This is a genomic window from Streptomyces sp. 3N207 (assembly GCF_052246355.1).
Lineage (GTDB): Bacteria > Actinomycetota > Actinomycetes > Streptomycetales > Streptomycetaceae > Streptomyces.
This window is the reverse complement of the sequence record NZ_JBQQBV010000006.1, coordinates 57,672-166,846: the sequence shown is the minus strand read 5'-3', so window position 1 is coordinate 166,846 and position 109,175 is coordinate 57,672. Positions and strand designations below refer to the sequence as shown.

General features: G+C 70.5%; 108 protein-coding genes, 1 tRNA gene, 1 other RNA gene, 3 pseudogenes and 1 riboswitch (2 of these 114 cut by a window edge). Of the genes and pseudogenes, 50 read left to right on the top strand and 63 right to left on the bottom strand.

The features are described from left to right. Together ACTWP9_RS12200 and ACTWP9_RS12195 are read left to right on the top strand one after the other, a co-directional pair. Positions 1-560, top strand: the final stretch of a protein-coding gene (locus ACTWP9_RS12200; RefSeq protein WP_443246088.1) for a glycosyltransferase family 2 protein. The gene continues 1,459 nt to the left of window position 1, outside the view; 560 of the gene's 2,019 nt are visible here — the last part of the coding sequence; its start codon lies off the left edge, out of view; it ends in the stop codon at positions 558-560. Further along, positions 557-2,578 carry a galactose oxidase-like domain-containing protein gene (locus ACTWP9_RS12195; RefSeq protein WP_443246087.1) on the top strand — a complete coding sequence of 674 codons (2,022 nt, stop codon included), beginning with the start codon at positions 557-559 and terminating at the stop codon, positions 2,576-2,578. Before ACTWP9_RS12200 ends, ACTWP9_RS12195 begins: the two co-directional genes overlap by 4 nt. Positions 2,579-2,686: 108 nt before the next feature. On the opposite strand, the gene ACTWP9_RS12190 is transcribed toward ACTWP9_RS12195, so the two are convergent. Then, a complete protein-coding gene (locus ACTWP9_RS12190) occupies positions 2,687-3,757 on the bottom strand; it encodes a glycoside hydrolase family 6 protein (protein ID WP_443246086.1) in 1,071 nt (356 codons plus the stop codon). A 190-nt stretch (positions 3,758-3,947) separates the two neighbouring features. Further along, positions 3,948-4,069, top strand: a riboswitch (cobalamin riboswitch). Positions 4,070-4,096: 27 nt separating this feature from the next. Between ACTWP9_RS12190 and ACTWP9_RS12185 the strand changes: the two genes are divergently transcribed. Both ACTWP9_RS12185 and ACTWP9_RS12180 read left to right on the top strand, forming a co-directional pair. Further along, positions 4,097-4,330 carry a CbtB domain-containing protein gene (locus tag ACTWP9_RS12185; RefSeq protein ID WP_443246085.1) on the top strand — a complete coding sequence of 78 codons (234 nt, stop codon included), beginning with the start codon at positions 4,097-4,099 and terminating at the stop codon, positions 4,328-4,330. Between the two features lie 20 nt (positions 4,331-4,350). Continuing rightward, the gene (locus ACTWP9_RS12180; protein ID WP_443246084.1) at positions 4,351-5,202 is read left to right on the top strand and encodes a CbtA family protein; all 852 of its coding nucleotides are present in this window, start codon (positions 4,351-4,353) and stop codon (positions 5,200-5,202) included. Between the two features lie 48 nt (positions 5,203-5,250). Here the strand turns inward: ACTWP9_RS12180 and ACTWP9_RS12175 are convergent, their stop codons facing one another. Continuing rightward, positions 5,251-6,030: an HAD-IIA family hydrolase gene (locus tag ACTWP9_RS12175; RefSeq protein WP_443246083.1), complete on the bottom strand. Its 780-nt coding sequence runs from the start codon at positions 6,028-6,030 to the stop codon at positions 5,251-5,253. A 274-nt stretch (positions 6,031-6,304) separates the two neighbouring features. On the opposite strand from ACTWP9_RS12175, the gene ACTWP9_RS12170 reads away from it, so the two are divergent. Further along, positions 6,305-7,381, top strand: a complete 1,077-nt coding sequence (locus ACTWP9_RS12170; protein ID WP_443246082.1) for a Gfo/Idh/MocA family oxidoreductase — start codon at positions 6,305-6,307, stop codon at positions 7,379-7,381. A 47-nt stretch (positions 7,382-7,428) separates the two neighbouring features. Here ACTWP9_RS12170 and ACTWP9_RS12165 read toward each other — a convergent pair whose 3' ends face one another. Both ACTWP9_RS12165 and ACTWP9_RS12160 read right to left on the bottom strand, forming a co-directional pair. Beyond that, positions 7,429-8,298 (bottom strand): fumarylacetoacetate hydrolase family protein, encoded by an 870-nt coding sequence (locus tag ACTWP9_RS12165; RefSeq protein WP_443246081.1) that lies wholly within the window; start codon positions 8,296-8,298, stop codon positions 7,429-7,431. Between the two features lie 112 nt (positions 8,299-8,410). Then, a complete protein-coding gene (locus tag ACTWP9_RS12160) occupies positions 8,411-9,928 on the bottom strand; it encodes a DUF445 domain-containing protein (RefSeq protein ID WP_443246080.1) in 1,518 nt (505 codons plus the stop codon). 199 nt (positions 9,929-10,127) lie between these two features. Here ACTWP9_RS12160 and ACTWP9_RS12155 point away from each other — a divergent pair, with 199 nt between their 5' ends. Both ACTWP9_RS12155 and ACTWP9_RS12150 read left to right on the top strand, forming a co-directional pair. Then, complete coding sequence (locus ACTWP9_RS12155) at positions 10,128-10,283, top strand: hypothetical protein (RefSeq protein ID WP_443246079.1); 156 nt, start codon at positions 10,128-10,130, stop codon at positions 10,281-10,283. Positions 10,284-10,291: 8 nt separating this feature from the next. Then, entirely contained in the window at positions 10,292-11,590 is a 1,299-nt protein-coding gene (locus ACTWP9_RS12150; protein ID WP_443246240.1) for an SGNH/GDSL hydrolase family protein, read from the top strand. A gap of 12 nt (positions 11,591-11,602) precedes the next feature. Here ACTWP9_RS12150 and ACTWP9_RS12145 read toward each other — a convergent pair whose 3' ends face one another. Genes ACTWP9_RS12145 through ACTWP9_RS12135 form a run of 3 tightly spaced genes read right to left on the bottom strand, consistent with a single transcriptional unit; the run spans position 11,603 to position 14,236 of the window. Then, positions 11,603-12,568 (bottom strand): ABC transporter ATP-binding protein, encoded by a 966-nt coding sequence (locus tag ACTWP9_RS12145; RefSeq protein ID WP_443246078.1) that lies wholly within the window; start codon positions 12,566-12,568, stop codon positions 11,603-11,605. Between the two features lie 23 nt (positions 12,569-12,591). Next, the gene (locus ACTWP9_RS12140) at positions 12,592-13,395 is read right to left on the bottom strand and encodes an ABC transporter permease (RefSeq protein WP_443246239.1); all 804 of its coding nucleotides are present in this window, start codon (positions 13,393-13,395) and stop codon (positions 12,592-12,594) included. A gap of 34 nt (positions 13,396-13,429) precedes the next feature. Next, the gene (locus ACTWP9_RS12135) at positions 13,430-14,236 is read right to left on the bottom strand and encodes an ABC transporter permease (protein WP_443246077.1); all 807 of its coding nucleotides are present in this window, start codon (positions 14,234-14,236) and stop codon (positions 13,430-13,432) included. 218 nt (positions 14,237-14,454) lie between these two features. Between ACTWP9_RS12135 and ACTWP9_RS12130 the strand changes: the two genes are divergently transcribed. Beyond that, positions 14,455-17,448 (top strand): transglycosylase domain-containing protein, encoded by a 2,994-nt coding sequence (locus tag ACTWP9_RS12130; RefSeq protein ID WP_443246076.1) that lies wholly within the window; start codon positions 14,455-14,457, stop codon positions 17,446-17,448. Positions 17,449-17,541: 93 nt separating this feature from the next. Here the strand turns inward: ACTWP9_RS12130 and ACTWP9_RS12125 are convergent, their stop codons facing one another. Beyond that, positions 17,542-17,844 carry a GroES family chaperonin gene (locus ACTWP9_RS12125; RefSeq protein ID WP_443246238.1) on the bottom strand — a complete coding sequence of 101 codons (303 nt, stop codon included), beginning with the start codon at positions 17,842-17,844 and terminating at the stop codon, positions 17,542-17,544. A 73-nt stretch (positions 17,845-17,917) separates the two neighbouring features. Further along, positions 17,918-18,268 (bottom strand): DUF3618 domain-containing protein, encoded by a 351-nt coding sequence (locus tag ACTWP9_RS12120; RefSeq protein WP_443246075.1) that lies wholly within the window; start codon positions 18,266-18,268, stop codon positions 17,918-17,920. Positions 18,269-18,510: 242 nt separating this feature from the next. On the opposite strand from ACTWP9_RS12120, the gene bcp reads away from it, so the two are divergent. The 4 genes from bcp (at position 18,511) to ACTWP9_RS12100 (ending at position 22,326) form a co-directional block, all read left to right on the top strand. Continuing rightward, entirely contained in the window at positions 18,511-18,987 is a 477-nt protein-coding gene (bcp, locus tag ACTWP9_RS12115; protein ID WP_443246074.1) for a thioredoxin-dependent thiol peroxidase, read from the top strand. A gap of 82 nt (positions 18,988-19,069) precedes the next feature. Next, positions 19,070-20,545, top strand: a complete 1,476-nt coding sequence (locus ACTWP9_RS12110; protein ID WP_443246073.1) for an MFS transporter — start codon at positions 19,070-19,072, stop codon at positions 20,543-20,545. Positions 20,546-20,673: 128 nt separating this feature from the next. Then, positions 20,674-22,179, top strand: a complete 1,506-nt coding sequence (locus tag ACTWP9_RS12105; protein WP_443246072.1) for an MFS transporter — start codon at positions 20,674-20,676, stop codon at positions 22,177-22,179. A gap of 65 nt (positions 22,180-22,244) precedes the next feature. Further along, positions 22,245-22,326: transfer RNA gene (locus ACTWP9_RS12100), tRNA-Leu, on the top strand. 132 nt (positions 22,327-22,458) lie between these two features. On the opposite strand, the gene rdgB is transcribed toward ACTWP9_RS12100, so the two are convergent. The 4 genes from rdgB to ACTWP9_RS12080 all read right to left on the bottom strand — a co-directional run bounded on the left by rdgB (position 22,459) and on the right by ACTWP9_RS12080 (position 24,841). Next, complete coding sequence (gene rdgB, locus ACTWP9_RS12095) at positions 22,459-23,073, bottom strand: RdgB/HAM1 family non-canonical purine NTP pyrophosphatase (RefSeq protein WP_443246071.1); 615 nt, start codon at positions 23,071-23,073, stop codon at positions 22,459-22,461. Positions 23,074-23,138: 65 nt separating this feature from the next. Then, the gene (locus ACTWP9_RS12090; RefSeq protein WP_443246070.1) at positions 23,139-23,528 is read right to left on the bottom strand and encodes a hypothetical protein; all 390 of its coding nucleotides are present in this window, start codon (positions 23,526-23,528) and stop codon (positions 23,139-23,141) included. Positions 23,529-23,689: 161 nt separating this feature from the next. Beyond that, complete coding sequence (rph, locus tag ACTWP9_RS12085) at positions 23,690-24,415, bottom strand: ribonuclease PH (protein WP_443246069.1); 726 nt, start codon at positions 24,413-24,415, stop codon at positions 23,690-23,692. A 141-nt stretch (positions 24,416-24,556) separates the two neighbouring features. Further along, positions 24,557-24,841, bottom strand: coding sequence for a glucose PTS transporter subunit EIIB (locus ACTWP9_RS12080; RefSeq protein ID WP_443246237.1), 285 nt, complete (start codon positions 24,839-24,841; stop codon positions 24,557-24,559). A 199-nt stretch (positions 24,842-25,040) separates the two neighbouring features. On the opposite strand from ACTWP9_RS12080, the gene ACTWP9_RS12075 reads away from it, so the two are divergent. Beyond that, entirely contained in the window at positions 25,041-26,342 is a 1,302-nt protein-coding gene (locus ACTWP9_RS12075) for a PTS transporter subunit EIIC (protein ID WP_443246068.1), read from the top strand. 99 nt (positions 26,343-26,441) lie between these two features. On the opposite strand, the gene ACTWP9_RS12070 is transcribed toward ACTWP9_RS12075, so the two are convergent. The 8 genes from ACTWP9_RS12070 to clpS all read right to left on the bottom strand — a co-directional run bounded on the left by ACTWP9_RS12070 (position 26,442) and on the right by clpS (position 32,496). Further along, entirely contained in the window at positions 26,442-27,203 is a 762-nt protein-coding gene (locus tag ACTWP9_RS12070; protein ID WP_443246236.1) for an MBL fold metallo-hydrolase, read from the bottom strand. A 215-nt stretch (positions 27,204-27,418) separates the two neighbouring features. After that, positions 27,419-28,369, bottom strand: a complete 951-nt coding sequence (locus ACTWP9_RS12065) for a PLP-dependent cysteine synthase family protein (RefSeq protein WP_443246067.1) — start codon at positions 28,367-28,369, stop codon at positions 27,419-27,421. After that, positions 28,369-28,665 carry a MoaD/ThiS family protein gene (locus tag ACTWP9_RS12060; RefSeq protein ID WP_443246066.1) on the bottom strand — a complete coding sequence of 99 codons (297 nt, stop codon included), beginning with the start codon at positions 28,663-28,665 and terminating at the stop codon, positions 28,369-28,371. Before ACTWP9_RS12060 ends, ACTWP9_RS12065 begins: the two co-directional genes overlap by 1 nt. Positions 28,666-28,832: 167 nt before the next feature. After that, positions 28,833-28,943, bottom strand: a complete 111-nt coding sequence (locus ACTWP9_RS12055; RefSeq protein WP_372446451.1) for a putative leader peptide — start codon at positions 28,941-28,943, stop codon at positions 28,833-28,835. Between the two features lie 89 nt (positions 28,944-29,032). Next, entirely contained in the window at positions 29,033-29,473 is a 441-nt protein-coding gene (locus ACTWP9_RS12050; RefSeq protein WP_443246065.1) for a Mov34/MPN/PAD-1 family protein, read from the bottom strand. A gap of 158 nt (positions 29,474-29,631) precedes the next feature. Continuing rightward, a complete protein-coding gene (locus ACTWP9_RS12045; RefSeq protein ID WP_443246064.1) occupies positions 29,632-31,152 on the bottom strand; it encodes an amino acid permease in 1,521 nt (506 codons plus the stop codon). Positions 31,153-31,462: 310 nt separating this feature from the next. Then, on the bottom strand, positions 31,463-32,182 hold the full coding sequence (locus ACTWP9_RS12040) for a DUF2017 domain-containing protein (protein WP_443246063.1): 720 nt from the start codon (positions 32,180-32,182) through the stop codon (positions 31,463-31,465). Further along, positions 32,182-32,496, bottom strand: coding sequence for an ATP-dependent Clp protease adapter ClpS (gene clpS / locus ACTWP9_RS12035; RefSeq protein WP_443246062.1), 315 nt, complete (start codon positions 32,494-32,496; stop codon positions 32,182-32,184). Before clpS ends, ACTWP9_RS12040 begins: the two co-directional genes overlap by 1 nt. A gap of 218 nt (positions 32,497-32,714) precedes the next feature. On the opposite strand from clpS, the gene ACTWP9_RS12030 reads away from it, so the two are divergent. Together ACTWP9_RS12030 and ACTWP9_RS12025 are read left to right on the top strand one after the other, a co-directional pair. Next, a complete protein-coding gene (locus tag ACTWP9_RS12030; RefSeq protein WP_443246235.1) occupies positions 32,715-34,034 on the top strand; it encodes a nicotinate phosphoribosyltransferase in 1,320 nt (439 codons plus the stop codon). Positions 34,035-34,246: 212 nt separating this feature from the next. Further along, a complete protein-coding gene (locus tag ACTWP9_RS12025) occupies positions 34,247-34,840 on the top strand; it encodes an isochorismatase family protein (RefSeq protein ID WP_443246061.1) in 594 nt (197 codons plus the stop codon). A gap of 118 nt (positions 34,841-34,958) precedes the next feature. Here the strand turns inward: ACTWP9_RS12025 and ACTWP9_RS12020 are convergent, their stop codons facing one another. Then, on the bottom strand, positions 34,959-35,420 hold the full coding sequence (locus ACTWP9_RS12020) for a hypothetical protein (RefSeq protein ID WP_443246060.1): 462 nt from the start codon (positions 35,418-35,420) through the stop codon (positions 34,959-34,961). A gap of 706 nt (positions 35,421-36,126) precedes the next feature. On the opposite strand from ACTWP9_RS12020, the gene ACTWP9_RS12015 reads away from it, so the two are divergent. Further along, a complete protein-coding gene (locus tag ACTWP9_RS12015; protein WP_443246059.1) occupies positions 36,127-36,450 on the top strand; it encodes a hypothetical protein in 324 nt (107 codons plus the stop codon). Between the two features lie 85 nt (positions 36,451-36,535). On the opposite strand, the gene ACTWP9_RS12010 is transcribed toward ACTWP9_RS12015, so the two are convergent. Then, positions 36,536-37,282, bottom strand: coding sequence for an RDD family protein (locus tag ACTWP9_RS12010; protein ID WP_443246058.1), 747 nt, complete (start codon positions 37,280-37,282; stop codon positions 36,536-36,538). A gap of 132 nt (positions 37,283-37,414) precedes the next feature. Then, the gene (locus tag ACTWP9_RS12005; RefSeq protein WP_443246057.1) at positions 37,415-39,274 is read right to left on the bottom strand and encodes an RDD family protein; all 1,860 of its coding nucleotides are present in this window, start codon (positions 39,272-39,274) and stop codon (positions 37,415-37,417) included. 379 nt (positions 39,275-39,653) lie between these two features. On the opposite strand from ACTWP9_RS12005, the gene ACTWP9_RS12000 reads away from it, so the two are divergent. Together ACTWP9_RS12000 and ACTWP9_RS11995 are read left to right on the top strand one after the other, a co-directional pair. Beyond that, a complete protein-coding gene (locus ACTWP9_RS12000; RefSeq protein WP_443246056.1) occupies positions 39,654-40,064 on the top strand; it encodes an SsgA family sporulation/cell division regulator in 411 nt (136 codons plus the stop codon). 198 nt (positions 40,065-40,262) lie between these two features. Then, positions 40,263-40,511 carry a hypothetical protein gene (locus tag ACTWP9_RS11995; RefSeq protein ID WP_443246055.1) on the top strand — a complete coding sequence of 83 codons (249 nt, stop codon included), beginning with the start codon at positions 40,263-40,265 and terminating at the stop codon, positions 40,509-40,511. Positions 40,512-40,621: 110 nt separating this feature from the next. Here ACTWP9_RS11995 and ACTWP9_RS11990 read toward each other — a convergent pair whose 3' ends face one another. Both ACTWP9_RS11990 and hppD read right to left on the bottom strand, forming a co-directional pair. Next, positions 40,622-41,989, bottom strand: a complete 1,368-nt coding sequence (locus ACTWP9_RS11990) for an FAD-binding oxidoreductase (protein WP_443246054.1) — start codon at positions 41,987-41,989, stop codon at positions 40,622-40,624. 374 nt (positions 41,990-42,363) lie between these two features. Beyond that, positions 42,364-43,512: a 4-hydroxyphenylpyruvate dioxygenase gene (hppD, locus tag ACTWP9_RS11985; protein ID WP_443246053.1), complete on the bottom strand. Its 1,149-nt coding sequence runs from the start codon at positions 43,510-43,512 to the stop codon at positions 42,364-42,366. A 151-nt stretch (positions 43,513-43,663) separates the two neighbouring features. On the opposite strand from hppD, the gene ACTWP9_RS11980 reads away from it, so the two are divergent. Then, positions 43,664-44,149, top strand: coding sequence for an Lrp/AsnC family transcriptional regulator (locus tag ACTWP9_RS11980; protein WP_443246052.1), 486 nt, complete (start codon positions 43,664-43,666; stop codon positions 44,147-44,149). A gap of 19 nt (positions 44,150-44,168) precedes the next feature. Here ACTWP9_RS11980 and ACTWP9_RS11975 read toward each other — a convergent pair whose 3' ends face one another. From ACTWP9_RS11975 to ACTWP9_RS11960, 4 genes are all read right to left on the bottom strand, one after another. After that, positions 44,169-44,993 carry a S16 family serine protease gene (locus ACTWP9_RS11975; RefSeq protein WP_443246051.1) on the bottom strand — a complete coding sequence of 275 codons (825 nt, stop codon included), beginning with the start codon at positions 44,991-44,993 and terminating at the stop codon, positions 44,169-44,171. 83 nt (positions 44,994-45,076) lie between these two features. After that, positions 45,077-45,721, bottom strand: a complete 645-nt coding sequence (locus ACTWP9_RS11970) for an IclR family transcriptional regulator (RefSeq protein WP_443246050.1) — start codon at positions 45,719-45,721, stop codon at positions 45,077-45,079. Positions 45,722-45,957: 236 nt separating this feature from the next. After that, the gene (locus ACTWP9_RS11965; protein WP_443246049.1) at positions 45,958-47,757 is read right to left on the bottom strand and encodes a DEAD/DEAH box helicase; all 1,800 of its coding nucleotides are present in this window, start codon (positions 47,755-47,757) and stop codon (positions 45,958-45,960) included. Positions 47,758-47,906: 149 nt separating this feature from the next. Continuing rightward, positions 47,907-48,494, bottom strand: a complete 588-nt coding sequence (locus ACTWP9_RS11960; protein ID WP_443246048.1) for a hypothetical protein — start codon at positions 48,492-48,494, stop codon at positions 47,907-47,909. A 376-nt stretch (positions 48,495-48,870) separates the two neighbouring features. On the opposite strand from ACTWP9_RS11960, the gene ACTWP9_RS11955 reads away from it, so the two are divergent. From ACTWP9_RS11955 to ACTWP9_RS11930, 6 genes and pseudogenes are all read left to right on the top strand, one after another. Then, the gene (locus ACTWP9_RS11955) at positions 48,871-50,364 is read left to right on the top strand and encodes an FG-GAP and VCBS repeat-containing protein (protein ID WP_443246047.1); all 1,494 of its coding nucleotides are present in this window, start codon (positions 48,871-48,873) and stop codon (positions 50,362-50,364) included. Positions 50,365-50,661: 297 nt separating this feature from the next. Next, positions 50,662-51,771, top strand: a pseudogene (locus tag ACTWP9_RS11950) (N-acetylmuramoyl-L-alanine amidase); the annotation flags it as partial. Positions 51,772-51,896: 125 nt separating this feature from the next. After that, entirely contained in the window at positions 51,897-53,432 is a 1,536-nt protein-coding gene (locus ACTWP9_RS11945; protein WP_443246046.1) for an MFS transporter, read from the top strand. 59 nt (positions 53,433-53,491) lie between these two features. Further along, positions 53,492-54,397, top strand: coding sequence for a LysR family transcriptional regulator (locus tag ACTWP9_RS11940; RefSeq protein ID WP_443246045.1), 906 nt, complete (start codon positions 53,492-53,494; stop codon positions 54,395-54,397). 87 nt (positions 54,398-54,484) lie between these two features. After that, complete coding sequence (locus ACTWP9_RS11935) at positions 54,485-55,057, top strand: cysteine dioxygenase (protein WP_443246044.1); 573 nt, start codon at positions 54,485-54,487, stop codon at positions 55,055-55,057. Continuing rightward, positions 55,057-56,166, top strand: coding sequence for a YeiH family protein (locus ACTWP9_RS11930; RefSeq protein ID WP_443246043.1), 1,110 nt, complete (start codon positions 55,057-55,059; stop codon positions 56,164-56,166). Before ACTWP9_RS11935 ends, ACTWP9_RS11930 begins: the two co-directional genes overlap by 1 nt. A gap of 600 nt (positions 56,167-56,766) precedes the next feature. Here the strand turns inward: ACTWP9_RS11930 and ACTWP9_RS11925 are convergent. The 6 genes from ACTWP9_RS11925 to ACTWP9_RS11900 form a co-directional block, all read right to left on the bottom strand. Further along, complete coding sequence (locus tag ACTWP9_RS11925; RefSeq protein ID WP_443246042.1) at positions 56,767-59,124, bottom strand: molybdopterin cofactor-binding domain-containing protein; 2,358 nt, start codon at positions 59,122-59,124, stop codon at positions 56,767-56,769. Positions 59,125-59,226: 102 nt separating this feature from the next. Further along, a complete protein-coding gene (locus ACTWP9_RS11920) occupies positions 59,227-61,686 on the bottom strand; it encodes a 2Fe-2S iron-sulfur cluster-binding protein (RefSeq protein ID WP_443246041.1) in 2,460 nt (819 codons plus the stop codon). Continuing rightward, positions 61,683-62,555 (bottom strand): FAD binding domain-containing protein, encoded by an 873-nt coding sequence (locus ACTWP9_RS11915; RefSeq protein WP_443246040.1) that lies wholly within the window; start codon positions 62,553-62,555, stop codon positions 61,683-61,685. Before ACTWP9_RS11915 ends, ACTWP9_RS11920 begins: the two co-directional genes overlap by 4 nt. 252 nt (positions 62,556-62,807) lie before the next feature. Then, the gene (locus tag ACTWP9_RS11910; RefSeq protein WP_443246039.1) at positions 62,808-63,158 is read right to left on the bottom strand and encodes a hypothetical protein; all 351 of its coding nucleotides are present in this window, start codon (positions 63,156-63,158) and stop codon (positions 62,808-62,810) included. Next, positions 63,155-63,355 (bottom strand): hypothetical protein, encoded by a 201-nt coding sequence (locus tag ACTWP9_RS11905; protein WP_443246038.1) that lies wholly within the window; start codon positions 63,353-63,355, stop codon positions 63,155-63,157. The genes ACTWP9_RS11910 and ACTWP9_RS11905 overlap by 4 nt, the downstream gene beginning before the upstream one ends. Positions 63,356-63,554: 199 nt before the next feature. Further along, complete coding sequence (locus ACTWP9_RS11900) at positions 63,555-63,776, bottom strand: hypothetical protein (RefSeq protein ID WP_443246037.1); 222 nt, start codon at positions 63,774-63,776, stop codon at positions 63,555-63,557. Positions 63,777-63,962: 186 nt separating this feature from the next. Here ACTWP9_RS11900 and ACTWP9_RS11895 point away from each other — a divergent pair, with 186 nt between their 5' ends. Both ACTWP9_RS11895 and ACTWP9_RS11890 read left to right on the top strand, forming a co-directional pair. Beyond that, positions 63,963-64,802: a DUF5753 domain-containing protein gene (locus ACTWP9_RS11895; protein ID WP_443246036.1), complete on the top strand. Its 840-nt coding sequence runs from the start codon at positions 63,963-63,965 to the stop codon at positions 64,800-64,802. Next, positions 64,799-65,011 (top strand): DUF397 domain-containing protein, encoded by a 213-nt coding sequence (locus ACTWP9_RS11890; RefSeq protein WP_443246035.1) that lies wholly within the window; start codon positions 64,799-64,801, stop codon positions 65,009-65,011. Before ACTWP9_RS11895 ends, ACTWP9_RS11890 begins: the two co-directional genes overlap by 4 nt. A gap of 72 nt (positions 65,012-65,083) precedes the next feature. On the opposite strand, the gene ACTWP9_RS11885 is transcribed toward ACTWP9_RS11890, so the two are convergent. Together ACTWP9_RS11885 and ACTWP9_RS11880 are read right to left on the bottom strand one after the other, a co-directional pair. Further along, positions 65,084-65,383, bottom strand: a complete 300-nt coding sequence (locus tag ACTWP9_RS11885) for a hypothetical protein (RefSeq protein WP_443246034.1) — start codon at positions 65,381-65,383, stop codon at positions 65,084-65,086. Then, entirely contained in the window at positions 65,380-65,952 is a 573-nt protein-coding gene (locus tag ACTWP9_RS11880) for an RNA polymerase sigma factor (RefSeq protein WP_443246033.1), read from the bottom strand. The genes ACTWP9_RS11885 and ACTWP9_RS11880 overlap by 4 nt, the downstream gene beginning before the upstream one ends. A 355-nt stretch (positions 65,953-66,307) precedes the next feature. Between ACTWP9_RS11880 and ACTWP9_RS11875 the strand changes: the two genes are divergently transcribed. From ACTWP9_RS11875 to ACTWP9_RS11840, 8 genes are all read left to right on the top strand, one after another. Continuing rightward, complete coding sequence (locus tag ACTWP9_RS11875; RefSeq protein WP_443246032.1) at positions 66,308-66,907, top strand: cysteine hydrolase family protein; 600 nt, start codon at positions 66,308-66,310, stop codon at positions 66,905-66,907. Next, a complete protein-coding gene (locus tag ACTWP9_RS11870; RefSeq protein WP_443246031.1) occupies positions 66,904-67,821 on the top strand; it encodes a GlxA family transcriptional regulator in 918 nt (305 codons plus the stop codon). The genes ACTWP9_RS11875 and ACTWP9_RS11870 overlap by 4 nt, the downstream gene beginning before the upstream one ends. Positions 67,822-67,825: 4 nt before the next feature. Then, entirely contained in the window at positions 67,826-68,350 is a 525-nt protein-coding gene (locus ACTWP9_RS11865) for a hypothetical protein (protein ID WP_443246030.1), read from the top strand. Between the two features lie 93 nt (positions 68,351-68,443). Next, on the top strand, positions 68,444-68,821 hold the full coding sequence (locus ACTWP9_RS11860) for a hypothetical protein (protein ID WP_443246029.1): 378 nt from the start codon (positions 68,444-68,446) through the stop codon (positions 68,819-68,821). After that, positions 68,755-70,275 (top strand): RHS repeat-associated core domain-containing protein, encoded by a 1,521-nt coding sequence (locus ACTWP9_RS11855; RefSeq protein WP_443246028.1) that lies wholly within the window; start codon positions 68,755-68,757, stop codon positions 70,273-70,275. The genes ACTWP9_RS11860 and ACTWP9_RS11855 overlap by 67 nt, the downstream gene beginning before the upstream one ends. Before the next feature lie 350 nt (positions 70,276-70,625). Beyond that, positions 70,626-71,045, top strand: coding sequence for a hypothetical protein (locus ACTWP9_RS11850; protein WP_443246027.1), 420 nt, complete (start codon positions 70,626-70,628; stop codon positions 71,043-71,045). 258 nt (positions 71,046-71,303) lie between these two features. Further along, positions 71,304-71,495, top strand: a complete 192-nt coding sequence (locus ACTWP9_RS11845; RefSeq protein ID WP_443246026.1) for a hypothetical protein — start codon at positions 71,304-71,306, stop codon at positions 71,493-71,495. Positions 71,496-71,542: 47 nt separating this feature from the next. After that, on the top strand, positions 71,543-72,826 hold the full coding sequence (locus ACTWP9_RS11840; protein ID WP_443246025.1) for a DUF1266 domain-containing protein: 1,284 nt from the start codon (positions 71,543-71,545) through the stop codon (positions 72,824-72,826). A 34-nt stretch (positions 72,827-72,860) separates the two neighbouring features. Here ACTWP9_RS11840 and ACTWP9_RS11835 read toward each other — a convergent pair whose 3' ends face one another. From ACTWP9_RS11835 to ACTWP9_RS11820, 4 genes are all read right to left on the bottom strand, one after another. Beyond that, on the bottom strand, positions 72,861-73,715 hold the full coding sequence (locus ACTWP9_RS11835) for a M55 family metallopeptidase (protein WP_443246024.1): 855 nt from the start codon (positions 73,713-73,715) through the stop codon (positions 72,861-72,863). 21 nt (positions 73,716-73,736) lie between these two features. Further along, positions 73,737-75,302, bottom strand: a complete 1,566-nt coding sequence (locus ACTWP9_RS11830) for an amino acid permease (RefSeq protein WP_443246234.1) — start codon at positions 75,300-75,302, stop codon at positions 73,737-73,739. 316 nt (positions 75,303-75,618) lie between these two features. Further along, the gene (locus ACTWP9_RS11825) at positions 75,619-76,677 is read right to left on the bottom strand and encodes a hypothetical protein (protein WP_443246023.1); all 1,059 of its coding nucleotides are present in this window, start codon (positions 76,675-76,677) and stop codon (positions 75,619-75,621) included. Beyond that, positions 76,665-77,357, bottom strand: coding sequence for a hypothetical protein (locus tag ACTWP9_RS11820; protein ID WP_443246022.1), 693 nt, complete (start codon positions 77,355-77,357; stop codon positions 76,665-76,667). Before ACTWP9_RS11820 ends, ACTWP9_RS11825 begins: the two co-directional genes overlap by 13 nt. 70 nt (positions 77,358-77,427) lie before the next feature. Between ACTWP9_RS11820 and ACTWP9_RS11815 the strand changes: the two genes are divergently transcribed. Beyond that, positions 77,428-78,051 carry a DUF1963 domain-containing protein gene (locus tag ACTWP9_RS11815; RefSeq protein WP_443246021.1) on the top strand — a complete coding sequence of 208 codons (624 nt, stop codon included), beginning with the start codon at positions 77,428-77,430 and terminating at the stop codon, positions 78,049-78,051. Positions 78,052-78,177: 126 nt separating this feature from the next. On the opposite strand, the gene ACTWP9_RS11810 is transcribed toward ACTWP9_RS11815, so the two are convergent. The 3 genes and pseudogenes from ACTWP9_RS11810 to ACTWP9_RS11800 form a co-directional block, all read right to left on the bottom strand. Next, positions 78,178-78,474: a DUF3039 domain-containing protein gene (locus ACTWP9_RS11810; protein ID WP_099881383.1), complete on the bottom strand. Its 297-nt coding sequence runs from the start codon at positions 78,472-78,474 to the stop codon at positions 78,178-78,180. A gap of 126 nt (positions 78,475-78,600) precedes the next feature. Then, a pseudogene (locus ACTWP9_RS11805) lies at positions 78,601-78,891 on the bottom strand (YqgE/AlgH family protein); the annotation flags it as partial. A gap of 471 nt (positions 78,892-79,362) precedes the next feature. Beyond that, positions 79,363-79,650 (bottom strand): annotated as a pseudogene (locus tag ACTWP9_RS11800) (YqgE/AlgH family protein); the annotation flags it as partial. A gap of 276 nt (positions 79,651-79,926) precedes the next feature. Between ACTWP9_RS11800 and murA the strand changes: the two are divergent. Then, complete coding sequence (gene murA, locus ACTWP9_RS11795) at positions 79,927-81,255, top strand: UDP-N-acetylglucosamine 1-carboxyvinyltransferase (protein ID WP_443246020.1); 1,329 nt, start codon at positions 79,927-79,929, stop codon at positions 81,253-81,255. Positions 81,256-81,318: 63 nt separating this feature from the next. Here murA and ACTWP9_RS11790 read toward each other — a convergent pair whose 3' ends face one another. The 4 genes from ACTWP9_RS11790 to ACTWP9_RS11775 are packed head-to-tail and all read right to left on the bottom strand — an operon-like array spanning position 81,319 to position 85,374. Then, complete coding sequence (locus ACTWP9_RS11790; RefSeq protein WP_443246019.1) at positions 81,319-82,452, bottom strand: ABC transporter ATP-binding protein; 1,134 nt, start codon at positions 82,450-82,452, stop codon at positions 81,319-81,321. Continuing rightward, positions 82,449-83,309, bottom strand: coding sequence for an ABC transporter permease (locus tag ACTWP9_RS11785; protein ID WP_443246018.1), 861 nt, complete (start codon positions 83,307-83,309; stop codon positions 82,449-82,451). Before ACTWP9_RS11785 ends, ACTWP9_RS11790 begins: the two co-directional genes overlap by 4 nt. Then, on the bottom strand, positions 83,297-84,223 hold the full coding sequence (locus tag ACTWP9_RS11780; RefSeq protein WP_443246017.1) for an ABC transporter permease: 927 nt from the start codon (positions 84,221-84,223) through the stop codon (positions 83,297-83,299). The genes ACTWP9_RS11785 and ACTWP9_RS11780 overlap by 13 nt, the downstream gene beginning before the upstream one ends. Continuing rightward, a complete protein-coding gene (locus tag ACTWP9_RS11775; protein WP_443246016.1) occupies positions 84,223-85,374 on the bottom strand; it encodes an extracellular solute-binding protein in 1,152 nt (383 codons plus the stop codon). Before ACTWP9_RS11775 ends, ACTWP9_RS11780 begins: the two co-directional genes overlap by 1 nt. Before the next feature lie 293 nt (positions 85,375-85,667). Here ACTWP9_RS11775 and ACTWP9_RS11770 point away from each other — a divergent pair, with 293 nt between their 5' ends. Together ACTWP9_RS11770 and ACTWP9_RS11765 are read left to right on the top strand one after the other, a co-directional pair. Further along, a complete protein-coding gene (locus tag ACTWP9_RS11770) occupies positions 85,668-86,549 on the top strand; it encodes a GntR family transcriptional regulator (RefSeq protein WP_443246015.1) in 882 nt (293 codons plus the stop codon). Between the two features lie 93 nt (positions 86,550-86,642). Then, entirely contained in the window at positions 86,643-87,293 is a 651-nt protein-coding gene (locus tag ACTWP9_RS11765) for an HAD family hydrolase (RefSeq protein ID WP_443246233.1), read from the top strand. Positions 87,294-87,422: 129 nt separating this feature from the next. On the opposite strand, the gene ACTWP9_RS11760 is transcribed toward ACTWP9_RS11765, so the two are convergent. Together ACTWP9_RS11760 and ACTWP9_RS11755 are read right to left on the bottom strand one after the other, a co-directional pair. Beyond that, positions 87,423-87,704, bottom strand: a complete 282-nt coding sequence (locus ACTWP9_RS11760; protein WP_443246014.1) for an HU family DNA-binding protein — start codon at positions 87,702-87,704, stop codon at positions 87,423-87,425. Between the two features lie 304 nt (positions 87,705-88,008). Further along, complete coding sequence (locus tag ACTWP9_RS11755; RefSeq protein ID WP_443246013.1) at positions 88,009-89,436, bottom strand: NAD-dependent malic enzyme; 1,428 nt, start codon at positions 89,434-89,436, stop codon at positions 88,009-88,011. A gap of 295 nt (positions 89,437-89,731) precedes the next feature. On the opposite strand from ACTWP9_RS11755, the gene ACTWP9_RS11750 reads away from it, so the two are divergent. Further along, positions 89,732-89,938: a cold-shock protein gene (locus ACTWP9_RS11750; RefSeq protein ID WP_019354305.1), complete on the top strand. Its 207-nt coding sequence runs from the start codon at positions 89,732-89,734 to the stop codon at positions 89,936-89,938. Positions 89,939-90,166: 228 nt separating this feature from the next. Here ACTWP9_RS11750 and ACTWP9_RS11745 read toward each other — a convergent pair whose 3' ends face one another. Together ACTWP9_RS11745 and ACTWP9_RS11740 are read right to left on the bottom strand one after the other, a co-directional pair. After that, positions 90,167-92,491 carry a HelD family protein gene (locus ACTWP9_RS11745; RefSeq protein WP_443246012.1) on the bottom strand — a complete coding sequence of 775 codons (2,325 nt, stop codon included), beginning with the start codon at positions 92,489-92,491 and terminating at the stop codon, positions 90,167-90,169. Between the two features lie 36 nt (positions 92,492-92,527). Next, positions 92,528-93,772 (bottom strand): macrolide family glycosyltransferase, encoded by a 1,245-nt coding sequence (locus tag ACTWP9_RS11740; protein ID WP_443246011.1) that lies wholly within the window; start codon positions 93,770-93,772, stop codon positions 92,528-92,530. Positions 93,773-93,825: 53 nt separating this feature from the next. Between ACTWP9_RS11740 and ACTWP9_RS11735 the strand changes: the two genes are divergently transcribed. Beyond that, entirely contained in the window at positions 93,826-94,272 is a 447-nt protein-coding gene (locus ACTWP9_RS11735) for a hypothetical protein (RefSeq protein ID WP_443246010.1), read from the top strand. Positions 94,273-94,341: 69 nt separating this feature from the next. On the opposite strand, the gene ACTWP9_RS11730 is transcribed toward ACTWP9_RS11735, so the two are convergent. Together ACTWP9_RS11730 and ACTWP9_RS11725 are read right to left on the bottom strand one after the other, a co-directional pair. Beyond that, the gene (locus ACTWP9_RS11730) at positions 94,342-94,965 is read right to left on the bottom strand and encodes a hypothetical protein (RefSeq protein WP_443246009.1); all 624 of its coding nucleotides are present in this window, start codon (positions 94,963-94,965) and stop codon (positions 94,342-94,344) included. Between the two features lie 45 nt (positions 94,966-95,010). Then, positions 95,011-95,424, bottom strand: a complete 414-nt coding sequence (locus tag ACTWP9_RS11725; protein ID WP_443246008.1) for an ATP-binding protein — start codon at positions 95,422-95,424, stop codon at positions 95,011-95,013. Between the two features lie 154 nt (positions 95,425-95,578). Here ACTWP9_RS11725 and ACTWP9_RS11720 point away from each other — a divergent pair, with 154 nt between their 5' ends. From ACTWP9_RS11720 to ACTWP9_RS11690, 7 genes are all read left to right on the top strand, one after another. Then, on the top strand, positions 95,579-96,361 hold the full coding sequence (locus tag ACTWP9_RS11720) for a helix-turn-helix domain-containing protein (protein ID WP_443246007.1): 783 nt from the start codon (positions 95,579-95,581) through the stop codon (positions 96,359-96,361). Further along, positions 96,358-96,636: a DUF397 domain-containing protein gene (locus tag ACTWP9_RS11715; protein WP_443246006.1), complete on the top strand. Its 279-nt coding sequence runs from the start codon at positions 96,358-96,360 to the stop codon at positions 96,634-96,636. Before ACTWP9_RS11720 ends, ACTWP9_RS11715 begins: the two co-directional genes overlap by 4 nt. A gap of 207 nt (positions 96,637-96,843) precedes the next feature. Then, positions 96,844-97,056 (top strand): DUF397 domain-containing protein, encoded by a 213-nt coding sequence (locus ACTWP9_RS11710; protein WP_443246005.1) that lies wholly within the window; start codon positions 96,844-96,846, stop codon positions 97,054-97,056. Between the two features lie 514 nt (positions 97,057-97,570). Beyond that, complete coding sequence (locus ACTWP9_RS11705) at positions 97,571-98,368, top strand: inositol monophosphatase family protein (protein WP_443246004.1); 798 nt, start codon at positions 97,571-97,573, stop codon at positions 98,366-98,368. Between the two features lie 82 nt (positions 98,369-98,450). Beyond that, positions 98,451-98,999: an RNA 2'-phosphotransferase gene (locus ACTWP9_RS11700; RefSeq protein WP_443246232.1), complete on the top strand. Its 549-nt coding sequence runs from the start codon at positions 98,451-98,453 to the stop codon at positions 98,997-98,999. Positions 99,000-99,059: 60 nt separating this feature from the next. Then, complete coding sequence (locus tag ACTWP9_RS11695) at positions 99,060-100,280, top strand: MFS transporter (RefSeq protein WP_443246003.1); 1,221 nt, start codon at positions 99,060-99,062, stop codon at positions 100,278-100,280. A 99-nt stretch (positions 100,281-100,379) separates the two neighbouring features. Continuing rightward, entirely contained in the window at positions 100,380-100,832 is a 453-nt protein-coding gene (locus ACTWP9_RS11690) for a YbhB/YbcL family Raf kinase inhibitor-like protein (protein ID WP_443246002.1), read from the top strand. A 13-nt stretch (positions 100,833-100,845) separates the two neighbouring features. On the opposite strand, the gene ACTWP9_RS11685 is transcribed toward ACTWP9_RS11690, so the two are convergent. Continuing rightward, positions 100,846-101,454, bottom strand: coding sequence for a TetR/AcrR family transcriptional regulator (locus tag ACTWP9_RS11685; RefSeq protein ID WP_443246001.1), 609 nt, complete (start codon positions 101,452-101,454; stop codon positions 100,846-100,848). A gap of 148 nt (positions 101,455-101,602) precedes the next feature. On the opposite strand from ACTWP9_RS11685, the gene ACTWP9_RS11680 reads away from it, so the two are divergent. Further along, positions 101,603-102,361 carry an SDR family NAD(P)-dependent oxidoreductase gene (locus ACTWP9_RS11680; protein WP_443246000.1) on the top strand — a complete coding sequence of 253 codons (759 nt, stop codon included), beginning with the start codon at positions 101,603-101,605 and terminating at the stop codon, positions 102,359-102,361. Between the two features lie 156 nt (positions 102,362-102,517). Here the strand turns inward: ACTWP9_RS11680 and ACTWP9_RS11675 are convergent, their stop codons facing one another. Then, positions 102,518-103,132 (bottom strand): class I SAM-dependent methyltransferase, encoded by a 615-nt coding sequence (locus tag ACTWP9_RS11675; protein ID WP_443245999.1) that lies wholly within the window; start codon positions 103,130-103,132, stop codon positions 102,518-102,520. 20 nt (positions 103,133-103,152) lie between these two features. Continuing rightward, positions 103,153-104,133 (bottom strand): LysR family transcriptional regulator, encoded by a 981-nt coding sequence (locus ACTWP9_RS11670; protein ID WP_443245998.1) that lies wholly within the window; start codon positions 104,131-104,133, stop codon positions 103,153-103,155. Between the two features lie 104 nt (positions 104,134-104,237). Between ACTWP9_RS11670 and ACTWP9_RS11665 the strand changes: the two genes are divergently transcribed. Next, positions 104,238-105,557 (top strand): MFS transporter, encoded by a 1,320-nt coding sequence (locus tag ACTWP9_RS11665; RefSeq protein WP_443245997.1) that lies wholly within the window; start codon positions 104,238-104,240, stop codon positions 105,555-105,557. Between the two features lie 19 nt (positions 105,558-105,576). Here the strand turns inward: ACTWP9_RS11665 and ACTWP9_RS11660 are convergent, their stop codons facing one another. From ACTWP9_RS11660 to ACTWP9_RS11640, 5 genes are all read right to left on the bottom strand, one after another. Continuing rightward, the gene (locus tag ACTWP9_RS11660) at positions 105,577-106,512 is read right to left on the bottom strand and encodes an oxygenase MpaB family protein (RefSeq protein WP_443245996.1); all 936 of its coding nucleotides are present in this window, start codon (positions 106,510-106,512) and stop codon (positions 105,577-105,579) included. Between the two features lie 59 nt (positions 106,513-106,571). Next, positions 106,572-107,216, bottom strand: a complete 645-nt coding sequence (locus ACTWP9_RS11655; protein ID WP_443245995.1) for a GOLPH3/VPS74 family protein — start codon at positions 107,214-107,216, stop codon at positions 106,572-106,574. A gap of 319 nt (positions 107,217-107,535) precedes the next feature. Then, positions 107,536-107,907: a transfer-messenger RNA gene (ssrA, locus tag ACTWP9_RS11650) on the bottom strand. A 122-nt stretch (positions 107,908-108,029) separates the two neighbouring features. Beyond that, positions 108,030-108,551 carry an SsrA-binding protein SmpB gene (gene smpB, locus ACTWP9_RS11645; protein ID WP_443246231.1) on the bottom strand — a complete coding sequence of 174 codons (522 nt, stop codon included), beginning with the start codon at positions 108,549-108,551 and terminating at the stop codon, positions 108,030-108,032. Positions 108,552-108,578: 27 nt separating this feature from the next. Beyond that, a protein-coding gene (locus tag ACTWP9_RS11640) for a S41 family peptidase (RefSeq protein WP_443245994.1) crosses the window boundary here: on the bottom strand, positions 108,579-109,175 show its end. The gene runs 747 nt beyond the window's last position; 597 of the gene's 1,344 nt are visible here — the last part of the coding sequence; its start codon lies off the right edge, out of view; its stop codon occupies positions 108,579-108,581.

Here is a 109,175-nt window from a genome sequence, read left to right as displayed (position 1 = left end):
GGATGGCGCTGTACGGCAACGCCACCGCGCTCCAGGTCGGGCTGTACATCTGGAACCGGCGGCACAACGTCTCCCCGCACGAGCCGGAGGGCTCCGGCGGGCTGGCCGGGATGCTGATGTCCGCGCTGTCGGCGCCGATCTACGCGCGCTCCCTCTTCGACACGGTGCTGCGGCGCAAGAGCAAGTTCGTCGTCACCCCCAAGGGCGACTCGGCCAGCCCGGACACGCTGTTCGGCACGTTCCGGGTGCATCTGTTCTTCATCGCGGTCTTCGGCGGCTCGCTCGTCGGCTCCCTCTTCCTGGGCCACGACCACCCGGCGATGCTCACCTGGGCCGCGCTCGCGCTGCTGATCACGGCGGCGCCGATCGTCGGGTGGCGGTCCACCGTGCGGGCGGAGAAGCGGCGCCGAATGCGCAGGGGACGCCGGAGGAGGTCCGGGTCCGCATCTCCCGCATCCGCGGCCTCGCCCTCGCCCGCGCCCCCTGAGTCCCCGCCCTCGCCCGCACCTTCGTACGACCAGCACATGCAGCACACCGCGCTTGGGGGACACGAACGATGACAACCCGACGGAGCCGCCGCCGTGCAGCCGGGGCCAGGAAGCGGCGGGTCCGGCGCATAGCCATCGGTACGGCAGTCGTTCTGCTCATCGCCGGGTTCAACGGCCCGGCGCTGTACGGCTTCGCGTCGGCGAAATACCACGACTACGCGATCAACCAGCCCGAGTACAAGGCGGAGAAGGGCCACTGGCAGATCGTCGGGATCCCCGAGAAGTACCGGATCAACACCATCCACGCGGCGCTGCTGCACACCGGAAAGGTGCTGCTGGTGGCGGGCTCGGGCAACGACGCGACGAACTTCAAGGCCAAGAGCTTCCGCACCGTGCTGTGGGACCCCACGAAGAACACCTTCAAGAACATCCCCACCCCCAACGACCTGTTCTGCTCGGGGCACAACCAGCTCCCCGACGGGAAACTGCTGGTCGCGGGCGGCACCCAGCGTTACGAGACGCTGAAGGGCGATGTGAAGAAGGCCGGCGGGCTGATGTTCCTCTACAACGAGAACCCGGACCGCGGGAAGACGATCAAGAAGGGCACCCGCTTCACCGGACGGAAGAGCGGCAAGACGTTCGTCGCACAGCACAACGTCCTCCTCCCCCGTGCCAAGAAGGTGCAGGACCCGAAGACCGGCAAGGTCGAGGTGGTCCACAGCGTCAGCCGGGTCTACGCCGAGGCGGCGAAGAAGGGCCGGAAGCACCAGACAGGCACCGAGGACAAGTACACGGTCAGCGGCCTGAAGGGCGCGTGGAAGCGGAACGTCTACGGCGTCGCCCAGAAGATGTCCTTCGACAAGAAGGACTTCCAGGGCATCAAGGACGCCTACGAGTTCGACCCGGTAGCCGAGCGCTACATCACAGTGGACCCGATGAAGGAGGCCCGCTGGTACCCCACCCAGCTCACCCTCCAGGACGGCAGGGTGCTGGCCGTCTCCGGGCTCGACGACATCGGCCAGGTCGTCCCCGGCAAGAACGAGATCTACAACCCGAGGACCAAGAAGTGGCACTACATGCCCAGGACGCGCTTCTTCCCCACCTACCCCGGGCTTCATCTGATCGGTGAGAACCGGGTCTTCTACAGCGGCACCACCGCCGGCTACGGCCCCGCCGACAAGGGCCGCGTCCCCGGCATCTGGAATCTGCGGACAAACAGGTTCACCAAGATCCCCGGCATGAGCGACCCGGACATCCTGGAAACGGCAATGTCCGTACCGCTGCCGCCCACCCAGTCCCGGAAGTTCATCGTCGAGGGCGGCGGCGGGGTCGGCGAGTCCGACAAGACGACGGACAAGACCCGCATCGTGGACCTCAACTCCGACACTCCGCGCTTCCACGACGGCCCCAGGCTGTACGACAAGGTCCGCTACCCCAGCAGCGTGATCCTGCCGGACGACACCGTGCTGACGACCAACGGCTCCGGCCGGTACCGCGGCAAGAGCGACAGCAACGTGCTGAAGGCCGGGATCTACCACCCGAAGAGCAACACGTTCAAGGAGGCCGCCGCCCCTCTCGTCGGCCGCAACTACCACTTCGGCGGACTGCTGCTGCCCGACGGCCGGGTGATGACCTTCGGCTCGGACTCGCTGTACGCGGACAAGGCCGACACCAAGCCGGGGCAGTTCGACCAGCGCATCGAGATCTACACACCGCCGTATCTCCACAAGGGAAAGCAGCAGCCGGAGCTGCGGAAGGCCGACAGCAGCCCTCGGACGCTGGCGCCCGGCGCGCGTATCTCCCTCAAGAGCAAGGACGCCGCCTCGCTGAAGAAGCTCCGGCTGGTACGGCCCGGCTCCTTCACCCACGTCACCAACGTGGAGCAGTCGTCCGTGGCACTGAAGATGAAGAAGTCCCCTGATGGGACGGTCACCACCACCATCCCGGACGACCCGTCACTGGTGACGCCGGGTTGGTGGATGGTCTTCGGCGTGGACGGGAACGGCGTCCCTTCCAAGGCCCAGTGGGTCAAGGTGAGCGTCGACCCCGATGCGGCCCACCCTCCGGTGACCGCGGGCAACCCGAAGTAGGGCGACGCGCCCCGAAGGGGCGCGGGGAACTGCGCGAGCAACGAGAACGCACCCGCAGCCTGCAACCGACAGCCAGGGGCAGCCCCTCCCCAGCACAGGGCGGGAGGGCTACCCCTTGGCGTTGCGGGCCAACTCCAGCGCGTAGGACGGCCACCAAGTACCCGGCGCAGGACCCCCACGGCACTGGCCGTCCGACTCCCCGGGGCGCTTGATCCACAGATAGGCGTCCACCGCCTTGTTCCCCGTCCTGGTGGTGGGCGCCTCGCCCAGCGCCCGCCCGGGCGGGTTGCACCAGCCCTCGTGCCCGCCACCGCGCAGCGGCCCGTTGCCGTTCCGGCTGGTGTCGACGACGAACGGCTTGTCGCCGACCATCGAGGACAACCGCTTGCCGTACGCCACGTTCGAGGTGGTCGTCTGGAAGTTGGAGACGTTCAGCGCGAACCCGTCGGCCGCGCCGATCCCCGCCCGGTTGAGCGGTTCGACCAGCCCGCCCGGATCGCGGACCCAGTCCGGGTTGCCGGCGTCCAGATAGACCTTCGTACGGGGGAGTTTTCCGAGCCGGGTGACGGTGTCGTGGAGGAGCTGGTAACGCTCCTCGCGCTGCTGTGGCGCGGCGCAGTCGCCGGAGACCGTGTGGGCCAGGGCGTCCGGCTCCACGATCACCGTGGCCGTCCGGTTCCCGATGCCCTCCGCGACCCCGTCCAGCCAACTGCGGTACGCCGCCGCGTCCTTCGCGCCGCCCTTGCTGTACTGCCCGCAGTCGCGGTGCGGGATGTTGTAGAGGACGAGCAGCGCGGCGCGGTCAGCGGCGGCAGCGGCCTTGGTGACGCGGGCGGTGTGGCCGCGGGGGTCCTTCGCGTCGATCCACTCCGCCACCGGCTGCCGGGCAATCTTCGCGAGCTGCCTGGCCCGTGCGGAACTGCCGTCCTTCGCATAGGCGCGGGCCTGCCGTGCGGCGCTGCCCTGGGGGTTCACCCAGTACGGGGCAACGGACTTGGGGCGCTGCCGAACCGTCGAATCCGCCGACTGCTCACCGTCGTCCGAACCGCCGTCCGACGACGAGCAGCCGGCCAGCAGCAGGGCCGCTGCCAGGGCGCTTCCCGCGACGACTCGGGCGCGGGCACCCAACGTGTGCGCCGTACGCGAGCATCGGGCGCCGTTTCTGGCGCTGCCGTACATCCACTCCCCCTCGGGTGTACTCCGGCCGCCGACCGGACCGCGACCGGCCGTCTGCCGGACCGCTGACGGGCCTTGACGTCGCCCCATCGTGTCACAGGGCCCCCGCCGCGCGGCCGGGTTCCGCACCCGGTGTGACGGAGCCCTTATTGACAGTGCGCATGACAGGCTGGGAGTCTCCCGGACGGCACACTTCCATATTGAGGCGACAGAGCTCAGGAACCCGGTGCAACTCCGGGACGGTCCCGCCACTGTGTCCGCAGCCGCCCCCGACGGCTGCGGGAGTCAGGAACTGGCCTGTCGCTTCTCCACCGATGGGGCGTGGAAACCCCAGGAGGAGGCATGCGGATGTCCCCGCACACCGTCGGCACGACCGTCGCACCCGAGAGCGCCGCCGCACACCCGGCGACCGTCAGGACCCGCGACTGGCTCATCGTCGCCGCCGCCGCGATCGTCGCACTGATCGCGCTGTACGCCGTCTTCGTCGACAACGGCAACCTCGTCTCCGCCACCGGCTCCTATCTGCACGAGTTCTCGCACGACGGCCGTCATCTGTTCGGCGCCCCCTGCCACTGACCGATCGGGGGTCGCTCGTCATGTCCGTCTCCGCACAGCCAACTCCCTACCCCCTGCTGTCCCTTCTCGGCCGCGGCCTCGCGGCCGGCGGGGTCGCGGGGCTGGCCTCGGGACTGTTCTCGCTGCTGCTCGCCGAGCCCGTGATGGACCGGGCCATCCGGCTCGAGGAGAAACGCTCGGCGGCGGAAGCCGCCGCACACACGCACGCGGGCCACGGTGGGCACAGCCATGCCGCCGAGGCCGAGGAGCTCTTCAGCCGGGGCACCCAGCACTTCGGACTGGTGGTCACCGCCGTGGTGGCGGGGCTGGCGATCGGGGTGTTCTTCACCCTGGCCTACGCCTTGTCCCCCAGCCTCCGGCCGGGAGGTGCCCCCAACCGCTCGGCGGCCCGGAACGACGGCCGCGACTGGCAGCGCGCCATGGGCCTGGCCGGTGCGGGGTTCCTCGCGCTGTCCCTGCTCCCGGCGCTGCGCTACCCGGCCAACCCGCCGGGTGTCGGTGACGGCGGCACCGTCGCCGAACGGCAGGGCCTGTGGGTGGCCGCGCTGGTCATCGGCGTACTGGGAATGGTGCTGGCGCGTCAGGTGCACCAGCGGCTCGGACAGGCCGGGCACGGCCTCCCGGTACGCCAGTTGGGAGCCGCGGTGGCTGTCGTCGCCACCCTGGCGGCGCTCTTCCTGCTGCCGGACAACCCGGACCAGGTCCCGGTGCCCGCCACCCTGCTGTGGGACTTCCGGGTGCTCTCACTGGGCGGGCACCTGGTCCTGTGGGCCGTGCTCGGCGCCGTGTTCGCGGCCCCGGCACTGCGTCGGCAGCCGTCCGCAGAGCGGGAGGACCGGTCCGAGCCGGCGTCCGCCTCGGCGGTCTCCTGAGGTCGGCAGCGGGCCGAGAGCTCGTCAGCAGCGGACGAGCTCTCGGCTTCAGACCCGGTCGACGAGGTCCGCGATCGAGTCGACGACGCGGGAAGGGCGGTACGGGTAGCGCTCGACCTCGTCGGGCCTGGTCAGCCCGGTCAGCACCAGGAAGGTCTCCAGGCCCGCCTCCATACCGGCCCGGACGTCGGTGTCCATCCGGTCGCCGATCATCGCGCTGGTCTCGGAGTGGGCGCCGATCGCATTGAGCCCGGCGCGCATCATCAGCGGGTTGGGCTTGCCGACGAAGTAGGGGTGCTGCCCTGTGGCCTTGGTGATGAGGGCGGCGACCGAGCCGGTTGCGGGCAGCGCGCCCTCGGCCGAGGGGCCGGTCTCGTCGGGGTTGGTGGCGATGAAGCGGGCGCCGTCGTTGATGAGGCGGATGGCGCGGGTCAGCGCCTCGAAGCTGTAGGTGCGGGTCTCGCCGAGGACGACGTAGTCGGGGTCGGCGTCCGAGAGGACGTATCCGATGTCGTGCAGAGCCGTCGTCAGCCCGGCCTCCCCTATGACGTACGCGGTGCCGCCGGGGCGCTGGTCGTCCAGGAACTGCGCGGTGGCCAGCGCGGAGGTCCAGATGTTCTCCGTCGGCACGTTCAGTCCGATACGGGAGAGCCGGGCGTGCAGATCCCGAGGGGTGTACATGGAGTTGTTGGTGAGCACCAGGAACGGCCGCCCCGACTCCTTGAGCCGCTTGATGAACGAGTCGGCGCCGGGGACGGGGATCCCCTCGTGCATCAGCACACCGTCCATGTCGGTGAGCCAGGACTCGATGGGCTTGCGCTCTGCCACGGAGGGACTCCTGCCAGGTCGTGGTGGTCCGGCCGGCGGGGATGTGCCCGCGGGGAGCGAGGCACGGAACCGGCCGCCGCGCTCAGCGTAACGGCAGCGGCCGGTGCTGGTCAGCCGGGACGTATGCCGTCGAGTGCGTCAGGTGCCCGGACGCGACGGTCCGACTCGTTACCGCTGCGTAGCGCTCCGGCGGAGGCAGCCTCTCGCGCACGTCCACGCGCGGACGTCGAGCCGCTCTCCCCCCTGAGAGCGGGGTATCCGCGGAGGAGACAAAATGAACCGCATGGACACCACCGTCACGCCGCTCCGCGTCGGGCTGCTCGGCTTCGGCCTGGCCGGATCGGTCTTTCACGCCCCGCTGATCGCCACCACACCGGGGCTCGCCCTGGACACCGTCGTCACCTCCGACCCGGAGCGCCAGAAGCGCGCCCGGGAGGCCGGCGGCCCGGACGGTGAGGTGCGGACGGTCGCGTCGGCGGACGAACTGTTCGCGGACGCGGACAGTTTCGACCTGGTGGTGGTCGCCACCCCGAACCGCACCCATGTACCGCTGGCCCACCGCGCACTGGACGCGGGGCTGCCGGTGGTGGTGGACAAGCCGCTGGCGGCGACCGCCGCCGAGGCCCGGGAACTGGCGGCGAAGGCCGAGTCACGCGGGCTGCTGCTGGCGCCGTTCCAGAACCGCCGCTGGGACAACGACTTCCTCACCCTGCGCTCGCTGCTGGGCCAGGACTCGCTGGGCGAGGTGTTCCGCTTCGAGTCGCGGTTCGAGCGCTGGCGGCCCCGGCTCAAGGGCGGCTGGCGGGAGTCGGGCGACCCGGAGGAGGTGGGCGGGCTCCTCTACGACCTGGGCAGCCATCTGGTGGACCAGGCGCTGACCCTGTTCGGTCCGGCCGCCTCCGTCTATGCGGAGTCCGACGTACGGCGCGCGGGAGCCGAGGCCGACGACGACAGTTTCATCGCCATCACCCACGAGAACGGTGTCCGCTCCCATCTGTGGATGAGCGCCACCGCGGCCCAGCTCGGCCCCCGTTTCCGGGTGCTGGGCAGCCGGGCCGCGTACGTGAAGTACGGCCTCGATCCGCAGGAGAACGCCCTCCGCGCGGGTGCCCGCCCCGCCGAGGGGGTGCCCTGGGGCGTGGAGCCCCAGGACGCGTGGGGCACCCTCGGCGCCCAGGACGCGCCCGACGAACTCCGTACGGTGCCCACGCTGGACGGTGACTATCCCGCGTTCTACGACGCCATCGCCTGCGCCCTCCGCGACAGCACGCCCCCGCCGGTCACCGCGCGCGAAGCTGCCGCCACCCTCCAGGTGTTGGAGGCAGCCCGCTCCTTTGCGCGGAGCGCCTAGCGCTGCGCAGGCGGAGCCCTCTCAGGCGCAGGGCAGGCAGGGCCCTCTCAGGCCGGCTTCATGACTTGGCGTTGGCGGCCCAGCCCCGCGATTTCCAGCTCCACGACATCGCCGTCCCGCAGATACGGCTTGGGTTCGGGCATGCCCATGGCGACGCCGGCGGGGGTGCCGGTGGACACCACGTCGCCCGGATACAGCGTCATGAAGTGGCTGAGGTAGCACACCACTTCGGCGACGGGGAAGATCTGGTCGGCGGTGGTGCCGTCCTGCCGCAACTCGCCGTTGACCCACAGCCGCAGGGCGAGCGCCTGCGGGTCGGGCACCTCGTCGGCCGTCACCAGCCAGGGGCCCAGCGGGTTGAAGGTCTCGCAGTTCTTGCCCTTGTCCCACTGGCCGCCGCGCTCGATCTGGAAGGCCCGCTCGGAGACGTCGTTGGCGACCGCGTACCCGGCGACATGGGCCAGCGCCTCCTCGTGGGAGGTCAGACAGCGAGCTGTGCGGCCGATGACGACGGCGAGTTCGACCTCCCAGTCGGTCTTCTCGCTGCCGCGCGGAATCAGCACGGTGTCGTTGGGACCGACGACGGTGTCGGGCGCCTTCATGAAGACGATGGGCTCCTCGGGCACCGCGGCCCCGGTCTCCCGGGCGTGATCGTGGAAGTTCAGCCCGATGCACACGATCTTGCCGATCCGGGCCAGCGGCGGCCCGGTCCGCAGCCCCTCGGGCTCGCCGTCCGCCGCCATCTCGGGCAGCCTCGCGGCGGCGGCCGCCTCCCGTACCCGGCCGAGCGCGACGCTGTCGGCGAGCAGGTCAGGGTCGATGTCCGGGACGATCCCCGACAGATCGCGCAGGGTTCCGTCCTCGTCCAGCAGCGCGGGGCGCTCGGCTCCCGCGGGTCCGACGCGGAGCAGTTTCACGTGACTCTCCCTCCCAGGCGAATCAGCTGATCCTCCAAGAGGGCGTTCAGAACCACAAGAGAGCGTTCACGTACTGGACCGTAGCTTTCGGGCCACGGAACCGCGGTGGGACTCACACTCCGAACAGCCGGGCCACCGTGTAGATCGCCAGCCCGGCCAGCGAGCCGACCACCGTGCCGTTGATCCGGATGAACTGGAGGTCCCGGCCGATATGGGCCTCGATCTTCTTCGAGGTGTGCTCGGCGTCCCAGCCGGCGACCGTCTCCGAGATCAGCGAGGTGATCTCCTCCCGGTAGGTGGTCACCAGATACACCGCGGCGCCCTCGATCCAGCCGTCCACCTTGGACCGCAACCGCCCGTCGGCCGCCAGCCGGCCGCCCAGCGACAGCAGTGCGGCCCGGGCCCGGATCCGCAGTTCGCTGCGCTCGTCCTCGGCGGCAGCCACCAGCATGTCCCGTACGGCACCCCACACCGAGGCGATCAGGTCCTGCACCTCGTCGCGGGCCAGCGTCTCGTTCTTCAGCCGCTCCACCCGGGCGCGGGTGTCCGGGTCGGACTGGAGGTCGGCGGCGAAGTCGGTCAGGAAACGGTCGACGGCGCCCCGCGCGGGGTGGTCGGGCATGTCCCGCATCTCGGTGACGAAGCGCAGCAGTTCGCGGTAGACCCGCTCGCCGACCTTCCGGTCCACGAACTTCGGCGTCCAGCCCGGTGCACCCCCCGCGACCGCGCCCATGACCGAGTCGCCGTGCTCACGCAGCCACTCGGCGGCCCGGGTGCACACCAGGTCGACGACCCGGCGGTGGCCGCCGTCCGTGACGATCTTCTCCAGCAGCGTGCCGAGCCCCGGCGCCACCTCCTTGGCGGTGGCCCGGCGGGTGATCGCCTCGCTGACGACGGCCTGGACGTCCGAGTCCCGCAGTACGGTGAGCGCGCCGCGCAGCGCGGTGGACAGTTCCGCCGTCACCCGGTCGGCGTGCTCGGGCTGAGCCAGCCAGCTGCCGAGCCTGCTGCTGATGCCGACGGCACGCAGCCGGTCGCGTACGACGCCGGCGGAGAGGAAGTTCTCCCCGACGAAGTCCCCGAGACTCTGCCCTAGTTGGTCCTTCTTGGTCGGGATGATCGCGGTGTGCGGGATCGGCAGCCCCATCGGATGCCGGAAGAGCGCCGTGACCGCGAACCAGTCGGCCAGCGCGCCCACCATCCCGGCCTCGGCGGCAGCCGCGACGTAACCGGTCCAGGGTCCCGCACCCGCGTGCTCCGCCCACTTGGTCAGCGCGAAGACGGTGGCCATCAGCAACAGCGCGCCGGTGGCGATCGTCTTCATCCGCCGCACCCCGCGCCGGCGTTCCTCGTCCGCGGGGGTGAAGCCGCCGACACCACCCGGCCCGCGCGGCGCCGAACCCCCGGAGGCACCGGAGGCACCCCCCGCGCCGCCCGCACCGCCGGCGCCGCCCGCAGCACCGGAAGCACCCGCGGTATCCGCGGCACCCTCGGCGCCTCCGGCACCCGAGTGGCCCAATGATCCGTCCCCGGTTCCGGTGAGTTGCCGCGATGCGGCACCGGCGCGTGTGATCGCTCTCACGTGGGCATCCTCACGTGCGGGCCGCTCGCCCTCGGTAGTCCGTTCCATCCGCTCCCACCCTCCCCCTGAATCGCCCCTGGCCACGCCCTGGATACCGACGGAATTCGCGGGGCCCTCGACAACCGGTGGCGCCGGACCCGCCCCCGACCGCCGACGAGTACGGGGAGGGACATTCTCCCTCCCCCGGCATCAAGTGGAACGGACCGAGGGTCTTCCGCGTCTGTGTGAGCGGCAGCAGAGAAACAACATGAGCAAGGACCAGGTGCCGGGGGAACCACCCACCGACTGCCCGTCCGGCGTACGGCCCCCGCAAGGGCGCCGTGCCCAGATCGTGGGATCATGGCACCGCAGACCACCCGGAGCCGCGGGCTCCGTGCAGCCCGAGGAGAACCATCGCGCGTGACCAGGAACATGGGCTATGCCCTGCTCGCCGGACTGGCGGCGATCGTGGTCCTCGTCTCGACCGCGATATTCATCGGAGCGGGCAACAACGGCAACGGGCTGGACGAGGACTCGCCCCAGGCGCGTAACTCGGCGGCGCCCGCCTCCTCGGGCAACTGGGTCGGCACCTGGTCGGCGGCGCCCGCGGCAGCCGAACCGCACACCAGGGACGGCTTCGCGAACATGTCGATAAGGAACGTCGTCCACACCTCGGTGGGCGGCACGGGCGCCCGCGTCCAGCTCTCCAACCTGTTCGGCAACCGCCCGCTGACCATCACCCACGCGAGCGTCGCCCTCGCCGCGGCCCCCAGCAATCCCACGGCCGCGGCCGGCAGCATGCGCCGCCTCACCTTCGGCAACAAGCCCTCGGTCACCATCCCGGCCGGCGGCGAGGTCACCAGCGACGCGGTACGGCTCAACGTGCCGCACGCCGCAGACCTGCTGGTCACCACCTACTCGCCCACCCCCTCCGGGCCTGTGACCTATCACCCGTACGCACGGCAGACCAGCTATGTGGCCGACGGGGACCGCGCCGAGGACACCTCGGGCACCGCCTTCAACCAGCAGAGCCCGTACTGGCGTTACCTCTCCGCGGTGGACGTGTGGAGCTCCGAGACCCAGGGCGCGGTGGCGGTGCTGGGCGACTCGATCACCGACGGCATCACCTCCAGCCCCGGCGCCAACCGGCGCTGGACCGACTTCCTCGCCGAGCGGCTGCGCACCGAGCGGGACGCGCCCCGGCTGAGCGTCGTCAACTCGGGCATCAGCGGCAACCGCGTCCTGGTCGACGGCAGTAAGTTCTCGCCCAACAACGGGCCGAGCGGGCTGACGCGGATGAGCCGGGACGTGCTCTCCCGCACCGGGGTGAAGGTCGTCGTCGTGGAGATGGGCCTCAACGACATCATCAAGCCGCCCCGGCAGCGCGATCCCAAGCGGATAGTGAACGGCCTGCGGGACATCGTGCGCCAGGCGCACACCCGGGGGCTGCGCGTCGTCGGCGCCACGCTCACCCCCTTCGGCGGGCACCGCGGCTACACCCCGCGGATGGAAGCCGTCCGACAGGCCGTCAACGCCGAGATCCGGAAGGGGAAGGTGTACGACGACGTGGTCGACTTCGACGCAGCGCTGCGGGATCCCGCGCACCCCGAGCGGCTGCGCGCGGCGTACGACTCGGGCGACCATCTGCACCCGAGCGACAACGGGTTCCAGGCGATGGCGCAGGCCCTCGATCTGAAGACGCTGAAGGGCGCACGCCCCGCCAAGCTGTGAGGGGCCGGCGGTTCAGCCCGCGTACATGCGGGCGATGACGTCCTCGATGTCCGGTTCACGGATGGACAGATCCACCAGCGGGTACTCCGCCGCCAGCTGGGAGACCAGCGGGGCTGCGCTGGCGGAGGCCGGGAAGGCCAGCCACTGGCGCGGCCCCTCCGTACGGACCGTGCGGGCGCCCGCGACGCCCTCGATGGGCGGCAGCTCCCGCTCCAGGTCGACCACCAGGGTGCGCTCGCCGCGGCCCACCTCGTGGAGGCCCGCGAGGGGGCCGTCGTACATGAGGCGGCCGTGGTCGATGACCACCACCCGCTTGCACAGCTGCTCGATGTCGCTCAGGTCATGGGTGGTCAGCAGCACGGTGGTGCCCTGTTCGGAGTTGAGGTCCAGCAGGAATCTGCGCACCCGGGCCTTGCTGACGACGTCCAGGCCGATCGTGGGCTCGTCCAGATAGAGCACGTCCGGATCGTGCAGCAGCGCTGCGGTGATGTCGCCGCGCATCCGCTGCCCCAGCGAGAGCTGCCGTACCGGCACGTCCAGCAGATCACCCAGCTCCAGCAGCTCCACGCAGCGCTCCAGGTTCTCCTCGAAGCGGGCCCGCGGGATGCGGTACATCCGGCGGACCAGCCCGTAGGAGTCGCGCAGCGGCAGGTCCCACCACAGGGTGGTGCGCTGGCCGAAGACGACGCCGATACGCCGCACCAGCGTGGTGCGTTCCTTCCACGGGTCCACCCCGGCGACCCGCAGGCTTCCATCGGTCGGGGTGAGGATGCCGGTGAGCATCTTGATGGTGGTCGACTTTCCGGCACCGTTGGGCCCGATGAACCCGGTCATCTCGCCGCGGCGCAGGGTGAAGGAGATGCCGTCGACCGCTCGCACCTGAGTGGCCGTTCGGCGTAGCAGGCCGCTTCTGCGGCGCACGGTGAAGGTCTTGGTCAGGTCCCGTACGTCGATGAACCCGCCGTCCGCGTCGCCCACTGCTGCTGCGTCCTTTCTGTCGTTCAGCTTCCTGTGCTGCGGTACGCGCGCAGCCCCGCCCGCCACACCAGGCCCGTCACGGCGCAGCACAGCACCGCGACGGCGGGTGCGGCGAAGTCGGCCCAGCCCGGCAGGCCCAGTGGATCGTCCCGGCCCAGCACATGCAGCGCCGGCAGCCAGTTGACGAAGGCCAGCGGCACCACGAACGTCACGCCGCGCACCAGTTCCTTGCCGAAGACGGTGGGCGGGTACTGGAGCAGCGTCGTACCCCCGTAGGTGAAGGCGTTCTGCACCTCGGAGGCGTCCTGCGCCCAGAACTGGAAGGCGCCGCCGAGGACGAACATGCAGCCGAATATGGCGGCACCGCACAGCACCATGGAGCACACCAGCGCGATCCTGCCCGGCGTCCACTCCAGCTCCAGCCGGGCCACGGACCAGCCCAGCACCAGCGAACCCTGGGTGACCCGGCCCAGCCTGCGCAGCGCAAAGCGGTCGGCTGCGAGCTGGCTGAGGACGGGGACGGGCCGGGTCAGCAGCACGTCCATGGTGCCGTCCCGCACCCGGCGGCCGACCCGCTCCGCCGTGCCCAGCAGCAGGTCGGACAGGCCGAAGGCGACGCAGGAGGTGCCGTAGAGGAAGGCGACCTCGGGCAGCGCGAAGCCGCCCAGCGCGTCCACCTGCGCGAACATGATCATGATGGCGGCGAAGTCGAGAGACGTCGTCGCGAAGTTGGCCGCCAACATCATCACGAACGAGGCCCGGTACGTCATCGTCGAGCGCACCCACATCGCCGCGATGAAGCCGTAGGCCCGCACCCCCCACGCCATCCGGCCCAGCGCGGCGCGGGACCGCGGCAGTACGTCAGCCACCCTGGACCACCACCTTGCGGGTCGCGACGGTCTGGAGCAGCCGCCCCGCGAACAGCAGCACCAGCGCCCACCCCGCCTGGAAGGCGAGCCCCACCGCCGCCCCGCCGGGGTGGGTGCCCAGCAGCACATCGACGGGCACCTGGAGCGTCGCGGACCACGGCAGCAGGCGCGCCGCATCGCCGAAGGCGCCGGGGAAGACCGTCAGCGGTAGCAGCATCCCGGAGAAGAACAGGCTCAGCAGGGTGGACAGGGCGTTGAGACCGGTCGCGTCCAGCAGCCAGAAGCCGCACAGCGCGAACAGATAGCGCAGCGCGAAGCTGACCACGATGGCCAGCAGGACGGCGAGCAGGAACAGCAGCCATGCCCAGGGGGATAGCGGCAGCGCCAGATCGAAGGCGAGGGCACCGACGGCAAGCGGCGCCAGTCCGCGTCCCAGCAGCTGGAAGGCGGCCCGCCCCAGGTCGGCGGCGAGCCACCACAGCTGGAGGTCGACCGGCCGGTAGAGGTCGATGGCGACGTCGCCGTTCCGTATCCGTTCCTGGAACTCGTCCTGGAAACCGCCGCCCATCAGCGCCGCGGCGGCCAGCATCGCCTGCCCGATCCACACGAAGGTCAGCGCCTGACTCTGGTCGTAGCCGCCGAGGTGGGGACGCTCGTGCCACAAGGCGATGAACGTATAGGCGAGAATGAAGCCGAAGACGGTGTTGGTGAAGACGCCGGCCGCCGTGGCGACGCGGTAGGTGGCGTAGCGCCGGAAGCCGCTGACGGCTACGGCGAAATTGAGACGGAGCAGATGCATCCTTTCGAGCCTCTCTACCGTCTTCCCAGTAGCACTTCCGTGCGAGCACCGCGCGCGAGCGAAGCCAGCGAGCCTAGCTCACGGGCCTGGTGGGCGACCACCGAATATCCACCGGGCCGGGCTACGGCCCCGAGGGCGTTCTCCGGCACGGAGGGTGCGACAGTGTTCTACGGGGCGGACCAGCATCGCCCGCCATTGGACGAGGAGTCCCTGCAAACATGAGTGACGAGCCGAACAGCGACGCCGAAGGCCGGGAGCCGGAGTCGGACGGCCCGCCAGAGCAGCCCCCCACGGGGAAGCCCGCTTCGGCCCCCCGGGAAAACGCGGGGGCGCCGGAGGAGAGCGCGGGGACTCCCGGGAAGAGTACGGAGAGAACGGGGGCCGCCGGACAGCGCGCCGGGTCCACCGAGCAGGACTCCGCGGAGGGGAACAGCTCTCCGGAGCAGAACGCCGCACGGGAGGGGAACGGCCCCCGCGAGGGAGACGGCTCCCGCGAGGGGAACGGCTCCCGCGAGGGGAACGCCTCACGGGAGGGAAACGGCTCCCCCGAGCGGCCTGCCGCGCCGAGTGAGCCGGGGGCGGCCGGTACCCCCAGCGCGCCGAGTGCCCCGAGCGCCCCCGGCGAGCGCTCCATATCGGCGCCGAAGCAGCCCGCGCCGAGCGAGCCGCCCACCGCGCCCGACCAGCCCGCGCCGAGCGAGCCGCAGGCGTCATCGCCGCAGCCGTCATCGGAGAAGCCCGCGTCCAGCGGGAAGCCCGCACCCACCCCGCCCCAGCAGCCAACCCCGCCACCACCGGCCGGACCGGCCGCGACTGCCGCCATACCCGTGGGGCAGGCCCCGGCGGGGGGCAGCCCCCCACCCGAGGAGAGCGGCAGCCTCATGGAGAACAGCCCCGCCGCGGCCGACGGCAAGAAGGCCAAGAAGTCCAAGGCGGACAAGAAGGCCGCGAAGGCCCTCAAGAAGCAGAAGCGCCGCCGAACCGGCTGGCGCCGGCTGCTGCCCACCTGGCGGATGGTGCTGGGCGGCCTCCTGCTGATCGTCCTGCTGGTCTCGGGCGCACTGGTCGCCGGCTATCTGCTGGTGAGCATCCCGGCTCCGAACGACGCCGCGGCGGCGCAGACCAACGTCTTCCTGTACGCGGACGGCACCCAGATCGCCCGGGACGGCGAGATCAACCGCGAGAACATCACGCTCGGCCAGGTGCCGAAGGAGACACAGCACGCCGTGCTGGCCGCCGAGGACCGCGACTTCTACAACGAGTCCGCGGTCGACCCGCAGGCCATGGCCCGCGCCGGCTGGAACATGGTCACCGGCGGGGAGCGTCAGTCGGGTTCGACGATCACCCAGCAGTATGTGAAGAACTACTACCTGAGCCAGGACCAGACGGTCACCCGTAAGGCCAGGGAGTTCTTCATCGCGTTGAAGCTGGACAACGAGGTCAGCAAGAACGACATCCTTCAGGGCTACCTCAACACCAGCTACTTCGGCCGGAACGCCTACGGCATCCAGTCGGCGGCGCACGCCTACTACGGCAAGGACGTCAGCAAGCTGACCCCGTCCGAGGGCGCGTACCTCGCCGCGCTGGTCAACTCGCCCAACGCGTACGACACCCGTGCCCACCCGGAGAACAAGGAGCGCGCCGTCGCCCGCTGGAACTATGTGCTGGACGGCATGGTCAAGGAGGGCTGGCTCAGCGAGAGCGACCGCGCGGAGATGAAGTTCCCCGAGCCGGACCGGGTCAAGCCGCCGCGGAACATGTCAGGCGAGCGCGGCTATCTGGTCGAGGCGGTCAAGAACCACCTCATCAACAACAAGATCATCGATGAGCAGCGGCTGGCGGCCGGCGGGTTCCGGATCACCACGACGTTCCAGCCGAAGAAGCAGAAGGCCATGCGCGACGCGGTCGACAAGCAGCTGATGTCCCAGTTGGACAAGAAGAACCGCAAGGTCGACAAGTACGTCCGCGCGGGCGGCGCCTCGGTGGACCCGAAGACCGGCAAGGTCGTCGCGATGTACGGCGGCATCGGCTACACCAAGCAGTACACGAACAACGCCACGCGCCGGGACTACCAGGTCGGCTCGACCTTCAAGCCGTTCCTGTTCACCGCGGCCATCCAGCACAAGTCCACCACCCAGGGCGGTCAGCCGATCCGCGCGAACACCATCTACGACGGCAGCAACAAGCGCGAGGTGGTGAGCAACGGCCAGGGCACCGGCTACGCGCCCGCCAACGAGGACCAGCGCTCCTACGGGAAGATTCCCGTCTCGACCGCCATGGACAAGTCGGTCAACAGCGTCTTCGCGCAGATGGGAATCGACGTCGGCCCCAAGAAGGTCAAGGAGACCGCCGTCGATCTGGGCGTGCCCGAGAGTGTTCCCAACTTCACCCCGGACGGCTCCATCGGGCTCGGCGTCACCACGGCTTCGACGCTCGATATGGCCGAGGCGTACGCCACGCTCGCCAACCACGGCAAGCACGGCCACTACAGCCTGGTGCAGAAGGCCACCCGCGGCGGTGAGGTCGTCAACCTGCCCGACGAGGAGGCCAAGCAGGCCGTCACCCGCGCCGCCGCCGACTCCACCACGGCCACGCTGCGCAGCGTCGTCCAGGGCGGCACCGGTACGGCGGCGCAGTCCGCCGGCCGTCCGGCGGCCGGCAAGACCGGTACCGCCGAGGAGGACAAGGCCGCCTGGTTCGCGGGCTACACACCGGACCTGGCCACCGTCATCTCGGTGATGGGCCAGAACCCGAAGACGGCCGTCCAGGAGCCGCTGTACGGGGCGGGCGGCCAGCCGCGCGTCAACGGTGGCGGCTACCCGGCGGAGATCTGGGGCGCCTACACGAAGAAGGCGCTGGAGGGCCGCCCGGTCAAGGACTTCAACCTGGACACGGCGGGCAACGGCAATGTGCCGGGCACCCAGCCGCCGAGCTCGACGCCGACGACGGAGCCGCCGTCGGACGAGCCGAGCGAGGAGCCGTCCGAGACCGAGCAGCCGAGCGACGAGCCCTCGACGCCGCAGCCGCCGACCAGCCTGCCGCCGTCCACACCGGGGCCGAGCATCCCGGAGATCGGCGGGGTGGACGGGGGCGACCCGGGCGGTGACCCGGGCGGCGATCCCGGCGGTGCCAACGGTGATCCGGGCGGCAGCCCCAGCGGTGACCCAGGCAGCGGCTGGAACGGCGGAGCCCAGGCAGTCCGCCGCTGGTGAACCGAGGGGGCGCCCTGGGCGGCGCCCCCTCTCGCCAATGCGCCCTCCTCTCCGCCGCGACGGCGGAAAGGAGGGCGGCTCGATGAAGGTGCGCTACAGGTACAGGCCCGTCGAGTCGGCGGTGTCCTGAAGGCGCTCCGCCGCGACCGCGTGGAGGTCGCGCTCGCGCATCAGGACGTATGCGACGCCCCGTACCTCGACCTCGGCGCGGTCCTCCGGGTCGTACAGCACCCGGTCTCCGGGCTCCACCGTCCGGACGTTCTGGCCGACGGCGACCACCTCGGCCCAGTCCAGCCTGCGTCCTACGGCCGCGGTGGCGGGGATCACGATGCCGCCGGAGGAGCGGCGCTCGCCCTCGCTGGTGTCGGTCCGTACGAGCACGCGGTCGTGCAGCATGCGGATCGGCAGCTTGTCATCGTGTGCGGAGGCAGGGGTCTTTGGGCTCACCGGAAGACCGTATCTCAGTGCCTCAGTGGTGGCGGCGGCGAGCCCGGCGACGGCCGGCGGGCCTGCGCCGGGAGGTGAGCGCGAGGGCACCCACCAGAGCGACGGCCACCACTGCGGCGGGCACGACCCGTTCCAGCCGGGGGGCGCCGTCCTCGCCGACGAACTGGGCCCGCACATCGGAGACCGTACGGTTGGCGACGACGTATGCGCGCCCCGCGGTGCGGTCCACCGCGGCGGCCGCCTTCGCCCTGGCGTCCCCGATGATGGTCTTCGGATGAACGCGTACGGCGATCTCGTCCAGCGCGGCGGCGAGGTCCTGCCGCCTGCGGATGATGTCCGCCTCGATGTCCGCGGGGGTCCTGGCTTCCGGCACCGAGCTGCCTCCGTCGCTGTCAGTCCTGCGTCCTACCGTGTGTGTCAGCGGCCATCCTGTCAGCTTGCCGGTGCCGCCGCCCTGTGGCACCCCCGATCGGCGGCCGTTGGCTACGCTCGGGCAGGTTCGGCCCCGCCGCACTTCGGAGTGGGTCCACCACGGATCCACTACGGACAAGTACAGCACTCCGGCGCGTACCGCGGCGGCCATCGGAGGAAACACACGGCACCGAAGGAGCCCTCATGAGCCCACGACTCGCACCCGGCGACGCCGCCCCCGACTTCACGCTGTCCGACGCCGACGGCAAGGATGTCTCGCTGTCCGGCCTGCGGGGCCGCAAAGTGATCGTCTACTTCTACCCGGCGGCCCTGACCCCTGGCTGCACGAAGCAGGCGTGCGACTTCACGGACAACCTCGAACTGCTGGCCGGACAGGGCTACGACGTCATCGGCGTCTCCCCCGACAAGCCGGAGAAGCTGGCGAAGTTCCGCGAGAAGGAGTCGCTGAAGGTCACCCTCGTCGGCGACCCGAGCAAGGAGACGATGGAGGCGTACGGCGCCTTCGGCGAGAAGAAGCTGTACGGCAAGACCGTCACCGGCGTCATCCGCTCCACGGTGATCGTGGACGAGGAGGGCAAGGTCGAGCGGGCGCTCTACAACGTGAAGGCGACCGGGCATGTGGCCAAGCTCATCAAGGATCTTGGGCTGGTTTCGCGGTGATCCTGCGATGGCTTGTGGAGGACGAGGTGGATTACCTGAAGAGGCCAAATGCGAGTAGTGGGGCGGGTGTTACGCATGGGGGATGAACAACGAGGTTCAGCAGCCCCACGACGATGACCCGGCTGCGCACAAGCGGAATGATGAAGTCCGCCGTAGCGACATCACGGTCACGGACGAGGCGACGGTCAAGCGCGCCACCAGGGCCGCTGCTGTAGGCAACGCCATGGAATGGTTCGACTTCGGGATCTATGCGTATCTCGCGGTCACTATCGGAAAGGTCTTCTTCCCGGGGGACGGCAGCACTCAGCTCCTGGCCTCCTTCACCGCCTTCGCCGCCTCTTTCCTGATCCGGCCGCTGGGCGGGATGGTCTTCGGCCCGCTCGGCGACCGCCTCGGCCGAAAACAAGTGCTGGCGTTGACCATGGTGCTGATGGCGGCAGGCACCTTCTGTATCGGCCTGATCCCCTCCTACGACTCGATCGGCATCGCCGCTCCCGCCCTGCTGCTGCTCTGCCGCATGGTTCAGGGCTTCTCCACCGGCGGCGAGTACGGAGGGGCTGCCACCTTCATCGCCGAGTACGCGCCGGACAAGCGACGCGGCTACTTCGGCAGCTTCCTGGAGTTGGGCACCCTGATCGGCTACACCGGAGCCGCCGGTCTGATCCTGGTGCTGAACACCACGCTGGGCGAAGATGCGATGCTGGACTGGGGCTGGCGCATCCCGTTCCTGATCGGCGGACCGATCGGCGTCGTCGGTCTGTATCTGCGGACGAAGCTGGACGAGACCCCGGCCTTCCAGCAGCAGCAGGCGCAATCGGCCGAGGCGGGCACCGACGGGGCGAACGGGCCCAAGCTGTCGGAGGACATGCCGCGGAAGAAGTTCACGGCGATCTTCACCGAGCAGTGGCCCATGCTGCTCCTGTGCATCGCCCTGGTCGCGGCCTACAACATCACCGACTACATGCTCCTGTCGTACATGCCCGCCTACCTGACCGACGCCCTCGACTACAAGCACTCGATGGAACTGGTCGCGGCGATCATCGCGATGGTGGCGATGGCGGTGGTGATCCAGCGGGTCGGGAAGCTCGCCGACCGCTTCGGCCGCAAGCCGCTGCTGATGGCCGGCATGGGGGGCTTCGCCGTACTGACGATCCCCGTCTTCGTCCTCTTCCAGCAGGGCAGCTTCACGGCGGTGATCATCGGACTGCTGCTGCTGGGCGCCCCTCTGGTGTGTCTGCTGGGCACCATGTCGGCGACACTGCCCGCACTCTTCCCCACGGAAGTGCGGTACGGCTCGCTGTCCGTCGGCTACAACGTGTCCACCTCGCTCTTCGGCGGTACGGCACCGATGGTGATGGCGTACCTGGTCGACAGCACCGGCGACAAGCTGGCACCGGCCTACTACGCCTCGGGCGCGGCCGTCCTCGGCATCATCGCCGTGGCCCTCATGAAGGAGTCCGCGGGGCAGCCGCTGCCGGGCTCGCCGCCCTCGGTCAGCACCGAGGAGGAGGCCCGCGCCCTGGCCGGGGCCGAATCCAAGGAGACAACCCCCGCCTGACCCCGTCCACCCACCACCTGCCCGCACCCCGGACCATCCGGCCGGGGTGCGGGCGCAGTGCGTACGGGGCACACGCAGTGCCCCGACGGGCGCGTATGCCGAAGTGGGGCCGGTGGTACCCCTCAGGGATGAAGCACGAGGATCAGCCTCAGGACCCGGCTGCCCTCAAGCGGCACCGGCACCTCTTCCGCGCCGTCGGACGCCGACGGAAACCGAAGGTCCGTCGTAGCGACATCACGGTGACGGACGAGGCGACGGTCAAGCGCGCCACCAAGGCCGCCGCCGTCGGTAATGCCATGGAGTGGTTCGACTTCGGGATCTACGCCTATCTCGCGGTCACCATCGGCAAGGTCTTCTTCCCCGGCGGCAGCACCCAACTGCTGGCCTCCTTCACCGCCTTCGCCGCCTCGTTCCTGGTCCGGCCGCTGGGCGGGCTGTTCTTCGGTCCGCTCGGCGACCGCATCGGGCGCAAGAAGGTGCTGGCGTTGACGATGGTGCTGATGGCGGCCGGCACCTTCTGCATCGGCCTGATCCCCTCCTACAGCTCCATCGGGCCGGCCTCGCCCGTGCTGCTGCTGGTGTGCCGGCTGGTGCAGGGCTTCTCGACCGGCGGCGAGTACGGAGGGGCTGCCACCTTCATCGCCGAGTACGCGCCGGACAAGCGGCGCGGCTACTTCGGCAGCTTCCTGGAACTGGGCACGCTCATCGGATACACCGGTGCGGCCGCGCTGGTGCTGGTGCTGAACACCGCGCTGGGCGACGACATGATGCTGCGCTGGGGCTGGCGCATCCCGTTCCTGGTCGGTGGGCCCATCGGGGTCGTCGGTCTGTATCTGCGGATGCGGCTGGACGAGACCCCGGCCTTCCGGAAGCGGGCCGCGCAGCTGTCGCACTCCCCCGAGGCGAGCGCCGTGGAGGCGGACGAGCCGAGGCTGTCGGAGAACGTGCCGCAGAAGGAGCTGAGGTCGATCTTCACCGAGCAGTGGCGCACGCTGCTGCTCTGCGTCGGCCTGGTGGCCGCCTACAACGTCACGGACTACATGCTCCTGTCGTACATGCCCGCCTATCTGACCGACGCCCTCGGGTACGAGAACTCGATGGAGCTGGTCGCCGCCATCATCGCCATGGTGGCGATGGCGGCGGTGATCCAGCGGGTCGGGCACCTCAACGACCGCTTCGGCCGCAAGCCCGTGCTGATGATCGGCATGATCGGCTTCGTCGTGCTGACGATCCCCGCCTTCGCCCTCTTCCAGCAGGGCAGCTTCGGCGCGGTGCTGATCGGGCTGCTGGCGCTCGGCGCCTGTCTGGTGTGTCTGCTGGGCACCATGTCGGCGACGCTGCCCGCGCTCTTCCCCACCGACGTGCGCTACGGCTCGCTCTCCATCGGCTACAACGTGGCGACCGCGGTGTTCGGCGGTACCGCGCCGGGCGTGATGACGTATCTGGTCGACAGCACCGGCGACAAGCTGGCCCCTGCCTACTACGCCTCGGGCGCGGCCGTCCTCGGCATCGTCGCGGTGGCCTTGATGAAGGAGACGGCGCGGCAGCCGCTCGCGGGCTCACCGCCCTCGGTCAGCACCGAGGAGGAGGCCCGCGCCCTGGTCCGGGCCGAAACCAGCCGGCCCACGTTCTGACACCCGCCCGCACCGCCGCCCCCGGCCCGGCGGACCAGGGTGCGGGCGCAGTACGATACGTGCGCGCGCGAGTGCCGGAATTGGTAGACGGGACGGCTTTAGGTGCCGGTGTCTTCGGACGTGGGGGTTCGAGTCCCCCCTCGCGCACCGCGGGCGCATCCGTTGCCGGGCGCACAGAGCGGAGTCGTCGGCGAACTCCTCACCCGTCGTTCTCCGTTGCCGAGGCTTGCGGAATCCGAAGCGCAAGACACCGGGAACATCGGGGACCTCGGTGCGGGGTCAGCCGAGGGCGAGCATTTCCCGTACGGCGGGAACGAGGGCGCGGAATGCCTCACCACGGTGGCTGATTGCGTTCTTCTCCGCAGGGCTGAGCTCGGCACACGTCCTGGTCTCGCCGTCGGGCTGCAGGACCGGGTCGTAGCCGAAGCCGCCGTCGCCCGCGGGAGCGTGCCGAAGGGTGCCGCGCAGCCGACCGCTGACGACCCGTTCGGTGCCGTCGGGAAGCGCGAGGGCCGCGGCGCACTCGAAGTGCGCTCCCCGGTGTGCGGAGTCGATGTCGGCGAGCTGGGCGAGCAGCAGGTCCAGATTGGCGCCGTCGTCCCCGTGCCGTCCGGCCCAACGTGCGGAGAAGATGCCGGGCGCCCCGCCGAGCACGTCCACGCAGAGCCCGGAGTCGTCGGCGACCGCGGGCAGCGCGGTCGCCTTCGCGAGGGCGTGCGCCTTGAGGAGGGCGTTCTCCGCGAACGTCACACCCGTCTCCTTGACGTCCGGCACCTCGGGGTAGGCGTCGGCGCCCACCAGGTCCAGTTCGAGGCCCGCGTCGGCGAGGATCGCCTTCAGCTCGGTGACCTTGTGGGCGTTGCGGGTGGCCAGGATCAGGCGCTTGGTGCTCATGGCCACCAAGTATCGCGCCCGCCCGAGAGGTGACGGTCGGTGGGAGGCCCCGGGCGGGGCGACGCTCAGCCCGGGGTGCAGACCTTCGTCAGCTCGTCGGCCGCGTCGGAGACCGGCTTGGTCCGTGGTGTGCGGCCTGCCTCCACGTCAGAGCGGACGCTGTCGACCGCCTCCCGCAGCCGGGAGACGGACTTGCCGACATCCCCGTCGTCCGTCTCCTTGTCGATCTTGTTGAGGTTCTTGTCGATCCGGTCCAGCGCCTTGTCCGCCTGGGTCGGGTCCTCACCCGCGTCCGAGACGGCCTGCTGGAGATCGTCGACCGAACGGGCGACGGACGAGGCGGTGTTCGCGCAGTCCAGCGCCTTGTCGACGGCCGAGCAACTCGCCAAAATCGGTGCGATCAGTGCGACGGCCGTGATGGCTGCCGCTGTGGTGACGGTCTTGCTGCGTGGCACCTCTGCGCCCCCCTTCCTGAAACCGAGACTGGTCGGACCGCACGGTTCGACGACACGTGCGGCCCGCACCCGGATAGACGCGTAAAGCGGTGGCAAAGTTCCCCGGGCACCGACTCCGGTGCCCGCCGGCTTTCCTCTTCAGCGGCCCAGTGCTTGCCGCTTCAGCGGCCCAGTGCTGTGCGCTGCGCACCGTCGAGTTGGGCGCAGCCCGCGACGGCGAGATCGAGCAGCCCGTTGAGCTCCTCGCGGGCGAACGGTGCGCCCTCGGCGGTGCCCTGTACCTCCACGAAGTGGCCGTCACCGGTGCAGACCACGTTCATGTCCGTCTCGGCGCGGACATCTTCCTCGTACCGCAGGTCGAGCATCGGTACGCCGTCGATGATGCCGACGCTGACGGCGGCGACGGTGCCGGTCAGCGGCTGGGCCTTGGCCTTGATGAGCTTGCGCTCCTGCGCCCAGGCGACGGCGTCGGCCAGCGCGACGTACGCACCGGTGATCGCCGCGGTACGGGTACCGCCGTCCGCCTGGAGCACATCGCAGTCGATCACGATGGTGTTCTCGCCCAGCGCCTTGTGGTCCACCACGGCGCGCAGCGAGCGCCCCACGAGACGGGAGATCTCGTGGGTACGGCCGCCGATCCGGCCGCGTACGGACTCGCGGTCGCCGCGGGTGTTGGTGGCGCGCGGGAGCATGGCGTACTCCGCGGTGACCCAGCCCTCCCCACTGCCCTTGCGCCAGCGGGGCACGCCCTCCGTCAGGCTGGCGGTGCACAGGACCCGGGTGTCGCCGAAGGAGACGAGGACGGAACCCTCGGCGTGCTTGCTCCAACCGCGTTCGATGGTGACGGGTCGCAGCTCCTCGGCCTTACGGCCGTCGATACGTGACATGCGTGCGAGCGTATCCCTGGCCGGGGGCTTGGGCCGAACGTGGTGGTTGCGGTGCCTCCGCTTCCCGCCGGTCCCTCGCCGTCTCCGCTGATCACCGTTGCGGCGGGCAGGGGCACCCCTTCAGCAGAAGCAGGGCGGCGGTCACATCATGTCTTCGATCTCGGCGGCGATGGGGTCGGCGTCGGTGCCGATGACCACCTGGATCGCGGAGCCCATCTTGACGACGCCGTGGGCGCCCGCGGCCTTCAGGGCGACCTCGTCGACGAGGGAGGCGTCGTTGACCTCGGTGCGGAGGCGGGTGATACAGCCCTCGACCTCCTCGATGTTGTCGAGCCCGCCGAGTCCGGCGACGATCTTCTCAGCCTTGCTGGCCATGTCCTTCTCCTGAGTTCCCGCCCGGTGGACGCCGTGGCGCTGCTGACGCAGTGGCTTTTTGTCACGTTAGCCCACGATCAGCCCAGCTATGCGAGCGCCGGTGCACTGTCTGGCGAATGATGACGGATAGTGGCGACGTGGGTACGCCCGCCGCCGTACCGGCGAGCACGCCCGCACCGCTAATGGTCTACGCCAGTAGGCGTCAGCCGCCCGGTCGGCGGACGAGGGGCCGACCAGTCAGGAGGAGGTCGTGAGCGCCAACGCCGCAGCCGGGCCGGGGAGGAGGTGGACCTCCACCTTCTTCCAGGGCTTGCAGAAGATGGGGCGCAGCCTTCAGCTCCCCATCGCGGTGCTCCCGGCCGCCGGCATCCTCAACCGGCTCGGCCAGCCGGACATCTTCGGGGACGACGGCCTGGGCTGGACGGACGTCGCCAAGGTCTTCCAGGGCGCGGGCGGCGCGCTGCTGGACTCGGCGCTCGGACTGCCGCTGCTGTTCTGCGTGGGCGTGGCCATCGGCATGGCCAAGAAGGCGGACGGCTCGACCGCGCTGGCCGCCGTCGCCGGCTTTCTCGTCTACTACAACATCCTTCAGCAGTTCCCCACCTGCCCCTCCGGTTCCAGCTTCGACACCGAGCAGGGCACCTGTCTGGCCAAGGACGGCACCGCGGCCGGCGCGGCGGCCTTCCAGAACCCGGGCGTCTTCGGCGGGATCGTCGTCGGGCTGCTGTCGGCGTGGTTCTGGCAGCGCTTCCACCGGGTGAAGCTGGTGGACTGGCTCGGTTTCTTCAACGGGCGGCGGCTGGTGCCGATCATCATGGCCTTCGTCGCGCTGGTCTTCGCGGTGCTGTGCCAGTGGGTGTGGCCGCCGATCGGTGACGGGCTCACCAGCTTCTCGAAGTGGATGACGGACCTGGGCGCCTGGGGTGCGGGCATCTTCGGCGTCGCCAACCGGGCGCTCATCCCGATCGGCATGCACCAGTTCCTGAACACCTTCATGTGGTTCCAGTTCGGGAGCTACAAGAAGCCGGACGGCGAGGTCGTGCACGGCGACATCAACCGCTTCCTGGCGGGCGATCCGAGCGCGGGACAGTTCCTCTCGGGCTTCTTCCCGATCATGATGTTCGCGCTGCCGGCCGCCGCGCTGGCCATCACGCACGCGGCCCGCCCCGAGCGGCGCAAGGTGGTCGGCGGGCTGATGCTCTCGACCGCGCTGACCTCGTTCGTCACCGGGGTCACCGAGCCGATCGAGTTCTCGTTCCTGTTCGTCGCCCCGGTGCTGTACGTCATCCACGTACTGCTGACCGGCGTCTCGATGGCGCTGACCTGGGCGCTGGGCGTCCATGACGGGTTCAGCTTCTCGGCCGGACTGATCGACTACGTCATCAACTGGAGCCTGGCCACCAAGCCATGGCTGATCATCCCGATCGGGCTGGGCTTCGCAGTGATCTATTACGTGCTCTTCCGCGCTGTGATCTCCAAGTTCGACCTGAAGACCCCGGGCCGGGAGCCGGAGGATGTCGCGGAGGAGATCGAGGACGAGGTGACGCGGTAACCGCGCAGCCCCGCGTTCATCGACTACATCTCGGACGAGTGGGCCCAGCCCCGGACAACCGTCAGGGGGAGGGGCTCCGTCCGTTCCGGACCGGAGGGCTCAGATCTCGTACACGGCCCCCGGCCGGGCCAGCTCGACCGGCCCCGCGAACACCGCTTTGGCGTCCCGGAGATTGATCTGCGGGTCCGTCCACGGCGGTACGTGTGTGAGCACCAGCCGGGCGGCGCCGGCCCGCGCTGCGGTCTCCCCGGCCTCCCGGCCGTTGAGATGGAGACCGGGGATCTGCTCCTTGCCGTCCGTGAAGGACGCCTCGCACAGGAACAGATCGGCGTCCCGGGCAGCGAGTTCGAGCTGGGGGCACGGGCCGGTGTCACCCGAATACGTCAGGACCCGGCCGCTCTCCTTGTGCTCGACCCGGAAGGCGTACGCCTCCACCGGATGGTCGACCAGCTCCGTACGCACCCGGAACGGGCCCGCGTCGAAGCTGCCGCCGGCGGAGAGGGTGCGGAAGCTGAAGACCTCGCTCATCGACGAGTCGGACGGTGTGTCGGCGTACGCCGTGGTGAGCCGCTGCTCGGTGCCGGGCGGGCCGTGGACCGGGATGGGGCCGCAACGGCCGCCCTCGTGGCGGTAGTAGCGGGCGACGAAGTAGCCGCACATGTCGATGCAGTGGTCGGCGTGGAGATGGCTGAGCGCGATCACGTCGAGGTCGTAGAGGCCGCAGTGCCGCTGGAGCTCACCGAGCGCCCCATTGCCCATGTCCAGGAGCAACCGGAAACCGTCGGCCTCGACGAGATAGCTCGAACAGGCCGATTCCGTGGACGGAAACGACCCCGAACAGCCGACGACGGTGAGCTTCATGGAGTGGAAACCTCCGTTGACGGCCTGCTGGACGGTCCCCATGTCGTTGACGAGGGGACTTCCGAGCGTAAGCCGCGCAGGACGGGGTGGCTCCTCGATGGGGCGGTGGTGTGGGCGGAATCACCAGCCCGGGGTAGCGAAGCGCGGGGTCGGCCGACCTCCCCCGGCCGGAGGCTGGGGGAGGAAAAAGATCTCCGCAACCCGAGCGTTCGCCCTCAGGCCCAGAGCTGGCCCTGGACGGTGGCGATGGCGGCTTCGTCGGAGTCGGCGGTGTAGAGGCCCGTCGAAAGGTACTTCCAGCCGCCGTCGGCGACGAGGAAGACGATGTCGGCGCTCTCCCCGGCGCGGAGCGCCTTGCGGCCGACACCGATCGCGGCGTGCAGCGCCGCGCCCGTGGAGACGCCCGCGAAGATGCCCTCCTGCGCGAGGAGTTCCCTGGTGCGGGTGACCGCGTCCGCGGAGCCGACCGAGAAGCGGGTGGTCAGCACGGACTCGTCGTACAGCTCGGGGACGAAGCCCTCGTCCAGGTTGCGCAGCCCGTAGACCAGGTCGTCGTAGCGCGGCTCGGCGGCGACGATCTGGATGTCGGGACGGTGCTCGCGCAGATAGCGGCCCGCGCCCATCAGCGTGCCGGTGGTGCCCAGGCCCGCCACGAAGTGGGTGACCGACGGCAGGTCGGCGAGGATCTCGGGGCCGGTGGTGGCGTAGTGCGCGCCCGCGTTGTCGGGATTGCCGTACTGGTAGAGCATCACCCAGTCCGGGTGCTCGGCCGCCAGTTCCTTGGCCACCCGTACCGCCGTGTTGGAGCCGCCCGCCGCGGGGGACGCGATGATCTCCGCGCCCCACATGGCCAGCAGCTGGCGCCGCTCCTCGCTGGTGTTCTCCGGCATGACGCAGACGATGCGGTAGCCCTTGAGCCTGGCCGCCATCGCCAGCGAGATGCCGGTGTTGCCGGAGGTCGGCTCCAGGATGGTGCAGCCGGGCTGCAACCGGCCGTCCTTCTCGGCCTGTTCGACCATGTGCAGGGCCGGACGGTCCTTGACGGAGCCGGTGGGGTTGCGGTCCTCCAGCTTCGCCCAGATCCGTACGTCCTCGGAGGGCGAGAGCCTCGGGAGCCGTACGAGGGGTGTGTTGCCGACGGCGTCGAGCGGGGAGTCGTAGCGCATCAGCGCATGGCCCCAGCCATCGGAGCGCCTCCGGCAACTGCCGGAAGAATCGTCACGCTGTCGCCGTCGCTGACCTTGGTGGTGATGCCGTCCAGGAAGCGCACGTCCTCGTCGTTGAGGTAGACGTTCACGAAGCGGCGCAGCTCACCGCCGTTCACCAGGCGGTCCTGGATTCCGGTGTGGCGGCTCTCCAGGTCGGCGAAGAGCTCACCGATGGTGTCGCCACTGCCCTCGACCGCTTTCTGGCCGTCGGTGTAGGTGCGGAGGATGGTCGGAATGCGGACCTCGATGGCCATGAGAGTGCTCCCGTCGGAGAGGAAAGAGGGCTGGCTGTTCGGCGGGCTGGGTACCACCCGGCGGTGACCGGGGAAGCAGCTGCGGGCGCAGCGCGGGCCCCGTACCGCGGGCAGGGCGTACTGACGGGCCGGGCGGGCGCGCGACAGGCCACCCGAGCGGGCACGCGTCAGGCCGGTGGACAGATCGCGCTGGCGAGGCGGCACAGGTCGACGTGCAGGCGCGCCACGAGCAGCATGCCCGGGGTCTTCTCGAATGCGCTCACGTCGTGGACAACCATGGGCTCATCGTAACGATTCCTGGCGGCGGAATCGGATGTGAGTTTCATGATGCGGACCGATCCGTCTCATGGACGCCGGTCAGCGGCTCTCAGGAGCCCTGATCTCCGTAGCTCTCGACAACCTCGACCTCTTCCTCGGTCACCTTGCCGTCCACGATGCGGAACGAGCGGAAGGAGAACGGACCCTCGTCGTTGCCGCACTCGGCGGTGGAGACGAGGACGTAGTGCGCACCGGGCTCGTTGGCGTAGGAGATGTCCGTACGGGACGGGTACGCCTCGGTGGCGGTGTGCGAGTGGTAGATCACGACGGGTTCCTCGTCGCGGTCGTCCATCTCGCGGTAGAGCTTGAGCAGATCGGTCGAGTCGAACTCGTAGAAGGTGGGCGAGCGCGCCGCGTTCAGCATCGGGACGAAGCGCTCGGGCCGGCCCTCGCCGACCGGGCCCGCGATCACGCCGCACGCCTCGTCGGGGTGGTCCGCGCGGGCGTGGGCGACGATCCGGTCGTGCAGCTCCTGGGTGATGGTCAGCATGACCGCCAGGATATGCGCGCCTGCGCACACCCGTCCGCGCCCCCACCCCCGCCGCCCGTCCGGGAGCGTACGAAGGGCCGGACCGTACGCCTGAGCAGTACGGTCCGGCCCTGCTGCCCCGGCGCCCGGACCCTCCTGGGCCCGGGCCGGTGGCGGCCTCAGTCCTGGCCGGTGGCGGCCTCGGGCTCGAGCTTGCCGGCGCTCGCGGTCACCGGCGTCTTGAGCGCGGGCAGCGAGGAGCGGTGCGCGTACGCGGTCCGACGGGCGTGCAGCAGCCAGTACGCGCCCAGCAGCACGGCCCAGCCGGCGCCGACGTACAGCGAGATCCGCGCCGTCTCGTCGAGTGCCACGATCACCAGCACCATGGTGAGGAAGAGCAGCGCGACCCAAGTGAAGACGCTGCCGCCCGGTGCGGGGAACGAGGACTTCGGCAGCCGTCCCGCGACGACGGCGCGCCGGTACATCAGGTGGCTGACGAGGATCATCATCCAGGTCCAGATGCCGCACGCGGTGGCGACCGAGGTCACGTAGGCGAACGCCTTCTCCGGCACCACATAGTTGAGCACCACGCCGAGGCCCATGAGCAGCACCGAGATGGTGATGCCCGCCGCGGGGGACTGCCGCTTGTTCAGGCGCTCGAAGTAGCCGGGGGCTTCCTTGTTCTCCGCCAGGTCACGCAGCATGCGGCCGGTGGAGTACATACCGGAGTTGCAGGAGGAGAGCGCGGCGGTCAGCACGACGAAGTTGACGATGCCGGCACCGAGCGGAATGCCGATCTTGCCGAACGCGGCCACGAAGGGGCTGACGCCGTCGGAGAACTCGGTCCACTTGACCACGGACAGGATCACGACGAGCGAGCCGACGTAGAAGATGATGATGCGCCACGGCAGCGTGTTGATCGCCTTGGGCAGTGTCGTCTCCGGGTCCTGGCTCTCGCCCGCGGTGATACCGACGAGTTCCACCGCGATGTAGGCGAACATCACGCCCTGCAGCGTCATCAGGCTGGATCCGATGCCGGTCGGGAAGAAGCCGTCGTGGGCCCACAGGTTGCTGACGGCAGCGGTCTCACCGGCCTGCGAGAAGCCCAGGGTGAGCACGCCGAGACCGATCACGATCATGCCGATGATCGCGGTCACCTTGATCATCGAGAACCAGAACTCGACCTCGCCGAAGACCTTCACCGAGATCAGGTTCACCCCGAACAGCACCACCAGGAAGACCAGCGCGCTGACCCACTGCGGGATGTCCGGGAACCAGTAGTGGATGTAGATCGCCGCCGCGGTGAGCTCGGCCATGCCGGTCACGACCCACAGCAGCCAGTAGGTCCAGCCCGTCACGAAGCCGAAGAACGGCCCCAGGAACTCCCGGGCGTACTCCGCGAAACTGCCGGAGACCGGGCGGTACATCAGCAGTTCGCCGAGCGCCCGCATGATGAAGAAGATGACGACGCCCGCCAGGGCGTACATCAGGATGATGCTGGGTCCGGCCTTGGCGATGTTCGCCCCGGCTCCCATGAACAGGCCGACACCGATGGCACCGCCGATGGCGATCATCTGGACCTGGCGGCTGCCCAGCCCTCGCTGGTAGCCCTCGTCGGAAGGCCCGGCCGCGCCGCTGCTTCCGCCCGTGCTTGCGGATGCGGGTTTCCCCCTGCCGTCCGCGACCTGCTCGGAGGTCATGTGGTGCGCCTTTCTCCATTCCGATCCGGCCCTTCCGGATCGGGTCCCGATCCCCCCGGTGGAGTTGTGCGTGCCGACGATCGGCCGGCGGTGCACCGCTGTGCGGGCAGGGGTGTGCCCGGCGGACAGCGGATCCGTGCAGGTGTACCACGGAGGGCTGTCCCCGACGCGTGACTCGACTCACGGAAAGAAAGGGCAGAGAAGGACATCACGCCCGGAAGGTTCCGGACGTGATGTGTTCGTTAAGAGGATTTTGCTCTCCGATTACCGAACAACTGCACAAGCGGCGGCCGTTCGTCATCGGGACATGTCACGACATCAGCGTCTCGACCAAGGTCTCCTGAAGACCGCCCAGCCACAGATAGGCCATCACCATGGGCTTACGTTCGTCGGAGTCGGCCAGCTGGTACAGCTCGTCGTCGCTGTCGTCGCTCACCTCGAGGCGGGTACCGATGGCCAGCCGCAGATCGTTGAGAGCGCCCAGCCACTGCTTGGACTCCTGCGAGGTGAGGGTGAGCACGGCCCCCCGCTCCCCCGGCGTCAGCGCGTCCAGCGCACGCACCACGGCCAGCCCGTCCGCCCGCTTGCGGGCCCGCAGGTCGTTCTCCGTGTAGCGGCGGAACTCCGCGGACGCCGCCCGGTCGCGCTTCGCCCGCGCCGCCTCGTCGCTGTCCGCTGCCAGGTCCTCGGGAGGCGTGGTGTCCGGCCCGGGGCCGTAGGCGTCCGGGAAGAGCCGGGCCAGCGCCGGATCGGCGGGCGGCTCGCTGGGGCCGTCGGCGAACGGCGGCCAGGAGACGGCCTCGATACCCGCCAGCTCGTCCTCCAGGCTGCCGCCCTCGCCCCTCGCCGAGCCCTCGCCCGGTCCGCCGGGCCCGGCCTCCTGCGGTGGGCGCGGCTGGTCGGCGGGCTCGCTGCCGGGGCCGATCAGCTCCAGCAACTGCACCGCCAGACTGCGCAGGATCGAGATCTCCACCTCGTCCAGCGCGATGGCGGCGCCACCTTCCTCGGTCGGCTCGAAGTGCCCTGCCATCAGCGGTCCTGGGTGAGCGTGGCCCACAGTCCGTAGCCGTGCATGGCCTGCACGTCGCGCTCCATCTCCTCGCGGGTACCGCTGGAGACGATGGCGCGTCCCTTGTGGTGGACGTCGAGCATCAGCTTCTTCGCCTTCTCCTTCGAATAGCCGAAGTACGCCTGGAACACGTACGTCACATAGCTCATGAGGTTGACCGGGTCGTTGTGCACGACGGTCACCCAGGGCACATCCGGCTCGGGAACCTGTACGGGTTCCTCGGTGGTCTCCGGGCGCTCGATCTCCGTTGGGGTGGCGACACTCACAGGTCCCATGCTGCCACCCTGCGCCCGGGGCCGCCCAAACAGCACCCCCGGTCACCGTATATCGTCAAGCTGACGAGATCCGGGGTACGCTCGCAATGAGCGACCCGAACACACGAGGTGAGGCAGCAGTGCTGGATTCCCCCACAGGGCAGCCCCCGCACGACTCCCGGCAGGCGGAAGACCACAGGCAGGCCGTGGAGGACGCCCGGCAGGAACACGCCCGGCGGATGGAGACGGGGCTGCCGGTGGCCGTGCCCTCCACCGCGCTGTTCACCGACCAGTACGAGCTGACCATGCTCCAGGCCGCACTGCGCGCCGGGACGGCCGAGCGGCGCTCCGTCTTCGAGGTCTTCACCCGCCGGCTCCCCGAGGGCCGCCGCTACGGCGTCGTCGCGGGCACCGGGCGAGTGCTGGACGCGGTGGAGAACTTCCGCTTCGACGAGCAGCTGCTCGACTTCCTGCGCGAGACACGTGTGGTGGACGAGCCGACCCTTCGGTGGCTCGCCGACTACCGCTTCAAGGGCGACATCCTCGGCTACCCGGAAGGCGAGGTCTACTTCCCCGGCTCGCCCATCCTGCGGGTGGAGGGGACGTTCGCCGAGTGCGTGCTGCTGGAGACGGTGGTCCTCTCCATCCTCAACCACGACTCGGCCGTGGCAGCCGCCGCCTCCCGGATGGCCGTCGCCGCCGCAGGGCGTCCGCTGATCGAGATGGGCGCCCGGCGCACCCACGAGCTCGGCGCCGTCGCGGCGGCCCGCGCCGCCTATGTGGGCGGCTTCGACACCACCTCCGACCTGGCCGCCGGGTTCCGCTACGGCATCCCCACCGTGGGCACCAGCGCCCACGCCTTCACCCTGCTGCACGACACCGAACGGGACGCGTTCACCGCGCAGGTCGAGTCGCTGGGCAGCGGTACGACGCTGCTGGTGGACACCTACGACGTGGCCGAGGCGGTCCGTACAGCCGTGGAGGTGGCGGGCCCGGATCTCGGTGCCGTCCGTATCGACTCCGGTGACCTGCTGCTGGTTGCCCACCGGGTACGCCAGCAGCTGGACGAGCTGGGCGCGGACCGGACCCGGATCGTGGTCACCAGCGACCTGGACGAGTACGCCATCGCCTCGCTGGCCGCGGCCCCCGTGGACGCGTACGGCGTCGGCACCCAGCTGGTCACCGGCAGCGGCCACCCGACCTGCTCGATGGTCTACAAGCTGGTGGCCCGCGCCGACTCCGAAGAGCCCGGTGCCCCGCTCCGCGCGGTGGCCAAGCGCTCGACGGGCGGCAAGACCTCCATCGGCGGCGCCAAGTGGGCGGCCCGCCCGGTGGACGCGGAGGGCGTGGCCGAGGCGGAGGTGGTGGGCACCGGCGACGTACCGCCCGAGCTGGCCGGGCAGCTGCTCCAGGTGAAGCTGATCGACCGGGGCACCGTCGTCGGCCGCGAACCCCTGGACGCCGCCCGGGAGCGCCACCGCGCGGCCCGCGCCCGGCTCCCGATGTCCGCGGCCCAGCTCTCCCGCGGAGAACCCGTGCTGCCGGTCGAGCACGTGTAACCCCCGGTACGGGCCCGAGCCGCATACCGGCGTCGTTCCACTGCCGCCGGGCCCCTGAAGTGTCTAGTCTCGGACGTGACGGCGGTTTCCGGACGCTGTCCGAAGCTTCCGACGCCTGGCGCGCGACGCCCGACGCCTGCCGATGACTCGCAACGGCCGCCGGTCACGGACCGTCCTCTCCCAGCCGACCCACCAGCCGAAGGGTGTGCACCATGCACCGGGCATTGATCGTCGTGGACGTGCAGAACGACTTCTGCGAAGGCGGCAGCCTCGCCGTCGCGGGCGGCGCCGATGTCGCGGCCGCCATCACCGACCTGGTCGGGGACGCCTCCGCCGGATACCGCCATGTCGTCGCGACCCGGGACACACACATCGATCCGGGCGACCACTTCTCCGCCGATCCGGACTTCCGGCGCTCCTGGCCGCCGCACTGCGTGGCGGGCACCGAGGGCGTGGGCTTCCACCCCAACTTCACCCCCGCAGTCGCCTCGGGCTCCATCGAGGCCGTCTTCGACAAGGGCGCCTACACCGCCGCGTACAGCGGCTTCGAGGGCGCCGACGAGAACGGCGTCGCGCTGGCGGACTGGCTGCGCGAGCGGGAGGTGACCGAGGTCGACATCGTCGGCATCGCCACGGATCACTGCGTGCGCGAGACCGCCCTGGACTCCGCGCGGGAGGGCTTCCGTACGCAGGTGCTGCTGGATCTGACCGCGGGGGTCTCCGAGGAGACCGTCCAGCGCGCGCTGGACGAGCTCCGCGATGCGGGGGTCGAGCTGACCGGTAAGCCCGTGGTTGCTGCCTCCTAGCACTTCCCCCGCGCGGGGGCCTTTGGCGGAGTCCCGTCGTGGACCTTTCGTCGAGTGCCGACTACGGGTGCGGTTGTGGCTGATCGCGCAGTTCCCCGCGCCCCTTCGGGGCGCGGGGTTACGCGGGGGTGACGCGTAGCAGGGCTGCGATCGGGCGCCAGGAGTTGCGGTCGTCGTCGGGGACGGCGCGCCAGACCAGGCCCTCTGGGTGGTGCAGGACCGCCGTGACCTCGTCCGCGGTGGGCGGCTCCGTGTTGCCGCGCAGATAGATCGCACGCAGCCCGAGGTTCCGCAGCCTGGTCAGGGCGCGGGCACGGTTGCCTGCGTGCACCAGCACGCGGACGCGTTGCTCCTCACAGGGTCTGCGTACCGTCGCCTCACGCACCGTGTGCGGTTCGTCCGCGAACGCCGACCAGCGCCGCGAGGCCGGCACCAGCCCGGCGCGGCCCGCCGGGGCTGCCGCGGCGGAGCGGCGGGTGCCGGCACCGGGCACGGTGCCGTGCGGCTCGCGTGGCACCGGAAGCGTCAGCGCGACGATCACGCTGCCGTCCGGAAGCCTGACGAATCCGCCTCCTGACATGATCACCATCTCCCCCGTGAGACTCGTTCGGGTCGGTCGATACGGGGCCGCCGCGAGGCAGCCCCACGGTGCATCTAAACGCGATCGAGCGCCGATCGCCAGGGGGTAACGGATGATCATGTTTTGACCTGCAACGATGCAAACAAATTCATACCTGGGTTGCACAGCCGTCGAGCATCTGTGCCCAGCGACCCATTTGTGGATCTTCGCGGCCCCCTTACGGTCAGTAGCCGCACCGCCCTGTCACCCAGTTTCGACCCTTTTGAGCTGTTTATCCTCGGTGGTTGAAGGGCCGACCATTTTTCATGTCGCCATTGGGCCGACCGCTGGCAACCATGAAGATCGCCGCCACCGGTTGCGGAAGCGGAATCTCCAACTCCCCATCAGATAGCGGGTGCGAACATCGGTACGGGGCGCGTGTGCCGCTTGTGAGCCAGCGTTGCGCCCAGCGCCGGACGCGAGCCCCGCACGACTCGCGCAAGACCCCTCTGCTGTCCGCTAGTTGGGACAGCCGGAGCCAAGTGCGTCAGTGCGCCCCCCGTGCAACTAAGGCGTGGGTCAGCTCACGCTTGCCGCGCTTTCCGCCAGGGCATGCCGGACCGTAGAGTCGTTCGATGGCGCCCCGTTTGTACCGAGGCAACGCGTAGCGCACAACGACCTGTTCACACGTTCAGACCGTGCCCACTCCCCCGAGGACGGATCCGCCATGCCGCGTCCGAACCCTGCCCAACTGGCCTACGGCTCGGCCACCGTCGTGTGCTCCACACTCGCCATGCTGCTGCTCTCCGAGACACGTTCTGGCGGCTGGATCGCCGTGATCGCGTTCGCGGCCCTCGCACTTGGCCTGCTGGTGGCACTGACCGCCCCTTCCACCAGGCCAACACCCAAGCGGCACCGGGTGGTCGCCCGTGCCGACGCCGCAGCCGGCACTCGCTCCCCCGCCGCCCGGCCCGACCCCGTGCCCGCCCAGCACGCGGCTTCCGCCGCCCCGGCGCCCGCGGCGACGGCGGGCCTGGGAGCCCGCCACTGACGAGCCCGGCGAACGATCCTGGCGCTCCCCCGGCAACGGCGCCGGGGGAAGCGCTCGCTCATGCCCGCGGCCCCGGCGCTGTTCGTCAGTCCGCCGCGACCACCACCGTGCGCGCCGTCTTGTCGTGCAGGCACTGCTGATAGGGCTTGTCCCAGGTGCAGAAGAGCACGTTCACCAGCCAGAACAGCGAGCCCACGCAGGGCACCAGCGGCGGGATCTGGTAGACGGCAGCCCGGAGCCAGCCGGGCGCGCCCGCCGGTACGGCGCCGTTCTGCAACATGGCCACCCGGACGCGCATCAGCTTCTTGCCGACCGTCTGGCCCGAGTTCGTCAGCATCAGGCCCTCGTAGAGCAAGTAGACGAGGGTGTAACTGAGCTGAGGCCAGTAGCTGATGCCCTCGTCGGTCGAATAACCCCCTTCGACCACGCCCGCGATGATGCCGATCGGAATGGCGATCAGCAGCGCGTCGATGATGCGCGCCAGCAGCCGCTTGCCGCGGGACGCCAACGGCGGCATCCCTGCCAGCGGGTCTGCGGCACCTTCGGGACCGCCGTAGGGGTTGTCGTACGGGCTCCCGCGACCGCCGCCGTAGCCGCCGCCCGGCGCATCCCCGAAGCCGCCACCCGGCCCGCCGCCCGCGGGAGGTGGCGGAGGATTCCCGTACGGCATACCAGGACCGCCGGGCGGTGGGGACTCCCGGCCCGGCAGCTCCTGGTCGGGAGGCTCCTGGCCGGGCGCCTCTCCGCCCGCCGCAGGGCGTTCGGGCCCCTGCGGCGGCTGCGGCTCCTGCGGCTTCCGGAACGGGTCGTTCTCCGGCTGCTCCGTGCTCATGGCCCGAGTGCACAGCCCTCGTGGACCCGCCGCATCCGGGGCGGGCTGTTCGGGGTACCCGCTCGCGGGACGGCACTCCTTCGGGCGCCCGGTCCGCACACTCCGGTCGTCACGCCCCGGTCGTCCCAGTCGTTACAGCCTGATCTCGCTGTCTCCCGCGCTGCCCTTGGCGACGAACGTCCCGGCCACCTTGTCGTGCCAGCACTGCCGCCAGGGCCGGTCGAACAGGCACCACACGGCGTTGACCAGCCCGATGACCAGCAGTCCCAGCACGCCGTGCACCAGCCAGCGCAGTACGGACCTGCCGAAGGCGGGCTTCCCGTAGCCCTCGATGTTCACCACCGAGAGCCCGAACAGCTTCTTGCCGAGCGTACGGCCCCAACGGGCCGTCGGCAGGACCTCGTAGAGCAGCCCGAAGACGAGCAGTGCGCCCACGACCAGGGCCAGATAGCTGCCCGTGGTGCCGTCGATCAGCCACACCCGCTGGGTCACGCCCGCCTGCTCGACCGCCTCGATCTTGGCGTTGATGTGGTCGACGGCCTTGCCCACGAACGGGAACGCGGCACCTGCCCCCACGCCCAGGGTGAGGACCAGATCGACGAGCCGCGCGCCGAGCCGCTTGCCCAGCGCCCCGGGCCGTGCCTCCTGGCGTGCGGCCCGAGCGAACGGGTCGTCGGCGGGTGGCCGCCACGGCGTGACGGCGTCCGGACCGCCGGACTGCGGCTGTGCGGGCAGCCCCGCGGGCTGCGACCAGGAGGGACCGGCCTCCGGCCCGCCGCCGCCCTGCTGGGCCGGCAGCGGCGCCGCCTGACCGGGCCCTGGCGCCGGAGCGAACCCGGCGGGTGGCCCCTGCTCTCCTCGCTGCCCCGGCAGCCCGGCCGGTGCCGCGCCCTGTCCGGCGCCGGCAGCGGGGCGGGACACCTGCGGGCCTGACGCCACCCCGGCGGAAGCGGCCGCTGCCTGTGGCCCGGAAGCCGCGCCGCCCGCGGCGGCCGGTGCCGCGGCTCCGCCCGTCGCGGCCGGGCCCTGGTGCGTACCGCCGGGTGCCGCGCTCTGTCCGGGTCCGCCGGTGGCCTGGCCGGGCACGCGCTGAGCGGCCTGGGTGTGGCCCGGGCCCTGCGCGGGGACCGTGCCCGCGGCACCGCGCTGTCCGGGCTGGTCGCCGGGGCGCGCCGGGGGCGTTCCGGTGGCGGAGGGCTGTTCGGGGGCGCTCGGTGCCGTCGGGGCCTGGCCGGAACCGGTTGCCTGGCCCGGGACGCGCGGGCCGGGGGCGCTCCCCGGTGCGGGGGACGACGAAGACGCGGGGGACGACTGGGATGCGGGCGACGACTGGGATGCGGGGGACGGGGACGGCTGGGAGGGGACGCCTGCCTGTGGGGCCCGGTCACCGGTGCGGAGCACCTCGGAGCGGCGCAGGCCGACCGTCTTCTCGCGCCCGCCCTGGCCGGGGAGTTCCCCGGCGCCACCGGCACCGGCCGGTCCGGACTCCGCTGTGCTCGCACGCGTCGGGGTGGCGGACTCGCTTTCCGTACGGCCGGATGCCCGGCCTTCGTTGCCCCAGTCGCCCCGCGGGTCGGCCGCGGGCGGTCCGAATCCGCCCTGCGGCGTCCCGGACGGCTGCCAGCTGGGAGCGGCCGCGGCAGGTCCGGAGGCCCCGGACGACGCGGCAGGCTCCGGACCCGGGACCGGCTGCTGGAGGCCACGGGCGCGGCGCTCGCCACCTTCGCCTTCGCCGTCCTCGTCCAGGAAGACCGGGCCGGTCTCGTCCGAGGAGGAGCGCGGAGGGCTCGGCGGTCCCGCGGGGCCCTCCTGATCGGCGGTGGCCGGAGGCGCGGGAGCCGTGGCGGGCGAGGACGCCACCGGCGGCGGCGCGGGCATGGGTTCACCCTCACGTGGCTCGGGGCGGCTGGTGCCGGGCACCCAGGACGAACCGTTCCAGTAGCGGATGTATCCGGGGATGGACGGATCCGGATAGTACCCGGCACGGGGCACCTCACCATGAGTACCGGAGGGTCCCACAACCCCCAACTCCCCTCACGCACGACGCTCTTGTCCAGGCCGCTGCTGCGCGGCCTCGTGTCCCGCCGCCGACTGTGCGGCGGGATCCTCCACCTGTCCGAGAAGGACGGTAAGGAGGACAGTAACGAAGAAGACCGCGCAGGGAGGAAGCAGACGGCAGGTAAGCCCGCCTTCGAGCGACCCAGGAGCCGCCCGGCGCCCCCGGGCACCCGGCGAACAAATCCCCGGAGCGCCCGGTGAAAAACCCCGCGAACCCGTGTAAGAAACAGCGTCCAGCGGTCTCTTCCCCCGTGCGGGTCGCTCGCAGCGGCCCACGCAGAGGAACAGGGGATCAGAGGAAAGGGCGCACCGTATGCACACCGTCGTCGAACGCGAAGTGGAGGCGAGGCTCGTCCTCGCACCGGAGCGCAGCGTTGCCGTACCGGCACGGCTCAGCTACCGCCCGGACGACCCGTATGCCGTCCACATGGCCTTCCATATCCACTCCGAGACCCCCGTCCACTGGACGTTCGCGCGCGAACTGCTGGTGGAGGGGCTGGCTCAGCCGTGCGGGGACGGCGACGTACGGGTGTGGCCGACGTGCGTGGGCGGGCGCAACGTGCTGTGCCTGGCGCTCAGCTCACCGAACGGCGACGCGCTGCTGGAGACGCCCTCCCCTGTGGTGGCGGCCTGGCTGGAGCGGACCTTGCGGGTGGTGCCGCCGGGCAGCGAGCCGGAAGTGCTGGGACTGGACGAGCAGCTGAGCGAACTGCTGGAGCGGTGAGCGGGCTGGATGCCTCAGGCGACCGGGCCGGGCTCCCCGTCCGCCGGAGGCAGGTCATGGCGCTCTCGGAACAGCAGGGCGGCCAGGGCTCCGGCCGGCATCAGCCGGCCGCGAGAAAAAACCGCGCGCCGTGAACTTTTGTGCCGGACCCGCCATCGAACCCTGCGCACAGTCCGGTACCACTTCGCTAGGAGAGACATGCGCAAGAAGTTCACGAAGCTGGCCCTCGCCGTCGCCGGCGTCGCCGCCTTCTCCGGTATGACCGCCATGAGCGCCCAGGCGAGCGACGGCCCGACCAAGCCGGACGAGACCGTCAAGACCGCGGGCGAGAAGCAGTGCATACAGTGGGGCCAAAAGCTGGAGAAGACGGACAAGTACTCCGGCTTCGCCTGCTGGCAGGACGGGGTGAACGGCCCCTGGTACCTGGACCTCTGGCTCGAACGCTGAACCCTGCGGCCGGACGTGCGGGACCAGCGCTCCGGCCGCCCTTTCGAGGGCCGGGCCGACGGACACTCCGCCGGCCCGGCCCTCGGCTGTTCAGGTCCGCCGCGCGGCCGTCAGAAGACCTTGCCCGGGTTGAGAATGCCGTTCGGGTCGAAGGCGGCTTTGACGGCCCGGTGGAGTTCCAGGCTGACCTCGCCCAATTCCTGGGCCAGCCAGTCCTTCTTCAGCACGCCGACACCGTGCTCGCCGGTGATCGTCCCGCCCAGCTTCAGGCCCAACTCCATGATCTCGTCGAAGGACTGGCGGGCGCGGCGGGACTCGTCCTCGTCGGCGGCGTCGAAGCAGACGGTGGGGTGGGTGTTGCCGTCACCCGCGTGCGCACAGACCCCGATGGTCAGTCCGTACCGCTCGGCGATCTCGGCCGTTCCGTCCAGCATGTCGGCCAGCCGGCTCCGCGGTACGCACACGTCGTCGATCATCGTGGTGCCCTTGACCGCTTCCAGCGCGGTCAGCGCGGCGCGGCGCCCTTGGAGGAGCAGTTCGGACTCCGCGGCGTCCTCGGCGGGCACCACCTCGCTCGCGCCCGCCGCCGTGCACAGTTCGCCCACCGCCTTCAGCTCCGGCGCCGGCTCGGGGGTGTCGAAGGCGGCGAGCAGCAGCGCCTCGGTGGTCTCGGGCAGGCCCATCTTCGTCATGTCGTTGACGGCCCGCAGCGTGGTGCGGTCCATCAGCTCCAGCAGCGCGGGCGTGTGGCCCGCCTCCATGATCCGGCACACGGCGTCGCAGGCAGCGGCCGTCGAGGGGAACTCGGCGGCCAGCGCGAGCTGTTGCGGCGGCTCCGCACGCAGCCCGAGGGTGGCCCGTACGACGATGCCGAGGCTGCCCTCGGAGCCGACGATCAGCCGGGTGAGGTCGTAGCCTGCGACGCCCTTGGCCGTGCGGCGGCCGGTGGACAGCAGCCGTCCGTCGGCGAGGACGACGTCGAGGCCGAGCACGTACTCGGCGGTGACGCCGTACTTCACACAGCACAGGCCGCCGGAGCCGGTGCCGATGTTGCCGCCGATGGTGCACATCTCCCAGCTGGAGGGATCGGGCGGATAGCTCAGGCCGTGCTCGGCCACCGCGCGGGAGAGCCGGGCGTTGATGACGCCCGGCTCCACGACGGCGATCCGGTCGACGGGGTTGATCTCCAGAATGCGGTCCATTCTGGTGAGGGAGAGCAGTACGCAGCCGTCCGTCGCGTTGGCCGCGCCGGAGAGGCCCGTGCGGGCGCCCTGCGGGACCACTGGGACCCGCAGGTCGTTCGCCGTCCGCATGGTGTGTTGCACCTGCTCCACGTTGCGGGGTACGACGAGTGCGGCGGGTGCCCCTGCGGGGCAGAAGCTCGCCATGTCGTTGGCGTACGACCGGAGTACGTCGGGGTCTGTCAGCACCGCCTCTGCGGGGAGTTCCTTGCGGAGCCGCGCGATGAGCTTGCTCATGCCCTCACCTTGGCAGCCGCCTCCTTTGCGGGGAAGCCTTGTCGGGGCCCGTCGCTTGTGGGGGCACGCCTCGTTTCGTTTTTGGCTGCCTGCCGGTGCTTGTGGGGGCACGCCCCCTTTGTTTTTCGGCTGCCGCCGACAGGTCGTGTCGGGGGGCTCCGCCCCCCAACGGCCCCCCGCCAGGTGGGCTTCGCCCCCCTAGAACCCCCCTTCCGCAAGACCTTGATCTATTGACGTGAGGGATCTCCGCCCGGGGGCTGCTGCCCTTTGTCTGCACGTGGCGCCCATATCTGGGGTGGGTGAGAGCGCCCAGGCTCCAACCTCGGATATGGGCGCCACCCGCAGCGAATGGGTTGGGATATCAGGTAGGGGGATCAGAGGTTGCCGCGTAGGGCTTGTTCCCTTTCGATGGCTTCGAAGAGGGCCTTGAAGTTGCCTTTGCCGAAGCCCATGGAGCCATGCCGCTCGATGAGTTCGAAGAAGACGGTCGGCCGGTCCTGAACCGGCTTGGTGAAGATCTGGAGCAAATAGCCGTCCTCGTCGCGGTCGACGAGAATCTTCAACTCCCGCAAGGTCTCGACGGGAACCCGCGTCTCGCCGGCCCACTCTCCAAGTGTGTCGTAGTACGCGTCAGGGGTGTTGAGGAACTGCACACCGGCTGCCCGCATACTCCGCACCGTGGAGACGATGTCGCCCGTGGCCAGCGCGATGTGCTGGACGCCGGCGCCGCCGTAGAACTCCAGGTACTCGTCGATCTGGGACTTCTTCTTGGCGACGGCGGGCTCGTTGATCGGGAACTTCACCTTGCGGGTGCCGTCGGCGACGACCTTCGACATCAGTGCCGAGTACTCCGTGGCGATGTCGTCGCCGACGAACTCCTTCATGTTCGTGAAGCCCATGACCTTGTTGTAGAACGCGACCCACTCGTTCATCCGGCCGAGTTCGACGTTGCCGACGCAGTGGTCGACGGCCTGGAAGAAGCGTCGCTCCGGGGGCCGGACGATGGGGTCCATGGCGACGAAGCCGGGCAGGTAGGGCCCGTCGTAGCCGGTGCGCTCGACGAGGGTGTGGCGGGTCTCGCCGTAGGTGGCGATGGCGGCCCGGACGACGACGCCGTGCTCGTCCTTGGTCTCGTACGGCTCCTCGATGCCGCGGGCGCCGTGTTCGACGGCGTACGCGTACGCGGCGCGGACGTCGGGAACTTCGATGGCCAGGTCGATGACGCCGTCGCCGTGTGCGGCGACGTGCTCGGCGAGGAAGCGGCCCCGGTCGGTGGTGGGGCGGATGACGGAGGTGAACACGAACCGGGCCGAGCCGGACTCCAGTACGTAGCTGGCCGTCTCCCGGCTGCCGTTCTCCGGGCCGGCGTAGGCCACGGCGCGCATGCCGAAGGCCGTGGAGTAGAAGTGCGCTGCCTGCTTGGCGTTGCCGACGGCGAAGACGACCGCGTCCATCCCCTTGACCGGGAAGGGGTCTGCCTGCCGTGCGGTCTGCGGGGTTGCCGCGTGTGTGGTCTCAGTCATATTCGCAGGGTCTCCCCAGGCGACAAGGTGCGCAATAGTTTGCGTTTCTCCTGGGCAGTTTGTTCAGTGGGAGGAGCGATCGGTCGGACGATGTGCGCAATCTGCGCAGCCTTTCGCCCGCCCTACGACGTCACATACGGAGAGGCAAGTCATGGGCATTGACCGGCTGGACGGACGGCTGCTCGAACTGCTCGCCGAGGAGCCCCGGATCGGGGTGCTGGAGCTGTCGCGGCGGCTCGGTGTCGCCCGCGGGACGGCGCAGGCGCGGCTGGACCGGCTCACCTCGGGCGGCGTCATCCGTGGTTTCGGGCCGCAGGTCGACCCGGCGGCGCTGGGCTATCCGGTCACCGCGTTCGCGACGCTGGAGATCAGGCAGGGCCAGGGCCCGGACGTACGGGCGCATCTGGCGACGGTGCCCGAGGTGCTGGAGCTGCACACGACCACCGGCAGCGGCGACATGCTCTGCCGTCTGGTGGTCCGCTCGAACGCCGACCTCCAGCGGGTGATCGACCGGGTCGTCGGCATCGAGGGCATCGTCCGCGCCTCCACGGCCATCGTCATGGAGAATCCGGTGCCGCTGCGCATCGTGCCGCTGGTACGGCAGGCCGCCGAGGACGACAGTGGGGCCGCCGGGTGAGCGGGCGGCCATGAGCCGCTCAGCAGCTGGGGACCTTGCCGTCCGTGCGGATCTCCTGCAGTGCGTCCAGCGCGCCCCGGAGCGAGCTGACCGGTACCAGTCGCAGCCCGGAGGGCAGCTCTGCGTTCGCCTCGCCGCACTGGGTTCGGGGCAGGAGGAAGTAGGTGGCCCCGTCCCGGCGGGCCGCCTGTGTCTTGAGCGGCACGCCGCCGACGGCCCCTACCTTGCCCTTCGCGTCGATGGTGCCTGTCCCGGCGACGGTACGGCCGCCGGTCAGTCCCCCGCCCGCGCCGTCGCCGTCCAGCTTGTCGATGATGCCGAGCGCGAAGAACAGCCCGGCGCTCGGTCCGCCGACATCCCCCAGCCGCAGCCGTACGCGCAGGTCCTTCGGTGAGCGGTGCAGCTGGCGCAGCGCGGCGGTGACGGCCTTGTGCTGCGAGTCCTTCATCTCCTTGGTGATGCGCTTCTCGGCGTCCTCGGTGTCCCCGCCCCCCGGGTATACGGCCTCACGGGGCATCACGGCCCGGTCCTCGCGGAACCAGGAGCGCACCACGTCGGGCAGCCGCACGGTGGTCTCGGGCCGGGTCGCGGCGATGGTGACGGACAGCAGTCGTCCCTTGTCGCTCCGCTGCGTCTTGGCGCCCTCGATGGCGATCACCGGCTTGCCGTCGGTGCGGCCGAGCACGTTTGCCGTCTCGCCGGGCTGGGTGAGCGAGAACGGCAGCGGGGCGAACAGCGCCACGATGAGCAGCAGGACGACGGGCAGCGCGCAGAGCGCGAGCGTACGGCGGCGGGTACGGCGCGGGCCGTCGGTCCCCGGGGCGCGGGTGCTGAATGCGGACACCCCCGCAATCTATCGACCGCGGTCGGAGGCCGTACGAAGACCCCGGCTTCCGGTCCCCTTCGTACGGTCCGCGGGGCACCCTGTCACCGCAGTGCATCGGCGACCTCGATGGCGGCGCGGACGACCCGGTGGCCGACCTGTTCCGGCACCGTCTCGGCGAGCATCACCACGCCCACGCTGCCCTCGATCCCGCTCACCCCCAGCACCGGGGCCGCGGCACCGCTGGCGCCTGCCTCCAGCTCACCGTGGGTGAGGACGAACCCGGGCCCGCGCTCGCTGTCGGGGCCCCGCCCGGCGAGTATCGCCCGGCCTGCGGCTCCCCGGTCGAGGGGATGCCGGAACCCCGTGCGGTAGGCGACGTGGTAGTCGGTCCAGCTCGGCTCGACCACCGCGACGGCCAGCGCCTCGGTGCCGTCGACGAGGGTGAGGTGCGCGGTGGCGCCCACGTCCTCGGCCAGCGAGCGCAGCGCGGGCAGCGCGGCCTCCCGGACCAGGGGGTGGACCTGCCGCCCCAGGCGCAGGACGCCGAGCCCGACCCGCGCCCGGCCGCCGAGGTCGCGACGCACGAGGGCGTGCTGCTCCAGGGTGGCGAGCAACCGGTAGACCACCGTCCGGTTGACCCCGAGCTTGTTGGACAGCTCGGTGACGGTGAGACCGTGGTCTGTGTCGGCCAGCAATTTGAGGACGCGCAGCCCTCGGTCGAGCGTCTGAGAAGTCTCCGCGGTCACGGCGGCCCCTCCCTCGGGTGAGTGACGGCAGCCGCGGGTGAACGGAGTGATACGGATCGCCACGGGCCGTGTGTCCGGGAAACGTAGCGAGCAGCACCGCTGACCGGAAGAGGCTGTCCAGAATCCGGTCAAAACCTTTTCCCGATGAAACGGCGAGGGTTGGGGGCACCTCCCGGCCGGAGGCTGGGGGAGGCATTTCGATAACCGCCACAAACCCGCACAATTGCCGAATACGGCTACTTCATCCGCGTGGCCCACTCACGCACTTTGGCAATACGAGCCTCGATCTGGCTCGCAGTAGCCTCAGCGCTGGGCGGCCCTCCGCACACCCGCCGCAGCTCGTTGTGCACGACACCGTGCGGCTTGCCGCTCTGATGGACGTAGGCACCGACCAGGCTGTTGAGCTGCTTGCGTTTCTCCAGCAGTTCCTTGTGGGTGACCACGGGACGCTTGTCGGCGGGCATCTCCAGCAGGTCGGCCTCGCTGTCCGGCTTCTTCCTGCTGTGCGCGATCTGCCGGGCCTGCCGTTTCTGGAGCAGCATCTGCACCTGGTCGGGCTCCAGCAGTCCGGGGATGCCGAGGTAGTCCTGCTCCTCCTCGCTGCCGGGGTGCGCCTGCATTCCGAACTCGGCGCCGTCGTACATCACCCGGTCGAAGACCGCGTCCGACTCCAGCGCCTCGAAGGGCAGTTGGTCCTGCTCCCCGGTGTCCTCGTCCTTCTCCTGCTCGGCCTCCTTGAGCAGCTCCGCCTCTTCGGCGTACGGATCGTCCTCGTCGCCCTTCTTGGGCTTGTCGAGGACGTGGTCGCGCTCGACCTCCATCTCGTTGGCGAAGGTCAGCAGCGTGGGGATGGTCGGCAGGAAGACGGAGGCGGTTTCCCCGCGCCGCCGGGAGCGGACGAAGCGGCCGACGGCCTGCGCGAAGAACAGCGGCGTGGAGACGGTGGTCGCGTACACCCCGACGGCCAGCCGGGGCACGTCCACGCCCTCGGAGACCATCCGGACGGCGACCATCCAGCGCCCGTCGTTGTGCCGGAAGTCCTCGATGCGCTGCGAGGCGCCGGTGTCGTCGGAGAGGACGACGGTCGGCCCGGTGCCGGTGATCTCGCGGAGCAGCTTGGCGTAGGCGCGGGCCGAGTCCTGGTCGGAGGCGATGACCAGGCCGCCCGCGTCGTGCACCGATTTGCGGACCTCCGTCAGCCGGTGGTCGGCGGCACGCAGTACGGCGGGCATCCACTCGCCGCGTGGATCGAGGGCGGTGCGCCATGCCTGGGAGACGGCGTCCTTGGTCATCGGCTCGCCGAGCTTGGCCTCGATCTCGTCCCCGGCCTTGGTGCGCCAGCGCATGTTGCCGCTGTAGGAGAGGAAGATGACGGGCCGCACCACGCCGTTGGCGAGCGCGTCGCCGTATCCGTAGGTGTAGTCGGCGACGGACCGCCGGATGCCCTCGCCGTCCTCGGCGTACTCCACGAACGGGATGGGGTTGGTGTCGGAGCGGAAGGGCGTACCGGTCAGCGCAAGGCGCCGGGTGGCGGGCTCGAACGCCTCCTGGCACGCCTCGCCCCAGGAGCGGCTGTCGCCGGCGTGATGGATCTCGTCCAGGATGACGAGGGTCTTGCGCTGTTCCACACGGTTGCGGTGCAGCATCGGCCGTACGCCCACACCCGCGTAGGTGACGGCGACCCCCTGGTACTCCTTGCTCAGGGGGCCCGCGCTGTAGTCCGGGTCCAGCTTGATCCCCACCCGGGCCGCCGCCTCGGCCCACTGTTTCTTCAGATGTTCGGTCGGCGCGACGACGGTGACCTGCTGCACGACATGGTGGTGCAGCAGCCACGAGGCCAGGGTGAGGGCGAACGTCGTCTTGCCCGCACCCGGCGTCGCGACGGCGAGGAAGTCGCGCGGCTGCCGCTCCAGGTACGCGTCCATCGCCGCCTGCTGCCAGGCCCGCAGCTTGCTGGCCGTACCCCAGGGGGCACGGCCGGGAAAGGCGGGCGACAGGTGGTGGTTGCTGCTGGGGGTGGTGGGAGTGGTAGTCACGGTCTCCGGTACGACGGGGTCAGGTACGGCGACGGCCGACCGCGGTCGGCGGCCGGCCAGGCACAGCCCCGGCAACCCTACCGGTGGCCCCACGCGCCCGGATCAGCCCGGGGACGTCCCCGGGGCGCTGTGACCAACATCCCGCCGGATCACTGGGGTCGCGCGCGTCCGAAGCGGTCGGGCTGGCCGCTGTCCCATTGGAACGTCAGCTTCTGACCGCCTTCGCTCAGTACGGCCCGCCCGTTCTCGGCCTTGCCCCCGCAGCTGCTGCTGATCCGCATGCTGCTGTTGATCGTCCCGGAGCAGCTCTTGCCGCCGCTGGCCGCCGCGGTGACGGTGAAGGAGGTTCCGTTGACGGTCATGGTGATGGCCTTGCCCCGGATGAGGAACGGGTAGTACCAGCTTCCCTGCACGCTGGTGGGCGCCGCGGCACCGCCGCCCGACGACCCGCCGGTGGACCCTGAGCCGTTGCTGTGCCGGGGAGCGGGCGCCTTGGTGGTCGGCCTGGCGGCGGGGGGCTTCGGCTTGGCCGAGGGCTTTGCCGAGGGGCTCGCGGATTTGGAAGGCCGAGTGCTGGGCGAGGCAGTGTTCTTCTTGGGGCTCGCGCTCTCGCTGCTCTGCTGCTTCGGCTTGTCGGCCGCTCCTGGATTCTTGCCGTCTTCCTCGCCGCCGCAGCCGGTCAGTATGAGGGCCAGCGCCGCGACGGCGCCGGCGACGAGTGAAGTTCTTCCCCGCACGAGAATTCCTGTCATATCTGGTGGCCGCCCCCGAAAAGGAAGCGGCCGCTCACTAGTGAATTGATCCGGGAGTTTGCCACAGCAGCCACGGCCAAACCCATCTTCCCGGAATGTTTTCTTCGGATCATTTCTACTGAACTGCGGGTGAGGAAAAAGGAGCAGGGGAACAGCCGACCTGAACCGACGGCCCGTCGGCCACGTACTGACAAGGGCCACCGCGGGTTCACCTTGTTCCCGCATCGAGGACAACCCTTCGCCCGCCTCGTAGGTCTCATGGGCGTAAGGCCATCGCACCGGTCCCGATCCGTCCCCGCAGGCCCAACATCCGCTCACCACAAGGCCGCTGAGGACCGGAGCGCGACATACAGGAGGATGAGTGCGTCACCCCGCAAAAGCCACCCCCACCACCACCGCGACTGCCACGGCCGCCCGCGTTATCGGAGTGACCGCCGTGCTGCTGGCCGGTTCCGCCTTCGCCGCCGCACAGGCGAACGCGGAGACCACGGGCCGGACCACGGCCTCCGGCGCCGCCGCGGTATCCGGCAAGGCCGCCGCGGCCCCGAAGGCCGACTTCGACGGCGACGGGTACGCCGACACCGTCGCGGGCGCGCCCAAGGCCACCGTCGCAGGCAAGCAGTACGCGGGCTATCTGACCGTGGCATACGGCTCCGCGAAGGGAGCGAGCACCACGCACCGGCAGCTCTTCAGTGCCAACTCCGCAGGGGTGCCCGGCGACCCGGAGTCCTCCGGCGGTTTCGGCAGCAGCACGGCCGCCCGCGACTTCGACGGCGACGGCGTGTCCGACCTCGCCGTCAGCAGCAGCGAGGGCGTCGTCGTGCTGTGGGGCGAGAAGGGCAAGGGCCTCACCAGCGCCACGCAGCTGGCCGAGGGCGCCCATGCCGGTGACCTCGTCGCGGGCGACTTCAACGGCGACAAGAAGCCCGACCTCGCCCTGGGCAGCGGCGACTTCGACGGCAACGGCGTGAAGGTGCTGTACGGCGGCTTCACCCGGGACGGCAAGGCCGCCAAGGTCGCCGAGTACTCGACCGGGCACGAGTTCGGGCCGACGTCACTGACGGCGGGCGATGCCACCGGCGACGGCATCGACGACCTCGTCACCACGCACGCGTTCGAGGAGATGTCCGAGAGCAGCGAGTTCTTCAAGGGCACCAAGGACGGACTCGCCGACAAGCCGGGGCGCGTGCCCGACGCGGAGAGCGGCGTCATCGCCGACGTCGACAAGGACGGCTTCGGCGATCTGGTGATCCGTACCGTCCCGGGCGGCGTCGTGGAGAACCTGCCGTACGACCACGGCACCCTGAAGGTCCTCTACGGCTCGGCCGAGGGCCCCGGCGCCAAGCGGACCGCAACGCTCACCCAGAACAGCGCGGGCGTCCCCGGCACCAACGAAGAGGGTGACGAGTTCGGCAAGGCGCTCACCGCCGGCGATGTCAACGGTGACGGCTACGCGGACATCGCCGTCGGCGTGCCCGGCGAGGACGTCGGCAGCGGCGCAGGCGGCAAGGACACCGGCGCCGTCGTCCAGCTCCTCGGCGGCAAGAACGGGCTGACCGGCACCGGTGCGAAGAACTGGGACCAGGGCAGTGCCGGCGTGCCCGGCGCCGTCGAGGCCAAGGACGGCTTCGGCTCGGCTCTGACCATGGGCGACACCGACAAGGACGGCCGGGACGACTTGGCCGCCGGCGCACCCGGTGAGGACGGCGACAGCACCGCCGTCGACGCGGGTGCGGTGTGGGTGCTGCGGGGTGCCTCCGGCGGTCTGACAGCTGAGGGCGTTGTCTCGTACGGGCCCAAGACGCTGGGTGCGCCGGAGAAGGGGTCCCAGCTGGGGAGCGCCTTCTCGCACTGATCCTTGCCAGTTGCGGGCCGGCGCCGCCGTGGTAGAGCTCCACCGCGGCGGCGCCGGCTTTTCGCCGTTGGAGCTTTGCGAGATTGCCCGCGTGCGCGTTCGTTTTGGTTGCTCGCGCAGTTCCCCGCGCCCCTTCGGGGCGCGCCAACTCTGCGGTACAGACCTGCTTCTGACTGAGCATCAAGTTATAGATGAGGTCAACTGTGAGGTGAGGGAAGGGCGTTGTCATGGCCAAACCACGTCTGTACTGTGACGCCCCAGGCGCCTGAGCTCCATCCCCCCACCACAGGAGCAGTCATGCCTTCACAGATGCATGCCCGCAGATCACGCAAGCGCACCAGGGCCACTGTCGCCATCGGCCTGGGCACGGTCCTTGCCTCCGGCGCACTGTTCGCCGGGGTCCAGTCGGCGACGGCCGGACCGAGCGAAGCACCCTCGATGAACGAGTCCTTCGACTCGGCCGCCGAGAAGTACGACGTACCGCGCGATGTGCTGGCCGCCGTCGGCTACGGCGAGACCCACTTCGACGGCCACAACGGCAAGCCCAGCCAGGCGCACGGCTTCGGAGTGATGCACCTGGTCAGCAACCCCTCCCGGCACACGCTCGAGCAGGCGGCCAAGATCACCGGCAAGTCCGCATCGGAGCTGCGCAAGGACACCGACGCCAACATCCACGGCGGGGCCGCGGTGCTGCGCGCCTACGCCGACAAGCTCGGGCTGAGCGCAGCCGAGCGCAATGACGTGGACAAGTGGTACCCGGCCGTCGCCGACTACAGCGGCGCCAAGGGCGTCACGGCGCGGATGTACGCCGACAGCGTCTACGAGTTCCTGGAAGAGGGCGTCCGCGGCACCGCGCCGGACGGCGAGGACGTCAAGATCGCCCGCCATGACGTCCACCCGGACAAGAGCAAGGTGAGCACGGCCGGGGTGGGCGCGAAGGCCCCGGGCTATCCCGGCGCGAAGTGGGTCCCGGCCAACAGTGCCAACTACCGCAAGGGACGCTCCGCGAAGGTCGACAAGATCGTCGTCCATGTGACGCAGGGCTCGTACGCGGGCACCATCAACTGGTTCCAGAACCCGTCGGCCAAGGTCAGCGCCCACTATGTGGTGCGTTCCAAGGACGGGGAAGTCACCCAGATGGTGAAGAACGTGGACACCGCATACCACGTCGGAAACGCGAACCCCTCCACGCTGGGCATCGAGCACGAGGGGTACGTCGACGACGCCTCCTGGTTCACCGACTCGATGTACCGCTCCTCGGCGAAGCTGACCCGCCACCTGGCCAAGCTGCACAACGTGCCGCTCGACCGCAAGCACATCGTCGGCCACGTCGAGGTTCCCGGGAACGACCACACCGACCCCGGGAAGCACTGGAACTGGAACAAGTACATGCAGCTGGTCAAGGGCTGACGCCCGGAAGGCCATGAGCACCTCATGACCGAGGACCGCTCATGACCTAGGACCAACGGCCGAGCTGTCTCAGCAACCACGGTAGGTGTCGCCCATCACAGGTGGCGCTTACCGTGGTTGTCATGGCAGCGACCGGGACCTCCCAGCCCGAAAGACCGTCGGCGCTCGGCGCCGAGTCCGTGCTCAGCAGCGCGTACCGGCCGCTGACGTTCGGCATCGTCTCCGTCGTCCTCCTCATAGCCTTCGAGGCGACCGCGGTCGGTACGGCCATGCCGCTGGCCGCCGACGAGCTGGACGGCATCTCCCTCTACGCGTACGCCTTCTCCGCGTTCTTCACCACCTCCGTGGTCGGCATGGTCGCCTCGGGGCAGTGGTGCGACCGGAGAGGACCGCTCCCCCCGCTGGCAACCGGCATCGTGCTGTTCGCCGGTGGCCTCCTGCTGTCCGGCACCGCCGTGGCCATGTGGGTCTTCGTGCTGGGCCGCGCCGTGCAGGGCATCGGTGGCGGGCTGGTGATCGTCGCGCTGTACGTCACCGTCAGCCGCGCCTTTCCCGAACGCCTGCGGCCCACCGTGATGGCCGCGTTCGCCGCGTCCTGGGTGGTGCCCTCCATCGTCGGCCCGCTGATCTCCGGCACCGTCGCCGAACAGCTCGGCTGGCGCTGGGTGTTCCTCGGGATACCCGTGCTCGTGGTGCTGCCGCTGCTGGTGATGCTGCCGCCGCTCAAGCGCCGGGCCTCCGGGCCGCCGGAGGGCGCCGCCGCGCCTGGGACCGGGGACAGGAGCGGGCGGCGCATCCGGCTCGCGGTCGCCGTCGCGCTGGGCGCCGGACTGCTCCAGTACGCCGGCCAGGACCTGCGCTGGTTCGCGCTGCTGCCCGCCGCAGCCGGGGTCGCGCTGCTGGCCTTCGCGCTCCGGGTGCTGCTGCCCCGCGGGACCGTACGGGCAGCGCGCGGACTGCCCTCCGTCGTACTGCTCCGTGGCATGGCGGCCGGCTCCTACGTCGTCGCCGAGAGCTTCGTCCCGCTGATGCTGGTGACCCAGCGCGGGCTGTCGGTCACCCTGGCGGGGCTCACCCTCGCCGCCGGCGGCGTGACGTGGGCGCTGGGCTCCTTCACCCAGTCGCGGACCCGGTTCGAACCGCACCGCGAACGGCTCGTCCGGACCGGTATGGCGCTGGTCGCCTTCGCCATCGGCTGCTCGCCACTGGTGCTGGTGGAGTCGGTACCCGTGTGGACGCTCGCCCTGGCAATGGCCGTCGGCTGCTTCGGTATGGGCCTGACCATCTCCTCGCTGAGCGTGCTGCTGCTCGGGCTCTCGGCGCCCGAGGAGGCCGGACGCAACTCCGCGGCCCTCCAGTTGAGCGACGGGCTGTCCAACGTTCTGCTGCTCGCCCTGACCGGGACCCTCTTCGCCGCCCTCGGCGGCGGCTCCGTCACCGTCACCGGGGCCGACGGCGGGACCGGAGGCGCGGGCCTCGGCCCGGACGGCGCGCAGCCGGCGGCGTTCACGGCCGTGTACGCCGTCTCGGCCGTCGTCGCGGTCGCGGGCGTATGGGTGGCGGGGCGGCTGCGCCCGAAGCCGGGAGCCGACGAACCGGCCGCGGCTACGGAACCCGACACGGCAGCGACTGCTGAGGCAGTTGTGAAAGCAGAGTGATCCAGAAGCAGCACCCCGCCGACTGCCATGTGACCCCAAATTCTGCTTATGGTTCTGCCATGTTCGACTCGCGGCACATCCAGACCTTCCACGAAGTGGTGCGAGCCGGCTCCTACTCCGCAGCGGCCCGCGCCCTGGGCTACACCCAGCCCGCGATCACCCAGCAGATGAAGGCCCTGGAGCGGTCCGTCGGTACCCCGCTGTTCATCCGCGTCGGCCGCCGGATGCGGCTCACCGAGGCCGGGGAGGCGCTGGCCCGGCACTCCGAGGTGATCCTGGAGAGCATCAGTACGGCCCGGCAGCAGATGGAGTCCCTCACCAGACTGCGGGCCGGAAAGGTCACCGTCTGCGCCTTCCCCAGCGCGGGCGCCACCCTGGTGCCCGAGGCCCTCGCCGAGCTGGCCGCCGAGCACCCCGGCATCCGGGTCGGGCTCCAGGAGGACGAACCGCCCGAGTCACTGCGCCGGGTGGTGCGCGGCGAGTGCGACATCACCCTCGCCTTCACCTACCCGGGCCTGCGCGAACAGGTGCCCGAGGAGCTGGTGGAGATCCCGCTGCTGGAGGACCAGCTCACCGTGCTGCTGCCGACCGGGCACCCGATGGCGCGGCGCCGCGCCGTGCGGCTGCAGGAACTGGCGGACGAACGCTGGATCGCGGGCTGTCTGCGCTGCCGGGCCAACTTCCTGCACGAGTGCGCGGAGTTGGGCTTCGCCCCCGAGATCGCCTTCACCACCGACGACAACCTGGTGGTGCAGAGCCTGGTCGCGGAGGGGCTGGGCGTCGCCATGGTGCCGGGGCTGGTCCTCTCCTTCCTCGTCCACAAGAAGGTGACGGGACGCGCCCTGGACCCCGCCTCCCGCCGCCAGGTTTCGGCGTACGTACTCCGCGAGCACCTGGAGATACCGGCGACCGCCCGCGTCCTGGAGGCGCTGCGCGCCACGGCGGAGCGCCGCGTGGGCTGCTGAGACCGTCCCCCATCCATAAGCAGAATTGAGAGCGCCCCCAACGAACCGTCGTTGGACGTGATACGTGCGCGCCGCGACGCTGCCCGTATGACAGCGACGACGACCACTCCTTCCGCCGCGAGGACGACGGGGCGTATGCGCGCCCTCATCGAGGACGTGCGCGAGGCCGTCGGCAGGGGGCTGCCGCCAGACGTGACCGCGTATCTGGTCGGGGAGAAGCTGACACCGCACCTGGGCGCCGACGATCTGCTGACCGGCGCCCAGTGCGAGCCCGACCCGGAGCGCTACCGCCAGCACGTGCTGCACGCCGAGAGCGACGGCAGCTTCTCCCTCGTCGCCCTGGTGTGGCTGCCCGGTCAGGGCACCTCCGTCCACGACCACGTCTCCTGGTGCGTCACCGGCGTCCACCAGGGCGAGGAGCACGAGCGCCGCTACCGGCTGCTGCCCGCCGAGGCCGGCGGCGGAACCGCGCGGCTCGTCGCCACCGAGGACGTGGTCAACCCGTTGGGCGCGGTATGCGGCTTCGCGCCGCCCGGCGATATCCACCGGGTGTGGAACGGCTGCGACGACGTGGCCGTCTCCCTGCACATCTACGGTGCCGACATCTCGCGGCTGGGCAGCAGCGTCCGCCGGGTCTACGACCTTCCTGCCGACGCCTGATGGCCCTGCTGGGGGACCGCACACGGACAGCTCCTGCCGCCGCCGCAGCTCCTGCCGCCGCAGCAGCCCGTGCCGCCGCCGCAGCTCCTGCCGCCGCCGCAGCCTCCGCGCCCTCCCGGAAGCCGAGCCGGCTGCCGGGGCTGGCGCTCGCCGCGCTCGGCGTCGTCGTCGCGTCGACGGTGCATCTGCTCGTTCCCGCCGTCCCGATGCTCACGGCGGCCGTGGGGCTCGGGATCGCTGTGGCGCATCTGCCCGGACTGCGCAGCCTGGTACGCGGGGCCGCGCGTCCCGGACTGACGCTGGCGGGCAAACGGCTGATGCGGCTCGGCATCGTGCTGCTCGGGCTGAAGCTCGCGCTGAGCGATGTGCTGGGGCTGGGGTGGGCGACGGTGGCGATGGTGGTGTGCGTGGTCGCCGCCACGTTCTTCGGCACCGTATGGCTCGGCCGCAAGCTCGGGCTACGCGGCGACCAGCCGGTGCTCGTCGCGACCGGCTACTCGATCTGCGGGGCCTCCGCGATCGGTGCCGTCAGCGAGGTGCGGGGCAGCGAGGAGGAGGACGTTGCGACCTCGGTCGCGCTGGTGACGCTGTGCGGGACGCTGGCCATCGTCGTACTGCCGCTGCTCCAGGGGCCGTTGGGTCTGGATGCCGGGCAGTTCGGGCGGTGGGTCGGTGCCGGGGTCCACGATGTGGGGCAGGTCGTCGCCACAGCGCAGACCGGTGGCCCGGAGGCTCTCGGTCAGGCCGTGCTGGTGAAGCTTCTTCGCGTGCTGATGCTGGCGCCGGTCGTCGCGGCAATGGTTCTGGCCGTACGTCGGCGTGCTGCCGGCTCGCGCGTCGCGGGGAGGCGGCCCCCATTGGTGCCGCTGTTCGTGTTGGGCTTTCTCGGCATGGTTGCCCTGCGCACCACCGGGTGGGTGCCCGGCGCTGTTTTGGGTGGGGCCGCGCGGGTGCAGGAGATTCTGCTGGCCGCCGCGCTTTTTGGGCTTGGCAGCGCGGTGCACGTTCCTTCTTTGAGCCGTACGGGGTTGCGGGTTGCCGCCCTTGGGGTGTTTTCGTGGTTCGTTGTTGCGGGGGTGTCTTATGGGGGTGTCCTGTTGGTCGCTTGATGTCGCTTGTGGGGGCACGCCCTTGAGGGCCGTCGCTTGTGGGGGCACGCCTCCTTTGTTTTTCGGCTGCCTGCCGGTGCTTGTGGGGGCACGCCCCCTTTGTTTTTCGGCTGCCGCCGACAGGTCGTGTCGGGGGGCTCCGCCCCCCAACGGCCCCCCGCCAGGTGGGCTTCGCCCCCCTAGAACCCCCCTTCCGCAACCGCGGAAGCCATTGACGTGAGGGATCTCCGCCCGAGGGCTGCTGCCCTTTGTCTGCGGGTGGCGCCCATATCTGGGGTGGGTGAGAGCGTCCAGGTTCCAACCTCAGATATGGGCGCCACCCGCAGCGGATGGTCCTGGAGCAGGGGCGGAGGACTAATTGTCCAGAGGGCCGATATGGGCCGGAGGGGCTCCTAGGGGGGCGGAGCCCCCGTAGCGGGGGGCAGTTGGGGGGCGGAGCCGCCCCAACGCCTGTCCGGCGAGGACCGGGGGCTTGGGGGCGGAGCCCCCAACAGAGAGAGGGGCCCAAGGCGGGGCCCTCAAGCAATGGCAGCGGCCCCCACCCACCCGTCAGAGGGCGGGGCCCTCACGCATTGGCGGCGGCCCACCCGGGCGGAGCCCTCAGGTGGGGGTGACGGCGGCTTGGGGGCGGATCGGCATGCGGTTGACGGGCCGGCCCGTCGCGGCCCGCACGGCGGCGGCCACGGCGGACGGCGTCACGACAACGGGCGCCGAAGAAGCCGCCTTCGCCCCGAACGGTGCCACTACGTCCCGTTCTTCGATCAGCTTGACGATGCGGATGTCCGGCGCGTCCAGCGCCGTCGGCAAGGCGTAAGCCGTGAAGTCGGCGTGCCGGACAACGCCCTTGGCCACCCGCAGATGCTCCGTCAGAGCCGTGCCGATGCCCTGGGTGACGCCCGCCTCCAGCCGGGCCCGCAACTGGCGGGGGTTGAGAACGGCGCCGACATCCTGGGCGAGGGCGACCTCGACCACCCGCACCGACCCCAGCTCGATGTCGACGTCCACAACGGCGCGCACCGCGGCGAAGGCGAGACCGACGAAGGCGTCACCCTGCCCCCACTCGTCCAGCGGCTCGGTGGGATGGGGGCGGCACTGCGCGGTCGCCCACAGCTCCTTGCCCTCCAGCGCCTCGGCCACCGTCGTGGAGAGCACCCCGTCATAGGAGGTGATCTTGCCGTCGGCGATGGTCAACAGCTCGGTGGACATCCCGAACTTGGCCGCGAGCGGCTGGAGCAGCTGCGTCCGCACCATCTTCGCGGCGCGCTCCACCGCACCGCCCGAGACCCAGGTGTGGCGCCCGCGCCCGCTGGCGCCGGACGGCGGCTGGTCGGTGTCGACGGAGGCGACGTGCACCTCCTCGATGCCGAGCGTCTCCTGCACGATCTGCCGGGCCAGCGTGTCGAAGCCCTGCCCTGACTCGACGGCCGCGCACATCACAGTGGCGACGGGGCCGTTGACCTTGACCGTGGCGGTGGACACCTCGTCGGTGCCCTCCGCGCCGAGCATATGCACCATGCCGAGCGCGTAGCCGACCCCCCGGCGCACCGCCGCGGGATCGCCGGCGCCCTCGGGTCCGCCGGGCAGCAGCCAGTCCTCCTCGGGCGCGTCCTTGGGCAGCAGGGGCAGCGGCGCCTCGTGCACGGCCTCCAGCAGTTCGGCCACCGGCGCCGGGCAGGTGACCGTCTGGCCGGTGGGCAGCAGATCGCCGGTCGCCATCACGTTGCGCATCCGCACCTCGACCGGGTCGAGGCCGAGCCGCTCGGCGAGCTTGTCCAGCTGGCCCTCGTACGCGGCACACACCTGCAGGGCGCCCTCGCCGCGTACATGTCCGGAGGGCGGGTTGTTGGTGCGTACGACCCAGCCGTCGATCACCGCGTGCGGCACCACGTAGGGCCCGCACGCGAACGAGACCGCGGCGGCCAGCGCGTCGGACGAGGTATCCGCGTACGCGCCGCCGTCCAGCAGGATCTGCGCCTCGACCTTGACCAGCTTGCCCTCGCTGTCCGCGTGGTGGCGGTAGCGCAGCAGGGTGGGGTGGCGGTGTCCGTGGCCGAGGAAGGACTCCTCGCGGTTCAGCGCGATCTTGACGGGGCAGCCGGTGCGCATCGCCAGCAGGCCCAACGGCACCTGAAGCGCCGCGTCCTCACGGTCACCCATCGCGCCGGGCACCCCGGTGACGACGATCTTGACCTGCTCGGCGGGCAGTCCGAAGCAGGCAGCGGCCAGCTCGCGGTCGGTGTGCGGGTCGGTGGAGGCGGTGTAGATCTCCACGCCGCCGTCCGGACGCGGCACGGCCAGCGCCGCCTCCGCGCCGATGGGTGCCGGGTCCTGCCGTCCGACGCGGTAGAGCCCTTCGACCACGACGTCGCCGGTCACGTCCGGGTCGCCGTAGCGCAGCGGGATGTGGCGCAGCAGATTGCCGTCCGGGTGCAGCGGTTCGGCCTCGAACGACTTCTCCGGGTCGGTGACCGGCTCCAGCACCTCGTACTCGACGGCGATGGCTGCTGCGGCCAGCCGTGCGGTGTCCGGGTGGTCCGCTGCGACGGCGGCGATCGGCTCGCCGTAGTAGCGCACCACATCGCGGGCGAACGCGGGCTGGTCGGCGATCTTGCGCCCGTGCGCGGAGTCGCCTGGTACGTCCTCGTGCGTGATGACCGCCTGGACGCCGGGCATCTTCGAGGCTTCCTCGGTGTCGATGGAGAGGATGCGCGCGTGCGGGTGCGGCGAGCGGTGCACCGCCGCCCACAGCAGCCCCTCGGCCCACAGGTCCGCGGCGTAGGGGAAGGTGCCCTGCGCCTTGGCGTAGGAGTCGGTGGGCAGGACGGAGACGCCCAGGCCGTGCGGCTCCGGCTCGCTGCGGGCGCCCGGCAGCGGGGTACCGCCGGACGCCGCCACCGCGGCACCCGGCCCGCCCGTGCCGGGTCCGGCGCCGGTGTGACCGTCAGTCGTTTCCGTCATGCCGCCGCCTTTCTGTGCTTGCGTGCGTGGCGCCCGCCGGTGCGGAGTGTGCTGGTGCGAGGTGCGCTGGTGCGGGAAGCGCTGTTGCGGGAGCCGCGCGCATCAGGACTCGCCGCCGTTCTCGGAGTGCCGGGTCTGGTGCGGGATGTGCGCGCCATAGGTGCCGTCGTCGTATGTGCCGTTGGCGCTGTAGGCGCCGGGGGCTTCGGGGGTGTGCGCCTGCGCCGCCGGGTCGTAGTCGTAACCGCCGCCCTGCGGACCGCCGTAGGCGTCGGGTCCGTAGCCGCCCTGCTCGTAGGGCACCCCGCCGTAGGCGGCACCCTCCTCGTACCCGCCGGGCCCGTAACCGCCGCCCTGCTCGTAGCTGCCCTGTTCGTACGCACCCGGCTGCTGTTCGTACGTGCCCGACTGCTGTTCGTACCCGTCGGCCTGCTGCTCGTACCCGCCGTGGCCGTAGCCGCCCTGCGGGTCGTAACCGCCCTGGCCGTAGTCGGCTCGGCCGGACGGCTGCCGGCCGGTGGCCGCCTGTGCCTCCGCCTCGGCGGCGTCGCGCTCGGCCTGCGCTGTGCGCTGCTCGACGACCGTACGGACCGCGTCCAGCACCCCGCGGTAGCCGGAGCACCGGCACAGGTTGCCGCTGATCGCCTTGCGGGTCTCCAGCTCGGTGGGCGCGTGGTTGCCCTCCAGCAGGTCGTGCACGGTCATCGCGAGCCCCGGCACGCAGAACCCGCACTGCACCGACCCGCTCTCGGCGAGCGCGCACTGTACGTCGGAGGGGGTGCCGTCGGCCGACAGGCCCTCGACGGTACGCACTTCGCTTCCGGCGGCGGTGGCGGCGGGCACCAGGCACGCGGCCACCAGCCGCCCGTCCACCTGCACCGAGCAGGCCCCGCACTCCCCCTGCGCACAGCCGTCCTTGGCCCCGGCGAGCCCCAACCGCTCCCGGAGCACGTACAGCAGCGACTCCCCGATCCAGGCGCTGGCGACCGGGCGTTCGACGCCGTTGACCCGCAGGACGTACGAGACGTGCGGGTGCTCGTCCTCCGTGTCGACGGCTTCGGGCAGCGGCGTCGCGTCGCCGTCCGCTTCGGGACCGGTCCCGGAGGCGCCCTCGGAACCGGCCTCCGGCGCCGCGTCGGTCCCGGGCTCCGTAACGGTGTCGGTGGCGGTGTCGGTGCCGGCCCCGGTGTCGTCAGCGGCGTGCTCCGCCTGCCCGGTCTCGGCGGCCCCGCCCTCCGGCGCGGCGTCCGGCTGCGCGGCGGTGCCGGGGGCGGGCTCAGTCGACTGCGGGGCGGGCGCGGGTGCCGGGGCGGCCTCGGCCAGCGAGGTCACCTCGGAGTCCGTTTGGCTCTCCGGCCCGGCGGGCGGGGCGGGCGGCTCGCCGGCGACGATCCCCGCCTCGGCCCCGGGCTGTACTTCGGGCCGCTGCGTCTCTTCGGAGGGGGCGGGGGCCTGGTCGGCGGAGGGCCCGCCGGGGAAGCCGTACGCGGGTGCCGGGCCGCCCGGTGCGCCCTCGAACGGCCACTCGGCGCTGCCCGGTTCCTGCTGGGGCAGCGGTCCGGGACCGGCCCCGCGCGGGGTGCCGCCGGGAGCCGTACGGTCCCAGTGCGGCGCCGCCGTCGGCGACGAGGGCGCCCAGGCACGCGCGGGCTCCCTCTCCTGACCGCCGGGCGCGGGCGTGCCGGAAGCGGTTGGAGCAGAGGGACCGGGTGAAGCGGGAGAACCGGCAGAAGCGGGGGAACCGGGTGCGGACGGGGCGGACTTCTCGTCGGCGTTCGCCGCACGGGCGACGCCGGTGCCGAGCGGACGGCGGCCGGTACGCGCCTCGTGCGAGCCCGCGAGCGCGGCGGCAGCGCCCTGCCCCAGCGCACCGCCGGCACCGTGGTCACCCGGCCCGCCCTGACCGCCCAGCGTGTCCTGCGGGCCCGGAGCGGCCTGGCCGGGTTCGGGTGCTCCGGCACCGCCCCCGTCCCCGGACTGGTCGTATCCCCAGGAGTGACCGTATTGCGCGGACTGTCCGTACAGTTCCGGCTGGCCGGGTCCACCGGCGCCCTGCTCGGCGTTCTCCGGAGCGAACGGCATCACCCAGTGCCCGGAGGCTCCGCCGGCTGCCTGGTCGGCGCCACCGGCGGGAGGCTGCGAGGCGTAGGCCGAGCCGTCGTCCGCGCCGGGCCGGGACGCTGCGGACCCGAGCGTTCCGGACCCGGGTGTTCCGGGCTGGGACGACGGGTCGATGGGCGGCGGGGTGTAGCCGCCCTGGCCCGTGCCGGGCGCGGCCAGCGGCGCGTCCTCCGCGAAGTCGAAACCACCGCTGGGCAACTGGACGAAGGCGGTGGCATCCGCGTCGTACTCGCCACCGCCCCAACTCCGGGGCACATGCTGCCCGTGCGGGGCGTAGGGGTCGCTGCCGTACTGTTCGGCGCCGCCCGCTCCGTTTCCGTGCCCGTCTGTGCCCGTGTGCGCGTTCACGTGTCCGTGCGGGTCCGCACCCGCGTGCGGCCCCGCGCCCCCGTTCCGGTTTCCGTTCCCGTTGTCGTGTGGTGCCTGTGGTGTACCGCTCATGCGAGAGCCCTCCCGAGTCCTCGGCGGGCCAGTGTCGCCACCGTACGCCGCAAGTGCAGCGCCGCGGGCGGAAGCTGGGGTACGGCGCCGGGGGTACCGTCGGGGCCCTCCTCGGGGACCGGGTCGGGGATGCACGCCATCGCGACGTACTCCCCGAAAGCGGACAGCGCCTCGGGCGCCAGCGACCGCGCGCCGTCCCAGTCGATGAGCGAGGCGATCCACTGCTCGGCCTCCAGCGGGCGCAGCGGCATCGGCGCGACGGCACCCACCGCGCAGCGCACCCCGCGCCGCATCGGATCGAGCACGACGGCGACGGAGGCCAGCGCGCGGCTCGGCCCGGTACGGCTGGTGGCTTTGAGGAACGTCTGCGGCGCGTGCAGCAGCGGGACTTTCACATAGCCGACGACCTCGCTGGGCTGCAGCATGTCCATCCCCGCGAGCAGATGGCTGACCGGCAGCTCGCGGCGCGCCCCCTCCGGGCCCGCGATGGAGAGCGTCGCCTCCAGCGCGGCCAGCACGGGCAACGCGTCCCCGGTGGGCGAGGCACTGACGACGTTGCCGCCGAGCGTCCCCACGTTCCGGATCTGCGGGGGCCCCGCGGCGCGTGCTGCGGCGGCGAGCGCCGGGATGAGCGCGGCGAAGTCGGGGCGGCCCATCCGCGCGTGGGTGAGGCCGGCGCCCAGTACGGCGAACCCGTCCTGGTACGACCAGCCGCGGATCTCGCTGATCCGGCCGAGGCCGACGAGCGCGGCGGGGCGGAGCTGGCCGGAGTTGACGTCCGCCATCAGATCGGTGCCGCCGGCGACCGGTACGGCGGCCGGTACGGCGGAGAGTGCCGAGACGGCCTCGTCCAGGGTGGTCGGCAGCATGACAGCAGGGGGCACAGCCTGCGCGGCTCGTTCGCCGTCTGGTGCATGCCGTACGTGCGTGCTCAACCTGCTGCCCCTTCCCCGACATACCGGGCTCCCGGCTGCACTGCCGTACGGTACGTGCTCACAGCCCGGACGAGGCAACTCTGGCATATCTCGGCCCGCGCCCGACACGAGGGCCAGGGATGGGCCCTTTCGCACCATTTGACGAACGCCCCGCCCCATTACCTGCCGCGTTGATCGCGTTGGGGGTCAGGTGGCCAAGGGGCGCTGGGCGTGCTTCCAGCGAAGGGCTGGTTCCTCCCCGATCCAGTAGGTGTGTGCCTCGATGGTGACCTCCATACGGACAGAGGTGATGTCGGGTTCGCCCGCTTGCCGCCAGCCGGTCACCGCGCTTTCGATGGCGTCCCAGACAGCGACCGGCCCGCCTTGCCGGACGTTCCACTGCTCGCCGTCGGCGGTGAGGGTCGCGAACGCTTCACGATCGGCATCGAAGAGATACACCGTCTCCCGGCCGTCACTGACGGCGCGGACAAGCTGGACTCCAGGCGCGGCGAGCTGGGCCAGGAACGCGGGCATCATCCAGTCGTCGGGACGGGTCACGTTCGGGGCTCCTGCACCTCCTCCCGGGGGGCGTTGGCCGCAGTCGTCGGTACGCCTGGGGCATTGCGTCGCCGCATACGCTCCAGGAGTTCTTCGCGGCGGGCGGTCTGCGCCGCCGCTGAGTGACGGTCCTTGTCCGCGATGCTGCCGCCGCGCAGGTTGCCTGCCGGGCGGCGGAGGTGGTGGGGCTTGCTCATGGGCTTGTCCTTCCAGGTCCTGAGGGTCGCGGGTTGGGCTCCTCCTGTGCCGGGGACGACCGTGGACCGCCGCCGTGGCCGGGGTGGCGACGGAGCAACACCCGGCAGTCCACGGCCTGCGATGCGTCCCCCGCCGCTTCGGCCTCGGCCAGCCGTGACTTCAGGGCCTGACACGTCGGGCACGTCGCATGGATGGCGGTCATTTCTTGGGCTCCCGTCGCTCCCGTTTGTGGGGGTGTCCTGCCATGACGGCGTTGCAGCTCCGGACGATCAGCGCCTGATCCAGGGAGCGGGCCTTCTCACGGTCCTGGGCCAGCAGTTCGCATACGTCGCAGCCGGGCACCGGGACGGGCTCCAGCTCACGCCCCGCCGGAGGCGCCAAACCCGCTTCTGCTGGCCATTTTTGGGCGTGCGTGCCCATGACGACCCTCTCCTCTGTCACTCTGTGCGGTGGGCCGATCACAAGAGTGCGGCAACGACCGGCCCCCGGGGAGGGGTTTCAGCGCCCGACCTGCGGGTTGGTCACCGGTGCATATGCATCGCCGGTTCGTACACGGAAAGCCCGACCGTTGGAGAAGCCTGACCAGAGGGGTGGTCAAGGGGAGTTATGGCCGAAGTAACCGTCGAAACGAAGGGCACGGAGGGCGCCGAGGATCCACGGCGCGTCTTCGCGGAGGAATGCCGTAGCGCTCGCGAGCTGTACCCGCCCGGGCCGCTGTCCCAGACCGAGTTGGCCCGGATGACCCGGACCTCCAAGAGCACCATTTCGCGGGTCGAGACCTGCCACGGCCCCATCCCGGCGGACCTCCCGGCCCTCCTGGATCAGGTCTTCAAGACGGACGGGCTCTTCAAGCGGCTGTATGAGGAGATCACCGCTCAGTCCTTCCCGCAGCGCTACCGGAAACGGATCGAACTGGAAACGCGTGCAATCGCTATCTCCGAGTGGTCGCCCACGGTTGTTCCAGGTCTCCTCCAGACACCGCAATACGCGTGGGAACTGTTCCGCGAGGGCAATCCTCGGGCTGGCCAGGCAGAGCTGACGAGCCTCGTCAACAACCGGATGGCCCGGCAGGAGATCCTGAGAAGCGGATCACCGCCTGATTTCTCAGTCGTCATCTGCGAGTCGGTCGTCCGGCGACGAGTCGGCGCCCCTGCGGCGATGCGAGAGCAACTGGCCGCGCTGCTTGAACACATGAAGCGGCCGACCACACTGCTCCAAGTGCTTTCCCTCGACGCAGGCACGCATGGCTTGATGGACGGACCTATGTCGATCCTGACGACCGCGGAGGGGACCGCGGTCTATACCGAAGGCATCCGTTCGGGCGCGGTCATCGAGGAAGCGGCGGACGTGCGGCGTCTGGCACGGTTCTACGATGTCCTCACGGCTTCCGCTCTCTCGCGCGACGCCTCCGCACAGTTGATCAAAAAGCATCTGGAGGCACTGTGAACCCGCCCACGAACCCCTCCTGGGTCAAGTCCAGCTACAGCAACCAGGACGGCGGCAACTGCCTGGAATGGTCCCCCACCACGGCCGCAAGCACCGGCACGATCCCCGTACGCGACAGCAAGACCCCCAACGGACCCGTCCTGTCCTTCCCCACCGACTCGTTCACCCGATTCGTCGCAGCCGTCAAAGCCGGAGAGCTCTCACGCTGACGGCCCCACGTCGTCCGCTGAGGCATGCCGATGCTCCGCGGCGGCCCGCCGTACGGCGCGGCACCAGGAGCCTCATCGTGACGGGTCGCCCGCCTTTGTCAGGGTGCAGACGCCATCCTCGCAGCTGCGTTGCAGGCGGCCGCGGGAGATGGTCTGTGCCAGGCCGACCACCCAGCAGGTCGGGCAGCCGCGGAAGGCCACCAGTGCCAGGGGGGCGGCCAGCAGTGCGGCGGGGCCGGCGGAGGGCATCAGAGCGATCGCGCCGGTGATCAAGCCGAAGCCGAGAGCGCCGCGCAGTAGATGCCGCGGGACAGAGGTGCTGGCGAAGTCTGCTTCTGGGCGGGCAGGCTGACCAGCTTCAACGGTGTTCATGGTGACGCCTCCCCTCCGGTTGCTTCATCGGTTCCTGCCAGGGCTTGCCGCAAGGCGGTCCGGGCCCGGTGGAGCCTCGACTTCATGGCCGCGTTGCTCAGGCCGAGCGACCGGGCGACGAGAGGGCCCGGGTATCCCTGGAGGTCTCTCATGATCAGCACCTGCCGCTGGTCGCGGGGCAGACCGCTGACCGCGGCGGCGACCCGTTGGGCCTCCAGCCTTCGCAGGACCGACTCCTCTGCGGAGGGTGCAGCTGCCTCATCACCGGCCTGAGCGGTGACGGTGGCGGAGGTCAGCAGCCGTAGGTGCCGCAGGCATTCGTTCCGTACGATGCGGAACATCCAGGAGGCCAGGGCGCCGGTGGCGCGGAGCGTGCCGATCCTCCGGTAGAGGATGATCAGTGCTTCCTGGGCCGCGTCTTCCGCGTCCTGCGGTGTGGCGCACAGCGACAGTGCGAACCTGCGCACGTGGGGCTGCGACTCCAGGACCACGGCGGTCAGCGCGGTGGTATCGCCGTCCTGAGCAGCCTTGACCAGCCGCTTGTCCGGCCAACGGTGGCGTGAGCTCATGGGCGCTGCCCGTCGCCTGTGAGGTGCTGCCGCAGTGACTGGTGCAGGTCAACCACGGCGGCGGTTCCTCCGCTTGAGCAGCGTCATGGTGCAGATGCAGACCAGCACTCCACCAGCCACGGCAGTGATCGCGACCATCATGTGTTGTTCCCTCCCGGCATCCGCCGACCCTTGCGGCCGGTCCAGTGACAGGAGACGGCGGGGGCGGAAAAGGATTCACCTCGCTTCCTGGCCTGGTGATCCAACCTTGCCGGACGGGAACCTGCGGCGACCCGAGATGACTGACCAGATCGTTCCGCCATGGGCCCCGATCGTGTCTGTCGGCGAAGCCTTTCCGCTGGCCAGACTGACGGATATGAACAGAGCGCTGCTTGTCATCGATGTCCAGGAGTCCTTCCGCTCCCGCCCCGACTCCTGGGCCACCATCGCCGACCCGGACATCGCCGAACCGGTCAACAGGCTGGTCCGGCTCGCCCGCGCCGCCGGGGACCGCGTCATCTGGATCCTGCACACCGAGCCCGGCTCGGGCGGCGTATTCGACCCGGAGCAGGGTCATGTACGGCTGCTGCCCGAGCTCGACCAGCCGCTCCCCGGCGAGCCCGTACTGCGCAAGACCTCGCACAATGCGTTCACCACCACCAACCTCCAGCAGCTGCTGACGGAGGCGGGCGTCACCGAGCTCGTCGTCAGCGGCATCCGCACCGAACAGTGCGTCGAGACCACCACCCGGATCGGCAGCGACCTCGGCTATCGCGTCACCTTCCCCGTCGACGCCACCACCACGAACCCCGTCGGCGGCCTGAGCGCCGAAGCCATCGTCGAACGGACGGTCGCAGTGCTCCGCGACCGCTTCGCGCGGATCACCACGGTCGCCGAACTGGAGGCGGAGCGGGAGGGAGAGCTGGAGGGAGAACTGGAGGGGGAGTCGGCGCAGCTGGCACCATCCACGGCGTGACCCACGTCGTCCTCGTCCTCACCCCGGGCGTCCACCTCCTCGACCTCGCCGGCCCCGCCCAGGTCTTCAGCACCGCGGCGGGGCTCGGCCGGCCCTACCGGCTCAGCTACGTCGGCGAACGGGAACGGATCGACAGCGCGCAGGGGCTGCCGGTGCACGCACAGACCGAGTGGCCCCGGGAACTGGACCCGGGCGACCTGCTCGTCGTACCCGGCTGGCGCTCCCCGCGCCCGACGCTGCCTCCCCCCTTCAGCCAGGAAACCCTCGCCCGCATCGCCGCACACCACGCCGCCGGCGGCACGGTCGCCAGCGTCTGCTCGGGGGCGCAGGCGCTCGGCGAGGCGGGGTTGCTGGACGGCCGCCGCTGCACCACACACCACGAGCTGCAGGACGAACTCGCCCACCGCTTCCCGCGGGCGAAGGTCGTCCGCGATGTCCTGTTCACCACCGACGACCGGGTCATCACCTCCGCGGGCATCGCCAGCGGTATCGATCTGTCCCTGCATCTGCTGGCCGTACGCCACGGTCCGGCGCAGGCCGCACAAGTGGCCCGCAACATGGTCGTCTACGTCCGCCGGAACGGGGACGAGCCGCAGGCCAGCGCCGTACTGCGGTACCGCTCGCACCTCGACGACACCGTGCACCGGGTCCAGGACCTCATCGACACCCGCTTCGCCGAACCCCTCACCCTGGACCACCTGGCCGCCACCGCGGGCGTCAGCGCCCGCACCCTGACCCGTCTCTTCACCCGCGCCACCGGCGGTCTGACGCCCCTGCGCTACCAGCAGACCCTCCGCCTCGAACGCGCCGAGCACCTCATCGCCCACGGCGCCACCACCGAAACCGCCGCCCATGAGGTCGGTTTCACCGACCCCCGCATGCTCCGCCGCCTCCGCTCCCGCGCCCTACCCTGACCCGGTGACCATACGGAGCTACCGCTACGTGGGCCCCGCCGACCTCGCAGCCCACGCCGACGCCGCGACAATGGGCCACGCCATCCGCACCGCCCCCGACTTCGCCGCCTGGGCCGCCCGCCGCACAACGGCAGAGCTTGCCGAACCCTTCACCTTCGTCGTCGACTTGACCGGCCTGCTCCGCCTGGCACCCCGCCGCACCGAACACGTCGCCTGCGCGGGCGGCGCGCGTGTCCTTGCCGCCGGGGAGATCGCCTTCGCCCACGACGCCGCCTCCCCGTGCGGCTGGCGGGTCACCGAGGTGACCAACCACTCCACCGGCTACTGCCCCGAACCCACCTGCTGGCCCGCGGTCTCCCGGTCCCTCCACCGCGCAGCCCTCCCCCACCCCGCCTCCTTCACCCACGCCCTCACCTTCCGCCGCTGCGCGCACTGCCACCAGCCCAACATCGTCCGCGAAGACGACTGGTACTGCGCCTTCTGCGACACCGAACTCCCCCGCCACTGGAACGTGGACCCGAGCGCATAGCTGGTCATCAGGGCTCAATACGGCTTGCGTTCGTACGGTCGCGTACAGATACGGTGTTCGACTGGCGTGATCGAATGTCAGGGGGACAGGGGAATGGGTGACCACGGCGGGCCGGTGCTGCCCGGCGAGAAGCTCACGGATGAGCTGGCGTACAAGGGGCAGTTGCAGGTCCCGAAGGAGACCGTCAACCAGCTGACCAAGGGCATCAGGGGCGCGCTGGATGAGCTGCGCGAGGTCGGCACGGACGTGGATGCCGCGCAGGGCAGCGGTTTCGAGGAGATGTCGCTGTCCAAGATGGAGGTCGGTGACGATGCGCTGTCCCAGTCGTTCGAGGGGACCGCCTCGTCGCGGAAACCGACTTCGACGGCCGCACCCAGCACTACGCACTCGACGCCGCAGGTCAGTTGGCCGCCCGCACGACGCCGCTCGGCGACACGATCGCCTACGAACGCGACCTGCTCGGACGGCTGACGGCAAAGGACGCGGCAGGCACGCTGACGACGTACGCATACGACCCGGCAGGCTGCCTGGTCGAAGCCCGCAACCCGGATGCGGAGCTGCTGCGCCAGTACGACCGGGCGGGACGGGTGAAGACGGAGGCCGTCAACGGCCGTGCCCTCACCTTCACGTACGACGCGCTGGGCCGCCCGGTACGCCGCACCACGCCCACCGGCTCCGTGACGCGCTACGCGTACGACGAGGCAGGCAACCGCACCGCGGTCGTCGCCGACGGCCACACACTGACGTCGGCGTACGACGCGGCAGGCCGCGAACGGCAACGGGACATCAACGGGAGGGCGTCCCTCTCCTGGACGTGGGACCCGGCGGGCCGCCTCACCGACCAAGCCCTTACAGGGGCGACGGCAGACTCGACGTGGCACCGCTCCTACACATACCGACCGGACGGTCACCTGATCGCGGTGGACGACTCCCGCGAGGGCACCAGCCGCTTCGCGCTCGACGCGGGCGGCCGGGTATCGCGGGTGAGGGCCCGCGACTGGACGGAGACCTACGCCTACGACGAGGCCGGCAACCAGACGACCGCCGACTGGCCCGCGACCCACGCGAGCCCCGAGGCCCGCGGCCCCCGCACCTACACCGGCACCCGCATCCGCACGGCGGGCCGCCTGCGCTACGAACACGACGCCGCCGGCCGCGTCGTCAGCCGCCAGAAGAAGAACCTCTCCCGGCGGCCGGACACCTGGCACTACGAGTGGGACGCGGAAGACCGCCTGACACGGGTCACCACCCCGGACGGGGCGGAATGGCATTACGCCTACGACCCGTTGGGCCGCCGCGTAAGTAAGAAATCGGTCTCCGAACGGGTGGACTTCACCTGGGACGGCCCCACTCTCATAGAACAAACCACATCAGGGGAAGCCCCCCACCCGGTAACCCTCACCTGGAACCACCAGGGCCTCCACCCGATCTCCCAGACGGAACGCATCACCGACGAAACCACCCAACGGGAAATAGACACCCGCTTCTTCGCCATAGTCACCGACCTCATCGGCACCCCAACCGCCCTCATCACCGACTCCGGCGAAACGGCCTGGCACACCCAACAAACCCTCTGGGGCACCACCACCTGGAACACCGACGCCACCACCTACACCCCCCTCCGCTTCCCCGGCCAATACTTCGGCCCCGAAACCGCCCTACACTACAACCACTTCCGCCACTACGACCCCGAAACCGCCCGCTATCTGTCCCCGGACCCACTGGGGTTGGAGCCGGCACCCAACCCGGTGGCGTATGTGGGGAACCCGCATTCTGCTGTGGATCCACTGGGGCTTGCTCCTGAAGGCTGCCCTCAGAAGGCCGAAGGGAACCGGCAGTTCCACACAGTGCAGGACCGCATCAATGCAGCGCGTTTGCGAGAAGACGGGACCCCCTGGCCGAATGAGAACACCGGGCACACCTAGGCAAGGGGGTCTATTCTTGGGGATCACGAGAGGACGCGGAGCGTTACGCAAAATTGATGCGAGAACGGAGAGGGCTGGAAGTCGAAATAATGACCTTCCGAGTCAAGGAAAAAGATATCGGTGCGATGAAGCAGGCACACGTTAGCTCAATGCCCGAAACGGAGATGGACGCGTTTATTGACAAACACGGTAGGCTCTACGGAAGAGGAGAACCCCACGACTTCGATTACATAACGAGACCGACAAACATGGGGACGGAGCATTTCTTCAGCCATCGAGTATTCGACAAACTAATTTTTGAGTAGTGCTTCACGCGCTCAACTCGCCAACCTAGGACACCGGAAGACCTCATGGGAAACACCTACACGTACAAGAAGCGCATCGGCCCCTGGGGTCTTGTCGCCACCATAAACGCCAATTTCACCGTAAGTGACCAGCTTCCAGCGGACGCAAAGCTTATCGAAGGGTTCAATGTCGCAGTAGTTCTACCGGACGCGACAACGGCGGAAGACAGCGCGTACTTGTCGTTTGGTGTTCGAATGGTCGCCGACCAATTGCACACGCTATCCGAAGGGATATTCTCCGTGGTGCGGGTGCAACAATTCGATGCCCCGGTTCTTACCGACTACCAACCGGAGGCCGCTGCAGCGGCCATGCTGGAGTGGCTGATTCGGAACCTTGGACTCAGACGCCCCGAGTACGAAGTGGAGTTCGATCGGGAAAAAAACAGGTACGTCTTCCATTGGGGAAGTCTTCCCGAGAGGTTGTAACACTCTCGCGTGCCGGTCCCCCTGTATAGCGAACAGGTAGACGGCGGCGGCAAGTTATTCGACTCCGTTCTCGTGGCCGAGTCTGGGTCTTGCCTGGGCTGAGGCCCGCAGTGGCGGGTGCCGTACCGGCTCGGGGATCGTCCAGCCCCGGAGCTATCCTGGCCCCCTGACCATGCGTTCATTTGAACATCACGCAGGGTCAGCCCGCACACGGCAATCCCGCCCCTTCCGCGTCAGCTCACTGGAGGACACCGCCCCATGGCCAAGCGGTCCCCGCATCTGCCGGCTCCGCCGCCCAATCCGTACGGGGCGCATCCGGGGGCGGGTTGGGCGCCGCCGCGGGTGGGGCGGCGGAAGATGAGCAGCGGGCAGATCATTGCGACGTGCGTCGGCAGTGTGTTGGCGTTCTTCTACGTCGTACTGCCGGTCTGTTCCTGGCTCTTCTCCTGACGCCGCACCACGGTAGAGGTCGAGTACGAGATCGAGGTCAAGGTCACATGTGGAAGCGCACGGGGGCGGGGGAGCAGCCGGCAACGGCTGCGGCGGCGCCGGCTTGGGCGGAGGCGCCCAGCCAGGTGGAGCAGCGGCTGTACGAGGCGAAGTGCCGTCATGACTGGGCCGCGTATCTGGACGTACTGGCGGGCCAGTATCTCTATCGGCTGGCTTCCAGGCCGTGGCTGGATGCCAATCCGGGCCGGGTGCCGGCGCGGATGCAGCCCGTATGGCGTCCGGAGGTGCAGGGCTGGTGTGCGGCCGTGTACACGGAGGCGATGTTGCCGGCGCCGATAGAGGATCCGGTCTTCATCTCGGAGAGCCTCGGCGAGTACGCGCGTGGCTGGTCGCAGCAGGACCCGCCGTGGCTGGCGGTGAACCCGGGCTCGCCCTGCGAGGCGTACTTCCCGGCCAGCCAGTCCCTGTGCGCGCTGTGGCAGCAGCACGCGGACCGCGTCTCGGAAGTCTCGCCCAATCTGACGCTCCGCACGCTGTGGATGGGCGGCCCCCGTACCGGCGCCGTCGCGCGGGGGCTGGCCTGCGGGGCGTTGCTGTCGGTGAAGAACGGCCAGTACTGGAACTCCGTGAGCCACGGGCTGGGCTACAACGACGAGCGGCGGCTCCTCGAACGCTGGTGGGGCGTCACGACGCGCCAGAAGTGGCAGCAGTACCAGGAGGAGCTGCTGACCAACGAGATGAGCAGCCCGGTATGGGAGTTCACACTGGGGCTGCGGCACAGTCTGGCCCAGGACTTCGGCGGGCAGGTGGAGCCCGCACACTGGCGACAGGCCGCGGAGCGAGTACTGCGCAAGCGGGTCGCGACGGCCACCATCGAGCTGACGCCGGACGGGGTGACGCGGTCGGAGGGCCCCACCGAGGAAGAGGTGGAGTGGCAGATCGACGGGGTGAAGCGGCTGATCGGCCGCATCACCCGGTACGAGGCCCGGTTCCGCGCCGACGGACTGCTGCCGGAGGGCCGGTTCGTCCGCTCGGTCGCCGCCTGGGACTACGGCCGCGCCTCCAACATGGCCCGCTTCGGACTGGCGGCCCGCTTCTGCACGTTGGAGGAGGCCGAGGGCGCCGTCCTGCGCGCCGGGCGGGTCAGCACGGTCGGCTACCGCTCGTGGGAGGACTTCTCCGCCGCGTATGTGCTGGGCCGCTGTCTGCACTTCGACGAGGAGGAGTTCGGGCCGTGGTACGAGGAGATGCTGACGGCCCACCGGATTCTGACGACGGAGCCGGAGAGCCCCTGGCTCACCATCCCGTTCCGCGCCGGGGGCGGCGAGTAGCCACCGACCCCGGCCGGCAGGGGCCCAAGTGCGGCTAGCAGTACGGGGCCTGCCCCGTGAGCGCGTAGGCGACGCCCATGAAGACACCGAAGAGGCGGAAGAGCGCGGGCAGGTCGCCGCTGACCCGTACCGCACGGTCGTGGGCCGGGTCCGTACCCGTACGGGTGACGCCCGGGATGCCCTCCAACTGCTGGGCGACCGACGCCGACTGCCAGCGCACGGTGAGGGCGTGCTCGGCGGTGTCGGGCGCCGGGCGGGTACGGGACGGGGCCTCGCGCACGCCCTCCCGTACGGCTTCCTCGATCGCGCCGCGTGCCTCCTCGGCGGGACGGAGCCGGGCGGCGAACCGGTCCCGCGCGTACTTGACCGGCGCCGTACGGACTTCCGCGTCCCAGTCGGCCACCTCCGCACACGCCACATCGCAGCCTGAGAGCGCCACGACGGGCACGCCGAGCGCCGTGGCCGTCGCGTACGCGAATCCGATCTCACCCATCGGGCGGTCGTCGTCCAGCCACATGTCCTCGATCTCGTGGCCCATAAAGCTGTGGCTGAGCACCCCGAGCGCACCGGCCCGCGCGTGGTAGCCGACGAACACGGCAGCGTCGAAGGTGGAGTCGAGGTCCTGGAGCATGCCCATCGGCTTGGGCTTCCCGCGGACCAGGGAAGCGGCCGGGTGCAGGTCTTCGACCAGCAGATTCCGCATGGTGCTGTGCGTGTCGTTGACGACGACCTCGCGGGCGCCGGCCGCCACGGCGCCCCGCACCGCCGCGTTGACGTCCTCCGTCATCATCACGCGCCCGCGCTCGTAGTCCCGGCCGCCCATCTGTACGTCGTCGGCCCCGACGAGCCCGGTGACGCCCTCCATGTCCGCGCTGATGTACACCTTCATCCGCTGCCCCGTTCCGTAGGCTCACTTCCCACTGGTCACATCAGCGTCGAGTCTCCCAGTCAGACGCGAGTGCCGGATGCCGTACAGGAAGTAGCAGGCGAGGCCCGCGGCCATCCAGCCGCCGAAGACGGCCCAGGTGACGGCGGGCAGGCTGAACATCATCCAGACGCAGAAGCCGAAGCCGAGCAGCGGCGTGAGCGGGAACAGCGCCACCCGGAAGGTCCGGTTCATGGTGGGCCGGGTGTAGCGCAGGATGATGACGGCGACGTTGACCAGGGCGAACGCGAAGAGGGTGCCGATGCTGGTGGCGTTGGCGAGTTCGCCGAGCGGAACGGTGGCGGCCAGGGCTCCGCAGAAGGCAGCGACGAGGACGGTGTTGGCGCGCGGCGTACCCGTCCGCTGGTTCACCTTGGCGAACACCTGCGGTACGAGGCCGTCCCGGGCCATGGCGAAGAGGATGCGGGTCTGGCCGTAGAGCACGGCGAAGACGACGCTCGCGATGGCGACGACGGCACCGGCGGCCAGTACGACGCTCCACAGGCCCATGCCGGTGACGTTCTCCATGATTCGCGCGAGTGCGGCGTCGGTGCCCTCGAAGTCCTGCCAGGGCATGGCGCCCACGGCGACCAGCGCGACGACGCAGTAGAGGACAGTGACGATCAGCAGCGACAGCATGATCGCCCGGGGCAGGTCCCGCTTGGCGTTCTTGGCCTCCTCGCCCGCGGTGGAGGCGGCGTCGAAGCCGATGTAGGAGAAGAAGAGCGTCGCGGCGGCGGCGCTGACGCCGGTGGCCCCGAGCGGGGCGAGCGGCGCGTAGTTGCCGGCCTTGATGCCGAAGAAGCCGATACCGCAGAAGAGCAGCAGCGTCACGATCTTGATGACGACCATGATGGTGTTGATCCGGGCGCTCTCCTTCGCACCGCCCATCAGAAAGACCATCGCGAGCAGAATCACCGCGAGCGCGGGCAGGTTGATGAGGCCGCCCTCGCCGAGCGGTGCGGAGACCGCATCGGGGATCGTCACGCCGAGGGTGCCGCCGAGGAGCTCGTCGAGGTACTGCCCCCAGCCGACGGCCACGGCCGCCACCGAGATGCCGTACTCCAGCACCAGACACCAGCCGCAGATCCAGGCGACGAATTCGCCCATGGTCGCGTAGGCGTACGAGTACGAGGAGCCGGAGACCGGGATGGAGCCGGCCAGCTCCGCGTAGGACAGTGCGGAGAACAGGGCGGTCAGGCCCGCGAGGACGAACGAGATCGCGACGGCGGGCCCGGCGAGCGGGGTGGCCTCGCCGAGTACGACGAAGATTCCGGTGCCCAGCGTGGCGCCGATGCTGATCATCGTCAGCTGCCACATCGAGAGGGACCGGCGGAGCGCTCCCCCCTCTCCCTGCCCGCCCTCGGCAATCAGCTGTTCGACGGGCTTGCGCCGCAGCAGTCGGCCACCGCCGCGTACGGGGATCGCCGCAGAGCCCACCCCGGAGCCCGGCGGGGAACTCGGCGGAGGACTCGGCTGGGAATTCGGCTGGGAACTCGGCTGGGAAGCTGCCTCGGCCGAGGGTGGCGCGGTGCTGTGTTCCGGCGGCATCGGCGGCATGTCGGACTCCTTGTCGCTGCGGGTCGGCGGGGACCAGTGGCAGGCGACGGCCCGCGAGCATGACACATCACGCCGGCAGGGAGCTCCCGTGCACCGGTGAGGGGGCCGCCGAGCTGGCGGTCACCGCCACGCCTGGCACGGGGCATGAGCCTACGAGCCCGCAGCTCACGGCAGGAATGCACGGCTGTTGCGCATCCGCGGATGATCGTTGCGTACTTCGGGCGGCGAACGGGGAATCGTTGCGCGAACCGCCGCGGGCGCTACCGGCGCGCCGACCGGCCCCGCCCGCGCCGGCTGAAGCGCCGCGCTAGTTGATGGACTGGATCTCCTGAACGGTGACGTTCTGCTGGCTGCCGAACTCGCCGGTGGGCAGATCGTTGGCGCCCGCGCCGCCGCTGCCTTCCCACGACGCGTTCCACTTCAGCGTCGACCGCAAGGTGTAGGTACCGTCGCCCTGCGTCGCCCGCAGATACGTCACCCCGCACGGCGGCGCCTTCTTCCCGCTGCCCTTCTTGTACGGGGTGCCGATGCTGCCGTCGTCCTTGATCGCGCACTCACCGGACGCCGGGTGCACCGTCGCGCTCTCCGTGCCCGGACTCAGCGTGAGGGAGTCGGGCTCCACCGTCGTCCTCGCCCAGATCTCCTGACCCCCGCCGAGGTCGACGGACGCCTTCACCGACAGCGACTTGTACGTGCCCTTGTCCAACCAGACCCACGTCGGCAGATTGACCGTCTGCTTGTCCTTCGGGTTCAGCTCGACCTTTGTCTCCGGCACCGTGATCTGCGCATACGCCAGCTTGGACAGAATCTCCGGGCTGATCGCATTCTCAACCTTCGGCTGCTCACCGTTCTTCACCCAGAACGGCAACCTCGTACACGACTCGCGCTTCGCCGCGTCCTTTTCGTTCGGATTCGGCACCGCCGCCCAGAACTTACCCTCGCTCTGCTTCTTGAGGTTGAAGTTCTTGTACTCCCCCTCCGAGTACATCTTCCGAATGTCGCGGTCCGTCTCCTCCTTCACGTACTTGTTGTTGGGATCCCGCCCGGTGAGCGAGTACGGCGACGCGTCCACTTTCCCTTTCAGCTGCTTCGGCGTATACGCGGGCGCGTACCAACAAGGAGGCGGCGCCCAATCCCCCGCAGGCACAGCTAAATTCCCGCCGCCACCTTTGTTTCCGCCGGAACCGTTGCCGGAGTAGTTGATCTCCTTGCTACCTCCGGCCCTGGCTGTGGCCTTGTTGTCTTTGAAGCCGCCGAGAGTAGATCCCCTGCTCTTCTCATCCGCGCTGACGGCAGCAGCAGGAGCGATGACAACTGTCAGGCAGAAGCTTGCTACGAGTACTCGCCTCGGGGTCAGCCCATGCATGTCTTCTTACCCTCCCCCTTGAATACGAAGGTCCGCGCCTTCCACATCTGCCCAGCCTTGTCAGGCTTCTGCATCACCAATGAAAGACGCAGGTAACTCTCTTCGCTCTCCTCGGTGCGCAGGACTTTCCCAGTCTTGATCTCCTTGCTGAAGGTATCCTTCTGATTCATACAGAAGGAGACTTCAACAAGTCGCCCGTCCACGACGTCGCCGACCCGTTCATGAGAGAAGCGCTCCGTCCCAGTAACTGTGTAGCCATCCTTGACGTCAGCCTTGACCTTCTTGGTCGCGGCCTCTTCTGCTGTCTGCAACGGCACCACATGCTTCGCCAGCACGGGATCCTTCGGGTCTTGCTTCACGGTTCCGTGGTCCATAGCCCGCATGTAGTCCGCCGCCCCATCCAACGCTGCGGCCTTGTCCGGATCGGACGGCTGCTCCCAGTCGAAGACGAGCTTCACATCGTCGGGCAGCTTGATATCGGAGGTGCGGAAGTCGCCGGGCTTCTCCTTGGCACCGCCCTCACCCTTGCTCGGAGCCGTCGACTTGCCCTTCGAACTGTCCGCGCCCTCGATCTTGTCGCTCTTGGAGTCGGCGTCGTCGCTTCCGCCGCACCCGGCGAGGAGCAGCGCGGCGGCGGCTGTGGCGGCGGCCAGCGAGGCGGCGGGGCGGGTGAGGTGCACGGCGGGCTCCCTGTTGCGTCAGGTGACTGTCGTGCACCTGACGGTAGCAGCGTGGCCAACTCCGCACCCGGTGACTTCAGGAGCGGCACGAACGGAACAACGCAGTCCAGCAGGCTGGCTCGCCTTCTTCTACTTCAGCGACGAGGAAGAAGTGGTCGAGGCGAGTGACCCCGAATCCTGGGCCGGTGCCCGGGTGCTCCATCTGCCGCCGCATTACGGGGAGTTGCCGGAGCGCTCCGCTCCGGGGGACCTGGAGCCGTACGACACGGTGCCGTTGACGGTCGAGGTGGCGCCGACCGTGCCCGGCGGCGACACCCCGGCACTGTCACGTACGTTCGGGTTCTCGGACTGGTCCGAGTACTCCAAGCACCCGGTCGGCAGCGGGCCCTTCAACGCCGAGCTGGACAAGGTGCGGAGGTTCTACAGCCATCAGGTCCTCGGTAATCCGCACAGTATCCAGGGCCCTGTCGAGTTGGAGGTGGCCCATGGCGCGTTGGGCGCCCGCGAAGTGGGCTGGAACGATCCGCGGGTCTTCGAGGAGGCGCAGCGGTGGGTGCTGCTCGCACAGTTCGACCGCGACGGGGATGCGGGCATGGCCTGGGGCGACTGCGGCGTCCTCTACTGGCTGATCCGCCCCGAGGACCTGGCCGAGAACCGCTTCGAGAAGGCGATGTTCACCTGGCAGTGCTGCTGAGCCCTGCTGCTGCGAACAGCAGGCCGCGGACAGCACACAACACCGCCTCGCCCGTACGGGGTACGGGCGAGGCGGCGGTATGCAGTACGCGTGCGCGGGGGCGCTGAGCTCGAACGCGTGGGGGGGCTACTTCTTGTCGCCGCCCTTGCCGTCCTTGCCGTTCTTGTCCCCGCCGGGACCCATCGTCTCGTAGATCTCCTTGCACATCGGGCAGACGGGGTACTTCTTCGGGTCGCGACCCGGGACCCAGACCTTCCCGCAGAGTGCGACGACGGGCGTCCCGTCCATCGCGCTCGCCATGATCTTGTCCTTCTGGACATAGTGGGCGAACCGCTCGTGGTCGCCGTCACCGTGCGATGTCTGCGGGGTCGGTTCGACGAGTGTGCCGGTGCCCGCCCCGCGCTCGGGCTCAAGAGTGCTCATGCAGTCCAAGGGTACTCATGCGACCGGAACACGTCAGGCATGGGCAGTGGCCCGCGTCACCCGTCGGGAGTGCCGCACATAACCCCGTTCGTCCACCTCGGGGCTCCGGCCGGGCCGGCGCGGCCCTCAGTTCAGCGACGGGTCGTCCGGATACGTCGCCACCAGCGCCAACTCGCTCCGCTGTCTGCGCAGTACGGACCGCCACAACCGCTCGGGGGCGGGGGAGGAGACATCGCCGGGCTCGGACTCGACGACGTACCACGCACCCTCCGACAGCTCCTTCTCCAGCTGGCCCGGCCCCCAGCCCGCGTACCCGGCGAAGATCCGTAGCGAGCCCAGCTCGGCAGCGAGCAGCTCGGGCGGCGCCTCCAGATCGACGAGGCCGATGGCACCGTGCACCCGGCGCCAGCCGAGCGGCCCGTCGGTGTCGAGGACGGTGTCCGTGCCCATGTCCGTGCCGGTGCCGGTGCCGGTGTCGGCATCGGTGCCCGTGCCCGTACCCGTGCCGGTGCCGGTGCCGGTGCCCGCTTCCGGGTCGACTGCGTCGGCGGCATCCGCGTCGGCTGGTGCAGCACCCTCACCTGCCGCGTCGGCCCCACCGGCGGCGCTCCCACGCTCCGCGCCGGCCCTCTCACGATCGGCGGCGCTCCCGCGACCCGTCGGGCCCCCGCGAGCGGCGGCGCTCCCGATCTCCGCGGCGCCCGAGCCGTCCGGCTCCGCGGACCGGGTTCCGGGCCCGGTGCCGGACCCGGTGCCGGTGCCGGTGCCGGTGCCGGTGCCGGTGCCGGTGCCGGTCCCGTCGGTCGCGCGGTCCAGGGCCCCATCGGTCTCCCGGGCGGGGCCCCCATCGGTCTTCCGGGCGGGGCCCCCGTCGGTCGCGCGGGCGGGGCCGCCGTCCGTGCGGTCGCCTCTGCCGGAGGGGACCACGGCAACGCCCAGCGCGGCGTCCAGCGAGACAGGTCCGCCCTGGAAGACGACGCCGGGCTCGCCGGTGAGCGCGGCCCACGGCTCCAGGATGTCGCTGACGTCCACCGGGGTGGGACGGTTGAGGACCACGCCCAGTGAGCCCTCCTCGTCATGGTCGAGGAGGAGCACCACAGCGCGGTCGAAGTTCGGATCGGCCAGCACCGGTGTGGCGACGAGCAGTCGTCCGGTGAGCGAGGACACCTCGGTCATACAGCAATGATCCCGCACCTGCGCCGTTCGCGGGACCCAATGGCCGGAACGGAGACCGCGCAGACCGGGTTCCCGTGCGGCGCGGGGCGTGCGCGGGCTGGTCCGGACGGGCGGGCCGGGCCTTCACCCGCAGCACGGCAGGTAACGGGCAAAGCACCCTCCGTGTTATTGCCGAGCTGTGACAGTCGCCCACCCCCCTCGGGCCTGGGTCCGCACCGGACGGGGCCATTACGCTTGCCTGTTGTCCCATCCCGTCTCGCGGAATCGCGGAGATCCATGACCGACAGCCCAGCCGACGTACTCCTCGTCCACGGTGGTGCCCCGCTCGAGGGCGAGATCCGGGTGCGGGGTGCGAAGAACCTCGTCCCCAAGGCCATGGTCGCCGCGCTGCTGGGCAGTGAACCGAGCCGACTGCGCAACGTGCCGGACATCCGGGATGTCCGGGTCGTCCGCGGTCTGCTCCAGTTGCACGGCGTCACCGTTCGAACCGGTGACGAGTCCGGCGAGCTGGTGCTCGACCCCTCCCATGTGGAGAGCGCCAACGTCGCGGACATCGACGCGCACGCGGGCTCCTCGCGTATCCCGATCCTCTTCTGCGGGCCGCTGCTGCACCGGCTGGGGCACGCTTTCATCCCGGGTCTGGGCGGCTGTGACATCGGCGGGCGTCCGGTGGACTTCCACTTCGACGTGCTGCGGAAGTTCGGCGCGACGATCGAGAAGCGCGCCGACGGGCAGTATCTGGAGGCCCCGCAGCGGCTGCGCGGCACCAAGATCCGGCTGCCGTACCCGTCGGTCGGTTCCACGGAGCAGGTGCTGCTGACGGCGGTGCTGGCGGACGGCGTCACCGAGCTGTCGAACGCGGCGGTCGAGCCGGAGATCGAGGACCTGATCTGCGTACTGCAGAAAATGGGCGCGATCATCTCGATGGACACCGACCGCACGATCCGGATCACGGGCGTCGACAAGCTGGGCGGCTACACCCATCGCGCCCTGCCCGACCGGCTGGAGGCGGCCTCCTGGGCGAGCGCGGCGCTGGCGACCGAGGGCAGCGTTCTCGTACGCGGCGCCGAGCAGAAGTCGATGATCGCGTTCCTCAACACCTTCCGGAGGGTGGGCGGCGCGTTCGAGATCGATGACGAGGGCATCCGCTTCTGGCACCCGGGCGGCCCGTTGAACGCCATCGCGCTGGAGACGGACGTACACCCCGGCTTCCAGACGGACTGGCAGCAGCCGCTGGTGGTGGCGCTGACGCAGGCATCGGGGCTGTCGATCGTGCACGAGACGGTGTACGAGTCGCGGCTCGGCTTCACCTCGGCGCTCAACCAGATGGGGGCGCACATCCAGCTCTACCGCGAGTGCCTGGGCGGGATGCCCTGCCGCTTCGGGCAGCGCAACTTCCTGCACTCGGCCGTCGTTTCCGGGCCGACCCGGCTCCAGGGCAGCGACCTGATCATCCCCGACCTGCGCGGCGGCTTCTCCTATCTGATCGCCGCGCTCGCCGCGCAGGGCACCTCCCGGGTGCACGGCATCGACCTGATCAACCGCGGCTACGAGAACTTCCAGGAGAAGCTGATGGAGCTCGGCGCCAAGGTGGACCGCCCCTAGGGCGAGTCCGGCGGACCTTGCGTACCCGGCATCGAGGGCTGCGCCCCGTAAGGGGCACCCTTCTTACCGGACCTCCGTGGTGGTCGCCCCCGTGGCGGTCTCCTCCACCAGTACGGGGTTCTCGTGCGGGGTGAGCGTGCAGCGTGCGCCGGGGGTCAGTGCGCCGGCCTCCCAGCTGGGCAGGTCGGCCTTGGCCTCGGCGCCGGAGTCGGTGGTCAGCAACAGGCGGGTGAGGCCGCCGAGGAAGGTGGCGACGCGGACGGTCGCCCCCTCGCCGGGGCCCTCCTCGCCCACCGCCACCTTCAGCCCCTCCGGGCGCAGCAGTACGTCCACCTCGCGCCCCGCCGCGGGGCAGTCCCCGTGCACCGGCAGCCGGCGCCCGAGCACCTCGACGGTGCCGCTCTCGCGTACGACGCCGGGAAGCCGGTTCATCGTGCCGACGAACTCCGCGACGAACGGCGTCGCAGGCCGCTCGTACAGCTCGTTCGGCGGGGCGCACTGCTCCAGGCGGCCGTCCTTCATCACGGCGACGCGGTCGGCCATCGACAGCGCCTCCTCCTGGTCGTGGGTGACGAAGACGGTGGTGATGCCCAACTCCAACTGGAGGCGGCGGATCTCCTCGCGCAGCTGGAGCCGCACCTTGGCGTCGAGCGCGGACAGCGGCTCGTCCAGCAGCAGTATCCGGGGGCGGACGGCCAGCGCGCGGGCGAGCGCCACACGCTGCTGCTGGCCGCCGGAGAGCTGGTGCGGGTAGTGCTTCTCACGCCCCGGCAGCCCCACCAGCTCCAGCAGTTCACCGGCCCGCGCTGCCCGTTCCGCCTTGGGCACTTTGCGAACGCGCAGCCCGTAGGCGACGTTCTCGGCGGCGGTCATGGTGGGGAAGAGGCTGTAGGACTGGAAGACCATGCCGATGTCCCGCCGGTTGGCGGGTACGGCGGTCATCTCCTCGCCGCCGATCAGCAGTTCGCCGGTGTCGGCGGTCTCGAACCCGGCGATGATGCGCAGCGCGGTGGTCTTGCCGCAGCCTGAGGGGCCGAGCAGGGCGAGGAGTTCGCCGGGCGCGACGTCCAGGTCGAGCCCGTCGAGCGCGGTGCCGGCACCGAAAGAGCGCCGCAGGTCGCGCAGGACCAGCCCGACGCCGCCTTCGCCACGCGGTGCTGCCGTCGGCTGCTTCACGGTCGTAGCGGTGGTGGTCATACGGTCGTCTTCCTCCGGTCGCGGACCCGCCGGCCGCGGGTACGCCCGCCGGCGAGGTTGGTGAGCAGGAGCAGCAGCCCCCAGGTGATGAGCAGGCTGAGCATGGCGGCGGCGACGGAGAGCTGAGCCTCGTACTCGCCGACGTGCACCATCCATACGGAGAACGGCTCGAATCCGAGCACGTTCGCGACGGTGAACTCCCCCAGCACCATGGCCAGGCTCAGCACGGCGCCGCTGACGATGGCGGGCCGCAGATTGGGCACGACGACCCGGCACAGCGTGCCCAGCCGCGAGGCGCCCAGGCTGCGGGAGGCTTCCACCAGGGTCTTCAGGTCGACGGCGCGCAGTCCCCCGTCCAGCGAGCGGTAGAGGAACGGCAGCGACATGACCGTGTAGACGAGGACGAGGACCAGCGGGAAGCTCTGGTTGTGCAGCGCCTGGAAGGTGCCCCACAGCGGGGTGTCCGCCAGGTCCTGCTCCCAGGAGAGCACCGTGCTGACCCCGGCCACGAGCGCAACCGGCGGCACGATGAGCGGCACCATGCACAGCACCTCGACCACGCGCCGCAGCCGGGGCAGCCGCAGCGCGACCACCACCATGGTCGGCACCATCAGCGCCAGGCCGAGCGCCACGGTCGCCAGGCCGAGCCGTATCGACAGGGCGAGGCTGGTGGCCATGGAGTCGTCGCGCAGGCCCTTGGCGTACGCGCCGAAGGTGAGGCCCTCGGCGGGGTCGTCGACGGTGAACCAGAGCGAGGCGGCGACGGGCGCGAGGAAGTAGAGCGCGGCCAGCAGCAGCACCAGGGCACTGCCCCACGGGCGCCTGCGCGCTGGCGGCGTTGCGGTCATCCCAGCCATCGGTTGCTCCGTCGTTGCAGCGGGATCTGTACGGCCATCACGAGCAGGGCGATCACCACCATGTTGAGGCTCATGGCGAGGGCGAGGTTCTCCTGGCCGACGAGCACGTTGCCGGAGAGTGCGTTGGCGATCTGGATGGTGATCAGCGGCACCGAACTGCCCGTCATCACGGCAGCGGTGGCGTGCGAGGCGAACGCGGTGCCGAACATCAGCACGGCGCCGCCCAGCAGCGAGGGCATCAGCAGCGGCAGGCCCACGTGCCGCCAGAACTGCGACTTGGTCGCCCCGCAGGAGGCGGCGGCCTCCCGCCACTGGGCGCGGACGCCGTCCAGTGCGGGCAGGATGGTGACGACCATCAGCGGCACCATGAAGTACAGATAGGCCAGCACCAGTCCGGTGAAGGTGTAGAGACTGAACCCGGTGCTCTTCAGCTGCAGCAGCCGCGTCACGGTGCCGGTGGTGCCGAGGGTGGCGATGAAGGCGAAGGCCAGCGGTGCGCCGCTGAAGTTGGCGAAGACGCCGGACGCCGAGACGACCGCCTTGCGCAGCGCGCTGCTGCGCGAGCCCAGCAGCGCCTGGGCGATGACGGTGCCGAGGACGGTGGCCAGTACCGCGCTGAGCAGCGAGAGTTTCACGCTGCCTGCCAGCCCGGTGGCGTACGCGCCGGACAGCGAGTGCCGCACGTTGTCCAGGCTGTAGTGGCTCGCGCCGGTGCCCGGGTCGACGACGGTGAACGCGTTGTAGGCCAGGGTGCAGGCGGGCAGGCCGAAGCAGAGGGCCATGAAGGTGAAGAACGGTACGACGGCGGGCCAGCGCCACCGGCGCGCGCCGCCGCCGGACCGGCGTTTCGCCGCGGTCCGGGCGGCGCCGTCGGCGGCCGGGGAGTCGGCCCGGGAGGGCGTCTGCACAGCCATCAGCTGACCGCCGCCCCCCAGCCCTCGCTGACGGCTTTCTGCGCCCACTTCTCCTGCGCGGGCGTGGGGAACTTCGGCACCCCGTCCACCTCGGGAAGCTTGGCGGCGGCCTTCTTGTCGGCGGTGCCGTCCTTCTTCATCTTCTCCAGCAGCGCGGGCCGCGAGTAGCCCTTGAGCCAGATGTTCTGGCCCTCGGGGCTGTAGAGGAACTCCAGCCACAGCCGCGCTGCGGCCGGGTGCGGGGCGTACTTGTTGACGCCCTGGTTGTAGTACTGCGAGTACTGGCCGTCCTTGGGGACGTCGACCTTCCAGTCGACGCCCTTGGACTTCAGCTCCTGGCCGTAGCCGAGGTTGAGGTAGTCCCAGTCGATCGAGATGGGCGTCTCGCCCTTCTGGATCGTGGCCTTGGTGGACTCGACGGGCACGTAGTTGCCGCTCTTCTTGAGCTTCTTGAAGAAGTCGAGACCGGGCCCCACGTCGTCGAAGCTGCCGCCGTTGGCGAGCGAGGCGGCGATGACGGAGGAGAAGGCCGAGGAGGACTCGTTGGGGTTGCCGTTGAGGGCGACCTTGTTCTTGTACTGCGGCTTGAGCAGGTCCTTGAAGGTCTTCGGGCACTCCTTGACGGCCTTGGCGTCGCAGCCGATCGAGATGTAGCCGCCGTAGTTGTTCATGAAGGAGCCGTCGGGCTGCTTCTGCGACGCGGGGATCGCTTCCCAGCCCTTGACCTTGTAGGGGGCGAGCAGCTTCTTGGCCTTGGCCTGCTGCATGAAGGCGGTGCCCAGGTCGAGGGCGTCGACGGCGCGGTCCTGGCCCTTGCGCTTGGCCGCGGCGTTCAGCGCGCCCTGGCTGCTGCCGCCGGGGTCCTCGTTGTGGACCTCGATGCCGTACTTCTTCTCGAAGGTTTTGATCATCTGGCCGTAGTTGGCCCAGGTCGGCGCGAGGGCGTAGACGTTCAGCTCGCCTTCCTTCTTCGCCGCCTTCACCAGTTCGTCCATGCCGCCCAGGTCCGCGGCCGAATCTGCCTTGCCCGCCTTGCTGTCCGAGCCCTGTGCCGGTGCGGAGCCGCACCCGGTGGCCACGGCGGAGAGGGTGACGGCCGCGGCTGCGGCGGCCAACAGACGGCTCCTACGGCTGTGATGGTGTGCCTTCACGTCTGAAACTCCTGGGGGTCGCGCCCGTCACCTGTATGGACAAGCTCGATTCACTGAGCCAGGGCAAGCTAACAGCCCCCAGCCCGTGCCGCCAAGCCTGGAACTCCCCCAAATCCCCAGCTCAAAGCGTTATTTGCGAACAGGTTTAGCGACGTTCACCGTGGATACAAGTAACCGACCAGGCTGGCGAGTGTGCGCACGACTGCGCACAGATGGCATGATCGGGCGCACCCCCGCGCAGCCGGAGAAGCCCCGCGCTGCCGGAGAAGCGCAGCACTTCGAGGAGCCGCCCCATGCCCGAGCCCGCCCCCGACGACCGCCACCGGGCCGCCGGTCGCACGCCGTCGCGCCCTGCGGATGCACAGCGCGGCCGCACGGGTGCGCACAATCGCCGCACGGATGCGCGTGGCGGCCGTACGGATGCGCCCGACGGCCGTACGGAGCCGCGGCACGAGGTGATCGCCCACGAGCTCCGCCGCGCCATCGCGGACGGGCGCTACCCGGTCGGGGCGACCCTCCCCTCCGAGGCCGAGCTCGCCACCGCGCACGGCGCCTCCCGGGGCACCGTGCGGCAGGCCGTCTCCGCACTGCTCGCCGAGGGCCTCATCGGATCCCGGCAGGGCGCACGCCGCGTCGTCCTGTCGACCACGCCCAGCCAGAGCTTCACCGAGCTGCGCAGCTTCGCCCAGTGGGCGCGCGCGGGCGGCCGTACGGCGGGCGGACTGGTGCTGGCCTCCTCCTGGGACACCGCCCGCGCCGAGGAGGCCGGGCTGCTGCAGGTACGGCACGGGGCGCCGGTGCTGCGGGTGTTGCGGGTGCGCACGCTGGACGAGGAGCCCGTGCTGCTGGAGCGCACCGTCTACGCGGAGTGGATCGGCACCGCCGTCGAGGCACTGCCGGCCGACTGCGAGTCGGTCACCCAGCGGCTCTACGACGACACCGGGCTCGTCTTCGCGCACGGCGAGCACCACATCGACGCGGTGGCCGCCGGCACGGCGGACGCCGAGCACCTGAGCGTGCGCCGGGGCAGCCCGCTGCTGCGGGTCCGCCGTACGACCACGACCGCCGACGGCCGCCCCGTGGAGACCTCGGACGACCGCTACCGCCCCGGCTCCGTCGTCTTCACCGTCCGCAACTCCACCCAGACCAACCCGCTGGCGCGCACCCGCGCGTGAGCAGCAGCCCTCCATCGATGAAAGTGCGAGCCCGCATTGCCCACTCCCCTGCCCTCACCCTGCCCCTCGCCCAGCACACGGCCCGGCGCCTCGATGCCCGCGGCGCTGCTCTGCGACATGGACGGGACCCTCGTCGACACGGAACGTGACTGGCTGGCATCCCTGGCCCAGCTGCTGGCCGAGCACGGTGCGGCCTGCGACGAGGCCGCCCTGGCACCCTTCGCCGGGCTGCCGCTGGACAGTGCGGCCGAGCTGGTCGCCCGCCGGTCGGGACTGGCCGCCGAGACGGCACTGGCCCGGCTGGACGCGTCCTTCACGGCCCGGGTACGCGCTGGGGTGACGGTGCAGCCCGGGGCATCGGCGCTGCTCGACAGCGCGCGGCGGCTGGAGATCCCTGTAGCACTCGTCACGGCATCCGAGCGGCCCGTCGCCGATCTGGTGCTGGCCACGCTGGGCCCGCACCGCTTCACCTGCTCGGTCGCGCACGGCGAGACCCCGCGCGGCAAGCCGCACCCGGACCCGTATCTGGCCGCCGCGCGCCTCCTGGGCGCCCCCGCGACCGCGTGCCTGGCCCTGGAGGACACCCCCACCGGCACGGCCTCGGCGCGTGCCGCGGGCTGCCGGGTGATCGCCGTACCCACCGTGGACGGCATCGAGGAGGCCCCGGAGACCCTTGTGCTGCCCTCTCTCCGGGAGGTGGACCTGAGGGCGCTCCCGCTCTCCTTCGCGGGTTCCGACGCGTAGGACGAAGCGTAGGACGAAGCGCAGGACAGCACATGCCGCGGACAGCGCACGCCGCGCACGAAAAAGGGCGGCCCCCCACCTGGGGGGCCGCCCTTTCTTCAGAATTTCAGAGCTTCAGGTCTCCTGGGCTTACTTGCCCTTCGCCGCTTCCTTGAGCTTGGAGCCCGCCGAAACCTTGACGCTGTACCCGGCCGGGATCTGGATCGGGTCGCCGGTCTGCGGGTTGCGCGCGGTGCGCGCCGCCCGGTGGGTGCGCTCGAAGGTGAGGAAGCCGGGGATGGTGACCTTCTCGTCGCCCTTGGCGACGATCTCGCCGACGGTCTCGGCGAACGCCGACAGGATCGCGTCGGCGTCCTTACGGGTCACCTCGGCACGCTCGGACAGAGCGGCCACCAGCTCACTGCGGTTCATAATTCGTACTCCCGTGTTCTTCTTGCCGATGAGGCGTGAGATCGAAGCCGATGCTGCCAGGGCCCTCCGACAGTCCCCGGACCCGGGTCCGCCTTCGGGCCCGCGCGCCCCGTGGGGGTATCCCCCGGACAAGGTCCGTGTCGGGGTCTCCCCCCTCGGACGAAGTCCTTGAGGATGCATCCTGCCCCTACCTGCGGCGGGAAAGCCAATCCGGCGTCATCCGGCGTCCTCGCGTCCCCGCAACACTAGAGGGCCCGCCCGAGTGAACCCCCACCCGACGCGCCGACGCTGCCCTGCGCAGCCCTCACGTGCGGGAGGGCTCGCGGGTGGCTTCGCCCTCGGCGACGGCCGCGCTGCGGACGGCACCGGCGACGGCACCCGAAACCTTCTCGTTGAAGACGCTGGGAATGATGTAGTTCGGGTTCAACTCGTCCTCGCCGACCACATCGGCGAGGGCCCGCGCAGCGGCCAGCATCATCGTGTCGTCGACGGTCCGCGACTGCGCGTCCAGGAGCCCGCGGAAGACGCCGGGGAAGACCAGCACGTTGTTGATCTGGTTCGGGAAGTCGGACCGCCCGGTGGCCACGACGGCCGCTGTCTCGCGGGCCGCGGCCGGGTCCACCTCGGGGTCGGGGTTGGCGAGCGCGAACACGATGGCACCGTCCGCCATCTTCGCGATGTCGGCCCCGTCCAGCACGTTGGGTGCGGAGACGCCGATGAAGACGTCGGCGCCGACCACGATCTCCTTGAGCGTGCCGGTGTGCCCCTCGGGGTTGGTGTTGTCGGCGACCCACCGCATCGGCGAGCCCTCCTCCGCGTCCGCGAGGTCCTTGCGGCCCGCGTGTACGACGCCGTGGATGTCGGCGACGACGGCGTGCTTGACGCCCGCCTCCAGCAGCAGCTTCAGGATGGCCGTACCGGCGGCACCGGCGCCGGACATCACGACGCGGACGTCCTCGATCCGCTTGTCCACCACCCGCAGCGCGTTGTAGAGCGCGGAGAGCACGACGATGGCGGTTCCGTGCTGGTCGTCGTGGAAGACGGGGATGTCGACGGCCTCCCGCAGCCGGGCCTCGATCTCGAAGCAGCGGGGCGCGGAGATGTCCTCCAGGTTGATGCCGGCGAAGCCGGGCGCCAGCGCCTTGACGACCTGCACGATCTCGTCGGTGTCCTGGGTGTCCAGGCAGATCGGCCAGGCGTCGATCCCGGCGAAGCGCTTGAAGAGGGCCGCCTTGCCCTCCATGACCGGCAGCGCGGCCTGCGGGCCGATGTTGCCCAGGCCCAGCACGGCGGAGCCGTCGGTGACGACGGCGACGCTGTTGCGCTTGATCGTCAGACGGCGCGCGTCCTCGGGGTGTTCGGCGATCTGCGTACAGACGCGGGCCACACCGGGGGTGTAGATCATCGAGAGATCGTCGCGGTTGCGAATGGGGTGTTTGGCGGACATCTCGATCTTGCCGCCGAGGTGCATCAGGAAGGTTCGGTCCGAGACCTTGCCGATGGTGACGCCCTCGATGGTGCGCAGCTGGTCGACGATCTCGTCGGCGTGCGCTGTGGAGCTGGCCGCGATCGTCACGTCGATCCGCAGCCGTTCGTGGCCCGACGCCGTCACGTCGAGGCCCGTGACCGAGCCGCCGGACGACTCGACGACGGTGGTGAGCTGACTGACCGCCGTCCCGCCCGCGGGGACCTCCAGACGGACCGTCATCGAGTAGGAGACGCTTGGCGCCATTGCCGAATTCCCTCAGCTTTCCCTTGTCACGTTGTTCGCGTGCGCACGCGTGGCCGCAGTTCTTACGGCCTACAACGCGTCACGTCAACAGATCGTCCCACCTACCCCCCGGTACGTGGTAACGCGTCCCTTGTTTCGGAAATCGTATTCCACTATCCGAGATGATGTCACCCGCAAGAGGCCCGCTTCTCCGCCACTTCCTCGTAAGAAAAACGGCTTCAATTCCCCTGAAACAGCATGAAACCGACTTAAGATCGGCCCGCACACTGCCTCTGCATCACAGGAGACCAGCAACATGGCTCAGGGCACGGTCAAGTGGTTCAACGCCGAGAAGGGCTACGGCTTCATCGCACAGGAAGGCGGCGGGCCGGACGTCTTCGTGCACTACAGCTCGATCGACAGTGAGGGATACCGCAGCCTGGAGGACGCACAGCGCGTCGAGTTCGAGATCACCCAGGGCCGCAAGGGCCCGCAGGCCGACGGTGTCCGAGTGGTCGGCTGACCACCCGGACACACACGGAAAGAGGGCTCCCGCCGGACCGGCGGGAGCCCTCTTTCTCACGTATGAGAACTCCGTATGAGCGACACCGACCCGCCAGCTCGCCTCGCGGCAAGTGGGCGCTCGAAGCGCCGATGGTTGGGCCCGGGGGCATGGATCGGGCCGGTGCCACACCCAGGCTAACAAACCACCCGCACCCGTGATTCCCCTACGGAGGAGGCCGCTGAGCGCTCAGTCCCGCAGCAGGTCAGGGACCCCATCCGGGTCCGGGAGGTCCGCCGCGGCACTCAGCACCAGCAGCCGCTGCGTCGCCCTCGTGAGGGCCACGTACAGCACGCGCAGCCCCGCGGGCGACTCGTCCGCGATCGCCGCGGGCGAGACGACGAGCGCCGCGTCGTACTCCAGCCCCTTCGCCTCCAGGCTCCCCAGCGCGACGACCCGCTCCCCCAGTCCCGCCAGCCACTGCCGCACCTCCTGCCGGCGCCGCATCGCGACCACGACACCCACCGTGCCCTCGACCTCCGCAAGGAGTTGCGCGGCGGCCTGACGCACCGAGGCCCCCAGGTCGTCGCCCACGACGGTGAAGGAGGGTTCGATGCCGGTGGAGCGTACGGCGCGGGGCGGGGCGACGCCGGGCATGGCCAGCGCGAGCACCCGGTCGGCGAGGACGGCGAGCTCGGCGGGGTTGCGGTAGTTGACGGTCAGTTCGAAGCGGCGTCGGGGCCGCTTGCCCAGCGCCTCGTCGCGCGCCGCAGCGGCTTCGTCGGGGTCGGTCCAGGAGGACTGGGCCGGGTCGCCGACGACGGTCCAGGTGGCGTGCCGGCCGCGGCGGCCGACCATGCGCCACTGCATGGGCGTGAGGTCCTGCGCCTCGTCGACGATGACGTGCGCATACTCCGTACGTTCCGGTGCCTGGCGCTCGCGGCGTCCTGCGCCCTCCCGGTCGGCGGCGGTGGTCAGCTCCTCCAGCCCGGTGAGCTGCTCCAGCGGATCGAGCTCCCGCTTCTTGGGGCGTGCGGGGGTGCCCAGCAGGGTGCGCAGCTCGTCCAGGAGCGCGATGTCGTGCGCCGACAGCGGGCCGTCGCCCTGCGGGGAGAGGCGCGCGGCGAGGGCGCGCGCCAGCGTGCGTACTTCGCCGGGCCGCAACACGCGCCGCGACCAGCGGGCCAGCCGCCCCTCGTCCGTCATGGCGCCCAGCACCTCCCGCGGGCTGAGCTCCGGCCACCAGGCGTCGAGGAAGGCGAGGAAATCGTCCTCGGTCGCGATGTCCTCGTCGAAGCCCTGCCGCGCCTCGGCGGCCAGTTCGGGGTCCTCGTACCGGCGGCGCGCCCCGGACTTCTCCCACAGCGCGTCCAGCAGCAGTTTCCGCGCGCGGGGGCGCATCAGGTTGACCGGCGCCGTGCCGCCGAGGACCTGCTGGCGTACGGCGGCCAGCTCGTCCGCGTCCAGTTCGACGCGCCGGCCGAAGGCGACCACCCGCAGCAGCCGGGGCACCGGCGAACGCAGTCCCAGGTCGAGCGCTCCGCGGGCTGCCTTGCGCAGCACCTTCAGCATCCGCGCCGAGCCCTTGACGCGGGCGACGTTCTGCTCGTCGTACGTCGTCGCCTGGGCACCCGTCGTCTCCTCGGCCAGCGCGCCGAGCGCCCGGATGGCCACTTGCCCCTCCTCTCCCAGCGACGGAAGTACTCCTTCCGTGTACGAGACGAGCAGCGGGGTCGGCGAGACGATCAGGATGCCGCCCGCGTAGCGGCGCCGGTCCTGGTAGAGGAGATAGGCGGCACGGTGCAGCGCGACGGCCGTCTTGCCGGTGCCGGGACCGCCCTCGACCTCGGTGACGGAGGCGGCGGGAGCGCGGATGACCTCGTCCTGTTCGGCCTGGATGGAGGAGACGATGTCCCGCATGGTGTGGCTGCGGGCCTGGCCGAGCGCGGCCATCAGCGCCCCGTCGCCGACCACGGCCAGCTCTTCGGCGTCCAGCCGGGCCTTCAGCTCGGGGCGCAGCAGATCGTCCTCGACGCTGAGCACCCTGCGCCCCTTGCTGCGGATGACGCGGCGGCGTACGACACGGCCGGGGGCCACCGGGGTGGAGCGGTAGAAGGGCGCGGCGGCCGGGGCGCGCCAGTCGATGACCAGCGGCGCGTAGTCGGCGTCCAGCACGCCGAGCCGCCCGATGTGCAGGGTCTCGGCGATATCGGCGCGCTGCTCGCCGTTCTCCTCGCGGACGGCGCCGTCCGCCGGTTCCACGGAGGTGTACGCACCGTCGGGGCCGCGCTCGCCGGTCTTGCCCTCCAGCAGATCAATCCGGCCGAAGAGGAAGTCCTCGAACTCGCTGTTGAGCCGATTGAGATGAATCCCCGCCCGGAACACCTGCGCGTCCCGCTCGGCAAACGCCCCCGGGGTTCCCACCTGCGCGCGCTTGGAGGCGTCATCCATGAGGAACTCGGCCTCGTGGATCTTCTCCTCCAGCCTCCGGTACACCCGTGCCAGGTGCTGTTGCTCCGCGTCGATCTCGCGGTCACGGATGGTCTCTGGCTCCGCTCTGTGCTGCGCGTTCAACGCGGCGGCCCCCTTCTGCGTTCCCTAGGGCAGCCGTCAACCGTACGCGATTCCGCTTCGCGGAGCGCTGTGAACCGGGGCTGCGGGCATTCGGTCCAGGTGGCTCTCGAGCAGCTCGGCGGCGCGGGGGGCGCCGCCGGCGGTGTGGATGGTTTCGCGCATGGTGTACAGGGCGGCTCGGACGGCGGGGTCCGAGGTGATGTGGGTGACGGCCGCCAGGAGCGCGGCAGGGGTGAGCGTGTCGCGGTCCAGCCGGGTGCCCAGGCCCAGCTCCTCGACGCGGTCGGCGTTGAGGGACTGCTCCGGAGTGTGCGGGAGGGTGACCAGGCCGACGCCGCAGTGGAGGGACTCCAGCACGGAGTTCATCCCCCCATGGGAGACGAAAGCGGAGGCTTCCCGCAGCACCGCCGGCTGCGGGAAACTCCGCCGCACCTCGACGGTGGGCGGCAGCACGCCCAGCTCCGCGGGGTCCGTCCCGCCCACCGTCATCGCCACCTGCCAAGGGCTGTCGGCGAAGGCGTCGACGCAGCAGCGGTAGAAGTCGGGGCTCCCCGTCGCGACGGACCCCAGCGAGATGTAGACCAGCGGCGTCTCCGGATCGCGCGGCTCCCACAGCTCGGCCCGCTGCCGCGCGCCCAGCGAGGGGCCGACGAAGTGGTGCCGGGCGTCGAAGCTGTCACCGTACGGCTGGAAGGCGCGGGGCACGAACACAAGGTTGAGCTCGGTCGCGGGTTCGGTCAGCGGGTCGACGCGGTCGGCGGGCACGCCGTACGTACGGGAGAACTGCGCGCGGTCGGCGGCGAGGGCTTCCATCGCCGGGTGCTCGGCCCCCAGTACCCCCGCCAGGTGCTCGTCCAGGGAGAACTTCTCGTTCGAGGCGAAGTGCGGGACGAGCCGTACGGCCGGGAGGCCCAGATCTTCGGCCACCACGCGCGCCGGCCAGTTGGTCGTGTCGTAGCAGACCGCGTCCGGCGGCTCGGCCGCGCACCGGTCGCGCAGTACGGGATACGTCTTCGCCATCGCGGCGAAGTAGTGCCGCAGCCACGCGGCCATGATCCCGGGGCCGATGGAGCGCGGCGGCGTGAACGGCTCCAGCGCTGGCAGCTCCAGCCACTGCGCCCCCGCCCCGGTGACCGCGTCGGCGTGCTCGGCGCCGGTCGCGTACTCCACCCGGTGCCCACGCCGCACCAGCTCCTCCACCAGCGGCAACGTCGGATTGACGTGACCGCTCCCGGCCAGCGCGACGAACAGCAGACGCTTCGGCTTCGACGAGTTCGGCATGGCGGGTGACCGTACGCCAGCAGGCGGCAGGACTTCCAGCAAGAATCGGCGGCATGTTCGAGGTACTCCCCGGCGTCGGCCTGCGGCTGCCCGACCGCGCGGGCACCCTGCGGTTCGGCATGGACGAACACCCCGCCCAGTGGGCCGTCGCCTCACTCGCCAACGTGCGCGAGGGCTGGGTCTGCGGGGCAGGCTGGTCCTTCGGCGCGCGGTACGAGGGGGTGGCCCTGGAGGTGCACGGCAACACCTGGGACCGCTACGGCCGGTACCCGGAGGGCGCCGGGCTCGCCGCCGTCACCCTGACCGCCGAGTGCCGCCCTCCGGCGCAGCCCGTCGTGCTGGGCGACCTCGACCTGTTCGGCTACCCCGCCGCCGAGGTCCTGGCCGCACTCCCCAGCCCCCTCCCGCCCGGTGTCCGCCTCCGTACGGCCCCCGACGGGGCCTTCCTCTCCGCCGTCCGCCTGGACGTCGCCGAGCGCGGCTCGCCCCTGCCGGAGTGAGCCACGACGGTCCTACGCGGAGACTGCGGGGCACCCTTCCCCCATGGTGCGCAGCAGCCGCGTCTTGGGTCAGCACTCCATGGAACGGGTGTCGTCGGGCCTGCCGGTGCGGGGGTCGAGCTGCACCATGTGCTGACGGCCGCCCGCATCCGTGAGGACCAGACGCGTCGGGGAGGTCCAGGTAATCCTCTTCAGTTCGCGGCTCTCGTCGTCGCCGCTGAAACAGTCAGCCTTCCACTCCCGGGCGCCGAGCCCGGTGCCATGAATGACCGTGACCTTGAAAAGTGGGTCGATCGCCGACGACCCGCGCCACGCCACCGCCCGCCGGTCGACTCCGTCCGGTGCCCGGACCGTCTCGCCTTCCGCCCAGCCGTCACCGTCCCAGCCCAGGAGAGCACTGAGCGCGAAACAGCCCAGCAAGGCGAGCCCACCGAAGATCACGACCGGTATCCGCAGGAGGAGCCGAAGCGGGCGCAGCATCGCCCCGGCAATGAGCAGTACGGCTGCTGCGGCGACGTGGGGGACGGGGCCGTCGAAGACCCTGCGCAGGACGAAGAGATGTGTGGTCTCCGCGAAATGACTGCCCAGCGGGTATCCGAGCAGCAGAACCAGAGCCGCCAGCAGCATCGCCAGTGCCACCGCGCGGCGATGACGCTGCCACCAGCGCCGCGCGGCGTTCGCCGTCCCAGTCATGTCGTCCCCCGTTCTCGACCAGACCGTGCAGCGTACCGGCCTGCCTCAACTGGCACAGCACCCGGCGAATTCCGCCCACACCACCTTTCCGGGGTTCCTCTCCCCCACCCCCCATTTATCCGCCAGCATTTCGACGAGCAGCAGCCCCCGGCCGCATTCCGCGTCGTCGTCAGGCCGGTCGAGGCGCGGGTTTCCCTCCCCGCTGTCGTGCACCTCAATTCGCAACAGCCCGTCATTCTCTAGCCAAAGCATGACCCGAAATCCCCGGCCGGGCGGCACCCCGTGCAACAGCGCGTTTGTCGCCATCTCGCTGACGCACAGCAGCACATCGTCGCAGCGTGCCGCCGCCTCCCAATCGCCGAGCGCCGCCCCGACGAACGCCCGTACGCGCGGAATGGAGCGCCGCTCCCGACGGTAGAAATGCTCCCGGAAATGGGGGAGATGAGTTTCACGGTTCATACGAGGAGCGTCGTGTTCTCTGGTTACGCTCAACACCGGTTCCACTCGTACAGATTCGTTGTACGGGTTCAGTACCGGTCAACCCCGGGCCGGTTGGGGGAGGGACACGGTTATGCCACCCAAGAAGCGTACGAAGAACGCGTCTGCCCTGAGGATGGTCGGGCAGATCCTTGCCAACTACCGCCGTGCGGCGGGCTACACCCAGCAGTCCCTTGCTGTTGAGGTGTGCGTGGACGAAGACACCATCGCCTCCATCGAGCAGGGCCGCCGCGTCCTGAAGAGCGACCTCGCCGAGCAGCTGGACGAGCTGCTGGAGACGAAGGGTGCACTGGCGGTCGCCGTCAAAAACCTGCCGGAAATGGACAAGTACCCGCTGTGGGCGGAGGAGTTCATCGACCGGGAACAAGAGGCCATCGTCATCTCTTGGTTCGAGAACCAGGTGATTCCCGGCCTTTTGCAGACTGACCGCTATGCCAGGGCCGTCTTCACCTCCCGTGTGCCGCGGTTTCATGAAGACGAGATCGCGCAGAAGGTGGCTGGTCGAATGGAGCGGCAGGGCGTCCTTCTCCAGCGGAAAGTCCCGCCCACAAGCAGCTTCATCCTGTCCGAAGGGCTGGTACGTACCCGGCTCGGGGGCCACGAGGTCTGGCGCGAGCAACTGCGCCATGTACGCCAGTGCGCGAGCATCCCGGGGATCGCCGTCCAGATCATGCCCTTCGACCGACCGACCCACGGGAGCCTCACCGGCCCGTTCGTCCTGCTGGAGACCCCCGACCACGAGCATCTGGCGTACGTGGAAACGCCGCTCGGAAGTCAGCTGGTTTCCGACGCTGATCAGGTCAGCATCCTGGCACAGAAATATGCAATGCTGCGAACGCAGGCCCTCACGCCGGAAGAGACACGGGACCTGCTGGACAGCCTCCTGGGAGAGTCATGATCAGCACAAAGAACGCCACCGGGGCCGCAGACCTGGCGTGGTTCAAGTCCAGCTACAGCGGCGAAGAGGGCGGCGCCTGCCTCGAAGTCGCCTACGACTGGCACAAGTCCAGCTACAGCAGTGAGCAGGGCGGCGCCTGCCTCGAAGTCGCCACCTGCACCGACGCCCAAGCCATCCACGTCCGCGACTCCAAGGTGCCCACCGGCCCCGCCCTCACCCTCTCCCCCGCCGCCTGGGCGTCGTTCACGGCGTATGCCGCGAGCCGCCGACCCTGACCCGGTATAGGGACCCGCCTCCGCGAGCGCCGCGTACGCCGGTGGGCGGCGCACCATCACCCAAACCGCTTCCCGCGCCCTTCGTCACCGTAGTACCAACCAGCCAGAGGCCATTCCGTAGCGAACTGCGGCACTGCGCGCCAGATGACTGGGGTATGCATCTCCCCCCGGATGAAGCCGGGGGGATCCGACGCAAAGAGGTCTTCGATGACGAACGCACAGTCCACACCTGGCACTGACCACCTGGCGTGGTTCAAGTCCAGCTACAGCAGCAGCGAAGGCGACGCCTGCCTCGAAGTCGCCACCTGTCCCGAGGCCCAAATCCACATCCGCGACTCCAAGAACCCCACCGGCCCCACCCTCACGCTTTCCCCTACCGCCTGGGCGTCGTTCACGGCATATGCCGCGGAGCGACGCTGAGGCGCAGGCGGGCCGCGAGGCGTGGCGCCGTATAGACGGGCGGCTGGCGCGCTTCGGGCCGGGCTGACGGGCGGGGCGACGGCTTCACGCTGGACCATGACAAGCCGTTCCCCAGCCCGCGCCCTCCCGCCGCACCGCCTGGCCCCGGCACAGAACGGGATACCCGCGCTGAGGCCGACAGCGCCGGTCCGTCAGCCGCGGGGGGCGGGAGAGGATGACTGACAGAGCTGTCAGAAGTAGATGTCCGGGGTGACGCTGCTGGCCCCGTACCAGCCAAAGGCGTTGCCCCGCAGGTGAGCCCCATGCTGCCGTTCACCTTGCGGTTCGTGTTGTTCTCGAACTTCACGAAGACCTTGAATTCGCCGGCCTTGGCGATGCAACGGCTCACCTTCGTGCCCTTGCACTTCCAGTCGAGCGCCTGCGCACCCGGCGCAGACAGACCGTCAAACTCACGCGCTATTAGTCGAGTTGGGCTCCCGAGCACTGGTACTCGATCGCGGATACCCTGCGGCGCATGCTGACAGGAAGCGCGGAAACCGACGCCCAACTGGCCGTGAGAGCAGCGCAATCGGGTGCGGCGGTGGCCCGCGAGATGTACGGGGGGTCGTTGGCGCGGTTCGAGAAATCCGCGGGTGACTTCGCGACGGCCGCGGACCTCGCGGCGGAGGAGGCCATTCTCGGTGTCCTCCGCACCGCTCGTCCCGAGGATGCCGTGACGGCCGAGGAGAGCGGACACACCGGCGCGGACGACGCGGAACGCAGATGGCTGGTCGACCCGTTGTGCGGCACGCTGAACTACGCCGCCCACACCGGTCCGGTCGCGGTGAACGTGGCCTTACGGGTGGGGCCCGACATCACGGCAGCCGCGGCAGCCGATCCGTTCACCGGCGAGGTGTTCTGGACCGACGGCGAACGCGCGCGCCTCCGCAACGGCGGCGTGGAGGAGGAACTGGCGCCCTCGCCCGACTTGCGGCTGGTGGACCTCAACGTCGATCCGCCGTACCCCAACTCACCCGGCTTCCAGGCGGCCGGCCTCCTCACAGCGCCGGGATTCGCCGAGCACTTCAGGCCGCGCGTCGTCTCCACCAGCCTGGCGGTGGCCTGGGTGGCCGCCGGCCGAAGAGCGGCCTACGTCACCGACGGCGACCTGCGCGACAACGTGCATTTCGCCGCCGGGATCGCCTTGTGTGCTGCCGCCGGGTGCGTGCTGACCGGCATCCACGGCCAGCCGCTGTTCAGCGGCGCAGATGGCCTGATCGTGGCAGCTGACCAGCAGACCCACGCCGCGCTGCTGGCGGCGGTCAGGGAGTGAGAACCCGACCCGGCGATAATCCGATGCGGCCGATGGTCCGTACGCGCCATCCTCGTCCCATATGAACGAGAACTCGTCCCCTATGAACGAGAAGCGGAACGTCCGCGTTTCCAAGTACCTGGCGCGCCATCTGCGCCATGACCCCGCCCGCATCGGGCTCAACCTCGACGCGCAGGGCTGGGCCCGCGTCGACAAGTTGCTGACAGCCGCCCGGGAGCACGGGTTCCCCCTCACGCGGGCCGAGCTCGAAGAGGTGGTGGCCACCAACGACAAGCAGCGCTACGCCCTCTCCGCCGACGGCACCCGTATCCGGGCGAACCAAGGGCACACCGTCGACGTCGAGTTGGAGCTCCCGGCGCTGGCGCCGCCGCCGGTGCTCTTCCACGGCACCGTGCCCCGCGTCCTCGCCGCGATCCGCGCTGAGGGGCTACGCCCCATGGCTCGGCACGCCGTCCATCTCTCACCGGATCGCGATACGGCGACCCGGGTGGGAGCCCGCCGGGGGCGTGCCGTCGTGCTGACGGTCGCCGCGGCGCACATGCACGAGCAGGGATATGTGTTCCACCGGAGCGAGAACGGCGTGTGGCTCACCGCTGCGGTGCCGCCTCGCTATCTCAGCTTCCCCGGCTGAGGATCGTTGAGGGCGTGATCCCGCCAGCTCTCGGGCGGCGGCCTTGCTGGACTCGGACGCATGGAAACAGTGCGCACACCAGTACGACGATCGCAGCTGGCGGTGGTGTCCGTGACGGCAGGGCTGTTCTCCCTCGTCACGACGGAGATCCTGCCCATCGGGCTGCTCACCTCGATCGGCGCGGACTTCACCGTCTCGGACGGGATGGCCGGGCTGATGATGACGATGCCCGGCTTTCTGGCGGCGGTCTCCGCGCCGCTGGTGACGGCGGCGACGGCGCGGGTGGACCGGCGGCGGATGCTGGGTGCGTTCATGCTGCTGCTGGCGCTGGCGAACTTCGTCGCCGCCACGGCTGACGGCTACGGCTGGATTCTCGTCTCGCGCGCTGCGGTGGGGGTCACGATCGGGGGGTTCTGGTCGATCGCGGCGGGGCTGGCTCCGCGGCTGGTCGCGGCGCCGGCGGTGGGGCGGGCGACGTCGGTGATCTTCGCGGCGGTGCCGCTCGGCTCGGTGCTCGGGGTGCCGCTGGGCACGTTCGTGGGGGACGTTGCGGGGTGGCGGACGGCGTTCGCCGCGATGGGGGTGCTGTCGCTGGCGGTCTTCGCGGCACTGTGGACGGTGCTGCCGCCGCTCCCGCCCGAGCAGGCCACGCGGCTGCGTACGCTCGGCCGGCAACTCGGCCGGAGCGATACGCGGTTCGCGCTGCTCGTCACGTTCCTGATCGTGCTGGCGCACTTCGGCACGTACACCTACGTCACACCGTTCCTGGAGCAGGTCACTCAGGCGGGTCCCGGGCTGATCACCGTGGCGCTGTTGACGTACGGAGCCGCGGGGATGCTCGGCAACTTCCTGGGCGGCCCGGCCGCCGCCCGTCGGCCGTACGGGACGTTCGCGGCAGCAGCGGCGGTGATCGCCGCCGCGACGCTGCTGCTGCCGGTGCTCGGCCGGGGGCACCTCCCTGCTCCGGAGCTTGCCGGAGGAGCTTGGGGCACACAGGTGGGCGCATTCGTGCTGCTGGTGGCGTGGGGAGTCGGCTACGGTGCCGTGCCGGTCTGCTCCCAGACCCTGTTCGCCAAGGCCGCGCCGGGGGCCGTCGAGGCGTCCTCGACACTGTTCACCGCCTCGTTCCAGGCCACCATCTCGACGGGCGCATTGGCGGGCGGCGCACTGCTGGACCGTTCGTCGCCGTCGGTGGTACTGGCAGTGGGCGGCGCGGTGGCGCTGCTGGTGGTGCCGGTCGTCGGGTGGCGGGCGAGGGAGACAGGGCGCCGCAAGGGGTGATCCTGCCGCCGGGCCCGCGCCCCCCGGCCGGTGATTCTTCGTCGGCTACCTGGCCCACGGCGCGATACCCGGGGCCGCAGCCGGGTTACCCGTCCGTGCATGGCAGGCATCGAACTCACCAGCACGGCGTTCACCGACCACGCGATCATCCCGCGCCGCTACACACGCGACGGCGACGACACCTCCCCTCCCCTCCAGTGGTCCGGCGTACCGAACGGCACCGCCGAGTTGCTGCTGCTCTGCGAGGATCCGGACGCGCCGTCCGGCACCTTCGTGCACTGGCTGGTCACCGGCATCGACCCGGACGTACGGTCGGTGGAACCCGGCGAGACACCCCAGGGCGGCGCCCCCCTCACCAACGGCTTCGGCGGGACCGGCTGGGGCGGCCCGCAGCCGCCCGCGGGGGACGAGGCCCACCGCTACTTCTTCCGGCTCTACGCCCTGCCCGACTCCGTACAGGTCCCCGACAATGCCTCCGCCGAGGACGTGCACCGCGCGGTTGACGGTGCGGCACTGGCGAGCGGCAACATCGTCGGCCTCTACCAGCGCTGAGGGGGCGGCAGGGTCAGCCCGGGGATGTGAGGCTGTCCCAGGCCGCCACGGAAGCGTCCACGACGGCGAGCAGTTCGCTGCGCGGGACGCCGTCCTTCGCCTGGACGGAGAGGCCGAACAGAACGGTCGCGTAGAAGGCACCGAGCGTGCTGCTGTCGGTGCCGCGCGGGACATCGCCCTCCGCGATCCCGCGGTCCACGCGCTCGCGGAACATGTGCTCCGTCCCCCGGCGGTCCTCGGCGAGCAGGGCGCGGACGCCCTCGTTCTCCGGGGTGCAGTTGGTGGCGGCGAGAACGATCATGCAGCCGCGCGGCTTGTCGGGGTCGGTGTAGGCGATCACATTGCTGCGCAGCGCGTCATGCACCCCCTCGCGGGCCGTGGGCGCCTCGGACAGTGCGACGCGGCTGATCGTGCCGTCGGTCCGCTCGTACAGCTCCACCGCCTCGCGGAAGAGGCCCTCCTTCGAGCCGAAGGCGGCGTACAGGCTCGGCGGTCTGATGCCCATGGCCTCGGTGAGTTCGGCCATCGTGGTCGCCTCGTATCCGTGCTCCCAGAAGACGCGCATCGCCTGTTCGAGCGCGGCGTCCCGGTCGAAGGCCCGTGGCCGTCCGCGTGTCGCCATCACCGGCCCCTTCCTGTGCGCGGATAGAAGTTTATTTAGCGCTCGCTACCGAAAGTCCTTGACTGCCGAGGATACCCCTGCGTTAATTATTGAGCGCTCGCTACAGAAATGGCGGGCGGCTCCGCATGCGACACGAAAGAGGACAGCCATGACGTCGACATCGACACTCCCGCTCAGCGGCAAGGCAGCGCTGGTCACCGGCGGGAGCAGGGGGATAGGCGCGGCCGTCGCCAGGAGGCTCGCGGCGGACGGCGCAGACGTCGCGCTGACGTACGTCAGCGCGGAGGGCCGGGCCAAGGAGGTCGCCGAGGACATCCGCGCCACCGGCCGCCGCGCGCTGATCGTCCAGGCGGACAGCGCGTCGGCCACCGACCCCGTGGAGGCCGTGCACCGTACGGCGCGTGAGTTCGGCCGCTTCGACATCCTCGTCAACAACGCCGGCATCTTCCCCAACGGCCCGCTGGAGGACGTCACGGTGGCGGAGATCGACCGCACCCTGGCGATCCATGTGCGCGCCGCGCTGCTCGGTGCACAGGCGGCGGCCGGGCACATGACGGAGGGCGGACGGATCGTCACCATCGGCAGCAACCTCGCCGACCGCGTTCCGGGCCCCGGCGTCACGCTCTACGCCGCATCCAAGTCCGCACTCAGCGGCCTCACTCGGGGGCTGGCCCGCGACCTGGGCGCCCGTGGCATCACCGCCAACCTCGTCCAGCCCGGCTCGACGGACACCGAGATGAACCCCGCCGACAGCGGCGCACGGGCCGACGCCCAGCGCTCGCTGACCGCCCTCGGCCGCTACGGCACCCCCGAGGGCATCGCCGCCCTGGTCGCCCACCTGGTCGGCCCGGACAGCTCCGGCACCACCGGCTCCACCTTCACCGTGGACGCGGGCACCAACGCCTGACGGCTGCCCAAACCCCGCAGGGGGGTCGCGCCCCGTCAGGGGCGCGGGGCTGTGTCCATGTGCGGCTCCGCCGCGTGGGCGCGAGCAACCACAGCTCACCCGCAGCCCGCAAGCGTCGGCAGGGGCACCCCCTTACCGGCCCAAAGACGGGGTGCGTCAAATGGCGGGCTTCTGCCAGGTCAGCGAGTACCGACGGAGCACGTGCCAGCGATACCGCACACCTGGCAGCAGCCGCCGCGCAGCGCCCCGCACCTGCCCGTAACTCATCTGCGGATCGGCAGCCGGCATCCCTTCCGGCCCGCTCGCGCGGCGCAGCACTTTGGTGATCCGTACGAGAGGGAGGGTCGCGATCCGCGCCGCCCAGTCCGCCGGAGTCGCCTCGCGGGCCAGACCGACCACCACCAGCGTGCCGCCGGGGCGGAGCAGTTCGCGCATGCGGAGGAGGGCCGTCTCGAAGTCCATGTGGTGGATGGTGGACACCGAGCAGATGAAGTCGTAGCCCCCTGCGAGGAGGTCGGCGGTGCGGAAGTCCTCCTGGACGAAGTCCAGACCCGGGCGGTCACCGGCGAGTTCACGGGCGCGGGAGATCATCTGTGCCGAGCTGTCGATCCCGGTGACACGCTGCGCCCGGCCGGTCAGTTTCCGGGCCAGCAGCCCGTCGCCGCAGCCGACGTCCAGCGCCTCGCCGCACCCCTCGGGAACGGCGCGCAGGATGCCCGGATGGCGGGCGACGTTGGTGTTCCAGTACGGCTTCAGGTCGGTCCGGGACATCGGGTCATCGTAGGTGGCCGTCATGGGTGGTGCAGGGCCTCGTCCGGGGCCGGGAGCCAGCTTCCGGCGGGGCGGCGCAGCCACCCGCCGGCGGCGCCCAACTCCCCTGCGGTCCCACGCAGCGCGGCGAGGCCGGGGTGCCGCAGGCCCCGGCGCCACACCATCGAGACCGGCGACAGCGGCACCGGCTCGATCAGCGGGCGCAGCACCATGCCCTCGATACCGATGAAAACCTCGGTCGCCAGCACCGACCAGCCCTTCCCCCGCACCACCCGGGCGAACTCCCGCTCCCCCTCGATCTTCGGGAACGGCGCCGCCAGTCGGATGCCGCGCCCCTCGAACAGCGCGCGGGCGTAGGAGGTCCACTCGGCGGTGTCCGGGTTCCCGGCACCGGCGTACAGCGTCTCCCCCTCCAACGCCGCCAGCGGCATCTCGCCCGGCCCGGCTCCCGGGGGACGGTGCTGCTCCGGCAGCAGTACGGCGACGCGCTCGTACCGCACCAGGTGGTACTCCAGCCCGGCCAGCATCTCGCGCGGCAGCCCGGCCGCCCGGCCGAAGGCGACATCGAGGCGGCCCGCGAGGATGTCGGCGGCGGCAGCTGTCAGACCGCTGTGGTAGCGGGCGACGAACTCGACGCCCGGCGCCGCCTCCCGTGCCGCCTCCAGCACCCGCTGCCCGGTGGAGACGGGCGCCGCCACGTCGACGGCCAGCGGACGCTGTCCCGCCGCCGCGCTGCCCCGCCCGAAAGCTGCGGCCAGCTCGTCATGTGCCGCCAACACTCCCCGGGCGTACGGAAGCAGCTGCTCGCCCTCCGGAGTGAGCGCCACCTGCCGGGTGCTGCGGACGAAGAGCACGGCGCCCAACTCCCGCTCCAGCGAGCGGATGTCACGGCTGAGCGCCTGCTGTGCCACGTACAGCCGGGCGGCAGCGCGCGTGAAGTGCAGCTCCTCCGCGACCGCCATGAACGCCCGCAGCAGGCGTGGAGAGAGATCGCTGGACACCGGGAGACCGTAAGCGCGGGCGGCGCGATTCACAACACAGTTGTGTGAAAGGGCCGCCAACAGGTGTTGGACCCCGCCTCCCACCTGCGGCAACGCTGTACCGCATGCCCGTCTACCACCGTACTGTCCTCCCCGCCCGACCGTTGTACGCCGTCCACGGCAGCACCCTCGTCGTGGCGCGGCCCGCACCGCCGCCGCCTCGCAGGAGCCCGCCGCGAAGGAGCCTGCCGCGCAATCCGTACGCCCGGCTGTTCGCCCGCCCCGGCACCGTCGGCTTCACGCTCGGCGGTCTGCTCGCGCGGCTGCCCATGGGCATGTTCACCGTCAGCGCCGTGCTGATGATCGCGGGCGAGCGCGGCTCGTACGCGCTGGCCGGGAGCGTCACCGCGGCCGGGCTGGCGGCGACCGCGCTGACCGGACCGCTCGTGGCGCGCCTCGTGGACCGGTACGGACAGGCGCGGATCGCGCTGCCCGCCACCCTGCTCGCGCTGCTCGGCTCCCTCGCGCTCGTGGTGTGCGTACGGACGCACGCGCCCGACTGGACGCTCTTCGCCGCCTACGCCGCCACCGCGACCACCCCCAACACCGGCGGCATGGCGCGCGCCCGCTGGGCGTATCTGCTGCGCGACGACACAGCCGCCCGGCACACCGCCAACTCCTTCGAACAGGCCGCGGACGAACTGTGCTACGTGCTCGGTCCCGTCCTCGCCGCCCTGCTGTGCACCGCGCTCTTCCCCCAGGCCGGAACGCTCGCCGGGTGCGGGCTGCTGCTCGCCGGAATGCTGCTGTTCCTTGCGCAGCGCTCGACCGAACCGCCACCGGGCCCGAGCAGCACCCATGCCGGTCCGGCACCGCTTCGGCAGCCCGGCATGCCCGCGCTGCTGCTGGTCTTCCTCGCCACCGGCGCGGTGTTCGGCGCGCTGGAAGTGGTCACCCTGGCCCATGCGGACGGGGAGGGCCACCGCGCGGCGGCCGGTGCCGTCCTCGCCTGCCAGGCGGCCGGCTCAGCGCTCGCCGGGCTGGCCTTCGGCGCGCTGCCGCCCGCCCGCTCCGACCGGCGCCGACTGGCCGGATGCGTGGGCGCCATGGCCGCGTTGCTGACCCTGCCGCTGCTCGTCTCGCTGACGGCCCCGCTGCCACTGCTGGCCGGAGCGCTCCTGGTGGCGGGCATGGCGACGGCACCGACCATGGTCACCGGCATGGCCCTCGTCCAGCGGCTCACCCCGGCCGGGCGGCTCAACGAGGGCATGACGCTGGCCGTCACCGCGCTGCTCGGCGGCATCGCCGCCGGATCGGCCACCGGAGGCTGGGCCACCGAGGCGCTCGGCTCCGCCGGGTGGGCCTACACCGTCCCCCTCGCGGCGGCGGCCACCGCCGCCGTACTCGCCACCCTCTTGGCCGCCCGCCCCGTTGCGCACGGGTGACGCACCGCCGCCCCGGCTCTCACACGCCGGGTGAGTAGTGCTGCGGCCGGTCCCGCTCCCCGGGCAGCGGCAGATTGCGGGCCGGCGTCTCCACCGCGGGCGCGTCCGGCGCCCGCGCACCCCGCTCGCGCTCCCAGCCCGCCCGCGCCCTCGGGTGGAAGCGGCGCGAGGGAGGGACCAGCTTCCAGCCCCAGTTGATGATCCGCCCGACCCTGCGCAGCCGGCGCTCGTCACGTGCGGTCCACATATAGCCGAGGCGGCGCCGTACGGCGGGCGGGAAGAAACCGACCGTGAACCATACGAAAGCCCGCGCCTGCGGGCCGCGCACCAGGCGCCATACGACGTCCGGCAGCAGCCACAGCGCGGGCGGCTTCGCGATCAGCGTCAGATCGAGCACATCGCGGGTGGGCCTGTTGTCCTCCAGCACGTTCTCGGCCATGTGCGTCCAGTACTCACAGAACGCCTCCCAGTCGGCCGGTACGGGACGCATGCTCATCCCGTACATCCGCCACCACCGCACATGCTCGTCGAACAGCTGCCGCTTCTCCGCCTCCGTCAGCCCGGGACCGAGCCGGTCGGCGATGAGCAGGGTCAGCACGAAGAAGGTGGCGTGCGCCCAGTAGAACGTGTCGGGGTCCAGCGCGTGATACGGGCGGCCCTCACGATCGGTGCCCTTGATGGTGCGGTGGTACCCGCGCACCTGGCGCGCCGTCTCCGCAGCGCGGGGCCCGTCGTAGACGACGCCCCCGATCGGGTAGAGCGAACGGAACAGCCGCTGCCAGCGCTCCTCGAAGAACCGGGAGTGCTCGGCGACTCCCGAGCCGAGCTGCGGATGCATGTTCTGCATCGCCCCCGCCCACGGAGCCAGCAGCACGCCGCGCCAGTCCCCGAAGTACTTCCACGTCAATGACGAGGGCCCCAGGGGCTCCGGATCCGGCTCTCTGTTGCGGACCATGCGGCGCTCCTTCCGCTCCGGTCCGTTCCTTCGCAGGGTAGACACCCCGGGCGATGAACTCAGCCCCCGCCGCTGCCGCTGCTGGCTGCGGCTCGCTCGTCCAGCGCCTTCTTCAGCGCCTTCCCTGCCACCCCGGCCCGCGCCGTCAGCTCCTTGAGACGGCGGCGGTTCTGGTACCGCACACGCCAGCTCAGCTCCGGACACAGCCGGGTCAGCGCCGCGAACGAGGCCAGCGCCGCCCGCGCGGGCTCGATCCCCGCCACCGGCTCCGTGCCGGTCAGCGTGGCGACGGCCTCCTTGCGCAGCTCCCCCGGCAGACTCCGGTCACGCACGACGATGCGCTTACGGCGCAGCGTCCTGCTCTCCACGGAGATGATCCCCGCCCCGGCCAGCTGTTCCTCCACCGCGAGGCAGGTCTCACGGCGCTTCCACTGCACCAGAGTGCTCCAGCGCCGGGCACGGGGATACTCCGCGATGGTGCGGAGTGCACCGTCGAGCACGGGGTCACCAGTGCGGTGGTCTCCAGCCGGCCGGGCCTTGCCCTTGTCGTCCTTGAGGCAGCCCCGTGCCTCCAGCTCCGCCAGCGTGGCAGCGCGTATCGCATAGCCCAGTTCGTCGCCCCACTTGAGCTGCTCCTTGTCGACATCACACGCGAGCAGAAACAGCCGCGCCGGCAAGTTGTCCGTTACTGTGCCCCGTCCCATGTCCCCTATCAGAGCACGCTTTGGCGACTGAGCCGAGGGGAAGGGCTAACGCCGTCGCGGCGGACTTGTGAGGGAGCGCGAGGCAGCCCAAGCGACCGACGCCGCCCCGCCCCACGCGGAAAAAAGGGGGGCGAAGCCCCCCGGCGGCGAAGCCGCGCAAGAACAACGAAGGCGAGGCCGCCCTCACACACCAGCCGCCACCACGCACAGGCGCCGGGGGTGCGGGTGGCGAAGCCCCCGCCACGCGCGGCGAAGCCGCGCAAAAACGACGAAGGCGAGGCGGCCCACGCTTTCCGTGGGCACACCTCGCCTCTCGCCTTCGTGGAGATGGCGGGAATCGAACCCGCGTCCAACGAAGTGGAAACAGGGCTTCTCCGAGCGCAGTCCGCTGCGATTTTCTCGGCCCCGGAGATCACGCGGACAAGTCTCCGACGGGCCCAGTCACTGTGTGATGTCCCGGTAGGTCCCGTGACCGGACCTACGCGGTGAGTTCCCTTAGCTGATGCCAGGAACCGGGGCGGGAACTACCCCGGGCTGACACTTCGCAGTCGCTACTTAGGCAGCGAGGGCGAAGGAATCGCGCTTGGTGTTGGCGATTATTTTTTTGCGGCACATGGTTTACGAGATCATTGCCGCGTTCCTCGGCTCGCTTCCCCTGCTTCGACGTTCGCTGTCGAAACCGATCATCCCCGTGTTGAGTTAACAATCTGCACACGCACCCTGGCGGGCAGTGCTGCTGGCCATGATACGTGACCACATCGCACAGGTGCCAACCATTTGACTCCGGGGACTATTCCTGCGGCCCCCGTAAGGTCAGGCGTGGGCGCGCTGGCGGCGGCGGGCGGCCGACATCGCGCGATCCGCCTCCCGGCGGTCCTGCTTCTCGCGGAGCGTCTGCCGCTTGTCGTACTCCTTCTTACCCCTGGCCAGGGCGATCTCGACCTTCGCCCGGCCCCGGTAGAAGTAGAGCTGGAGCGGCACGAGGGTGTAGCCCGTCTCCTGGAGCTTGCCGGTCAGCTTGTCGATCTCGGCACGATGGAGCAGCAGCTTCCGCTTACGCCGGGCCGCGTGGTTGGTCCAGGTGCCCTGCGCGTACTCGGGGATGTGCACGTTGTGCAGCCACACCTCGCCGCCGTCGATCTGGGCGAAGCCGTCGACGAGCGAGGCCCGGCCCTGGCGCAGCGACTTGACCTCGGTTCCCGTCAGCGCGATGCCGCACTCGTACGTGTCCAGCACGAGATAGTCGTGGCGCGCCTTTTTGTTCTGCGCGACGAGCTTCCGGGCGTCCTTGTCGTCCTTGGCCTTGGACTTGGCCTGGGTACGTGTCGTCTTCATCTTCGCCATAGCCAGGCCATTCTCCCACTACGACCGGGCTTCGAGGCCACTCAATACTGTTCTCGCCCGGTCCGTGGACTCGCCCCGGCTGCGCATCGGGAGATCGGGCGCAATGCCGTGCCCCTCCACGTCGCGACCCGACGGAGTCGTGTAGTGACCGACTGTCAGCTCGGCGACGGAACCGTCCGACTGGGGCCGGGGCATCTGCACCGAGCCCTTGCCGAAGGTGCGGGAACCGACCACCACGGCGCGCCCCCGGTCCTGCAACGCGCCGGTCAGCATCTCGGCGGCGCTCATCGTCCCGCCGTCCACCAGCACCACGAGGGGGCGCCGCTCGACGTCGTCCGCGCCGCCCTCCGCGCCGTTGTCGTCCTCGGTGTACAGCGCGCGCTCGGTGCCGTCCTGGTCGTACGTGGCGACCAGTCCGCCGTCGAGGAAGGCCCCGGCCGCGGTGACCGCCTCGTCGACCAGCCCTCCGGAGTTGCCCCGCAGGTCGAGCAGGACCGGGCCGTCGGCGGGCACCCGCTCGCGGACCGCTCTGCGTACCTGCTCGCCGGAGCCCCGGGTGAAGGAGCCGATCTTGACGCGGGTGACACCGTCACCGATCCGGTCCACCCGCACCGA

What these genes read in the sequence shown, in the direction of transcription:
- ACTWP9_RS11725 (WP_443246008.1), bottom strand. Translation starts at nt 95,424, where the DNA reads ATGAACCGTGAAACTCATCTCCCCCATTTCCGGGAGCATTTCTACCGT.
- ACTWP9_RS11935 (WP_443246044.1), top strand. Translation starts at nt 54,485, where the DNA reads ATGACAGCGACGACGACCACTCCTTCCGCCGCGAGGACGACGGGGCGT.
- ACTWP9_RS11715 (WP_443246006.1), top strand. Translation starts at nt 96,358, where the DNA reads ATGATCAGCACAAAGAACGCCACCGGGGCCGCAGACCTGGCGTGGTTC.
- ACTWP9_RS11675 (WP_443245999.1), bottom strand. Translation starts at nt 103,132, where the DNA reads ATGTCCCGGACCGACCTGAAGCCGTACTGGAACACCAACGTCGCCCGC.
- ACTWP9_RS11835 (WP_443246024.1), bottom strand. Translation starts at nt 73,715, where the DNA reads ATGAAGGTGTACATCAGCGCGGACATGGAGGGCGTCACCGGGCTCGTC.
- ACTWP9_RS11980 (WP_443246052.1), top strand. Translation starts at nt 43,664, where the DNA reads ATGGGCATTGACCGGCTGGACGGACGGCTGCTCGAACTGCTCGCCGAG.
- ACTWP9_RS11680 (WP_443246000.1), top strand. Translation starts at nt 101,603, where the DNA reads ATGACGTCGACATCGACACTCCCGCTCAGCGGCAAGGCAGCGCTGGTC.
- ACTWP9_RS12040 (WP_443246063.1), bottom strand. Translation starts at nt 32,182, where the DNA reads ATGGCAGGGCACTTCGAGCCGACCGAGGAAGGTGGCGCCGCCATCGCG.
- ACTWP9_RS11705 (WP_443246004.1), top strand. Translation starts at nt 97,571, where the DNA reads ATGCTGACAGGAAGCGCGGAAACCGACGCCCAACTGGCCGTGAGAGCA.
- ACTWP9_RS11740 (WP_443246011.1), bottom strand. Translation starts at nt 93,772, where the DNA reads ATGCCGAACTCGTCGAAGCCGAAGCGTCTGCTGTTCGTCGCGCTGGCC.
- ACTWP9_RS12070 (WP_443246236.1), bottom strand. Translation starts at nt 27,203, where the DNA reads ATGAAGCTCACCGTCGTCGGCTGTTCGGGGTCGTTTCCGTCCACGGAA.
- ACTWP9_RS11710 (WP_443246005.1), top strand. Translation starts at nt 96,844, where the DNA reads ATGACGAACGCACAGTCCACACCTGGCACTGACCACCTGGCGTGGTTC.
- clpS (WP_443246062.1), bottom strand. Translation starts at nt 32,496, where the DNA reads ATGGGACCTGTGAGTGTCGCCACCCCAACGGAGATCGAGCGCCCGGAG.
- ACTWP9_RS11925 (WP_443246042.1), bottom strand. Translation starts at nt 59,124, where the DNA reads ATGACGGAAACGACTGACGGTCACACCGGCGCCGGACCCGGCACGGGC.
- ACTWP9_RS11990 (WP_443246054.1), bottom strand. Translation starts at nt 41,989, where the DNA reads ATGAGCAAGCTCATCGCGCGGCTCCGCAAGGAACTCCCCGCAGAGGCG.
- ACTWP9_RS12155 (WP_443246079.1), top strand. Translation starts at nt 10,128, where the DNA reads ATGAGCAAGGACCAGGTGCCGGGGGAACCACCCACCGACTGCCCGTCC.
- ACTWP9_RS11730 (WP_443246009.1), bottom strand. Translation starts at nt 94,965, where the DNA reads ATGACTGGGACGGCGAACGCCGCGCGGCGCTGGTGGCAGCGTCATCGC.
- ACTWP9_RS11790 (WP_443246019.1), bottom strand. Translation starts at nt 82,452, where the DNA reads ATGACCACCACCGCTACGACCGTGAAGCAGCCGACGGCAGCACCGCGT.
- ACTWP9_RS11695 (WP_443246003.1), top strand. Translation starts at nt 99,060, where the DNA reads ATGGAAACAGTGCGCACACCAGTACGACGATCGCAGCTGGCGGTGGTG.
- ACTWP9_RS11750 (WP_019354305.1), top strand. Translation starts at nt 89,732, where the DNA reads ATGGCTCAGGGCACGGTCAAGTGGTTCAACGCCGAGAAGGGCTACGGC.
- ACTWP9_RS12185 (WP_443246085.1), top strand. Translation starts at nt 4,097, where the DNA reads ATGCGGATGTCCCCGCACACCGTCGGCACGACCGTCGCACCCGAGAGC.
- rph (WP_443246069.1), bottom strand. Translation starts at nt 24,415, where the DNA reads ATGTCACGTATCGACGGCCGTAAGGCCGAGGAGCTGCGACCCGTCACC.
- ACTWP9_RS11690 (WP_443246002.1), top strand. Translation starts at nt 100,380, where the DNA reads ATGGCAGGCATCGAACTCACCAGCACGGCGTTCACCGACCACGCGATC.
- ACTWP9_RS11830 (WP_443246234.1), bottom strand. Translation starts at nt 75,302, where the DNA reads ATGCCGCCGGAACACAGCACCGCGCCACCCTCGGCCGAGGCAGCTTCC.
- ACTWP9_RS12110 (WP_443246073.1), top strand. Translation starts at nt 19,070, where the DNA reads ATGAACAACGAGGTTCAGCAGCCCCACGACGATGACCCGGCTGCGCAC.
- ACTWP9_RS12150 (WP_443246240.1), top strand. Translation starts at nt 10,292, where the DNA reads ATGGGCTATGCCCTGCTCGCCGGACTGGCGGCGATCGTGGTCCTCGTC.
- ACTWP9_RS12060 (WP_443246066.1), bottom strand. Translation starts at nt 28,665, where the DNA reads ATGGCCATCGAGGTCCGCATTCCGACCATCCTCCGCACCTACACCGAC.
- ACTWP9_RS11995 (WP_443246055.1), top strand. Translation starts at nt 40,263, where the DNA reads ATGCGCAAGAAGTTCACGAAGCTGGCCCTCGCCGTCGCCGGCGTCGCC.
- ACTWP9_RS11785 (WP_443246018.1), bottom strand. Translation starts at nt 83,309, where the DNA reads ATGGCTGGGATGACCGCAACGCCGCCAGCGCGCAGGCGCCCGTGGGGC.
- ACTWP9_RS12160 (WP_443246080.1), bottom strand. Translation starts at nt 9,928, where the DNA reads ATGGAACGGACTACCGAGGGCGAGCGGCCCGCACGTGAGGATGCCCAC.
- ACTWP9_RS11850 (WP_443246027.1), top strand. Translation starts at nt 70,626, where the DNA reads ATGGGAAACACCTACACGTACAAGAAGCGCATCGGCCCCTGGGGTCTT.
- ACTWP9_RS12020 (WP_443246060.1), bottom strand. Translation starts at nt 35,420, where the DNA reads ATGTCAGGAGGCGGATTCGTCAGGCTTCCGGACGGCAGCGTGATCGTC.
- ACTWP9_RS11885 (WP_443246034.1), bottom strand. Translation starts at nt 65,383, where the DNA reads ATGAACACCGTTGAAGCTGGTCAGCCTGCCCGCCCAGAAGCAGACTTC.
- ACTWP9_RS12050 (WP_443246065.1), bottom strand. Translation starts at nt 29,473, where the DNA reads ATGCTGACCATCACCCAGGAGCTGCACGACCGGATCGTCGCCCACGCC.
- rdgB (WP_443246071.1), bottom strand. Translation starts at nt 23,073, where the DNA reads ATGAGCACCAAGCGCCTGATCCTGGCCACCCGCAACGCCCACAAGGTC.
- ACTWP9_RS11765 (WP_443246233.1), top strand. Translation starts at nt 86,643, where the DNA reads ATGCCCGCGGCGCTGCTCTGCGACATGGACGGGACCCTCGTCGACACG.
- ACTWP9_RS12170 (WP_443246082.1), top strand. Translation starts at nt 6,305, where the DNA reads ATGAACCGCATGGACACCACCGTCACGCCGCTCCGCGTCGGGCTGCTC.
- ACTWP9_RS11940 (WP_443246045.1), top strand. Translation starts at nt 53,492, where the DNA reads ATGTTCGACTCGCGGCACATCCAGACCTTCCACGAAGTGGTGCGAGCC.
- ACTWP9_RS12015 (WP_443246059.1), top strand. Translation starts at nt 36,127, where the DNA reads ATGCCGCGTCCGAACCCTGCCCAACTGGCCTACGGCTCGGCCACCGTC.
- ACTWP9_RS11875 (WP_443246032.1), top strand. Translation starts at nt 66,308, where the DNA reads ATGAACAGAGCGCTGCTTGTCATCGATGTCCAGGAGTCCTTCCGCTCC.
- ACTWP9_RS12105 (WP_443246072.1), top strand. Translation starts at nt 20,674, where the DNA reads ATGAAGCACGAGGATCAGCCTCAGGACCCGGCTGCCCTCAAGCGGCAC.
- ACTWP9_RS12130 (WP_443246076.1), top strand. Translation starts at nt 14,455, where the DNA reads ATGAGTGACGAGCCGAACAGCGACGCCGAAGGCCGGGAGCCGGAGTCG.
- ACTWP9_RS12190 (WP_443246086.1), bottom strand. Translation starts at nt 3,757, where the DNA reads ATGTACGGCAGCGCCAGAAACGGCGCCCGATGCTCGCGTACGGCGCAC.
- ACTWP9_RS11845 (WP_443246026.1), top strand. Translation starts at nt 71,304, where the DNA reads ATGGCCAAGCGGTCCCCGCATCTGCCGGCTCCGCCGCCCAATCCGTAC.
- ACTWP9_RS11900 (WP_443246037.1), bottom strand. Translation starts at nt 63,776, where the DNA reads ATGGGCACGCACGCCCAAAAATGGCCAGCAGAAGCGGGTTTGGCGCCT.
- ACTWP9_RS11665 (WP_443245997.1), top strand. Translation starts at nt 104,238, where the DNA reads ATGCCCGTCTACCACCGTACTGTCCTCCCCGCCCGACCGTTGTACGCC.
- ACTWP9_RS11915 (WP_443246040.1), bottom strand. Translation starts at nt 62,555, where the DNA reads ATGCTGCCGACCACCCTGGACGAGGCCGTCTCGGCACTCTCCGCCGTA.
- ACTWP9_RS11700 (WP_443246232.1), top strand. Translation starts at nt 98,451, where the DNA reads ATGAACGAGAAGCGGAACGTCCGCGTTTCCAAGTACCTGGCGCGCCAT.
- ACTWP9_RS11755 (WP_443246013.1), bottom strand. Translation starts at nt 89,436, where the DNA reads ATGGCGCCAAGCGTCTCCTACTCGATGACGGTCCGTCTGGAGGTCCCC.
- ACTWP9_RS11720 (WP_443246007.1), top strand. Translation starts at nt 95,579, where the DNA reads ATGGTCGGGCAGATCCTTGCCAACTACCGCCGTGCGGCGGGCTACACC.
- ACTWP9_RS11945 (WP_443246046.1), top strand. Translation starts at nt 51,897, where the DNA reads ATGGCAGCGACCGGGACCTCCCAGCCCGAAAGACCGTCGGCGCTCGGC.
- ACTWP9_RS11770 (WP_443246015.1), top strand. Translation starts at nt 85,668, where the DNA reads ATGCCCGAGCCCGCCCCCGACGACCGCCACCGGGCCGCCGGTCGCACG.
- ACTWP9_RS12055 (WP_372446451.1), bottom strand. Translation starts at nt 28,943, where the DNA reads ATGGTTGTCCACGACGTGAGCGCATTCGAGAAGACCCCGGGCATGCTG.
- ACTWP9_RS11685 (WP_443246001.1), bottom strand. Translation starts at nt 101,454, where the DNA reads ATGGCGACACGCGGACGGCCACGGGCCTTCGACCGGGACGCCGCGCTC.
- ACTWP9_RS12195 (WP_443246087.1), top strand. Translation starts at nt 557, where the DNA reads ATGACAACCCGACGGAGCCGCCGCCGTGCAGCCGGGGCCAGGAAGCGG.
- ACTWP9_RS11880 (WP_443246033.1), bottom strand. Translation starts at nt 65,952, where the DNA reads ATGAGCTCACGCCACCGTTGGCCGGACAAGCGGCTGGTCAAGGCTGCT.
- ACTWP9_RS11735 (WP_443246010.1), top strand. Translation starts at nt 93,826, where the DNA reads ATGTTCGAGGTACTCCCCGGCGTCGGCCTGCGGCTGCCCGACCGCGCG.
- ACTWP9_RS12065 (WP_443246067.1), bottom strand. Translation starts at nt 28,369, where the DNA reads ATGCGCTACGACTCCCCGCTCGACGCCGTCGGCAACACACCCCTCGTA.
- ACTWP9_RS11840 (WP_443246025.1), top strand. Translation starts at nt 71,543, where the DNA reads ATGTGGAAGCGCACGGGGGCGGGGGAGCAGCCGGCAACGGCTGCGGCG.
- ACTWP9_RS11810 (WP_099881383.1), bottom strand. Translation starts at nt 78,474, where the DNA reads ATGAGCACTCTTGAGCCCGAGCGCGGGGCGGGCACCGGCACACTCGTC.
- ACTWP9_RS11895 (WP_443246036.1), top strand. Translation starts at nt 63,963, where the DNA reads ATGGCCGAAGTAACCGTCGAAACGAAGGGCACGGAGGGCGCCGAGGAT.
- ACTWP9_RS11905 (WP_443246038.1), bottom strand. Translation starts at nt 63,355, where the DNA reads ATGAGCAAGCCCCACCACCTCCGCCGCCCGGCAGGCAACCTGCGCGGC.
- ACTWP9_RS12045 (WP_443246064.1), bottom strand. Translation starts at nt 31,152, where the DNA reads ATGACCTCCGAGCAGGTCGCGGACGGCAGGGGGAAACCCGCATCCGCA.
- bcp (WP_443246074.1), top strand. Translation starts at nt 18,511, where the DNA reads ATGAGCCCACGACTCGCACCCGGCGACGCCGCCCCCGACTTCACGCTG.
- ACTWP9_RS12125 (WP_443246238.1), bottom strand. Translation starts at nt 17,844, where the DNA reads ATGCTGCACGACCGCGTGCTCGTACGGACCGACACCAGCGAGGGCGAG.
- hppD (WP_443246053.1), bottom strand. Translation starts at nt 43,512, where the DNA reads ATGACTGAGACCACACACGCGGCAACCCCGCAGACCGCACGGCAGGCA.
- ACTWP9_RS12010 (WP_443246058.1), bottom strand. Translation starts at nt 37,282, where the DNA reads ATGAGCACGGAGCAGCCGGAGAACGACCCGTTCCGGAAGCCGCAGGAG.
- ACTWP9_RS11825 (WP_443246023.1), bottom strand. Translation starts at nt 76,677, where the DNA reads ATGCATGGGCTGACCCCGAGGCGAGTACTCGTAGCAAGCTTCTGCCTG.
- ACTWP9_RS11655 (WP_443245995.1), bottom strand. Translation starts at nt 107,216, where the DNA reads ATGGGACGGGGCACAGTAACGGACAACTTGCCGGCGCGGCTGTTTCTG.
- ACTWP9_RS11860 (WP_443246029.1), top strand. Translation starts at nt 68,444, where the DNA reads ATGGGTGACCACGGCGGGCCGGTGCTGCCCGGCGAGAAGCTCACGGAT.
- ACTWP9_RS12140 (WP_443246239.1), bottom strand. Translation starts at nt 13,395, where the DNA reads ATGGCGTGGGGGGTGCGGGCCTACGGCTTCATCGCGGCGATGTGGGTG.
- ACTWP9_RS11780 (WP_443246017.1), bottom strand. Translation starts at nt 84,223, where the DNA reads ATGGCTGTGCAGACGCCCTCCCGGGCCGACTCCCCGGCCGCCGACGGC.
- ACTWP9_RS12180 (WP_443246084.1), top strand. Translation starts at nt 4,351, where the DNA reads ATGTCCGTCTCCGCACAGCCAACTCCCTACCCCCTGCTGTCCCTTCTC.
- ACTWP9_RS11760 (WP_443246014.1), bottom strand. Translation starts at nt 87,704, where the DNA reads ATGAACCGCAGTGAGCTGGTGGCCGCTCTGTCCGAGCGTGCCGAGGTG.
- ACTWP9_RS11920 (WP_443246041.1), bottom strand. Translation starts at nt 61,686, where the DNA reads ATGAGCGGTACACCACAGGCACCACACGACAACGGGAACGGAAACCGG.
- ACTWP9_RS11660 (WP_443245996.1), bottom strand. Translation starts at nt 106,512, where the DNA reads ATGGTCCGCAACAGAGAGCCGGATCCGGAGCCCCTGGGGCCCTCGTCA.
- ACTWP9_RS12000 (WP_443246056.1), top strand. Translation starts at nt 39,654, where the DNA reads ATGCACACCGTCGTCGAACGCGAAGTGGAGGCGAGGCTCGTCCTCGCA.
- ACTWP9_RS12025 (WP_443246061.1), top strand. Translation starts at nt 34,247, where the DNA reads ATGCACCGGGCATTGATCGTCGTGGACGTGCAGAACGACTTCTGCGAA.
- smpB (WP_443246231.1), bottom strand. Translation starts at nt 108,551, where the DNA reads ATGAAGACGACACGTACCCAGGCCAAGTCCAAGGCCAAGGACGACAAG.
- murA (WP_443246020.1), top strand. Translation starts at nt 79,927, where the DNA reads ATGACCGACAGCCCAGCCGACGTACTCCTCGTCCACGGTGGTGCCCCG.
- ACTWP9_RS11930 (WP_443246043.1), top strand. Translation starts at nt 55,057, where the DNA reads ATGGCCCTGCTGGGGGACCGCACACGGACAGCTCCTGCCGCCGCCGCA.
- ACTWP9_RS12030 (WP_443246235.1), top strand. Translation starts at nt 32,715, where the DNA reads ATGGAGACGGGGCTGCCGGTGGCCGTGCCCTCCACCGCGCTGTTCACC.
- ACTWP9_RS12135 (WP_443246077.1), bottom strand. Translation starts at nt 14,236, where the DNA reads ATGCATCTGCTCCGTCTCAATTTCGCCGTAGCCGTCAGCGGCTTCCGG.